Genomic DNA, 115,343 nt, shown 5'->3' on the forward strand with positions numbered 1-115,343 from the left:
CGGCGGGCTTCACCTACACCGAGGGACCCCGCTGGCACGAGGACCGACTGTGGTTCGTCGACTTCTATACCCACTCGGTCAACGTCGTGAACCCGGACGGATCCGTCGAACGGGTCTGCACCGTCGAGCACCAGCCGTCGGGCCTCGGCTGGCTCCCCGACGGACGCATGCTCGTCGTCTCCATGAAGGACCGCAAGGTCCTGCGCAGGGAATCCGACGGCGCGCTCGTCGAGCACGCCGACATCTCCGAACACTGCCGCGGCTACGCCAACGACATGGTGGTCGCAGCGAACGGGCAAGCGTATGTCGGTGAATTCGGATTCGACCTCATGGGCGGGGCCGACCACGAGCACGGTGTCGTCGTCCTCGTCGAGCCGGACGGCACCTCCCGCGTGGCCGCAGGCGGACTGTCCTTCCCGAACGGCATGTGCATCTCCCCGGACGGAAAAACACTGTACGTCAACGAACTGTTCGGTAACCGGGTCTCCCAGTTCGAGATCGGACCCGACGGAACACTCGGCCCCCGAGAGGATTTCGCCTCGTTCGGTGACCTCGGCGACGAACCGAACGTGGAGAAGCGGCTCGCGGCATGCACGATCGCCCCGGACGGTCAGGCCCTCGACGCCGACGGCGCGGTCTGGATCGCCGACTGCGTCAACCAACGCGCCGTCCGCTTGGGTGAGGGCGGGACCGTCCTCGACCAGGTGAGCACTGCACCGCTGGGCGTGTTCGCGGTCGCCCTCGGCGGACACGACGGACGGACGTTGTTCCTGTCGGTCGCCCCCGACTTCGACGAGACCAAGCGCAGTGCCGCACGCGAGGCCAAGGTCCTCTCGACGACCGTCGACGTTCCGCACGCGGGACGGCCGTGACCATGCTGCGCACACGCTTCACAGAAGCCTTCGGTGTCGAGCACCCGGTGGTGTGCGGGGGTATGACCGGTGTGGGCACCGCGGAGCTGATTTCCGCGGTGGCCGAAGCCGGAGGCCTCGGCTTCCTCACCGCACTGACCCAACCCACACCCGAAGCGCTCGCGGCCGAGATCATCCGGTGCCGGGAGATGACCGACAAACCGTTCGGCGTCAACCTCACCCTCCTGCCGACGGTCACTCCCGTACCGTACGACGAATACCGTGCCGCGATCATCGACAGCGGCATCACCATCGTGGAGACCGCCGGCAGCAATCCCCGCGAGCACGTCGAGGCGTTCAAGGCCGCCGGAATCAAGGTCATCCACAAGGCCGTGGCCGTCCGGCATGCGCTGAAGGCCCAGTCCATGGGCGTCGACGCGGTGAGCATCGACGGATTCGAGTGCGCCGGCCACCCCGGCAACGAGGACATCCCCGGACTCGTCCTCATCCCGGCCGCGGCCCGCGTACTCGACATCCCGATCATCGCCAGCGGTGGATTCGCCACCGGGGACGGGCTGGCAGCAGCGCTCGCCCTGGGCGCCTCCGCGATCAACATGGGCACCCGGTTCGTCGCGAGCGACGAGGCCCCGGTGCATCCGAACGTCAAGGCCCAGATCGTCGCCAACGACGAATGCCAGACGATCCTCGTCTTCCGCGAGTTCCACAACACCGCCCGTGTCGCCCGCAACGCGATCTCGGAAAAAATCGCGGCGATCTCGTCTCGTCCCGGCGCAGAATTCTCCGACATCGCGCACCTCGCGTCCGGGGCACGCGGTCGCACCGAGGTACTGCAGAAGGGCGACATGGACGGCGGCATGTGGTGGGCGGGCCAGTCCCAGGGACTCATCGAAGCCGTTCTGCCGTGCAAGACGATCATCTCGGACATCGTGAGCGATGCGGAAACCGCCATCCGCAGAATCGCCGCCGACCTCACCTGATGCGCAGGCAGGAGCAGCCATGAAGTACAGGACCATCCGCCACGAGATCGAGGACGGCATCCTCACCGTCGTCCTCGACCGCCCCGACAACCTCAACGCGTTCACCGTCGAAATGGCAGACGAACTCGAGCACACTTTCGTGTCGGTGAACGACGACGATGCGGTCCGGACCGTGATCGTCACCGGTGAGGGCCGCGCCTTCTGCGCCGGTATGGACCTGTCGAGCGAGGGCAACGTATTCGGGCTCGACGAATCGAAGACGCCGTCCCTCGCCGACATGGACGATCTCGGCGATCCGGAGCTGCGCCGGATCCGCGACACCGGTGGCCGCGTCACCCTCGCGATCCACGCCTGCCGTAAACCGGTGATCGCCGCCATCAACGGTGCGGCCGTCGGGATCGGTGCGACCATGACGTTGGCGATGGATGCGCGCCTGCTATCGAACCGAGCGCGGTTCGGGCTGGTGTTCGGCAAACTCGGGATCGTGCCGGAAGCGTGCTCGACGTGGTTTCTGCCCCGGCTCGTGGGCATGCCCGCGGCACTCGATCTGGTGTACCGGGCCGACATCCTCGACGCCGACGCCGCACACGCCGTCGGGCTGGCGCAGGCCGTTCACGAACCCGATGCGCTGCTCGGTGCGGCACGAGCGCTGGCGGACGCGTGGACACGCGACCGGTCGCCGGTGTCGGTGGCACTCATGCGCCAGATGTTGTTGCGGAATTCGGCGGCGCCGCATCCCGTCGATGCCCATCGCGTCGATTCCCTGGCCATGTTCTACACCAGCATCGGCGACGGCGACGAGGGGGTGCGTGCATTCCTCGACAAGCGCCCGCCCGCGTTCCGCGGGAAGGCATCCGAGATGCCGCCGTTCTACCAGGAGTGGATCGATGCCACCACCTGATCACCACCACACCCCGCGGTGTCCAGCGAGGATAGCGACGAGGTGGTCATAGGCTGAATCGGTCAGGTCGGCCCCGACACCTACCACGCCCGCCGCGTGAGCCTGGTCGCGGGATCGCCGGTGACACCCCGGCATACTCCGTCAACAGGCTGTGCGGTTCGGGCTTGCAGGCGATCTGGTCGTCGGCGATGCAGATGCGCTGGGGGGGCGCGGATATCACGGTCGCAGCTGGGGTGGTGCAGCGTCGCCAGACTCGACTGCAGGACCGTGCCACGGCCGTGCACAGACGGCATGGCCGCGAGTGGCCGAGATCAGCACATCGACGATCACGACGATCTACTCGCACCCCCTGCCTGGAGTTTGGGGGCAGACCGAGCGGGTACGCGAAGGCGGTGAAGGCGAACGAGCACCTGCAGGGAGGGCAATCCGGTGCAGCGGGTGAGCAGGTCTCGGTGCTGTTCATCGCGGATCCGGGCACGCCTGCGGCTCTCGCGGAACGCGTCGCGAAGTACCTGCCGGAACGCCTGCGGAGCCGTGATCGCCCCGAGCGCCGGTGGACGACGTGCGTGCGCCGGAAACCGTACCTCTCAGACGAGCAAGCGGATTTCGCCGAAGTGATCGACGCGGTCGATCCGTCTTCCGAGCGGGAGGACATCGTCGTGTACCTCACCGATCTGCCGCGCCGCGAGGACACCTTGCCGGTGGTGGGCGAAGTCAGCGCCGACCACAAATTCGCGCTCATCTCGGTCGCCGGGGTGGGCGGCGTCAATATCGAGCGCCGGGTCCGCACCGTCACCGAACTCGCGATCGCCCGCGTTCTCGGTGAGCCGGAACTCATGCCCCCCAGCGCGGCGCGACGGTTCCGGTTTGCGCAGGTTGAGGACGGCATCCGATACTTCGCGCCCTCGGGGCTGCGGCGGCTGCGACTGCTGTCGGGGATGGTGCGGGCCAACCGGCCGTGGCGACTGGTCACCGGACTGTCGAAGGTGCTTGTCGGCGCCTTCGCCACGGGTGCGATCGCGCTGGCCACCGACACGATCTGGTTGTTCGCCGACATGATGGGGCCATGGCGTATGAGTGTGGCGACGATTTTGTCGATCGTGGCGATGATTCTCTGGCTGATCCTCGACCACGAACTCTGGGAGCGGCCGAAGTCGCCGGTGGAACGCAATCGATCGGTGCTGTACAACACCGCGACCGTGGTCACCCTGGTCATCGGTGTCGTCGTCCTGTACGCGGCCCTGTTCTGCCTGCTGCTGTTCACTGCGCGTCTCGCTCTTCCGTCGGAACTGCTGTCCCGTGTTCTCGGGCGAGGGGTGAACTTCTCCGACTACCTCACGCTCACCTGGCTGCTGGCGTCCATCGCCACCATCGGTGGGGCGCTCGGGTCGGGTCTCGAGGACGACGCCGCCGTCAAGGAGGCGGCGTACGGGGTCCGGCAGCGGCAGCGCATCGAGGAGACGCGGACGCAGTCGAACGAGGCGGGATGATTTGTTGTCGGTCCACCGAAAAGTGGTGGTGGGGGCAGGTGGCGCCGTCTGGGTAGCTCGCTCCAACCTTCCCGCAAAATGTGCGCTCTGGGAGTCGACTGAGGCCGTTCCTTCCGCAGTAGTGCCAGTCGATGACGGGACCGTGCCGACCGTGACATAGCGTCAGTCAGCGGGTCGCGCCCAGGCCTCGAGCATGCGCCTCGCAATCGAGACTGCGCCGGGCAACAACACGTGCGCATCCGACCGGCTCGTCCAATCCCCGGCAGCCAGAGCCTCCCGTACCTCCGCGCGGGTGCACCAGACAGCTTCGCCGATCTCGCCATCCATGAAGACGAGCTCGTCTCGGGGGTCGGCCGTGGCATGGAATCCGAGCATGAGGGAGCGCGGGAAGGGCCAGGGCTGACTTCCGACGTAGACCACGTCGGAGACAGTGAGACCGACCTCCTCGGCGACTTCCCGTGCCACACAGCTTTCCAGAGACTCGCCCGCCTCGACGAAGCCCGCCAGCGTCGAGAAGTTCCGTGCCGGCCAGTTCGCCTGACGCGCCAGCAGTACTCGGTCTGCCCCGTCGTGCACCAGACAAATGATCGCGGGATCGGTACGCGGATATTCCTCCCGACCGCACGCCGTGCACACGCGCATCCAACCACCCGAGGTGATCGTTGTCGGCGCCCCATCCCCGGCGCAGTAGTGGGCGTCGTCGTGCCACGTCAGCAATGCCAACGCTGTGACATACCGGTCGGCGTCGGCAGCGTCGAGGAATGCTCCGTGTGAGCGCAGGTCACCGACCTCGACCATGGTTCCTGCTGAGGAATCGTCAGCGAGGAACTCGTCCCGTACCGCCCACTCGTGAACCGTGCCACAGACGCCGAGCAGCACGGCGCGCGCGGGAGGCTCAGAGTAGAGATCGGCGGCCGGTTCCAGCATCAGTTGTCTGTCGACAAGCCGGACCTGACCACGACCGTTCACGCGAAGTATTCGGGCATCCGGCCACGCCTCCACCCACGCGGCCGCGTCGTCACGCACAGAGGCGGGACGGCTCGGGGCACCACACGACAGGGCCTGCTGCCCGGTATGTTCGACACTCACCACTGGATCACAACTTTCGGAAACGAGCGACACTGTCGACCGGACCGTCGTTCGCCGAACGACGGTCCGGTCGCTGCTATCGCGAGGCGAATTCGATCTGAACGGACGAATACGATTCGGCCATCACCGAAATGAATTCCTGGACGAGGCGCACATGAGCGGGATGTGCCAGGTAGGTGCGAAAGTCGGGGACGTCTTCGAAGGTCGCGGAGATTGCGTAGTCGCCTCTGCCGGGCTTGAGGGCCAGATCCCTTCCGTAACGGTATTCCACGACCTCCGGAATAGTATCCGAGACTGTGCTCAGAGCTTCGTGAAAGGACTGAATTTGATCGTCACTGATGTCCTGCTTCCATATAAACGTCACAACGTGATTCAGCATGATGAATCCTTCCTGGATTCGTAATTTGAACGTGGCGGGGCCGGAACCCCGGGTTACGTTCCCGGTCAGATCATTACAGAGATTGCTCCGACAACGCCACCGTCTCCGGAGCGTTCTCCACCATGGGGTAGTGCCCGGCTTTGCCCTGCACGGTCTTCAGGTTCCCGTTCTTCAAGGCCGCCAACGTGTCCCCGAGGTACTCGGCGGTGACGAACGGGTCGCTCTCACCTACGATCAGGGTGGTCGGCCCTTCGTAGATGCCTATCCGGTCGAGAAAGTCGGGACTGGTCCAGTTCTTCAGGTAGGACTCCCAGGTTGTCTGGTCCATCGTCGCGCGGTTGCGGTCGACGAGGTTCTTCAGATCTGTCTCGTCGATGTATGGTGCCAATGCGCCACGGATGGCTGCACCCGGGTCTGCCCAGGCCTCGGCGAAGGAGCCGTAGGTCGCCTCGTCGAGAGGGGTACCTGCCGGGGAGACGGGCGTCAGTGCGACGACCGAGGTCACGCGTTCAGGTGCGAGTGTCGCCACCCGAAGCGCTGTGGTGCCGCCCATCGAATGTCCGAGAACGGAAAAGGTCGACCATCCGAGCTGATCGGCGGCGTCGAGGGCGACCGCGGCCATCCCGTCGATTCCGTCGGCCGGTGCTTCGGGACGGTTGACCCCGTATCCCGGAAAGTCGAGGTACGCGTAGGTGAAGCGGGACTGATCCGTCCGGGCGCGGGCGGTGAGCCATACGCTGCTGTCCAGCGCCCAGCCGTGCAACACCAAGGTCCGATGGGCACCGCTTCCTTCGATCGCTGCAATCGCGCTCACTGCGTTCCTCTCTGTCGGCGACGCTGAAATTCCAGCCGTCTGTTGATCACTCGAGTGAACCTAGAACCGCAGTAGGGCGTCGGCGTGTCCGATTGTGAAACACACGGCCGTGCCACCGGGGGTGCAGATGGGTGTGTGATTTTCGGACACTCCCCGCGCTGGATGCACCCATAGTGTGGCTCCACCTGCCTGCCGGCTGAGCAGACTTGTTCATGACATGAAGGAGAACACCATGGCACTCGATCCTGCGGTCAAGAATTTGATAGACACTCTGAACGAGCAGGGACTGAAGTCGTTCGAGCAGATGAGCATTGCCGAAGTGCGTGGGGTGGTCGAGTCCTTCAGCGGCCTCCAGGCACCGAAGGCGGACGTCGCTCGTGTCGTCGACACGGTCTACCCCGGACCCGGGGGCGACCAGGCAGTGCGTCTCTACATCCCGGAGTCCGAAGTACCTCTGCCGATCGTGGTGTACATCCACGGCGGTGGCTGGGTCGCCGGCAGCCTCGACGTCATCGAGCAGCCATGTCGCGCGCTGGCCACCGATGCGAAAGTCATCGTGGCTGCACCGAGTTACCGGATGGCTCCCGAGCACAAGTTTCCTGCCGCACCCGAAGATACGTTCGCCGCACTGAACTGGGTGGTCGAGCACGCAGCCGAGTTCGGTGGCGACGGCACGCGCGTTGCCGTCATGGGTGACAGCGCCGGAGGCAACCTGGCCGCGGTCACAGCCCTCCGGGCACGCGACACCGGCGCCCCGGCACTGCGCGCTCAGGTATTGATCTATCCGGTCATCGACGGCACGGCACGATTCCCGTCGCGCGAGGAGTACGCCGAGGGGTACCTGGTCACCACGGCAGCCATCGACTGGTTCTGGGAGCAGTACCTGGCCACCCCGGAAGACGCCGAGAATCCGTACGCCTCCCCGGTCAAGGCCGCGGATCTGTCGGGGCTTCCCGCCACCCTGCTGTTGCTCAACGAATACGAGGTCACTCGGGACGAGGGCGTGGACTACGGCCGGAAGCTGGCCGACCAGGGCATCCCGGTGCAGGTCGAACTGTATGAAGGCCTTGTCCACGCCGTGTACTGGATGACCGGTGCCATTCCACGCAGCGCTGAACTGCACGGCGCCGTCGTCGAATTCCTCGGCAAGCAGTTCGCCAACTGATCACGGTGTCCCGGGTCGGCTGCATTACAGTCGCAGGCTGCGATCGGACCATCTCCGGGCACCTTGCTGCAAGAGGCCGACCAACCGGTCACGCTCCTTCGTGATCACGGTGTGTGGTGCGATGACACCGACGGCGGCGACGGTCTTGCCGTTCTCACGAACCGCGACCGAGACACCGTCGCCGTCGGTCGACTCGTTGGGGGAGGCGCAGATTCCGGTCTGTTCGATCTCCGGTAGGGCAGCGAAGAACCGCTCGACGGTGTCGCGATCCTCGTCGGGCAGAGTTTGGATGTACGCCCAGAGGTCACGCTTCTCCATCCCGGCAAGCAGTATCCAGCCGCCGGAGGTACGGATGAGCGATCGCCTCACGTAGTTCTCGGCGAGGTACGCGAACCGTGGGTCGGAAGAGCAGTAATCGACGTAGAAGATGTTCGGACCGACAGCGATCGACAGCACGGTCGTCAAGCCGGAACTCGCGTGAACGTCTTCCAGGTCGGCGTGCGTGACCGTCGAGACGGGCTGCCGTCCAGCGAGGCGATTGAGTAGATACGGGGCACTGCCGAGCGAGTACCGTCGATCGTGCTCCTCGAGGTAACCCGTCGCAACGAGGCCGTTGACGAGACCTTGCGTCGAACTAATCGGCGCGTCAAGTTCTTTGGCCATCCCGCTCAAGGTCAGTCCGGTACGGGATCGGGCCACGAGCTCGAGAATCGCAGCAATGCGGTCCACGGTTCGATGGCGGCTGCGGCCTCGAACATTGAAGGCATCATCTAGTTGCGTCACGGCAAATTCTCCCTACGGGTACTGCTCCATCCGAGCGGTCACCACCCACTCTATCTTACTTATATATGTATTCCACTCCTTTATTGCGGAAGACTGCTCCAGCTGACATAGTCCTAGAAATGCTTCCTGTCGCAGCGAAAGAGGTTTCAGTGGAACTCACACCCGGCGCCCTTCATGGTCTGCGCGTCATCGATCTGACGACCGTCATCATGGGCCCCTTCGCCACCGCAACCCTCGCCGACATGGGCGCAGACGTCATCAAGGTCGAGAGTCTCGACGGTGACATGAGCCGAGATATAGGTGCCCGCCGCCATGACGGTATGAGCGCTCTGACACTCAACCTCCAGCGCAACAAGCGCAGCATCGCAATCGATCTCGCCTCCGAGGAGGGCCGCGAAATCCTCGACGATCTGGTGCGCAACGCGGATGTGTTGGTGACGAATCTACGGCCGAGCTCCCGGCAGAAGTTGGGCATCACCTATGAGCGGCTCTCGGAGAACAATCCGGGACTGATCCTCTGCACCGCACAGGCATACGGCTCCGAGACCGCCTTTCGGGACTACCCCGCCTACGACGACATCGTGCAAGCCGCATCCGGCGCCGCGAAACTCACGGAACTCATCGACGGTGAACCACGGTATGCCCCATACGTCATCGCCGACAAGGTCGTCGGTCTCTACATCGTCATCGCCGTCCTCGCCGCCGCGATGGAGAAGAACCGCACCGGCCTCGGCCAGGAGGTCGACGTGCCGATGGTCGACGCGATGATCGGCTTCAACCTCGTCGAGCACTTCGGTGGCCACACCTTTGCCCCCGTGGAAGGGAACTTCGGATGGGCGCGCGTGCTGACACCGGAACGAGTCCCACACCAGACGGCCGACGGCTGGATCTGCATCATGCCGTACTCGGCGAAGAACTGGAACGACTTCTTCATCATCGCCGGGCGCGCCGACCTGGTGAACAACCCCCGCTACGCCTCGGTGAACGACCGCCACACCCTCATGGGCGAACTACTCTCCGCGATCCGGGAAGCCGTCCCGAGCCGAACCACTCAGGAATGGTTGAACTTGTGTCAGACAAAGGGTATTCCCGCATCCGACCTACTCGATCTCGCCCACGCACATGAAAACGCCTACGTCCTGGACCAAGAATTGATCACCAAACGTGACCACCCCACCGAAGGCGAGTACTACGCCACCCGCACTCCGTTCGCGATGTCGCGCACACCGATTTCGTTCAGCCGACACGCTCCCCTGCTCGGCGAGGACACCCTCACGATCCTCGAAGATCTCGGTTACTCCGCCGACCGCGTCCGTGCGCTGGCCGATGCATCCGTGGTCACGGCGACGTCGCCCCAGGCCACCTCCTCCTGAATGGAAGAACCATCATGACCAACCTCAGATTGGTGCCCCCGGTCTCCAGTGACCCACACGCCATGGACGACTTGCGGACCGAAGTCCGTGAGTTTCTTGCCAAACAACTCAGTGAGGGCAAGATCGACCGACAGGTCGACTCCTGGTTGACCGGTTGGGACGAAGACTTCACACGTGCACTGGCCGCCCGCGGATGGCTCGGCATGACCGTGCCGGCCGAGTACGGCGGCCACGGTCGACGCCACCTCGAACGGTTCGTCGTCACCGAAGAGCTCCTCGCCGCGGGCGCCCCCGTCGCCGCCCACTGGATCGCCGACCGGCAGATCGTCCCGTCGCTGCTGAAGTACGGCACCGAGTTCCAGAAACACACGTTCTTACCCGCCATCGCGCGCGGGGAATGCTATTTCGGTATCGGTATGAGCGAGCCGGATTCCGGGTCCGACTTGGCCAGTGTGCGCACAAAGGCCGCCCGAGTGGACGGAGGGTGGTCCATTACCGGAGCCAAGGTCTGGACTTCCGGTGCTCATCGCGCCGACGCGTTCATCTGCCTCGCCCGCACCGCCCCACTCGATCCGGCGCACCGGCACGACGGCCTCAGCCAGTTCATCGTCGATCTGCGCGCCCCCGGAGTCGACATCAGACCGATCGTATCGATGAACGGGCAGCACCACTTCAACGAGGTCCTCCTCGACGAGGTCCTCGTCGAGGACGAGATGGTCTTCGGCACCATCGACAACGGGTGGCAGCAGGTCACCTCGGAACTCAGCTTCGAACGCAGCGGCCCAGAGCGATTCCTGTCGACATTCGTCCTGCTCGCCGAGACGGCCGAACAGATGAAGCAGGGAACCTTGCCGCGGCATTCGAATCTGGGCCGGTATCTCGGACGGATCGCCGGTCTGCACCACATGTCGACCGCAGTGGCGGGCGCACTCGAGCGCCACGAACCCGCCGACACCGCCGCCGCCGTGGTCAAGGTCCTCGGGACGTCCACCGAAGGCGACGTATCCGACTTTGCCGACCTCCTCACCGATGAATCTTCGCCTACTCGTTACGCCTCGATGCTCGAGGACGCCATCGTCCAACGCCCGGGATTTACTCTCCGGGGCGGCACCAACGAAGTTCTGCGCGGCGTGATCGCGCGGGGATTGGGGATGCGCTGATGCACGCACCAACCACGGTCGACGCGAACCTGACCGACATGATGTCCGCAGTCTTTTCCGATCACCGGGAACGGAACGGGCCCGAGAACGGTATCGCCACGTGCGATCCCGCACTGTGGGCACAACTCGACGAACTGGGTCTCGCCCGGCTGACCGGCCGCGAAGAGACCGGCGGCAGCGGCGCAGGTTGGTACGAGGCAGCGGAACTCTTGCGCGCCGCGGCGTCGCACGGAGTCCGGATTCCCCTCGCCGAACACGACCTGCTCGCCGGTTGGCTCCTCGAAGAGGCCGGTCTACCGATGGACAATGCGCGCCTCACCGTATGCGTACTCGACGAGAACGGCGTCGCCCGCGGCGTGCCGTGGGCGTCCCAGGTAGACAAGATCGTCACGGTCTGGCGGAAGAACGACACGTACGTCGTCGCCGACCTCGAGACAACAGTCTTCGACATCACCTCCGGGTCCAACCTCGCCGACGAACCCCGCGACGTCGTATCCGCTGACACGATCGCATTGTCGGGCACCGCAGTGTCGGACTCGGTGATCCGACAACTTTTTCTACGGGGCGCCCTCATCCGGGCGCTGCAGGCGTGTGCCGCCCTCGACCGCATCCTCGATCTCTCCGTCGCCCACACCACCGAACGAGTGCAATTCGGACGCCCCCTGGCCAGGTTTCAAGCCGTGCAGAACCTGGTGGCCGATATGGCCGCCGAAGCTTCCCTCGCCCGAACAGCGACCGAAGCAGCACTGACGGAAGCGGTCCGCACACAGTGGTCGAGTGAGAACCTCGAACTCCCGATTGCCGTCGCCCGGTCGTGCGTCGGACACGCGGCATCGGTCATCGTCCGTAACGCCCACCAGGTACACGGGGCGATCGGCACCACCCGCGAGCACAGGCTGCACGACTTCACCAAACCCGCACTGGCGTGGCGCTCGGAATTCGGATCCGTCCACTACTGGGACGAGATCTTGACCACCGCCGCACTCGAAGCAGGATGCGAAAATATCTGGGGCCTCATCACCCGCTGAAGTGCCCAGGCGCTACCAGAACTAACACCAGTTTCGCGAGCAGAACTGAAGGAAGAACTCCGTGGAAGCATCAATTCGCATCCACGGAGTTCTTCGGTTCTCGGGCACATCACTCGCCGGTGAAGGCAGCAGTTCGCTTCTCCATGAAGGCGTTGACCGCCTCGGTGTGATCGGTCGTCTGCTGAACCAGCGCCTGCATGGCAGCGGACAATTCAAGGAGACTGTCGAGGCTTTGGTGCTGCCCCTCGCGGAGGAGCCTCTTGGCCATCCGTACCGAGTGTGGCGGATTGGCGGCCACCCGGCCGGCGAGCGCGCGAGCTTCGTCGAGTAGCTTCTCCGGCGCAACGACACTGGAGACCAATCCCCACTCGAGCGCCTGGACCGCGTCGACACGGTCGCCCGTCAAGATCATCTCTGCGGCCCGCGCCATCCCGACGGCTTTGGGTAGCAGCCACGCGCCACCGTCACCCGGGATGATTCCCAGCTTGACGAAGCTCTCTGCAAAGAATGCCGTTTCGCTGGCAATGCGGAGGTCGCACATGAGGGCGAGGTCGCATCCGGCACCGATTGCGGGGCCGTTCACTGCTGCGATGAGAGGCACGTCGCAGTTGTACATGATCCGCGGAATCCGTTGTATCCCCGCTCTGTAGCCATCCCGTTGTTCGTGAGGCTTCCCCCCGAACAACCCGCGACGATTCGCCATGTCCTTGACATTGCCGCCGGCGGAAAACGTCGATCCGGCGCCGGTGACGATGACAGCTCGCACACCGTAGTCGGCGTTGACGGCATCGACGCAGGCGACCAATGCGTCCACAACGTCCATCCCGGAAATGGGATTGCTCTGCGCGGGTCGATTAATCGTCCACGTCTCGATGAACCCGTCGCGTTGGACGAGCACTGGACTATCCATGGGTGTGTCTCCCTCTCTTCACTGCGGATCGACCGTTCGAATGGTGTCCGACCGGCACGCGAACGAACTCGTCGGCGGCGGTAACGACCGCCGCCGACGAACACGTTCACCTCCTGCCGCCGAACACCTTCGCGTTCATACGCACGCTGCGCATGGCAGGGTTCAGGCGAGACCCAACTTGGGTCGCAGCCACTGGGCAATCCGGCTCAACGCTTGATCCGCCTCGGGTGCCCGACCCGCGTTGAAGTGGAATACATGCTGTTGCTCATCGACCACGTCGAGCACGACCTCGCCGCTCACTTTCTCGATCAATTCGGCCAACCGGCGTGAGTCGTCCAGCAGGGTCTCATAGCCTCCGACCGATACGTACACCGGAGGGAAGTCGGTGTAGTCGTTGAGCAGTGGGTTCGCCCGCGCGTCCGTTGCATCTGCGGGGTCGGCGAGGAACATCTCCCGCATCATTTCCAGCACCGCCCTCTTGGCCAATACGTCGACCGCGTCGTTCGAATCGACCGTCAACCCCTTGATCTCCATATCGAGCCACGGTGAAAGCGTGACGACGGCAGCAGGGGTGGGAAGCTCCAAGCTCGCGAGTTCGAACGCCGTCGAGATCGCGAGATTGGCGCCCGCCGAGTCGCCGACAGTCGCCGTGTACTCTGACTTGTAACCCTGTGCGCGGAGCCACTTTTGGACGGCCATGCAGTCTTCGAGTTGGGCCGGGTGCTTGTGCTCCGGCGCGAGCCGGAAGTCCACGATCAGGGCGTGAACACCCGTCAGTTTGGCGAGGTGTGCTGCGAGCTTGCGGTGGGAGAACCGTGAACCTGTCGCGAACCCGCCACCGTGGGTGAAGACGATCACGCGGTCCTCGGCGGCCCCCAGAGGCTTCGCCCACATTGCCGGCACACCGTTGGCTGTCACTTCCTCATAGGTGACGTCGGTGGGTTCGATGGTCGGAAGATGCCATTCTTCGAACATATCTCGCTGACTGGCGAGGTCCATTCCTTCCGACCGGGTAAGCCACGAAGCGTACAGGTCGTTGAGGAACAGGGATTCTTTGCTCACGGACATGCGTTGCTCACTTTCATCACTACTCGAGGGAGGAATATTGACTGCTCAGGAAAGCGTGAAGCCCTTGTATCCCGCACACACGGTCTCGTCCCACTTGGCCAGGTAGAGGGGAAGACCACCGGGGTAGTTCAGCAACTGCCGCGGTTTACCCGGGACGTTGGCACCCATGTACCAGGAGTCGGCTTTGTCGTAGAGCGCCTCGGCCGTCAGCTCGGCGACGTGATCGGACCAGGCAGCATCCGCGTCCGCCTCGGATTCGATACGGTTCAAGCCGTTGTTCCGCATGTAGTCGAGGGTGTTGACGATGAGGTCACCTTGGATCTCCGCGCAGCTGGGCCCGTTGCAGAAGCCCGACGGGCTCAGTGGTCCGTAGAGGAACAGCAGGTTGGGGAATCCTGCCGTTGCGACTCCGAGGTTTGCCCGCACACCGTTCGACCACTTGTCCCTGAGCAATGTACCGTCGGTGCCGCGAATGTCGATGGCGGTCAGGCCACCGGTGACGGCGTCGAAGCCCGTTGCATAGACGATGATGTCGAACTTGTGCTCTTCGGATGTGGTCCTCAGCCCGGTACGCGTGATGGTCTCGATTGGGTCCTCGTGCAGATCGACGAGACGGACGTTGTCCTGGTTGAAGATGTCATAGTACGTCCGCTCCAGCGAGGGGCGCTTCACGCCGAAGGGGTACGCCTTCTTCATCGGCGCCAGCTTCTCGGCGATGACCGGGTCCTTGATCCGGGCACGCGTCCGGTCACGCCAGAACTCGTAGGCCGTGTCGTTTGCGGCATCGTCGACGAAGACGTCTTGGTACGTTCCGAGCCAGAACTCGAAACCGAACTCCCACAGTCGCTCATATGTGGCGGTCCGCTCCTCGTCGCTCACCTCGAATGCTGACTTGGGAATGAAGTCGAAGTCGAAGCCGGAGAACGACGCCGAACGACGACTGAATCTGTCCGCCAGATCGGACTTGATCTTCGCGTTGTCCTCGTCGGTGAGCTGGCGCTGTCGCATCGGGAGCGCCTGAACGGGGGTGCGCTGGAAGATGGTCAGCTGTGCGGCTTCCCTCGACGCCTCCTGAGCGACCTGCACACCGCTGGCGCCGGTACCGATAATGGCGATTCGCTTTCCTGCGAAATCGATTCCGCCTTCGGGCCACAGACCGGTGTGGTGGCTGATCCCTGCGAAGCTGTCCATTCCCGCGAGCTTCGGGAAGATCGGCTTTGCCGCGAATCCGGTGCACAGAACGAAGTACTTGCAGACGAAAATGCTGCCGTTCTCCGCGGTCACGGTCCAGGTGTTCGTCTTATCGTTGAACTCGGCGGAATCGACCCGGGTGTTGTAGTAGATGTCCTTGCTCAGATCGAGCTTCGCGTCGACGTACTTGAAGTAGCGGCGCAGTTCGTCGCCTCCGGGGTAGAGCTCGGAGAACGCGAAGTCATCCCATAGGTCGGGGCGCGTGAACTGGTAGATGGGACCTTCGCTGTCCACTCGGGCGCCCGGGTAGCGGTTCCAGTGCCAGATTCCGCCCAGGTCCTCACCCGCCTCGACTACTTTCACCGAGTACCCTCGACTCCGCAGATTTTCGAGCTGGTACAGCCCGGCGAATCCTGCTCCTACGACGAGAACGTCGAGTACTTCGGTCACGGCTGGTGCGGCAGTGCTCACTGTTGTCTCCTTTGATACCGAGTGTTGCTTGGGGTTTGTTGATTGCGCTCTGTGTCGCAGACTGTGATGAGCTGATTACGGGAAGGCCGTCCGGCCTGGCTTCTAGGTCCAGCGGACATACGCGGTCTTGGTGGTTGTGAAGAAGGTACGTGCGGCCTTTCCCTGTTCTCTGCTCATGCTGCTCGAGCCTTTGAGCCCCCCGAACGGCACATGTGGCTCGACACTGCTGGTCTCGCGATTGATGTGCACCAACCCCGATTGTGTGCGCCGGATGAAGGTCATCGCGGTCGCGATGTCTCTGGTGAACACTCCGGAGGACAGGCCGTAGTCCGTGTCGTTCGCGACCTTCAGCGCATCATCGAATCCGTCGACTTCCTGCACGGTCACGACTGGTCCGAAGATCTCCTCCCGGACGAGCCTGCTCTTCTCCGACACTCCGGTCAGGATGGTGGGTGCGATATAGCAAGTGTCGGAATCGAACTCCCTGCCCGTCAGGAACTCGGCGTTCTCGTCGCGGGCGAGTTGCAGGTATCCGGCCACCGTGTCCCGTTGCTCCACCGAGGCCAGTGGGCCGATGTCGGTGGCTTCGTCGTACGGATCACCGACGACGAGCGCATCGGCGTGCTTCACCAGCAGTTCCCGCAGCCTGGGAGCGACGGTGCGGTCCGCGTAGACCCGGCTCGTCGCTGTGCAGCGCTGTCCCGCGTGGAGCATCGCGCTCTTCACGATCTGCAGCGCTGCATCCTCGACATCGGCGTCGGCAAGAACAATGGACGGGTTCTTGCCGCCCAGCTCGAGCTGGACCTTGACGTTGCGATCGCCGACAGCCTGACGGAGTCGCGACCCCACCGCACCCGAACCGGTGAAGGTCAAGGCTGCGAGTTGCGCGTTCCCGGTGAATGCCGCCGAAAGCTTTCTACCGCTGCCCGTCACCAGATTGAGGACCCCCGCTGGCAACCCGGCTTCTGCGAGAATCCGCGTCAGGAACACGGCGGATCCGCAGGCCGGCTCGGCGGGCTTCCACACAACTGCGTTCCCGAAACCTATTGCCGCCGCGATCTTCCACGTCGGAAGCGCGAAGGGGAAGTTCCACGGTGTGATTGCACAAACGACACCGAGCGGCTCCTCTACCGTCATCAGCATCGTGTGTGAATCAGCACTGGGGTATGTCTCTCCACTGGGCTGCAGGACCTCACCCGCGTAGTAGCGGAGAATGGCGACACTTCGCAGGACCTCGGCGCGTGCGTCGCGGATCGCCTTCCCCATGTCCGCGGTGATCGTCAGGGCAGCCTCGTGCACACGGCTTTCCAAAAGGTCAGCGGCAGAACGAAGAAAATCCGACCGCTGAATAGCTGTCGTCTCGGACCACGCTTTTTGGGCACCGGTGGCGGCCGCATACCCAGCCTCGACATCGTTGGGAGTCGCCGAAGCGTAGATTCCCGTCACGCGGCGCAGATCGGAGGGATCGACACGCTCGAAAGTGTCGGTGGCGGTGCTCCATCGACCTGCGATGTACAACGTTCTCCCGTCGGCGATCGACGACGACAACGCTGGGTGGTCCAAGTTCACGGACATTCTTGTTCCCCTATCTGTGTAGGCGCAGAAATGGGTGGAAGTTTCACCACTCGGCGCGGAGATGATGAATGGCATAACCCGTGCGCAATGCGGCAGACGTGCCGGTACGAAAATCCTCTCGGCGTATCCGTAGTCCGTACTTGTAGCCCGGGTGGGTCGATGTCGGACGTTCCGTGCTCAGGACAGCAGCGCGACGGCAGACGAACTAACTGGAACAACTTGCTTGCTCGTTCTCAAAAGACCTGCACTATACATACTTTGAAGTCTCTCGGGAATTGAACTCGCTGACGCCTGGCACCTTTGGTCGGCACCCAGACTGACGCCGTCCGCCCACCGACTCTTGACGAGATCCGCAACCCGTTCGCAAATCCAGTTGCGGTATAGAGGGGCATCGAATCGTCGCGAGGGCGCGATAGCCAGCTGGCCGTCGAACGTCCCGACCACCTTCCAGCCCGATTCACCCATGACTCCTCATGCCCAAAGTGACCTGAAACACCTTGCAGGGCAAGCATGGCACCCGCACCCTGAAAACACAATAGGAGATTTATTTACGTATATAAGCAATTTGGCTGGTGTCCAGTGGGAGATGCGCGACAAAACCTGGCGGGATCGAGGAGGTGGGCGGCGTAGATGTTGATTTCGCCATCCGATCCTGGAGTCGATGGCCCAGGCCGGCACCGACCTAGCCCTGTCCAGCATCTCGCCGGCACCCCCGCGCTCCACACACGACGTGCTCCTGGGCAGAGGCGGGCCAAACTATCTTGCCCGCAAAGACTTCGAAACCCAGCCTTCGCGAGCAGGCATGACCGTCGCCCCCGGTCCCGGCGTCATTTCTTGCGCGAGAAGGGTACGGGGTTGGCAGCTGCGGCTGTGGCTGGACTACAGCACAAGTCGAGAGCGCTGGTAGAGTCACATCCTTCGCGCCGCACCTGTGGCAGTGGGAATCCCTTCATAGGGGGAAGATGACTTTACTGCCGCGGCTTGAACTCACTGTTCACCTACTCCACGGATCTGGAGCCGGTCGCCAAAGTGATCGACATCGTCGGCCCGTGCTTGAACCCACCGACAGCGCGAATTGTGTTGTGCGTGAACGAAAAGTTGCAGATTCAGGCTCAAGACCGGATCGCACCGGTGCTGTCGATGCGGATCGGCTCGCTCGGGAGGCCACCCACGACTACGCCCGACACGGCACCTCCACCCTGTTCGGCGCCTGGATATCGCCACCGGCAAGGTCACCGGGCTGCGCATACCGCGTCATCGCCCTCAGGAGTTCCTCATCTTCCTCAAACACCTCACTCGCGCCTACCCGGAGCGAGAGCTGCATCTGGTGATGGACAACGCCACCCACAAAAGTGGCCGAAGTCCGGGTGTGGCGGGCGGACGGTCCTCGTGTTCATGTGCATCCCACGCCCACCTCGGATCATGGATGAACCTTGTGGCGGTGTGGTTCGGAATAATCGAACGGCGGGCCATCCACCACGGACCTTCGCCTCCATCAAGGAGCTGACCACAAAGATCCGCGGTCATCAGCGGATGGAACACCCGCTGCGCGCCGTTCGTCTGAACCAACACCGCCAAGCGTACTTACCAAGGCGCAGCGTGAAGATACTTCAATCACGAGCCAGGGGACCGGCGTTCCGCATTGTCGTTAGACGCCGACGAGAGGGCCTATGACCGGATTCCATTGGTAGATGTGCTGCTCTACGACGACGCCCTGCTTGACGTAAGGATCCTCCGCAAGCAGAGAACGCAAGGCGTCATCGCTGACCGCTTGGAATACCAGTAGGGCTCCGGCGCCGTCAGCCCAGGCGCCGGCCTCCTGCAGCACGCCTCGGGCAGCGGCATCCTTGACGAAAGTCAAGTGTTCGGCATGCGCTGCCTCTTTGACCGAGGCATCGGTGGTATACGACCAGATCACAGCGAACAAGGCCATGGTTACTCCTCAAAGGGGAATGAAACATGAAACGGCTCCGAATATGCACATGAAGTGCGCACTCGAGAAGGTTAGAAGTACGGATGAGGTGACTCGTGTCCTATTTCGCAACAGTGGTGGTGTGGGATCTGCGGGAACGGCGCGGGACGTTCCGGTTCACCGGCCGACTGCGGTCGGTCACCTACACCCCCCCGACCGGTGCGGGTGCCCGAACCGGTCATCCAGGAGGTCGAGGAGCTGGCGGAAGCGATGGCCGACTGACCGGGTAGGCCGGGCGCGCGCTGCTGCGCCCGGCCTACCGTCGGCTGCCGGTCAGTTGTCGGAGTCGGAACCGGTCGGGTCGTCGGCGTCCTTCTTGCCGTCGGAGTTCCGGCGCCAGTGGGTGAACCGATCCTTGATGTCGGCCGCGACGTCGCCGACACCGTTGCCGACGGCGTCGACGGTGGTGCCCAGTCCGCTGCCGATCTCACGAAGCATGCGGATCAGCGGGTCGTTGGAGGCGTCGAAATTCTGTTTGTACGTCTTCGCGGCCTTGCGGAACTCTTCGCTGATCTTGGCGTCGTCGTCCTCGTGGCGGCGCGGGAACTCCCCGCGCAGGATTGCCGCGTAGGCGCCGCTGTCCACCCACTTCTTCAACTCGGCGGCGCGCAGCACCGAGAACGGGTGGGCGAGCAGTTCGATGTTGAGGAGCTTGAGGACGCCGTCGCGGAGGTCGCCGCTGGCGTCGTACTCGGCGGCCTGGGCCAGGAACGCGTCGGTGTCGATCTCACTCACCCGCGAACCACCGGCCAGCTTCAGCTGCACGCGGAGGGCGGTGTGGACGTCCTGCCCGCACAGCAATCCCGCACGGTCGCCGGACAATTCGGACTTGCGCTGCCATTCCATGAGCGCGGCGATGATCGCGCGCAGCGCCCACCCGCCGATGGGCATCCAGCCGATCGTCCCCGCCAGCCGCATCAGATGCATGAGGATCGTGCGATACACCGCGTGCCCGGACAGCGCGTGACCGAGTTCGTGACCGATGACGAACCGCTGCTCTTCGTAGTTCATCACGTCGAGCAACCCGGTGGTGACGACGATGAACGGCCGGTCCATGCCGATGGTGAACGCATTCACCACCGGGGTCTGCAGCACGAACAGCTCGGGGGTTTCGTCGGCGCCGAGGATCCGCACGCAGTCGCTGCGGAGGTCGTGGAGATCGCTGAACTGCCGTTCGTCGACGCGCACCGACGTGGCCAGGTACATCAGCCGGTGCTGACGCTCCTGCAGCAGACCCGAGATGGTCCGGAAGACGGTGTCGAACCCCTTCAGCGTGCGAAGGGTGACGAGCGCCGCCCGGTCCGCCGGGTGCTCCCACGCCCGCGAACTGATCTCCGGGAACGCCGTGCGAACGCGGTCTGGTGTGGTGGTCAAATCGATCCCCCTGAGTTGGTGTGCGCGGTGCGGAGCCCTCCCGGTCAGGGTAGCGCCGGGCGGTAGCGACGGCGGTCGTGCTGGTCATTCTGCCAACCGCCGACCGCGGCGTCCGCGCGGTGAACGCGCAGGATGCTCAAACTTGATCACCGGTATTGCTCAAAGTGCGTTCCGATGGTCGACTGTTGTGAGAGATCTGCACACAGGACCTCGAAGATGCGGTGAGGCCGGTTCCCACAGGTCCGCCTGCCCGTCACCGCCGATCCGCCTCGCTCACGAACTGGGCCGAGGAGGATCGGATTCGGTGCCAGGAACTCACAGGCAAGGACGAAACCATGAACGACGCCCGCACGATCGATGCCCACACGAACCAACTCGCCCCGCGCTCGATCACTCCGGAAGCACTCGTCGAGATCGAGCGTCGGGTGTTGTGGTTGGCGACGTCGATGATCCACCACGCCAACCGGGTTCGCCCGAATCCGACGGGGTTGAAGGTCGGTGGGCATCAGGCGTCGTGTGCGTCGATCGCGACGATCATGACGTCGCTGTGGTTCGAGCAGTTGCGGCCCGGCGACCGGGTGTCGGTCAAACCCCATGCCTCGCCGGTGCTGCACTCCATCAACTACCTGCTGGGGGAGTTGGACGAAAAGTACCTGACGACGTTGCGGGAGTTCGGCGGCCTGCAGTCCTACCCCAGCCGGGCGAAAGATCCGGATCCGGTGGACTATTCGACCGGGTCCGTCGGGATCGGTGCGACCGCCCCGATCTGGGGTGCCATCGCCCGCCGCTACGTCGACACCACCATCGGCGGCGCCGGCACGGGCCGGCAGTACTCCCTCGTCGGCGACGCGGAACTGGACGAGGGCGCGGTATGGGAGGCGATCCTCGACACCTCCGTCGCCGAACTCGGCGAGATCGTGTGGATCGTCGACCTGAACCGGCAGTCCCTGGACCGGGTGGTCCCGAACATCGCCGCCGGCCGGCTCGAGGCGATGTTCTCCGCCGCCGGCTGGCAGGTGATCACCGTGAAGTTCGGGACCCTGCTCGAGTCGCTGTTCACCCGGGCCGGTGGTCCGGCGCTGCGGACCCGGATCCTGGACATGCCCAACCCCGAGTACCAGCGGCTGCTGCGCTGCGGCGCCGAGGAACTGCGTCGTCGTTTGCCCGGCGACGGCCCCGACGCTTCGGCGATCGAGGCTCTGATCGCCGAGTTGGACGACGACACCCTGCTGCGGGCGATCCGCAACCTCGGCGGCCACGACCTCGACGCCCTCCGGGCGGCGTACGCCCGGATCGACGACACCCGACCGACGGTGATCATCGCCTACACCATCAAGGGCCGCGGCCTGCCCACCCAGGGGCACCCGCAGAACCACTCGTCGCTGCTGACCGTGGAGCAATACCAGCAGTTGGCGGCCGAACTGGGAATGGACCCGAACGATCCGTGGGCGCGGTTCGCCGCCGATAGTGTGCCCGGCCGGGTGTGCGCGGCCACCGCGGAGACGTTGACGCGCAAGAAGGTCGAACTCGCCACCCCGCCGGTCGTCCCCACCGACATCGGCCGCACCCCGTCCGGGACGTCGACGACCCAGGCGGCGCTGGGGCGGGCGTTGCTGGATCTGTCGCGGGAGGCTCCGGACGCGGCGAAGCGGGTGGTCACGGTCAGCCCCGACGTGTCCTCGACCACGAACCTGGCAGGGTGGTTGAACAAGGTGGGGGTGTGGTCACCGAACGAGCGGCGCAACTGGTTCGACGACGACGCCGAGACGATCATGCACTGGCGGGAAAAGCCGACCGGGCAGCACATGGAACTCGGGATCGCGGAAACCAACCTGGTCGGGTTGATGGGGGAGCTCGGTGCCACGTGGAGTCGGTGGGGGCAGCCGTTGTTCCCGATCGGGGTGATGTACGACCCGTTCGTCGAACGGGCCCTTGAGCCGTGGTCGTACGGGATCTATGCGGGTGGGCAGTCGATTCTGGTCGGCACCCCCTCGGGGGTCACCCTGGCCGCCGAGGGTGGGGCGCATCAGTCGATCAAGACCCCCTCGATCGGGCTCGAGCAGCCCGGGTGTGTGAGTTTCGAGCCGGCGTTCGCGATCGACACCGAATGGGCCCTGTTCGACAGCATGTCCCGGCTGGGCCGCCCCGATGGGTCGTCGTCGTATCTGCGGCTCTCGACCCGGCCGGTGGATCAGACCCTCGCTGCGGTGCCCGCTGATCCGGCGGCGCGGGAGCGTCGCCGCCGGCAGGTGGTGGCCGGGGCGTACACGTTGCGGCACACCGAGAAGCCGGTGGTGACGTTGGTGGGGATGGGTGCGGTGATCACCGAAACCCTCGCCGCCGCAGAACGGTTGGCCGAGCAGGGCATTGCCGCGGATGTGGTGTGTGTGACCAGTGCGGGGTTGTTGTTCGAGGCGGTGCAGGCGCGGCGTGGTCTGACCGAGGGGTCGTCGTGGATTCTGGATCAAGTGTTCCCCGCGAACCGGGCGGCGCCGATGGTGACCGTCCTGGACGGGCACCCGCACACTTTGGCGTTCCTGACCGGCATCAACCAGGTGGCCGGGGCGGCGCTGGGGGTCAGCAGATTCGGGCAGGTCGGGTCCCTCGACGAGGTGTACCGGTATCACGGTATCGACACCGACAGCATCGTCCGCGCCGCCCTCGACCTTACCGACTGAAAGCTGCCGTGTCCGTCGTGGATTCACGGTGTGCGTGGGACGACGACCCGATCGTGGCGGCGTGGGCCGGGTTGCCGCGGTTGGAATCACGCGTGACCGCGGATGCGTGCGTCGTCGGGCTCGGCGGTTCCGGTCTCGCCGCTGTCGAGGAACTGGCGGCCCGCGGGCTCACGGTCGTCGGCCTCGATTCCGGTCGCGTTGCCTCGGGCGCGGCCGGACGGAACGGCGGATTCCTGCTGGGTGGACCGGCGGCATTCCTGCATTCGGCCGTCGCCGAGTGGGGTGCGGCGTCGGTGGATCTGTATCGGGCGACGCTCGCCGAACTCGACCACCTCACCGACGTGCTGGGTGCGGACGTGATCGCGCGGACCGGGTCGATTCGGCTGGCCGGACTTCCCGGCGATCCCGTAGGCGATGCCGAAGCCGCCGAGCGGGCAGCAGAATTGGAGGACTGCGACAAGCTCGCACAGGCACTGCGGGGCAATGCCATAGCCGTCGAAACCTACGAGGGGGAACTGGGGCAGGGGATATTTCTGCCCGACGACGCGGCGACGAATCCGTCGCGCCGAGCATTGGGTCTCGCGTCGATCCTGCGGAATTCGGCCAGTCTGTACGAGAATTCGCCGGTCACCTCACTCGAGCACGGAGTCGTGCACACGTCGCACGGCACGGTGAGCGCACCGGTGATTCTGGTAGCCGTGGACGGGAGGCTCGAGCAGGTACTTCCGGAACTGGCCGGCCGAGTCCGCACCGCGCGACTGCAGATGCTCGGCACCGCACCCGGACTGCCGCCGCGGCTGCCGTGCCCGGTGTATGGGCGGTGGGGATACGACTACGCCCAGCAATCCGCTGACGGCCGACTGCTTGTCGGCGGTGGCCGCGACCTGTTCGCCGACGCGGAGTGGACGTCCGACACGGAGCCGACCCGGCCGGTGCAGTCCCACATCGAGAGGGTGGCCGAACGGATGGCCGGGCGGCCGGTGTCGGTGACACGGCGATGGGCGGCGTCCGTTGGCTTCACTCCCGACGGTCGTCCCGTGTGCTGCGAGGTGCGGCCCGGCATCTTCGCGGTCGGAGGGTACAACGGAACCGGCAACCTGGTCGGGCCCGTCGCCGCCCGGGCGGCGGTCGCACTGGCGCTGGACGGAACCCTGCCGCCGAGCTATCTGGCTGCGTCGGTGGCCAACTGAACCCGACGCCTCTGCTACCCACCGGGCTCGCCGCGCTGGTCGACACCCTCACCGCGATCAACGCCGATGCGTCGCCTAGTGGCGCGAGACGGTGACCTTCGTTGTTTCGGGTGAGATTCCGGCGCGGATTCCGATCGCACCGGCCTCGCCGCGGTTGGTGACGTCGAGTTTCTGCAGCACGCTGGCGACGTGGAACTTGACCGTGCTCTCGCTGATGCCCAGTTCGGAGGCGATGGCCTTGTTGCGTTTGCCGACCGTCAGGTGCGCGAGGACCTCGAGCTCCCGGGGATTGAGCGTGGACAACAGGTGCTCGTCCGGGCGCGCGGCCGGGGGATCCAGCGGGATCACGAGCGATACCCGACTGCCCCACCCGGCGATGCTCTCGATGTCGACGCGCCCGCGCAGGGTGTGTAGTCGTCCGGCCAGTTGCCTGGTGAGGGCTCTGCCGTCGATCGCTCCGGAGCCCTGATCGCGGACTTCGAGCAGCACGTTGTCGCCGTCGCAGTCCCACGCGACCCGTAGCCGGGCCAGCACCGGTTGCGCCCCGAACGCCAGGACGATGGTGCGGACCATCGCCCTGGCCGCATGCGCAATCTCGCCCGGAAGCGGTCGCCCGTCTGCCGGGGGCTCGACGTAGTCGATCTCGACCTCGCAATGCCGCAGCAGAGGACGTAGTTCTCCCTGTAGCCGGGCGAACGCGGTGGTCACAGCCTCCTCGGAGAGGGCGCGGTCGGCATCGCCCGCCGACCGCAGCGCGATCAACGCGGCCGACGCCGTCTCACTCGCGGTGATGCGGGAGCGGCGATCGTCGAGGTCGTTCGAGCGCAGTGTCCCCAGGATCGAGGACAGGGTGGCGTCGTGAATTTCGGTGAGTTCGGCGATGGTGCGGGCCCGTTCACTGGACGCGGCGCGGGACTCGGCGAGGTAGTCGGGACTGGCCTGCGCGACCTGCTGACGGATCGAGGTGGCGACGATCCCGAACAGGGCCACGAGCAGGTCCGGGTCGGGCGGTTCCGGTTGCCCCCGCTTGGGCACGACGACCAGCAGGGTGTCGGTGGCATCGCGCACCACCCAGAGCGGACGGCGGGCCCCTCCGAGAATGTGGACCCCGTCGACAACCGTGCCGAGGTCGGTGGACTTCTTGAGGGCATCGAGTTCGTCGATGGTGACGCGGTCGACGATCTCTCGGTTCCCGGCGACCTTCCGTGGTCGCCCGGTGCACTCACATGTGAAGATCACCAGCGCCTCGTGCGACCACAGTGAGGTCAGATACCGGGAGAAGCGCGCCGCGATGTCCGGCAGCGGGCCCGCGATCACCGCGCGCATGTCCGCCCACGACTGCGCTTGCTTCCGATCGGTGTCCTCGACGCTTACCACGGGATCCACCGTAGGGCCGATCGGTGTGCGGCGGCACTGGCCATCCGGCCAGCGCGCACTCGTCGAGCGACCGGGTGCCGTCGGGGTGCGGGCTCGGCAATCTTGTCTCCACGACCGGACCCGTTATACCGAGGAGGATCATGACCGTCACCATCGAAGGCACTCGAACACGGTTCGACGATGGGCGTCGCATCGTGCTGGACGAGAACGAACGGCTGCTCAATTCCGTTGCCGCCGAACAGTGGGACCGTGCCGGTGCGCTGATCACCTCCGCCCGCGCGGTGTTCGTGATCGGCAACGGACGCAGCGGACTGGCCGTGCAGATGGCCGCGATGCGCCTGATGCACCTCGGCCTGCGCGTCCACGTGGCCGGTGAGGTCACCGCCCCCGCCGTCGGACCGGGCGACGTCCTGATCGCCGTGTCGGGGTCCGGGACCACCGCCTCGGTCATCGGGGCCGCCGACACCGCCCGGAAGGTCGGCGCCTCCGTCGTCGCGGTCACCACCGCCGCCGAGTCGCCGCTCGCGCAGCGGGCCGACGAGATCCTCGTGCTCCCGGCAGCCGACAAGCAGGACCACAGCGCCGCCATCACCGCGCAGTACGCGGGCAGCCTGTTCGAGCAGTCCGTCCTCCTCGCCTTCGACGCGCTGTTCCAGGCGCTGTGGTCGCACGCGGACCAGACCGCCGAACGGCTGTGGGAACGCCACGCCAACATCGGCTGAGCCGGCACCACCCCTGAACCCCCAAAGTAAGAAACAGGAGAAATACATGACGAAGCTGCAGGTTGCAGTCGACCTTCTCACCACCGCCGATGCGCTGGCCCTGACCAACAAGGTCGCCCCGTACGTCGACATCATCGAACTGGGCACCCCGCTGATCAAGAGCGCAGGCCTCAGTGCCATCAGCGCGATCAAGGCAGCGCACCCCGACAAGGAGGTCTTCGCCGACCTCAAGACCGCCGACGCCGGCTTCCTCGAGGCCGACCTCGCGTTCTCCGCCGGTGCCGACCTGGTCACCGTCCTCGGTGCCGCCGGTGACGCCACCATCAAGGGTGCCGTCGAGGCCGGTCAGAAGCACGGCAAGAAGGTTGTCGCCGACCTGATCGGTGTCGAGAACCGTGTCGAGCGGGCCCGCGAGATCGCCAAGCTCGGTGTCGCGTTCGTCGAGATCCACGCCGGTCTCGACGAGCAGGCCCAGCCCGGCTACTCCATCCAGACCCTGCTCGACGACGGCAAGATCGCCGGCGTCCCGTTCTCGGTCGCCGGTGGCGTCAAGATCGACACCATCAAGGCCGTGCGCGATGCAGGTGCGGACGTCGCCGTCGCCGGTGGCGCCATCTACAGCGCCGCCGACCCGGCCGCTGCAGCGAAGGCCCTCAAGGACGCACTCACCAAGTAGCCTACCGGCACCCGGAACACCCTGAGCAGGATCGCTGCTCAGGGTATTTCGTGTGTCCGGGAACGACAAAGACAGGTGAGTGGCAAAGCGTGCCGGGGCACACTTTGCCACTCACGTGGGGCGCACGGTGCGCTGAAAACTAGAGCGTGCGCCACACCCGGCCGGAGCGGCTCAGGATGTCGTCGGCGGAAGCGGGGCCCGAGGAGCCCGCCGGGTAGGTGTCCGGCCGGCCGTGCGTGGCCCAGTGCTGCAGGAGGGGGTCGATGATTCGCCAGGAGTGCTCGACTTCCGCGCGGCGGGGGAACAGTGTTCCGTCCCCGCGGAGGACGTCACCGATCAGCCGCTCGTACGCCTCCGGCGCCGGGTCGAACACCGATCGGAAGTCCATGCCCAAGCTCACCGGCTGGATCTGCATGCCACCGCCCGGGCGCTTGGCGCCGATGTGCAATTCGATCCCGTCGTCGGGTTGGACGCGGAAGACCAGAACGTTCGAGACCCCGGCGGCGCGGGCCGCGGGCGACCCGTGAGCGGGCGGTGTGAACGTGACCGCGATCTCGGTGGTCCTGCGCGCCAGCCGTTTTCCGGTGCGGATGTAGAACGGCACCCCCGCCCAGCGGCGGGTGGTGATCCCGACGGTCAGGGCGGCGAAGGTCTCGGTCGCCGAGTCGGCAGGGAACCCGTCCTCCTCCGTCAGACCCGGAACCAGAACGTCGTCGTCGATGCCGGGCCCGTACTGGCCGCGAGCCGACGTCTGATCCAACGGGCCGAGTAGTTCGGTGGCGGACAGAATCTTGACCTTCTCGGCGGCAATGCTGTCGGCGTCGAAGCCGACCGGTTCCTCCATCGCGATCAACGCCAGCAGCTGGAGCAGGTGGTTCTGGATGACGTCGCGGGCGGCGCCGACGCCGTCGTAATAGCCGGCCCGCCCGGTCACCCCGACACTCTCGGCCATCGTGATCTGCACGTGGTCGATGTGCCGGTTGTTCCACAGCGGTTCGAACATCCCGTTCGCGAACCGCAGCGCGAGGATGTTCTGTACCGTTTCCTTGCCCAGATAATGGTCGATGCGGTAGATCGACGACGGCGGAAAATATTGGGCCAGTACGACCTCGAGCGCCCGGGAGCTCGGCAGGTCGTGACCGAACGGCTTCTCGACCACCACCCGTCGCCACCCACGTGCGGGACGGTTCAGTCCGACCACCGCGAGCTGGCCGCACACGGTGGCGAACGCGGACGGCGGGACCGACAGGTAAAAGACGTAATTGTCCGGCTTGCCGCGGCGCTGATCGAGGACGGCCAACAGCGAAGCCAGCCGCGTGAATGCGCCCGGATCGTCGAACGACCCCTCGACCAGATGGATCCGCTGCGTCAGGGCCTGCCAGACCACGGGGTCGAACGGGCGCCGCGCGTGCGCGATCACCGACTCCCGCAACACCGGCTCGCTCCGCGAGGTGTCGCGGGCGAATCCGACGAGATCGAACCCGGTGGGTAGCTGACCACAATGAGCGAGATCGTAGATGGCGGGAACCAGTTTCTTGCGGGCCAGATCACCGGTGATGCCGAAGATCACCAACGAAGACAAGTCGGCCACCGGGCCGATGTCACCGATCACCAGTTCCCCGCCGACGAGGCCACCGACCTCGCTCGAGAGCGGGACGCTCTGCTGCACTTCAGACACGGTCACATCTGCTGCACTCCGTACATTCGCTCCTCGACAGGCGCATTCAGACAATGCGTCGGCTATCAGTGTGGGAGCGGTGAGCGGCGAAAGCACTTGGCCGGGTGACCAGTAGCGGCTCCCCATCCGGTCAGGTGAACCGGGCATCGCGCGGCACTACACATAGAGCAGGAACTCGACGGATCGACGGCGAAAGTGAAACGGTGACGATGAAACTCGGTTTGGTAGGGCTCGGTCGGATGGGATCGAACATGCGCGAGCGTCTGCGTGAGAAGGGGCACGACGTCCTCGGCTACGATGCGAATCCCGACGTCAGCGACGTCCGCAGCCTCGAGGCGCTCGTCGAGGCCCTTCCCGCACCCCGGGCCGTGTGGGTGATGGTGCCCGCCGGCGCGCCCACCCGCCAGGTGATCGAGCACCTCTCCCGGCTCCTCGCCCCCGGCGACGTGGTCGTCGACGGCGGCAACTCCCGGTTCACCGACGACAAGGTGAACGCAGCCCTGCTCGCCGAATACGACGTCCGCTACGTCGACTGCGGCGTCTCCGGCGGCGTCTGGGGACGTCGGAACGGGTACGCCCTCATGGCTGGTGGTCAAGAAGACGACATCACAAGGCTGCTACCGATTTTCGACGCCCTCCGTCCCGAAGGGGACCGTGCGGACTCGTTCGTCCATGCCGGCGGCATCGGCGCCGGGCACTACGCGAAGATGGTGCACAACGGGATCGAATACGGGCTCATGCAGGCGTACGCCGAAGGCTACGAACTCCTCGCGGCCGAAGAATCCATCGCCGACGTCCCGGCGGTGCTGCGGGCCTGGTCGCAGGGCACCGTGGTGCGCTCCTGGCTGCTGGACCTCCTCGTCCAGGCCCTGTCCGAAGACCCGGGGCTGGGCTCGATCTCCGGGTACACCGAGGACTCGGGTGAAGGCCGGTGGACAATCGAGGAAGCGATCGCCCACGCCGTCCCCGCCCCCGTGATCACCGCGGCACTGTTCGCCCGGTTCGCGTCCCGGCAGGACGACTCCCCGGCGATGAAGGCAGTCTCCGCGCTGCGCCGGCAGTTCGGTGGGCACGCCGTCCGCAGCGCCGAGCCTGTCGAGGTCGCGTAACCCGTGACAGCGACGTCCGTATCACCGAGCATCACAGCGTTTCTCGAATGGCAGCGCCTGCAGGACTACTACGGTGACATCGCCTCGGTGCATCTGAGGGAATTGTTCGGCGCCGACCCCCGGCGCGGCAGGGATCTGACGGTCACCGCCGGTGATCTCTTCATCGACTACAGCATGAACCGCATCGACCGCGACACGCTGCCGTTGCTCGTCGCCCTGGCCCGTGCCGCCGGCCTCGAGGACCACCGCGACTGCATGCTTCGCGGGAGCCTGGTCAACACCACGGAGAATCGGCCCGCCCTGCACACCGCGTTGCGGCTGCCCGCATCCGCGGAACTGATTGTGGATGGGCGGGACGTCGTCGCCGATGTGCATCGGGTGCTCGACCGGATGGCCGGCTTCACCGACCGGGTGCGCAGCGGCCGGTGGCGGGGGGCCACCGGCCGGCGCATCACCACCGTCGTCAACATCGGGATCGGCGGCTCCGACCTCGGGCCGCGGATGGTGTGCCAGGCGCTGCGCCCCTACTCCCACCCCGATCTGTCGGTGCGGTTCGTCTCCAACGTCGATCCGGCCGACCTGCTGGCCGCCCTCGACGGCCTCGACCCGGCGACCACCCTGTTCGTCGTCGCGTCGAAGACCTTCACCACCATCGAGACCCTCACCAACGCCACCGCGGCCCGGTCCTGGATCACCGGCGCACTCGGGGAGGACGCGGTCGACCGGCATTTCGTCGCCGTGTCCACCAACGCGGCGAAGGTGGCGGAGTTCGGCATCGACCCGGCCAACATGTTCGAGTTCTGGGACTGGGTCGGTGGCCGCTACTCGATCGGCTCGGCGATCGGCCTGCCGGTGATGCTCGCGATCGGACGAGGTGCGTTCGGCGACTTCCTCGCCGGCATGCACACCGTGGACCGGCATTTCGCGACGGCGCCGCTCGAGTCGAACGCGCCGGTTCTGCTCGCCCTGCTGGGTTTCTGGTATGCGAACTTCTTCGACGCCGAGACCCGGGCGGTCCTGCCCTACGCCAACGACCTCGCAGCCCTGCCCGCGTATCTGCAGCAACTCGCGATGGAATCCAACGGCAAGTCCGTGCAGCTGAACGGGACACCGACCGACGTCTCCACCGGGGCGATCTGGTGGGGTGAGCCCGGCACCAATGGGCAGCACGCCTTCTACCAGCTCCTGCACCAGGGCACCCGCCTGGTCCCGGTCGACTTCCTCGGATTCGCCGAACCGGCCGGCGATCTGCCGCTGAGCGACGGCAGCGGCAGCATGCACGACGTTCTGGTCAGCAACCTGCTCGCCCAGCGCAGAGTACTCGCATTCGGCCGTACCCCCGCGGATCTCACCGCCGACGGGGTCCGCGAAGACCTGATTCCCCACAAGGTGATGGCGGGGAACCGGCCGTCGACCACGATTCTCGCCCCCGAGCTGAGACCCGGCGTGCTCGGCCAGCTGATCGCGCTCTACGAGCACCAGGTCTTCACCGAAGGTGTGCTGGCGAACATCAATTCGTTCGACCAGTGGGGCGTCGAACTCGGCAAAGATCAAGCCCTGCAACTACACCGGTCGGTCGGTGGGGACGGGGTCGCCGAGGGAGTGGACAGTTCCACCGAATCGATCGTGCAGTGGTACCGGGCAATCCGCGACGGCTCAGGGCGAACGTGAGCACCGGCGCTCGATAAATATCAGCGCATCATTTCGCTACGGATGGCGTCCTGGACCTTCCCGTGAGTCGCAGCGATGCTGCCTGCCATGTCGGCGAGATCTGTGCCCCGGTTGAACGATTCGGTGTGTTGCGACAGCTCCTCGAGTTGTCGCAACACGTCCGGGCCGGCGACGACCTTCGCCTGGCTGAGTAGGCCGTCCAATTCTTCGGTGCCGATTTCCTCCTCCCCGGCAGCGGGATTCGGCGCCCCTGCGTGTGCTTGTGCTGCGAGGCGAGCAGTCGCTCTCAGCAGTTCGGCATAGATGGCGAGCTGCAGCTTCATGAGCTGGTCTTTCCGCGCATTCTTGCTGCGCAGGCGTTCCGCGATCCACGGTGAGACGGCCGTGCCGATTATCCCGGCGATGCCCATCCACATGATCGGATTCACGATCCGTCCCTCCAGTGCCGTTGTGCCGAATTCGGAACGCTCCGCTCAGTTCTCGTTGTCGCCGAAGATGGCCTTGGCTTCGAGGTATTCGACGAGACCGAATTTGCCGAACTCGCGGCCGTTCCCTGATTGTTTGTAGCCGCCGAAAGGCGCATCGAACGCCAGCGGTGCCCCGTTGAGGTGGACCATTCCGGTCCGCAGTTTCCGGGCGACGTTCCGTGCGCGCTGTGGGTCGCGCGAGGAGACCATGCCGGAGAGCCCGTACGTGGTGTCGTTCGCGATGCGGACTGCGTCGGCCTCGTCCTCGTAGCCGATCAACATCATGACGGGGCCGAAGATCTCCTCCCGTGCGATCGTCATGTCGTTCGTGACGTTCGCAAAGACGGTGGGCCGGACGAAGTATCCGGCGGAGAGTCCGTCCGGGCGGCCGACACCGCCGGCGACGAGTGTGCCGCCCTCGTCGATGCCCGTCTGGATCAGACGCTGAACCTTGTCGAATTGTGCTTGTGACACAAGGGGACCCACGGTCGTTCCCTCGTCGTCCGGAGGCCCGACGACGATCTTCTCGGCAGCCGCCTTCGCGATCGCGCAGGCTTCGTCCATGCGGTCCGACGGGACCAGGATGCGAGAGCCCGCGTTACAGGACTGGCCCGCGTTGACGACCACGCCCATCACGTCGCGGGTGATGACCTCGTCGAAGTCCGCGTCGACCAGCACGATGTTCGCCGACTTGCCGCCGAGTTCCTGCGCAACGCGTTTCACGGTCGGTGCGGCATTCCGCGCGACGTCGACACCGGCGCGGGTCGATCCGGTGAACGACACCATGTCGACGTCGGGGTGCCTCGACAGGGCGGCTCCGACGGTAGGTCCGTCACCGTGAACAAGGTTGAACACCCCGGCCGGGACACCCGCTTCGTGAAGTATCTCGGCGAAGATGATCGCATTGAGCGGCGCGATCTCGGACGGCTTCAGCACCATCGTGCAGCCGGCCGCCAGCGCGGGTGCGACTTTCGCGGCGATCTGGTTGACGGGCCAATTCCACGGTGTGATGAACGCGCACACGCCGACCGGCTCGTGCACGACCGTCGTGGTGCCGATCTTCTCCTCGAATTCGAACCCGCGGAGCGCATCGAGGGCGGCGGCGAGGTGTGCCATGCCGCACGGTGCCTGGGCGGTCGCGGCGAGCCCTGCCGGTGCGCCCATTTCCTGGGTGATGGTCGTGGCGAGGTCGTTCATTCGCCGCACGTAGACCTCGATGATCCTGCTCAGCAACTCGATTCGGTCGGCGCGTGTCGTCGACGCGTAACTGTCGAAGGCTGTGCGTGCGGCCGTGACGGCCCGGTCGACGTCCTTCTCGTCGCCCAGCGCGATGGTGGCGATGGCCTTCTCCGTCGCAGGGTTGACGACGTCGAGTGTGTCGGTGCCGATCGGCTCGACCCACTCGCCGTCGATGTAGAACTTGCGGGTGTTCTGCATGGTGCTCCCTCGTTGTCTGCCGTCCGGGTGTGTGCGGCATAAGACAACAATGGCTTCTCGCCGTCCGGGCGTCTGTCCGCCGACGGGGCCTTCTCCGGGGTGAATGCGTTGTCCCCCGATCGGGGGACAACCCGGTGCGGGGTGGGTCTAGTCCGCTTGAGGGGAGGGGCCGGGGATCTCGTCCCTGCGGTAGTTCGGGAGCCGGCTCGCGGGCACCATGGCGATGGCGCTGAGCCCGGCCAGGGTGAGCAGCCCGATCTCGAGGGCGTCGAGGCGGGCGTCGATGTTGATCTGCACGGCGGCGTCGACCTGCACGTCGGAGGCGGTGGTTGTGTCGAGGATTTCCTCGAGGCGGTCGTTGCTGATGAAGTTGATGTTGTCCAGGTCGACCTGTGCGACGAGGTCTTCGGGGAGGTCGACGTGACTGGCGACTGCCTGTCCGACACCGATCGACAGCAGCGTCACCAGGAGCGCGCCTGCGAAGGCCGTGCCGACGGCGGACGCGAGGTTCTGGGTGGTGCCGCGTACCGACCCGACGTCGCCCGCGAGTTCCTTCGGGGCGGCTGTGACCAGCACGTTGAAGACGAGGGTGACGAGGGCGCCCTGTCCGATGCCGAAGACGATGAGACCGAGGATGGTCGGGACGGTCTCCCAGTTGTTGGTCACCACGAACGAGAGCCAGATCAACGGTGATGTTGAACGGCATCATCGCCAGCGAGGTGTCGAACGGGGTTCGGCCCTGGACGATTTGAATGTAGAGGGGCACGGTGAAGTTCAGGGCCGCTTCGAGTGCGACGACGACGAACATTGCATACACGGCCGCGCGCTCGGTGGACGCCGACACCACCTCGAGGCTGATCAGGGGGACGCGGCCGCTGTTAGCGCGCCGTCTGGTCCAGACGAAGAACGCCTGTCCCAGGATGATTCCCAGCACGATCAGGACCGGGGCGCCGGAGACGCCGAGCACGCTGAAGGGCGCGGTGGGCGATGCCGTCAGCAGACCCCACGAGTTCAGATTGTTGAAACCCAGCGTCAGCGACATGACGGCGATACCGATGATGAACGCGCCGACGATGTCGATGCTGATGGCGTCGTTGCCGCGATCGGAGCGAAGCGTGAAGCTCAGCAGGAACACCACGACGGCGACGACGATAAGGATGGCGAACACGGGCCGCCAGCCGACGAGAGTTCCCAGTGCACCACCGATCAGGAACGCGGACAGCCCGGAGAAGGCCCTCGCCGATCCGAGCGATCCGATCGCGGTCGCCTGCTGGGCGTCGCGATAGTTCTCGGCGATGAGGGCGACGAGGGTGGGCACGATGATCGCCGCCGCCGCCCCTGCGAGCGCTTGCGCGGCGATCACCCAGCCGATACTCGGTGAGAGAACCATCATCAGTTCCGCGACCGCGAACACGGCGACCATGATGCGGAAGATCAGCACCCAGCCGACTCGTTGTCCCAGCTTCGCGCCGACCATCACCAGCGCCGCGACCACCAGGCCGTAGGTGACGATCGCGGTGCTCACCGTCGTCGGAGGAACACCGAAATCCTCGACCATGCCGCCCAGCGAGACCGGTAGTGCCGCGACGTTGAAGGACATGAGCACCTGCGCCAGGGCGAGTCCGATCATCGGACGCCACGACGCCTTCACCTGCTCGCTGGGATCATGCTGACCTGCTTTCACGCGGAGGGTGGGGCCCGGACGCGAAGACGTTCAATCCGAGAGTCCGGGACAGGTAGGCGGTGGCCCGCTGCCCCCGAACGCTGTTGCCCGCGGAATCGAGCCGCGGAGAGAAGGTGGCCAGTCCGGCCTTGCCCGGGGCGATCGTGACGATGCCGCCGGACACACCACTCTTGCCGGGCACACCGATCTCGAACAACCATTCCCCGGATCGTTCGTAGAATCCGGTGGCGGCCAGCACCGACAGCGTGTCGCGGCAGATCGACTCGTCGACGACGCGTTCTCCCGTCACCGGGTTGACGCCGCCGTCGGCGAGAGTGGCGCCCATGATTGCGAGATCCCGGGTGGTCACCCGGAGTGAGCATTGTTTGGTGTACACGTCGACCGCAGCCAGCGGGTCGACGTCCAGGCGGCCGTAGCTTTCCAGAAGCTGGGCGATCCCGCGGTTGCGGAGGTTCGTCGCCGCCTCCGATTCGTAGACGGTGACGTCGAGCGCCAACCGGCGCCCGGCGAAGCGGGAGAGACCGTCCTGGAGGAAGTCCCACTTCGCGGTGGGGGTGACACCGGGAACGAGTGCGGTCGTGGCGATGGCGCCTGCGTTGACCATGGGATTCATCGGATGGCCGTCGTTGAGTTCGAGGGCCACGACGGAATTGAACGCCAGGCCGGTGTTGTTCACCCCGATTCTTTCGCCCACCACCTCGTGGCCGATCTCCTGGCAGACGAGAGCGTACGTGAAGGCCTTGGAAATCGACTGGATCGAGAACTCGTGCGACGAGTCGCCGACGGCGTGCACACCCCCGTCGACCTCGGCGACGCAGATCCCGAACAGGCCGGGGTCGACTGCCGCGAGAATCGGGATGTAATCCGCCACGACTCCGCCCGTCGCGGCGGCAGCGCGCTCGTACGCGCCGTGCAGAAGCGACTCGACATCGTCCCACCCGGGCAGAGCCCCCGTAGAGACCCGTTCCGGCACCCCGGTCACGTCCAACTCCATGGGCCCACCTCCGTGCTGACATTCTGACGCCGAAACACGTTCCTGTCCGGATAAGACCGGACACTGGTCGAGAAGGTGAGTGGAGCACGCGACCCTTGCCCGCCGCCCGGTGTCACAGGATGATCGGGTGATGGCCGAACAGATCGACGACTACTTCACCTCCGTCGTGTCGGCACTGGTGCCCGATTCCGGTCGCCCGGGTGTTCGTCCGGAGGATCCGATCCGGCCGCCGTCCCCGTTGTCGGTGCAGGGCGCTCTGGACCTCTTCGACGCGCAACTCGGCAGCAGGCATCTCGATCTGGCGGCCCGGTGGTTGCGGTCGCAGGGTAAGGGTTTCTATACGATCGGCTCGTCCGGGCACGAGGGCAATGCCGCGGTCGCAGCGGCGCTGCGTCCGACCGATCCCGCTCTGCTGCACTATCGTTCCGGCGGATTCTTCCTCGCGCGGGCGCAGCAGGTGGACGGCACCGATCCGCTCCGCGACGTCCTCCTCGGTGTCGTGGCCGCGACGGAGGAGCCGATCTCGGGTGGTCGGCACAAGGTATTCGGCCGCCACGATCTCGGGATCATTCCCCAGACGTCCACCGTCGCTTCGCATCTGCCGCGCGCGGTCGGTGTCGCCTTCTCGATCGCCCGCGCACACAAGCTCCACCTGCCCTCGCCGTGGCCGGCCGACGCGGTGGCCGTGTGCAGTTTCGGGGATGCGTCGGCAAATCACTCGACCGCGGTCGGCGCGATCAACACTGCCGTCCACTCGGCCTACCAGGGGTTGCCGCTCCCGTTGCTGTTCGTCTGCGAGGACAACGGGATCGGGATCAGCACGAAGACACCGACGGGGTGGATCGCCGCGAATTTCGGTGCGCGGGCCGGTCTGGAGTACTTCGAGGCCGACGGTTCCGACCTGCCGGCGGCGTACGCGACCGCGAAGAGCGCCGCCGACTGGGTGCGCAGTCACCGCAAGCCCGCGTTCCTGCACCTGCGGACCGTCCGGTTGATGGGTCACGCAGGATCCGATCTGGAGTCCGCGTACCGGACGTCCGCTGAGATCACCGCCGACTTCGACCGGGACCCGGTGCTGTGCACCGCAAGACTTCTGATCGAAGGCGGACACCTGAGCCCCACCGAGGTCCTCGCGCGCTACGAGAACACGCGCGCCGAGGTACTCGGACTTGCCCGGGAAGTCGCCGAGCTACCTCAACTGGACAGTCCCGCGGCGGTGATGAGGCCCCTCGCCGACACCGCCGAGCAGGCCGCCGCGGCGGTGCCGGAGCGCGTCGACCCGGCCAAGCGTGCGGAGTTTGTCGGATCCCCGCTGCCGGAGGAGGAAGGCCGGCTGACCCTCGCCCTGTCGATCAACCGTGCCCTGCTCGATGTGCTCGCCCGCTGCCCCGAGGCACTGGTGTTCGGTGAGGACGTGGCCCGCAAGGGCGGGGTGTACGGGGTGACCCGGGGTCTGATGAAGAAGGCCGGGTCGGCGCGCGTATTCGACACCCTGCTCGACGAGCAGGCGATCCTGGGTCTCGCGCTGGGTGCGGGGGTGACCGGGTTGCTGCCGATCCCGGAGATCCAGTACCTGGCGTATCTGCACAATGCGGCCGACCAGATCCGCGGCGAGGGCGCGACGTTGCAGTTCTTCTCCGACCGGCAGTACCGCAATCCGATGGTGGTGCGAATCGCCGGGTACGGGTATCAGAAGGGCTTCGGAGGGCACTTCCACAACGACAACGCCGTCGCCGCACTGCGCGACATCCCCGGCGTGGTGGTGGCGTCGCCGTCCCGCCCCGATGACGCCGCGGCGATGATGCACACCTGTGTGGCGGCGGCCCGCACCGCGGGCGCGGTGTGCGTGTACCTGGAACCGATTGCGCTGTACCACATCCGGGATCTGTACGACGACGGCGACGGGTTGTGGCTGGCACCGTATCCCGACCCCGCGACACAGGTCGAGAGCCACGTGCAGATCGGCTCGGCCCGCACCTACGGCGACGGTACGGACCTGACGATCGTCACCTACGGCAACGGTCTGCGGATGAGTCTGCGGGTCGCGCGGAAGCTCGAGCGTGCGCACATCGCCGCCCGGGTGGTGGACCTGCGCTGGCTCGCACCGCTGCCGGTGCAGGACGTGGTCCGGGAGGCGCACGCCACCGGCCGGGTGCTCGTGGTCGACGAGACCCGCAAGTCCGGTGGTGTGTCCGAGGGTGTGGTCGCCGCGCTGGTCGACGAGGGCTTCACCGGGCCGCTCGCGCGGGTGACGAGCGACGACAGTTTCATCCCACTCGGCGACGCCGCGCTCGAGGTGCTGCTGTCCGAGGACACCATCGAGGCGGCGGCGATAAAACTCGTGAGCCGCTAGTCCAGCATCCCTCGCGCTTCGCCAACCTGACGTAAGTGTTGCTGGGACGTCACAGCGCGGACACCTGCTCCCGAGGGGACTTCGTGGAGACGATGGTCGTCCTCGCCGGGTGTGTCCGACCCTCCGGTCAATTCGTCGAGGAGGATGTAACCGCCGTAACCGAGGCCGGCGACGGCGAGGACAGCGGCGTACAGCCGGTCGAGCATCAGTTTCTCCGTATCGTTTTCGGAAACCCCCGAGCCGGGCAAGTATGCCGCGTCGCGGACAGTCTGTGCCCTACCCGATCGGGTAGGTTTACGGGCAGGATTCAACTGACCGTACGATAGGAAACCCGGCGGGCGTCCTACTTGACGGCGATCACGTCGACCGGACGGATGTCGGGGTCCCTCGCGAGCAGATCGGGGCCGACGTTGCCAAGAGCGGCGGGGATCGCTCCGCTCAGGTGCGCCTGCCGACCTTCCTCGTTCTCGAACGTGTCGAAGATGCCGTACGTGGTGTCACTGACCTTGAACGCGTACCAGGTGACGGTGCCTTCCTCCGCCGCCGCCAGGGCGCGTCCCTGCTCCAGGAACGCAGCCAGTTCCTCGCCCTTGCCCGGCTTGGCCTCCAGCAGGGCAAGAATTCCTCTGTCGATCGTCACGATGTCTCCTCCTCGTTCGTTCCGACTCACGTACACCCACCTACGACGCTACGAGCGTCGAGCGGCTGACCACCACCCCTCTGACGCAAGTTGCGAGATCGTTCCTGCAGGTGCCCCGCACTGGCGCGGGACGGACTCGGGCGGGACGATCGATGGTGACGAGCGGAGAGGAGCACCGTGAATCGAAACCAGCCGTTCGTGTGTGAGATGGCGTTCCACATCGTCCACCTGCATCGAGCAGGGGAGACGGACAAGGCGCTGAACCTGCGCAAGCAGCCACAGGGCATGACCGTCGACGACGAACAACTCCACCGCGCGGTCGCGCAGCTCTACGGACTGCCCGACCAGTCGAACGAGGCGATGGAAGAGTGGGTTCGCTCCCAATACCTGGCGGACGGTCGTGGCAAGGGCTACCTGTCCGACGACGACGACGCTGCGCCTCTGTGGCTTCTCGCCGGCAAGGCGCACACCTACTACGGCGATCTGAAACCTCAGGCGAGCTGAGGCCCCGCGCTCGGCTATCCGGCGCGGGTCGCGACGAGTGCGGCCAGGCCGTCGACGATCCGGGCCAGGCCGAATTCGAGCGCATTGTCCCGCCCGGACGAGGAGCCGGCGGAGGCGAAGGCCGCTGCAGCCTCGGGGTAACGCTCGGCGTTGTCGGTGAGGATTCCCTCTTCTCCGCGCCAGAGGCTACTTCTTGAACGCCGGCCGATTAACTGAGACCGGCAGCATCTCCCCAGCCGGTCACGTGATCCGTCACGGGTATGTCGGACGTTGATGGAAGCTCCCCCGCACGTGGACGCAATGGCCCGACCTCGTCGGCGCCGGTCACTCCGATCACCGGCAGCGCGACTTCGATGCTGTCGCCAGCGGCACTGGTCAACTCTGCCCAATGTGAGTTCTGGTTTGGGCAAACTTTGCCAATGTCCGAACGTGCTCGCCCTCATAGCGTGGGCTGCGTTGGAGTTCCGATCGCCAAAAGCTGATCTCGACTACCCCGCAAGCCACGTATAGAGGAGATGTCAATGCCCGAAGCAATCGAGGTCCGCAAGGTTCCCCTGCACAGCGTGTCCGACGCCGGCGAGCTGGCCAAGCTCATCGACGACGGTGTGCTCGAAGCGGACCGCGTCATCGCAGTCATCGGCAAGACCGAGGGCAACGGCGGCGTCAACGACTACACGCGCATCATCGCGGACCGGGCTTTCCGTGAGGTCCTCTCGGCCAAGGGCAGCCGAAGCGCGGACGAGGTGGCCGGGGTACCCATCGTCTGGTCCGGCGGTACCGACGGTGTGATCAGCCCGCACGCAACGATCTTCGCAACGGTGCCTGCAGAGAAGGCAGTGAAGACCGACGAGCCGCGACTGACCGTCGGTGTCGCGATGAGTGAGCAGCTTCTCCCCGAAGACATCGGTCGCACGGCGATGATCACCAAGGTGGCAGCCGCGGTGAAGATGGCGATGGACAACGCCGGCATCACCGACCCCGCCGACGTGCACTACGTGCAGACGAAGACTCCGTTGCTGACGATCCACACCATCCGGGACGCCAAGAGCCGCGGCGAGACGGTGTGGACCGAGCAGACGCACGAGTCGATGGACTTGTCGAACGGTGGCACGGCACTGGGGATTGCTGTCGCCCTCGGCGAGATCGAGATGCCCGGCGATGCCGATGTCATGCACAGCCGGGACCTCTACTCGTCGGTCGCATCCTGCTCCTCGGGTGTCGAGTTGGACCGGGCTCAGATCGTGGTGGTGGGCAACGCACGCGGTGTCGGCGGCCGCTACCGGATCGGGCACAGCGTGATGAAGGATCCGCTCGATCAGGACGGCATCTGGTCGGCGATCCGGGATGCGGGACTCGAACTGCCCGAGCGGCCCCACACGAGCGACCTGGACGGCCGGCTCGTCAATGTCTTCCTCAAGTGTGAGGCGAGTCAGGACGGGACGGTGCGCGGCCGCCGCAACGCGATGCTCGACGACTCGGACGTGCACTGGCACCGCCAGATCAAGTCGTGCGTCGGCGGTGTCGCGTCTTCGGTCACCGGTGACCCGGCGGTGTTCGTGTCCGTGTCGGCCGCGCACCAGGGCCCGGAGGGTGGCGGCCCCGTCGCCGCCATCGTCGACCTCGGCCAATAGTTCGTCGTCGCACCGTGAACGAGGGTGCGTGGCGGCCGCCACCGGGCGCTGCGCACCCTCGATCGCCGGCAATCGCATCCGAAACCGTGGAGAGGTTCACAAGTGTCACACGTCATCGATCCCGTCGACGCAGGTGATTCGCCCCTGACTGACGTCGAACCTTTGGGCAGGCCAGGAGGATACGAAGATCTCGTCATGTGTGACGCGCTCACGCTCAGCGGTTTGATCAAGAGCCGCGAGGTGTCGTGCGTCGACGTCATGACCGCCTATCTCGACCACATCGAACGGCACAATCACAGTGTCAACGCCATCGTTGCCCTGCGGGACCGGGACGAGTTGCTGGCCGAAGCGCGCGAGCGGGACCATCAGCTTGCCAACGGGAATTACCTCGGCTGGATGCACGGGTTCCCGCACGCCGTCAAGGATCTCTCCGCGGCCAAGGGACTTCCGTTCACATCCGGATCATCCATCTTCGCCGACCGGATCGCCGATGCGGACGACCTGTTCGTCGCGCGGATCAAGGCGGCGGGTGCCATTGTCATCGGGAAGACGAACACCCCCGAGTTCGGGCTCGGGTCCCAGACGTACAACCCGGTGTACGGCACGACGGCGACACCGTACGACACGTCACGCACCGCAGGTGGAAGCAGTGGCGGTGCCGCCGCGGCCCTGGCACTACGGATGGTCCCGGTTGCCGACGGCAGCGATTACATGGGTTCACTGCGAAACCCGCCTGCCTTCAACAATGTTGTGGGATTCCGTCCTTCATGGGGGCGCATCCCGGAGGCAGGCTTCATCGCTCAGGGCGCGGTGGTCGGCCCGATGGGACGGTCGGTGGCAGACGTGGCGCAGCTCTTGTCGACGATGGCCGGGCCCGACGCGGGCGCCCCGCTCGGCATCGACGAGGACCCCGAGGTTTTCACACGGAACCTCGAGCGGGACTTCCACGGAACGCGGATCGCGTGGGTGGGTAACTGGGACGGGTACCTGGCGACGGAACCCGGAGTTCTCGAGCTGTGCGAGTCCGCGTTCGACGCATTCCGGAACATCGGCTGCCGCGTCGAGGCGGCGCTCCCCGACTACAAGCCCGAAGACATCTGGCAGCTTTTCCTGAGATGGCGCTGGTGGGCGCAGCTCGGCTTGGTCGACCTCTATGACGACCCGCAGACACGCGAGCAGATGAAGCCCGAATTCGTGTGGGAGATGGAGCACGGGATCGCACTGTCCGCACTCGACGTCACGAAGGCTGCGGCGGCCCGCAACGACTGGCTGGCTGCCCTCACGAAGATGTTCGAAACGTATGACTACATCCTCGCACCCAGCGCCCAGGTGTTCCCGTTCGACAAGTCCACACACTGGCCCACCGAGATCGACGGCCGGCCCATGGATACCTATCACCGGTGGATGGAGACCGTCGCACCGTGGACGATGACGAGCCTCCCGGTGGCCGCGATGCCGGTCGGTTTCGATGACCGGGGGCTCCCGATGGGAATTCAGATAATCGGACGACACGGCGCCGACCGAGCCGTCCTCCAACTCGCCCACGCGTACGAGCAGAAGACGAAGTGGACGCAGCGTGTGCTTCCGCCGGCACTCCTCCCGAACTGAGCTGCACCCGTGGACGCGGTCGATCTGCCGTCACCTGCCGGCTACGCGCTGACGATTCGGGAGGCGCTGACCCTCCCCAGCCTGGCCGGCTCCACGCTCCTCGCGGGGGCGGGCGGACTGGAGCAGAGCGTTCTGCGAGTCAACGTCATCGAGGTACCGGACATCCTGCCGTGGGTGAAACCCAACGAACTGCTGATCACCACGGGGTTCCCTCTGCGACATGCAGATTCGGGTGAACCGTTCGATCCCCGGGCGCTGGTCGAACTCGTCGAGGGCCTCGCCCGGTGTGGCGCGGCCGCACTCGGTGTCAAGGAGGGCCGGTACCTCGGCGATCTCCCTGCCGCGATGCTCGAGGCATCGGACCGTCTCGACATTCCGCTGTTTCTCATCCCGCACGACATCGGTTTCGACGAGGTGATGTCCGAGGTGTTCACACACCTCGTCGATCGGCAGGCGTTCGCCCTCGACGTCGCCGATCGCATGCACCGTGCCTTGACGAAGATCGTCCTCGAAGGTGGCGACCTGCCGCAGATCGCGGACGAGGTCGCCGCGCTGTTCGACGCTGCGGTGCTGATCTGCACGCCGGACGGGCGGGTCAATGCGACAGCGGGTACGACGGCCAATCTGCAGGCGTTGGAGGACCTGCCGCTGTTCGACCCGTCCGGCAGGCTTCGCACCGAGCGCCTGCACCACGGCCTGCAGCGGGCGCCGGGCACGGAGGCCGGCCAGATCGCCGTTGCGCGGGTTCATGCCGGCGGGACCGATCACGGCGTCATCCTCGCCTTCGTGGGAGACGGCGGATTGGGTCCCGTTACCGTGCAAGCGCTGGAGCGAGCCGCAACCGTGGTCGCGCTGGCGGTGACCAAGCAGCTCGCCGTGTCGGCGGTCGAATCAAAGTTTCACGGCGACTTCCTGCGCGACGTACTCAGCGGGAATGCCGGTACGGTTGACCAGATCACGGAGCACTGCGCACAGCTCGAATGGGACGTGAACCGCTCCATGGTGGTCGTCGTCGCGGAGCTCGACCCGGACCCCGCTCGCTCGACAACCGGACCTGCGGTACGGCCGCCGGGTGCCGGACGAATGCCGCAACAGAGACTCACTGCTGCCTGGAAACAAGTGGTCCGGCGCAGGGACCGGTACGCACCGGTGGTCGGGTTCAGTCATGAAGTGGTGGTGTTGATGCCGGTCGGTGACAACGACTCGAGAATGGTCATCGACGATCTGATTGCGGCCGTCACCGGTGACCGAGGAGGCGGCAGGCATTCGTTCTGCACCGGCGTGAGTCGGGTCATCCGCTCGGCTGCCGACATTCCGCAGGCGTACGACCAGGCACGTAGGGCAGTGACGGTGGGGCGTCGCATGCGCGGGAACGGTACTGTCGCACACTTCGACAGCCTGGGCGTCCACAGACTACTCTCCCTGGTCGACGACAGCGGCGAACTCCGATCGTTCGCCACCGAGATCCTCGGTTCGCTGGCCGGCGACTCGGACGAGGCGATCGACCTCCGCCAGACGATGCAGGCACTCCTGGACACCAACTGCAACGTCGCCGAGACTGCACGCGTCCTGCATTTCCACTACAACACGCTGCGGTACCGGATCGGCAAGTTGGAGAGCATCGTCGGCCCGTTCACGACGGATCCCATTCTGCGCCTGGATGTCGCGCTCGCATTGAAGGTAGAGGAGATGGAGGGTCTGTGACCGATCCGCACGATATGAACTCGTCCTCACCGTCCACCGCTCTGTGATAGGACAGCAATGAACGCTCTGCTCTACCCCGGCATCGTGCTTCTCATTGTCTCCAACGTACTGATTCCCCCGTCCCTTCTGCGAGTCCACACCGGAACCAGTCAGCTTCTGAACTGGAATGTCACCCTGTCATTGACAGGTGCGGCGACGATGCTGGTGTGCGCGCTGACTTCCACGGATGCATCGATGGGACAGCGTTGGGCCACAGCGCTTGCCGGGCTTCTGTGCGGCGGCGTCCTGGCTGTGACAATTGCCGTGTTGCTCAGGCCTCGATCCGCTTGATCAGACCGCGGCTCCGCTATTCGGCGCGTTCCGCGACGAGTGCGGCGAGGCCGTCGAAGATCCGGGCCAGGCCGAATTCGAGCGCATCGTCCTGCCCGGAAGACGAACTCGCCGACGCGAAGGCCGCCGCCGCCTCGGGATAGCGTTCGGCGTTGTCGGTGAGGATTCCCGTCATGATCGCGTTCAGGGCCTTCTCGGGTGTGTCGGTTTCGGCGCCGGGGGCCGTCGTCTGCTGAGCGAGGCTGCGGACGTGGCCGGTGATCAGGACGACTGAATCCAGTCGTTCCCCGCCGGTGAGTCCGGTGCCGCTCAGCGCCGCGAGGCCGGTTTCGAGCCAGGCCATTTCGTTCGGTCCCATCACGCGGGGGCCGACGGCGACGTCCACGACCCACGGATGCCGTCGCAATCCCGCCCACATGCGCAGTGCCCACTCGTGGAGCGCTGCGCGCCAGCCGCCGTCGATCTCGGACAGGTCGGGTGCGGGTCCGAGAGCGGCATCGAGCATGAGGGCGGTCAGCTCGGCCTTCCCGGGGGTGTAGCGGTAGAGGGACATCTTGGTGAACCCGAGGTCCTCCGCGAGGCGCTGCATCGACAGCGCGGCGAGGCCCTCCGCATCGGCCATGGAAATGGCGGTGGCGACGATCTGCTCGAGGCTCAGCGCCGGCTTCGGACCGCGCTTCGGTCTGTCCGGCGATCCCCAGAGCAGCTCGGCGGTACGGGGCTGGGTATCCATTTTGCGCTCCTCCGGACGACTCTTGATCCGGAATTGTGTCTACCATACACTTAACTGTGTCCGTCAGACACAATTCATTCTCGGAGGAGTCCCATGCCGAACGAAACCGTCCTGATCTCGGGTGCCGGCATCGCCGGGCCCGCCCTGGCGTTCTGGCTCGCGCGCAGCGGATACGCCGTCACCGTCGTCGAGAACGCACCGGTCCTTCGGCTCGGCGGCCAGGCCGTGGACTTCAAGGGGGAGGTGCACCGCCGGGTGCTGGCAAAGATGGGGATTCTCGACGAGGTGCACCGCAGGCAGACCGGAAGGACCGACCTCCGGATCGTCGACGAACACGACAAACATCTGGCGACCATGCCCGGTGAATTCATCGGCGGCGACGTCGAGATCCTGCGGGGCGACCTGACCGAGATCCTGTACGAGCGGACCGCGGATTCGTGCGAGTACCTGTTCGGTGATTCCGTCACCGCGCTCACCGACACGGAGTCCGGTGTCGAGGTCACGTTCGAGAAGTCGCACGCACGCCGCTTCGACCTGGTGTTCGGGGCCGACGGCATTCACTCGGCCGTGCGCAGACTCCGGTTCGGTCCGGAGGAGAACTTCGTCCGATTCCTCGGGTACTACTACGCCGTCGTCGGCGCCACGGACGCGGTGACTGCGGCGTCGCCCGAGCGGGAACGCGCGACGGGATGGATGTACAACGAACCGGGAAGGATGGCCGTCGTCGGTGGGCCGAAGGCTCCCGAGTTGTTCGTCTTCGCCTCCGACCCGATCGACTACGACCGTGGCGACATCACCGAGCAGAAGCAACTGCTGGCCGCCGCGTACGCAGGTGCAGGCTGGCGCGTCCCCGGGTTGCTCGCGCAACTGGACGACGCACCTGACTTCTACCTCGACTCGATCGCACGGGTCGAGACCGATACCTACACCGCAGGACGCGTGGCCCTACTCGGCGATGCCGCGTACGGAAACACGCTGGGCGGCTTCGGAACCGGTCTCGCCCTCGTCGGTGCATATGTGCTGGCGGGCGAACTCGCCGCCGCCGGCGGCGACCACCGCGTGGCGTTCGAACGTTACAACGAGCAGATGCACCGGTACGCGAAGATTGCCCGCAAGGGCAGCGCCGGACCGTTTCTCGCGCCAAAATCGGCGACTCGAATCAGGATGCGGAATTGGACGTTCAAGTCCAGGGCCCTGTTCGGCGTGATGATGAAGGTGACCGACTTCTTCGCCACCGGCATCGACCTGCGGGACTACCCGGCGCTGCGATCAGCTGGGCGTCCCGGCAATGTTGACCATCCATGAGATACCGAATTGGTCGGTACAGGCACCGAATTCGTCTCCCCACATCTGCTTTTCGAGGGGCACCGACACGGAGCCGGCATCCGAGAGCTTGGCCCAGTAACCGCGGAGGAGGTCACCGTCGTCGCCGCTGAGGCTCACCGCGATGTTGGTGCCCGGGTTGTGTTCCATGCCGGGCGGCGTGTCTGCACCCATGAGCGTGAACCCGTTGTCGGATTCGAGCATGGCGTGCATGATCTTGTCGGCTCCCTCGGCGTCCGGGGCGCCGAACTCACCGAATGTGCTCACCGCCAGGGTGCCACCGAAGACGTCCTTGTAGAACTCCATTGCCTGCCGCGCGTTGCCGTCGAAGCTGATGTAGGGGTTGAGACGAGAGGTCATGGGGCATGCTCCTTCTAGGTGCCGGAACGGACAGCAACGACGGTACAACGACCGACCGACACGATGTGGCGAACGGAAACCTCGGCAGTGCACCAGAGGTTTCAGGGCACCGAGACGGTCGCGAACGCCGCCCACAGCACCGGTGACTGCTCGATCGTCCGTTGGTCCCGCCAGGCCGCGACCCGGTCGCGTTGCCACGCGCAGAGCGCGCCGACCGCGTCGGGCAGTTCGTGTGCCGCGTCGATCGAGCAGATGGCGTCCTGCAGTGGGCGGGCGTGTGGTGCGGCGCCCGCGATGCGCTGGAAGGCGAGGTCCGTCGGAAGGGCCCAGCGGCTCGCGGTGACGAGTTCCGCGCCGCCGGCGATCATCGCGGAGACCAGTCCGAGGGCCTCGCTGAACCGCAGGTCGCCGCCGCTCTCGCAGGCGATGAGCGCAACCCGGCTGGGGATCGGCCACAGGTCGGCGCCGCGGATCGGTTCGTCTGTGAGCGTGTGCGTCCCCAGCAGGAGGTCTTTCGCGGACAACGGCCGGTGCGCGCGCGTCGGCTCCGCGAACCCGACGGCGTCGGCGGCGCAGGCGAGGTGCAGTTCCGCGTGCTCGCTCTGACCGGATTCGGGCGCCGCCGCGGTGACGTGCCCGACGTACACCAGCCGGCCCGCGCCCTCGCGCAACGCCGCGCCGAGCCACGCTCGGTCGACATCTTCGCGGCGGAACACATCCAGCGGTCCGTCCACGGCGGGAAGCAGGCGGCCGTCGTTGGCGTACGTCGCGACCCGCTGCGACAGCGGGCTGTCCGCGGCCATCCGGCCCAGAACGGAACCGAGAACCGAATCGGCGCGGAAGCCCGGCACCCGGGGGTCGAGGACCGCGACGACGGGGAGCCGGTGGTCATCCGTCCAGGTTCGGACAGGGCGGCCGGGGGAGTGCACGATGCTGAGCGGGGCCAGCAGACTGACGTCCGCGATGTCGACGAGACGCAGCCCGGCGTCGGGGGCGATCAGTTCCCACGGCACCTGCGCGACCCGGGGTGACGGCTGGATGCGGAGATGCGGGCGCACGCCGCGGGTGAACAGTTCGTGCAACTGCCGGGCGAGGCCGAACGGAAGAAACGTGCGCGAGAGGAGTTGAGCCAGATCGTGTTCGGACTCGTAGCAGGAGAACGCGCCCGTCGTCAGTGAACGGTGCAGCCCCTGCGGGTCCGTGAGATCGGGCAGGGCCCGGGCCAGCGCGGCGACGGCCTCATCCACTTGCGCGGCGGGGGCGACGCTGACCCCGCCGGGGTGGGAGTCGTGGGTCCACCGCCACGACGTGTACAGGTCGCCGGCGTCGGCCATCCGCACGATCGCGGTGGGCTGCTCGTGCGAGGTCGGCGGGTGAGACAGGTGGGTCGGCACCGCCCCAGCATTCCCTACCCATCCGGGCGGTGGCGTGTGTGCCACGCACCCGGGTGGGCAGGGGTTCAGCGGAGGGCGATCGAACTAGCCGACGGTTGCGGCGGCGGAATCCTCGGCAGGCACGCCCGTGCGGATGAGCCGGTCGAACGCGCTCAGCGCGGCCGTGGCGCCGGCACCGGCGGCGATCACGATCTGCTTGTACGGCACGGTGGTGCAGTCACCGGCGGCGAACACGCCGGGGACCGACGTCTGGCCGCGGTCGTCGATCGCGATCTCGCCGCGATCGGACAACTCGATGCTCCCGGCCAGCCACTCGGTGTTGGGCAGGAGACCGATCTGGACGAAGACACCCTCGACGTCGAGCGTGTGCGCGGTATCGGTCGTGCGGTCCTGGTAGGCCAGAGCGGTGACCTTGTTGCCGTCGCCGACGACCTCCGTCGTGAGCGTGCTCAGGAGGATGTCCGCGTTGGGCAGGCTGCGCAGTTTGCGTTGCAGCACCTCGTCGGCGCGGAGCACCGAGTCGAACTCGATGAGCGTGACGTGCTCGACGAGTCCGGCGAGGTCGATCGCGGCCTCCACGCCGGAGTTGCCGCCACCGATCACGGCGACGCGCTTGCCCTTGAACAGCGGTCCGTCGCAGTGCGGGCAGTACGTGACGCCCTTGTTCCGGTACTGGTCCTCACCGGGCACGTTCATCGAGCGCCACCGCGCACCCGTCGACAGGATCACGGTCCGCGCGAGAAGGGAAGCACCGCTTTCCAGTTCGATCTCCACGAGACCGTTCTCGGTGGCGGCGGGCACGAGCTTCGCGGCCTTCTGCGTGTTCATGATGTCGACGCCGTACTGGCGGACGTGATTCTCGAGCGCAGACCCGAACTGGGGGCCCTCCGTGTAGGGAACGGAGATGAAGTTCTCGATCGCCATGGTGTCGAGCACCTGGCCGCCGAAGCGTTCGGCGGCGATGCCGGTGCGAATTCCCTTGCGCGCGGCGTACACCGCGGCCGCGGCGCCGGACGGGCCACCGCCGACGACGAGCACGTCGAACGGGTCCTTCTGCGCGATCGCGTCGGCGGCGCGGTCGGCGGCACCGACGTCGAGCTTGCCGATGATCTCCTCGAGGCTCATCCGGCCGGAGCCGAAGAGTTCACCGTTGACGAAGACCGTCGGCACGGCCATGATCTGGCGACCGTCGACCTCGTCCTGGAACAGGGCGCCGTCGATCGCGACGTGGCTGATGCGCGGATTCAGCACGGACATCAGGTTCAGGGCCTGCACCACGTCGGGGCAGTTCTGGCACGACAGCGAGAAGTAGGTCTCGAAGTGGAAGTCGCCGTCGAGATTGCGGACCTGCTCGAGCAGTTCGGGGGACTCCTTCGACGGGTAACCGCCGACCTGGAGCAAAGCGAGTGCGAGCGAGGTGAATTCGTGGCCGAGCGGGATCCCGGCGAAGCGGACCTCGGTATCGGTGCCACTGCGGCGGACGGCGAAGGACGGGCGGCGCGCGTCGTCGTCGCGGCGTTCGTAGGTGACCTTGTCCGACATCGCCGCGATCTCGGTGAGCAGTTCGGCGAGTTCGGTGGACTTGGGGCCGTCATCGAGTGAGGAGACGAGCTCGATCGGCAGGGTCAGCCGTTCGAGCAGGGACTTCAGTTGGCCGGCGAGCGAGGCTTCGAGCATGCGGATCTACTCCATCGATCGGGGAGAAAAGGGATCGGAAACCGGAAACCAGCTCTGGGCGGTCCGGAAAGTGTTGGTGCGACACCGATTGCCCCCCACGGGAGCGGAGCACCGGGAACCGCGCGCACGGGCTCAGAAGATCTGAGCCCGTGCCTACGGTCGACTGGGCTACGTCAGATCTTGCCCACGAGATCGAGCGACGGAGCGAGGGTCTCTTCGCCCTCTTCCCACTTGGCCGGGCAGACCTCGCCCGGGTGCGACCGGACGTACTGAGCGGCCTTGACCTTGCGGACCAGCTCGGCGGCGTTGCGGCCGATGCCTTCCGCGGTGACCTCGGTGAACTGGATGACGCCGTCGGGGTCGACGAGGAAGGTGCCGCGGTCGGCCAGTCCCTCGTTCTCGCGCAGAACCTGGAAGTTCTTGCTGATCTCCTGCGTCGGGTCACCGATCATGGCGTACTTGATCTTGCCGATGGTGTCGGAGGATCCGTGCCACGCCTTGTGCGTGAAGTGGGTGTCGGTGGACACCGAGAAGACCTCGACGCCGAGACGCTGCAGTTCCTCGTGGTGATCGGCGAGGTCGCCGAGCTCGGTCGGGCAGACGAAAGTGAAGTCGGCCGGGTAGAAGTAGAAGACAGCCCACTTGTCCTTGATGTCGTCCGCGGAGACGGTGATGAACGCGCCGTCCTTGAAAGCGGACGCCGCGAAGGGCTTGATCTGCGTGTTGATCAGGGCCATTGGAACCTCTATTCGTAAGACTGGAAGCCGACAGCGACGAGGCTATCCAGCAGATTGGAATAGGTCCAATCTATGAGACCTATTCCATAGATTGGATGGGGCTATCAATGACCGTCGAATCGGACGCGTTGCAGGTCAGGGCGGACATTCACCCACGGGGCCAGGGGTGATCGCCGGACGTGCGGTGTGACCACCGTGACACCCTGCGGCCCTGAATCTCCTCGCAGGGAACGGAAAGTGGGATCACCAGGCGGGCACGACGCGGCTGTCGCGGACCTCGCGCCCGTAGCGTTCCTCGGCGGCCGCGATCGAGGAGCCCAGCACGATCCGCCCGTCCGACGTCACGGCGAGCCGCGGGGGGAGGGGCACCGGCAGGCCCGCACCGGCCGCGACTCCGGCCAGTGCGGCGCCGAGCAGGAAGGAGCCGTCGGTGCCGGCGGCGCCCACCGGGGGAGGGTCGGGCAACTGCAAGGGCAGCCGTAACGGGGTGCCGTGCCCGGCGCGGCCGATGTCCACCGTCGTCCCCGCGCACTGCGCCTCGACGAGATCGGCCACCAGCCGGGCGTCGCCGGACGCGTAGGCGAGGCGGAACGCCAATTGCATCGCCGGATCGGCGATCTCGCGGTTCCACTGCTCGCGCTGCCGGCCGTTGGGGAGCGTGTATCGCACGGCGTCGATGGCGATCGCCGCGGGCACGGCGAGCGCGGTGGCTCGCGCCGCACCGTCCGGTGTGCCGGAGGCGGCCAGCGCGGATTCGAGGAGGGTCGCGTGCCAGAAGTCGACCTGCGCGCAGTGCAGCCCGAGTCCCAGCCCGCGATACGTGGCGAACGCGGCGGCGAGCAGTCTCTCGCCCTCATCCGGTCGGCCCTCGGCGAAGGCGACGGTGGCGAGGCGCGTCTCGACGTCCGCGACGTCGAGCACCGCTCCGGACCCCCGGAAGTAGTCGAGGCTGCGGCGATAGAGCGCCGACGCGCGTTCGGCCTCGTCGCGGCCCTCGGCGAGAAACGCCAGCACCTTCGATCCGATTCCCGCCCGGTGGCCGATCCCGGCCCGTTCGAAATACGTCTGGCTCGACAGCAGCAGCGGTTCCGCATCGTCGAGGCGCCCCGTGCGGACACGCATGATGCCCAGGTTCTGCTGTGTCTCGGCGACCGCGTTGACATCGCCCGCCGTCTCGAATGCGGCGAGCGCCTGCCCGGCGAAGTCGTCGGAGAGGTCGAAACGCCCGGTCTCGAAGTGGATGGCGGCGAGGTTCATCAACGGATGGCCGGCCAGACCCGGGGCGAAACGCACTGCCGCGTCCAGGGACTCGGTGGCTACGTCGGCAGCGTGCGCCCACTGCTGCCGGTGCATCGCGACCGCCGTGAGCGACAGCAGGCACGCGACCCGCAGGTCGCCCTGGTCTTCGCCGTCGACCCCGAGCAGTTCCCGCGCCTGCTCGAGCGCGTCCTGGGCGCCGTCGAGGTCGCCGATGTGCTGCAGTGCCTGCGACAGGTTGACCAGCGCCGCCGGACGCATCCGGATCGCGCCGGCAGGCATCACCGCGAGGGCTTCCCGGTACAGGTCGACGGCCTTCGCGTGTTTGCCCAGTTCGTCGGACATGCTGGCCGCGTTGATGATCGCGCTCGTCCGGAGGTCGCCGGTGGCCGCGGAGGCGACCTCATCGAACGTCCGGAGCGCCTCGGCGACGTCTCCGCGTGCATAGGCCGCGGCTCCCGCGGCAAGAAGGTCGCGGCAGGTCTGGTCGTCCACGTCAGAAGTCCGAATCCGAGGCGGCGGCGTCTATCTCGGCGAGCAGCGGCGTGTCCGGTCCGTCGTCCGGAGCCCGTTCCGCGGCACGGCGCAGCCGCAGGCGCGCCAGGGCCCGAACCCGCTCCCGGATGTCCGGGCCTCCGACGTCCGCGGAACCGTTCACGCCGAACCCGGGCAGGTACACGTCCACGGACACTCCCGCTTCCGCGCCGGGTGGTGCGTCCGACGCGCCGAACCAGACGTCTCCCGACAGGTGCAGCGCGACGTCGACGGTGTCCGATGCGGTGCCGACCAGGGCGCGGGGGCGGACGTGCTCGGGCACGGGTCCGGAGACGTCCGGTGCCGCAACGACACTCACGCGCACAGCGGTGCTCCCGGAGGTGCGCACCACCTCCCACGACACCGCGCGCTCGGAACAGTCGACGAGACCGGGAGGGTACCGGCGCCAGTCGGATCCCGTGATGCCCCGCGCCAGCACGAGGGTGTCCGGCAGTGTCGCGCCCGCGGCGCCCGCGGCGAGCGCGTAGTCGTCCGCCCGCCCGGGACGGTCGGCGAGCGTGGGTCCGGACGGTGCGAGCGCGTCGTCCCCGTCAACGAGCAGATCGCAGTCCTCGACGAGCGCCGCGATCTCACGATTCAACAGTCGTGCGTCGAGCGCCGCGATACCGTCGACCGTCGACGTCGGCCACCACCGCGCCGCCCAGTGCGCGAACGCGAGGCGTCGAGCGCCCGCGGCCACCCGCGGCCGTGCCGGTTCGACCGCGACGTCGCTCCCGGTCTCGCCGGCGGCCACGGCGAGCGCCACCTCCTCGCCGAACACCGCCCACATCCAGTTCTGCGCCGAGTCGACGTCGTCGATCACCGCGACCGGGACGGTGTGTTCGGCGAGCACACTCCACGACAGGTGCCCGCCGAGAACTTCGAGCACGGTCACGTCGATGCCCGCTGTGTCGTCGAGGACGCTCGGTGCGTTCTCGGGGGCGATGATCCAGAGCCCGTCGGGGGCGCGGTCGATCCGCACGGTGCCGGTGGTCAACTCGCCCTCGATTCGGGAGCATCCGTCGCGTCCGCGAGCGGAATTGCGCTGAGCGCCTGCTTGACCCGCAACCGGTGGTCGAGGATGACCGACCGCGCCACCCCGTCCAGGAGATCCCACAGTTCGCCTGGTTCGTGGACGGAGAACTCTCGGACGTCGCGGCCGTGGAGGCGGACCCACAGTCGGCGGAGGTAGGGCCGCCACGGCTCGCGGAGTTCGGCGGCGATGGCCGCCAGCGGATTCGTGTCGGGCAGCGTCGCCGCGTCGGCGTTCACGGTGAGGCGCCGCGCCTGCAGGACGTACGCCTCGCGTTGCCAGCGACCGTTGATCACCCGGACGGCGGTCGTGTCCGTGTCCGAGGGAGAGGGTGCGGTCCCGATCGGGTGGAGCCCGGTCGCGAGTGCGGCACCCGTCGTCGCCACGACCCGTAGCGTCTCGTCGAGAAGTGCCCAGGGCGAGCAACTTCGGGCGATCTCGGTGGTGACCAGTTCGTGGATCGGCGGTAGCTCCGCACGGTCGGTCGACGCGCGGAGCACCGTGAAGACGCGTTCGTGGACGGAACGGTCGAAGGGGAGCCCGAGCGCCGAGGTGGACGCCGACGACCCCAGACGCGGAGGCACGGGCACCGGATGGCTCGTCAGGCCCAGCCGGTGGGCGGTGACCTCCGGCGTCGACGTCCAGAGCGCGATGCCGTGGTGGGTGCCCGCATGGCCGGCGACCAGGTCGTCGAGGGCGTGCCGTCCGTCGTCACCGTCCTGCTCGAGCCGCGCGCCGGGACAGGCGTCGAGGACCACGGCCACTGCGGCGGCGTGGTCGCCCGTCACGGTGCCCGACAGCGGTCGCCGCCCCCACGCGAGGTCGATGAGGGCGCTCAGTTCCCGCGCCCGGGCCGGGTCGGTGACGTGGGCCTTCAACGCCTGCGTGGTGCGGCCGGCGGCGACATCGTGCACGTCGCGCAGCGTGTTCTCGGCGACGGCCTCGTCGCGGAGCGGATCGGGCGCCCCCGACCCGGTCGCGAGTTCGAAACACCGCTGGAAATACAGGTCCTGCGGGTTGCCGTCCGTGATGCGCAGTGCTCGGCGGACCCGCTTGAGCAGCGTGAACCAGGCCGCGGTGGCCCGCAGTACGTCGGCGGAGGCGTGCACCCGGGTGGCGAGCAGCTGCGCCCCGTCGGCGGTGACGATCGGACCGGCGCACAGCGGGTTCTGCACCGGGCGGATGACCAGCGGATCGAGGATCAGTTTCACGGTGCGGCTCAGGGGCCCGCCGTCCGGGCCGCTGAGCGGTTCGACGCCGTCCAGCTCGCGCCACACCTCGTCGAGGACCATCGCGCGCGGTCGCCGAGCAGCCGCTGAGCCCCTCGGTCCCGTCCGCATTCGAGCAGGTTACCGCAGGCGCGGCCCGTCGACGCCGCGAGAAATCTGGGATCGGTAGGGCGCGAGACGTTCCTACCTTTCTCACATCGGCTCCAGACCGCGAGCCGAAGGAATCGACGACGGGCGCCGAGCGCCCCTCACGAAACGTGAAGGACGGATCATGAACAAGATCGTTCGGACTCAGAAGCGCGTCTACACCGCAGGCATCGTCGCGGCGGCCGCCGTCGCCCTGCTCGTCTCGGGCTGCAGCGACACGAGCGACAGCTCCGGCGGGGGAAGCTCCGAGCAGACCGCCGCGGGTGCGTCGGCGGCCGCGGTCGACGGCAAGGCGCTGGACGCGAACTTCGACGCGACCTGCGCCAAGCAGGGCGACACCCTGGCCCTGGCGCTCGCGGACACCGGCAACGCGACGTACGGCGACCTGGCGGTCTCCGCGACGATCACCGGCACCGACACCGTGCAGGCGGTCGGGATCGCCGGCAGCAAGGGCGGGTCGAACGGCCTCCCGTACGCCCTCGGCTTCGGGCAGGGCATGCCCGGCGGCTCCGCGAAGGTCGTCAAGGACGGCGACACCTACACGGTCACCGGCGAAGGCGTCGGAGCGCCCGACATGAGCAACCCGACCGCGCAGAGTTCGGCGAAGTTCGACATCACGTTCGCATGCTCGACCGTCGTGGGTGGCTGAGCCCGGCCGACCCCGGGACGCGCGCGGAGTCACCGCACCCCGAGTTCGCGCGCGTCCCACCTCACCCCCAGTTCAGGCACGGAAAGGACACCTCGTGAAGAAGATCGTGCGTACCGCCGCCCTGGTGTTTCTCGTCGGCTCGGTCGGCTACTACCTCTGGTACGGACTCGGCGATCGTGGCCGGACTAACTACGGAATCGACGCGCTGTCGTGGGTCGGCCCCCAGATGATCTGGCCGATCGTCGCGGTCAGCGTGGTCGTGGTGTGTTTCGCCCTCACCGGCGACAGCGTGCTGGCGGCGTTCACGGGGCGCAACAGTGCCGCGTTCCGCAACGGGGCCGTCGGGATCGGGACGGTGCGGTCGGTGCGTCAGACGGGGATGACGCGGGGCGACCAGCCGGAAGTGCGGATCGACCTCGCCGTGGAGGGCGCCGACGGCAAGATGTTCGAGTCGCACGCCAGGATGATCGTGCCGCTGACCGAGTTGGCGCTTCTCCGTCCGGGTGTCGTGCTCCCCGTCCGCTACCTTCCCGGCCGCACCGACAAGGTCGAGATCGACCGCTCCGGCGACGTGGCGTCGGCGCAGGAGGCGTTGAACCGATCCATGATTCGGCAGGGAGTCACCACCCCGGGCAAGCTCGACATCGCGGCCCGCGGCATCCCCGCGCAGGCGGTGGTGCAGTCGCTCAGTGTGCCCGGGGAGATCCGCAACGGGAATTCGAAGGTGGAACTCGGGCTGGCGGTCACCCGGCCCGACGGCACGACGTTCACCACCCGCGTCGAGAAGTTCATGCCGCCGCGCACCGTCGGGCACGTCCAGGTCGGCAGGGTCGTGACGGTCCACTATCTGCCGGGGAACGAGCAGGAGGTCGTCATCGCCCTGCCCGCGAATGTGTGACGCCGGATCAGTCCTCGTCCCGGGGCGGAAGTCCCAGCGACCGGACGAGGTGGAGGAGTTGTTCGCGAAGCGGCCCCACGTCGCCGACCGCGGCGGTGAGGGCCGCATCCTCCTTCTCCAGGGTCAGCAGGTGCCGGTAGATCGCGCGTCCCGACTCGGTGATCGCGACCCGTTTGCGGCGCTCGTCGTTCGGATCGGTCTCCCGGGTGACGTACCCGCCGCGCTCGAGGCGGTCGATGGTGCGGCTGATCGTCTGGTCCGTCACCCGCGAGGCCTTTGCGATGTCGCGTTGCGAGGCGGGCCGGTCGGCGATCGTGTGCAGTGAGATGAGTCCCGCATGGGTCATGTTCTCCGACCGGAGGATGTCCTCCCACGAGTGCTCCACCAGTCGCGCCGCCGTGGACAGCAGGCGTCCGGTGGGCCACTGATCCATGCCGTCGCTCGTCATTTCTTCGCCTCCATTTGCAATTTGCTCAGCATGCTGAACAAAATAGGAACGTCGCAATCCGGACATCCGGTCGTCGAATCGTCCCGCATTGGAGAGCACGTGACTACAACCGCCCGCCCACGCCCGGTTCGTCGACTGCGATGGATTCTGCCAGCTCTGCTGGTGATCGTCTGGCTCGCCGTCGGCGGTTTCGGCGGTCCGTTCACCGGCAAGCTCTCCGCCGTCCAGCAGAACGACAGCACGTCCTTCCTGCCCGCGTCGGCCGAGGCCACCGAGGTGTCGGCGCTGCAGAAGGGCTTCACCGACACCCGGTTCGTGCCCGCGATCGTCGTCGCCGAACGGACGTCGGGGATCACCGTCGCCGACACCGAATTCCTCGCAGGCACCGCGGCCTCCTTCGCCGGATCGGAGGGATTCGGCGACCAGGTGTCACCACCGATCCCGTCCGAGGACGGGCAGGCGCTGCAGATGTTCGTGCCCGTCGACAGCGCCGGGGAGGTCGGCGACAGCGTCACCGAACTGCGCGACGCGCTCGCTGCTGCACCGGACGGACTCACCGTCCTCGTCACCGGACCCGCCGGTCAGGTGGCGGATCTGTCCTCGGCGTTCGCCGGCATCGACGGACTGCTGCTCCTGGTGGCGGGTGTCGTGGTGATTCTCATCCTCGTCGTCGTCTACCGCAGCCCGATCCTCCCGTTCGCCGTGATCACGTCCGCGGTCTTCGCACTCGGACTGTCGAGTCTGCTCGTGTACGTGCTCGCCGACGCCGGCGTGATCGCGCTGAACGGTCAGAGTCAGGGGATCCTGTTCATCCTGGTGTTCGGCGCCGCCACCGACTACGCCCTGCTGCTCGTGTCCCGCTACCGCGAGGAACTGCGGATCGAACAGGACAAGTACCGCGCCATGCGGACCGCCTGGCGGGCGACACTCGAACCGGTCGCCGCCTCCGCGGGCACCGTCATCGCCGGCGTGCTCTGCCTGCTGCTGTCCGATCTCAACTCCAACCGCGGTCTCGGGCCGGTCGCGGCCATCGGCATCGCGGCGTCCTTCGTCGCCTCCATGACGTACCTGCCCGCGGTGCTCGTGCTCCTCGGCCGGGCAGCGTACTGGCCGAGCAGGCCCGCCTTCGACGCGCGGCACGCCGAGAAGGACGAGGCCGCCGACCACAAGTTCTGGGCCGCGCTCGCCGCGCGGATCGGTGCACATCCACGCCGGTTCTGGGTTGCGTCCAGCCTGGTGCTGGTGCTCTTCGCGCTCCTGGTTCCTCAGTTCAAGGCCAGCGGCGTCGCGGAGTCCGATACGTTCCTGCTCGACGTCGACTCCGTTGCGGGCCAGCAGGTCCTCGGCGACCACTTCGACGCCGGCTCCGGGTCGCCTGCCGTGATCATCGCGAACGAGGGCACCCTCGACGCGGTACTCGACGCCGGCCGGGTCGACGGCGTCGGCGACCTCACCGTGCTGACCGCCCCCGGCACCCGGGACCCGCTGGTGGTGGACGGCCGAGTGGCGATCGAAGCCACCCTGGCAGATCCCGCCGACTCCCTCGAGGCCGAGGACACAATCGTCGCGCTCCGCGACGCCGTCCACCCCATCGACGGTGCCGACGCCCTCGTCGGTGGCAACACCGCCACCGACCTCGACACGAAGACGACGTCGACGCGGGACCGCACCCTGATCATCCCCGTCGTCATCCTCGTGGTGTTCGCGATCCTGTGCCTGCTGCTGCGGTCGCTGCTCGCACCGATGCTGCTGATGGGGACGGTGGTGCTGTCCTTCGCTGCGACCCTGGGCATCTCGTCCCTGGTCTTCGAGCACATCTTCGGATTCCCGGGCGCCGACCCCGTCGTCCCGCTGTTCGCGTTCGTGTTCCTCGTCGCCCTCGGAATCGACTACAACATCTTCCTCATGACCCGCGTCCGGGAAGAAGCCCAGCGCATCGGCACCCGCCGCGGCGTGCTCCGCGGTCTGACCGTCACCGGTGGAGTGATCACGTCGGCGGGAGTGGTTCTGGCGGCGACATTCTCGGCGCTCGCCGTCATCCCGCTGATCTTCCTCGCGCAGATCGCCTTCATCGTCGCCTTCGGTGTTCTCCTCGACGCACTCCTCGTCCGGTCACTCCTCGTGCCCGCCCTCGCCGTCGACATCGGGCAGAAGATCTGGTGGCCGAGCCGACTTGCATCGGCACCGGAGCCGGACGAGACCGTCTCTGCGGAGCCGGAATTGGATTCGAGTCGTACGTGAGCGCGCTCGGCGGATGCCGCAAGCGTGATGCCTGCCTGATCGCTCATGGTCGCGCAGCGTTGAACCCTGCCGCCCTTCTTCGGGGACTGTCCTAATCGGAAGTGGCGCGATCGCGAGGATCGCCGACCAACTGGGTATCCATCCGGAGACCGATGATGCGAAGTGGATCGCTGCACTCAAATGTGAGGTGCGGGAACAAGCGGGCCAACCAGATCTTGAAGACGGCGTGCGCATTTTTCGCGGCAGCGGGCCTCGCCCCCCCGAGCGGGAGGTGCCCCCGCGCAAACTGAAGTGCTCGTCGACTACATCGACGCACACAAGGCCGACTACGGGGTCGAGCCGATCTGCCGAGCTCTCGTCCAGGCCGGCGCGGAAGATCGCCTCGTCGACGTACTGTGCCGCGAAAGTCCCGGCCACCGTCGGCCAGGGCGGTCCGAGACGCCGAACTGATACCGAGATCCACTGTGCGGGACGGCCTCGACAGCGCGATGCGGGCGGGCGTTGACCTTCTCGCCCCACCGCTCACATGCGTCGACGAGCTCGGCGAAACTCGGGTATTCCTCGGTTCGCCTCGGTCGGCACCAGATCGGCCTTCGCGATTTTGACCGTGTGCTCGGCGCCGCCCTTCGATTCCTGGTCGAACGGTTCACACGTGTGCGCGACGCAACCGTAATGCTTTCCTGCGGAGACGATGTCGGGGTGGCGGACGGGGCCGCCGGCGATCCGGTCCATCGTGACGGTTCGGGGATTGTCGGTCAGCAGATACGTCGGTGCCCGATCGATCCGGCGCAGTGTGGTGTCCAGGTCGGTGTCGGTTCGGCGACGAGCGGGATGCTGGGGTGGTGGGCGTGTATCCAGTGGATGAGGGCGGTGCCGATCCCGTGTTATCGGCAGTGGGGTCGGTGGCGAGGTGCAGCAGCGTCAGCTGATCCGGTGCGGTTCGGTATCCGATCACACCGACCGGCAGCCGGAGGTTCGGGCGACGGCGAGGACGGTGGATCCTTCCAGTAGTGCACGAGGGCCACGTCTCGTCGCCGAGCCTGGCTCGATTAACGGCACAGCGGCACTGCGCAGTACAACTTGAATGTCGGTGCAGTCAGTAGGGAGGCGACCACGCGTAAACCGCCACCTCGGCCGTTTGACGAGCACAAACGATGGAGGATCGATGCCGACCAGTAGGAACAACGCGAACAAGAACGCTGGCTCCGAACCGAAGCTCCTCTCCGGCGGGAACCCGCAGATGCCGAAGGGGGAGGATGACGGACAGGTGCAGGCCGATCGCCGCGATGCCCGAGTGGAAGTGCTCGCTGGGCGAGCGGGTCGATAGCCTGATCGCGCGGACCGTCCCCGATGTGCACAAGCCGTGAATTGGAACCAACCGTTTTACGGGCACGACGGCGAGGGCTGGTTCCTCAGATTCCGCTGCTACACCAAGCACGTCCAGGTTCAGGTCTTCCGTGGGACCTCGCTGGACCCTGTTCCGCCCAAGGCGTCCAAGCACGCCGAGGTGCGCTACGTCGACATCTGTGAAGACGACGATCTCGACAAGGGCCGACTCCGTTCCTGGATCGAGCAGGCAAGCAACCTGCCCGGCGAGGAGACGTAGAGCTCCCGTCGGAGAGCATCCCGACTCGTCGCCCGGTCGCGGTGCGCACCACGACCTCCACCTGCTCCGCCGACCCCGCATGGGAGGCAAGGTCCATCTGCCAGCTGCCACCGGAGAGTCGTCGGAGCTTGCGGCACTCCCCGGTGATGACGATCTGCATGTCCATGCTCAGATCGAGGTGTGCGACGGTCAGGCGGCGTCCGCGCCGTCCCGCGCATTGCGCTACTGCTGTGTCCACCCTTGTGAACCCTTTCCTCCCCGTACGTACCTTAGTTGCCGGCGCCGACGTGTGTCGTCGGGGCAGCGCACGACGCCTGGCACACGGGCCCGACACCGCAAGAAACCCGTCGAGTGAGCGAACCAGCGCTTGTGACCACAGCAAGGTGCCGTGGATGTGAACTGCGTGGACGCGAGTGAAGTCGGCCAGCGCGATGTCGGCGGTGGCTTCGTTCATGACGGTACCGGCGCAGTTCACCAGACCGACCACCGGCGGGGCCGCCTATTCGATCTGCGCCCGTGCGTCCTTCTGATGCCGGATCGGTGACGTCGCAGGCGATGAGATGTACTCGATCAGTGAAGGCCGGGGGCCTCGCCGGCGTCGAGGTCCACCAGGACGACCTGGCGCTTCGGGCAATCTTCTGAAGGGTACGCGCTGTCGCAAGCCCGATCCCGCCGCGGCCTTCTGTGACGATCGTGGTGTTCACGCCTGTCTCCTCACGTTCAGATGGACGCCGGAACTCCGGTGCGCCCGACCTGCGCGACGGCAACATGAGCGGTCGAGCGTCCTTCGTGAAACTCTTCGAGCGTTGTTGTGTTGCAGCAGAGGTAGAGGGTGTCGAGGTTCTCTCCGCCGAATGCGCACGCCACTGCCCAGGTGTCGGTGACCTCGACCTTATCGGTGATCTGGCCGCCTTCGACGACCCGATAGAAGCCACTGTCGGCGCCGAGGGTCAACGCGTTCCCGAACCAGAGGCCGCCGTCACTATCCAGGGCGATGCCATCGGGATGAAACGATTCGTCGAGCTGCGCCCATACTCGGTGGTTGGTCAGACCGCCATCTTCCGCCATGTCGAACGCGCTGATGCGGTGCGGGAAGGTTTCCGCGACCAGCAGGGTGCCATGGGGGGTACGTGCGCAGCCGTTGGGGAAGATCAGATCTCCAGGCACCTGCGAGACGCTGCCGTCGGCCCGGATGTGGACGAGGTGAGTCGGCTTCGGATCCTCTTCACCGAGCGCGAATCCGAAATTGCCGGCATAAGCGTCGCCCGCCGGTGACACATACAGGTCGTTGCCGATCCCTCCAGCCAGTGCGCTGAAGTCGGCATACTGCTCGAGCTTGCCGCCGGCGGTGATGCGATACACCGACCGCTCGCTCTGCGAGACGACAAGGGGGGTCCCGTCGGGTAGGAAACCGAGTCCGGACGGTCGGCCGGGCACTTTGGTTATCGGCGTTGCGGTGCCGTCCTCGGCGAATGTGAGCACCTGTTCGCTGAAGAAGTCGCTGGCCCAGAATTTTCCGTCATGCCAGCGAGGTGCCTCGAGAAACTGATGCCCGGTCGAGAATACTGTGGGTTGGTAGGTAGCCATCGCGTGAACTCCTTAGTCCGTGCGGGTTGAGGTACTGGGTGATTGTCACTCGGCTGTCAGGAATTGGGTCCCGAGCCAGGATTCACACTTGGGCACGATTGTGGACTGGATCAGCTCCTTGTGGAGAGGGTGGTCGAGATACTGCTGGAAGTCGGCTTCGTCCTGGAAATGGGCAACCAGTGCGTAGCTGGCGTTGTTCGGTCGCGTTCCGAGGTCGATACCGTGTCGGACATTGCGCGCGTACGGTATTTGGTCGACGAAAAGAATTTGAGACCCTTTGGGATTTCGTCGATTTCACTGGTCGAGATGGACGGCTTGAAGGTGAATGTCACGACATGTATGAGCATGTCTACCCTCGGGTTCCGATCGGGGTGGCTGGTCAGGTGAGATCAGACGAGTTCGAACTGCTCCTGATATCCACCGGCAGCAGCCTTCTCGAGGATCTCGAGGTATACCGAAAGACCGCCGGGATACATGAGCATTTCGACGGTTTTGCCGGGCACGTTGGCGCCCATGTACCAAGACTTGGCCAGCGGGAACAGGGTGGCCGAGGTCAGCTCTGCGATATGCGCACCCCAATATTGCTGGGCTTCCGGCTTGGCCTCGATACGGGTGTAGCCGTTGTTCCGCATGTGCTCGACAATCTGGATCAGATGTTCGCCTTCAAGTTCGGCGCATGTCGGACCATTGCAGAATGCGTTCGGGCTCTGGGGTCCGTAGACATACAGGAGATTCGGGAAGCCTACTGTCGCCTTGCCTAGTGCTGTCCGGCTGCCGCCGCGGAACACCTCCTCGAAGGTCTCATTTCTGGTGCCGCGAATATCGATGGCAGTCAAGCCCCCGGTGACCGAGTCGAAGCCGGTGGCCAGCACGATGACATCGACTTCGTGTCGGGTACCGTCCGCGGTGACGATGGTGTCACCGGCGACCTCCCGGATCGGATTGGCAGAGGTATCGACGAGCTCGACATTGTCACGGCACAGGCTCTCGTAGTAGTTCTGCTCCAGGGAGACACGCTTGACGCCCCACGGATGTATCGGCTCGGTCGGTGCAAGCAGTTCCACCAGCTCCGGCCTGGTGATGCGTTGACGTGTCTTGTCCCGCCAGAACGCGTACAGGATGTCGTTGTCGTCCTTGTCGAACAGGACATTCAGGAAGCCGCCCAGCCAGGGCTGCAGTCCACCGTTGGTCCAGAGTTCCTCGAGTATTTCGTTGCGACGTTCTTCGGTCAGATCCTGGATGTTCTCTTTGAGGAAGTCATAATCGAAACCGGCCCAGGTGTTCTTGCGATTGGCGAATCGCTCCGGGTAGGTCTTCTTCATCTCGGCATTGTCCGCCTCGCCAAGCACCCGCTGATTCATCGGAAGCGCGGTGTTGGGGGTGCGCTGGAACACCGTCAGATGATCTGCGACCTTCGAGGCCTCCTGGATTACCTGGATGCCGCTGGCTCCGGTGCCGATGACGGCGACCCGCTTGCCCGCAAGGTCGTAGCCCTCCAGTGGCCAGCGGGCTGTGTGGAAGCAGTCGCCCCCGAACTTCTCGAGGCCAGGAATGTTGGGGAGGAGGGGCTTGGAGCCGGCACCGAGACACATGATCACGAACCGCGCCTGGGTGGTGAATTCCTCACCGGTGCGCTCGTTGCGGGAGACCAATGTCCACGTATGGGTTTCTTCATCGAATCGGCCTGCCAGGACGCGGGTCTCGTAGCGGACGTCTTTGCTCAGGTCGAGCTTCTCGTCGACGTATTCGAAGTAGCGAACCAGCTCGTCACGACCGGGGTACATCTCGCTCCAGTTCCAGTCGCGCCAGAGCTCTTCACGCGAGAACTGGTAGACCGGCGCCCAGGTATCGACGCGTGCACCTGGATAGGAATTCCAATGCCAGACGCCGCCGAGTCCGGTGCCGGCTTCGTAGATCTTGACGTTGTAGCCGAGGGTGCGCAGCCGGTCGAGCTGGTAGACGCCGGAGAAGCCGCCGCCGATGACGAGGACGTCGAGCTCCTCGAGAAGTGTGGTGTTCACGGGATTTCCTTCCGGAAGGGGTACGAGGGAGATGAGGGAGTGCGATCAGACAGCGTTGTCGGAGGTCAGAGCGTCCCGGATTCGGTCACGCAGGACGAACTTTTGGATCTTGCCTGTCGCCGTCCGCGGTAGTTGTTCGACGACTTCGAGCCGCTCGGGCAGCTTCTGGGTAGCCATCCGATGTTCGCGCAGGAACGACGTGAGCTCGTCCAGCGCAGGTGGATGCGCCTGGTCGCTCGGCACCACATAGGCGCAGATGCGTTCGACCATGATCGGGTCGGGCATGCCGATCACCGCGATATCGGCAATACCGGGATATTCGAAGAGCAGGTCTTCGATCTCCTTGGCGGAAATGTTCTCCCCGCCTCGGACGATGATGTCCTTACGCCGACCGGTGATCTGGATGTACCCGTCCTCGTCGATCACCGCCAGATCACCGGTCCGAAACCAGCCACCCGAGGCGAAGGCATCCGCATTGAGTCTCGAATCGAGGTATCCGGTGAACAGGTCAGGGCCGCGAACCTGCAGATCGCCGACCGCGCCCGGCGGGACCGGAGTGTCGTGCTCGTCGACAGTCCTCGCTTCTGCGGACCCGATTGGACGCCCGTCTGTGGTGGCGCGCTTGTCCAGCGGATCGCTCGCGTTTCCGCCGGACAGAGTCGGGAATTCGGTTGATCCGTAGATGCGGGTCGCGGTGCAGCCCAGCTGCTCCTCGGCCTGCCGGATCAGTTCGGGGGGTACGTCGGCGCCACCGCAACCAAAAACCCGCAGGGCGATGTCGTACTCGGCGAGATCCGGGTGGTGTACCAGTCCGTGCAAGAAGGGTGTGGCACCGATGACGAACGTGCAGCGTCGGCGTTGCAGCAACTCCAGGCCGGCGCCGGGGTCCCAAATATCTTGGAACACGACATGGCTGCCGAGCATGAACGGCAATTGCAGTCCGTACAGAATTCCGGTGATGTGACCGACCGGTGAGGGCATGTACACGATGTCCTCGCCGGTCAGGTCGAAGAGTTCGATCATGCTCCGGTTCTCGTAATCCAGGCTTTCGTGGGTGTGTAGAGCACCCTTCGGATCGGAGGTGGTTCCGGATGTGTACAGAAGCAACGCGATATCGGTGCTGGCGTGCTCGACGGGATTGTCGAGTGGAGTTGCGCCCGAGAGGAGGTGGTCGAACTCGTTGTCGGAACCGCGAACGGTGATCACATGCTCGAGGTCGGGAAGCGTGGGCGCCAGCTCGTCGAACATCCCGCGGTGGTCGAAGGTGCGGAACATGCCGGGCACAAATGCGATACGCGCCCGCGACTGCTTCAGAATGAACTGCACTTCGCGATGTCGATAGATCGGGATGATCGGGGTGGAGACGGCGCCGATCCGCAGCGCGCCGTGATGTACGACGATCGCTTCAAGCCAGTTCGGCAACTGCCAGACCACCGAGTCGCCTGGTCGGATCCCACGCTCGAGTAGCACGCTGGCCAACCGGCGGATTCTGGCGTCGAGTTCGGCGTAACTGACCTGACGATCGCCATCGACCACAGCCAGCCGATCGGGGTGATGGTGTGCATACTCGGCCAAAGCAGAATCGATCGTGCTGTTGCTCCACTCGCCGCTGGTGAGGTAGCGGTCGCGGCGCGCGGAATCGGTGTGAGTTGCGGTGATCATCGGTCGACTCCGTCGGTCAGGCGCCGCGAACCGATGAGTGCGTGGAGTTCGTGCTCGTCCCCATACCAGGTCCGCAGGGCGAGGACGCGGCGGTAGTACCAGTGTAGGTCGTGTTCGGTGGTGAAGCCGATCCCGCCGTGCAACTGCAAGGCGTCCTCGACCACCTGTCGTCCGGCGCCGGCGGCATAGGCCTTGGCCGTCCACGTTGCCATCTCGATGTCGAAATCAACCTCAGCAGAGGAAATATCGGAAACCGTTGCCTCGCAGAGCGCCTCCATCGAGATGGTCGCCTGTGCCATCGACGCCGCAATGTGTTTCACGGCTTGGAAGGATCCGACGGGCTTGCCGAATTGCTGGCGCTGCGCGACGTACTCGACAGTTTTCTCGAGCGTACGGCGGGCGATACCACTGATTTCGCACGCGGTGAGAAGCCGGAACCATGCCCGGATCTGTCGTAGGAGTGTGGCCGCTTCGATTCCGGTGGCGAGGATCTCGGCGTCGGTGACAGTTCGCGATGCGATCTCCAGGCGCACGTAGTGCGATGTGGGATCGGAACTGGTGATCGGCGTGAGTGCCAGCGCCGGGTCACTGCCCGGTAGGAGCAGCAGCGCCGGTCCGTCCGGGCCGTCGACTGCCAGTACCAGCGAGTCGGCCTCGGCGCCGAAGCGTACGAGTTCGATCGTTCCCTGGATCTGCCCCGATTCCATGTGCACGGAACCGATCGAGGATGCCCAGTCGAGGGTGACGGCAGGGTCGGCGAAGGCGACGAGCGAACCGTCGGGAATGTCGAGGTACGCCGGCAGGATCAGTTGCTCGACCAGGGGGCCGGGTATGAGCCGATCACCGACCAAGGCGATCAGACCGGCGACCGCGGTCAGGTCGATTCCTAGACCACCGCGGATTTCGGGGCGGGTCAGCTCGGACCAGCCGAGGTCGTCGAGTTCGGCCATCAGCTCCGGGTCCCAGCCGCCGCTGAGCAGGGCATGGTGGTAGTCGGATGTGACACGGCGGTCAAAGAATTCGCGGATCGGGGTGACGAGGTCCACGTCAGCTGCGGTGAGACTCATCATCAGCTCCTGGGTAGGCCGAGCAGTCGCTCGGCAACAATGTTGCGTTGGATCTGTGATGTACCGCCGTAGATCGATGCGGCACGCGAGAAGTAATGATCGTGAATCAACTGCGCGGCGTTCAGCCCGAGAGGTTGTGATTCGGCGTCGAGGCGGAACGGTCCGAGGAGATCGGCGAGGGCGCGGCCGACCACCTGCTCTGCGTCGTTGAGGACGAGCTTGTCGATCGAGTCGAGCGGATGTGGTCCCTCTTCGTCGATCAGGCGTTGCACAGTTCGGCGGATCTGAGCATCCAACACCCGCAGCGCCACGTGTGACTCTCCGATGGCGGTGCTGATCCGACGATTGGTCGTCGATTCCAGGGAGGTGCCTCGTAGTCCGTCGATCGCCTTCTCGACACCCCAGCCGATCTCCACCTGTCGGCGCATTGCATAGTTGCCACGTTCCTGAGACAGGGTGTCGAGGGCAATTCGCCAGCCGTCGTTTTCCTTGCCGACCAGGTTGCCGACCGGGACTTCGACGTTGTCGAAGAAGACCTCACAGAATTCGGCATCGCCTGTCATCTGGACGAGTGGACGGACGGTGATTCCGGGGGAACTCATGTCGACGATGAGGTAGGAGATGCCGGCGTGCTTGGGTTCGGCGTCGCGGTCGGTGCGGCACAGCAATGCGCACCAACTGGCCTGATTGCCCCAACTGGTCCAGACCTTCTGTCCGTTGACGACGTACTTGTCCCCGTCGCGAAGAGCGCGGGTCCGCAGTGATGCGAGGTCGGAGCCGGCAGAGGGTTCGGAGAACCCCTGACACCAGATGTCTTTGCCCGCGAGCAGCGGTGGCAAAAAGCGGGTGCGCTGCTCGGGCGAACCGTACCGGTGGATCGAGGGGCCGACCACATCGAGGCCGATCAATCCGATCGGGGCGGGTGCATGAGCGCGCGCCAGCTCGTCGGAAAAGACTTGCTGGTGCCGCGCGGTGAGGCCACGTCCGCCGGCTTCACGTGACCATCCCAGCCCCATCCATCCGGCATCGAATAGTGTGCGCTGCCATCGACGAAGGACGTTGAACCGTTCCTCCAGCTCCAACGGCACGGTCGGGATCTCTGTTTCGGCAAGCCACCTCCGAGCCTCGCGCCGCAGATCGGCGATCTCGGTGATCTGCTCGACCGGCACAGGTGAAACAGCATTCATCTCATGCTCCCGTGTAGGCCGGTGCGCGATGCTCGAAGAACGCTGCTACGGCCTCTTTGGCGTCTGAGTAAGCGGACAACTCGCCGGAAAGACCCTGCTCGAACTCGTAGCCGCCCTTGAGGTCCTGGTATTCGATCGCATTGAGGCTGCGCTTGGCGAACCGCAACGTGACCGGCGAGTGCCGGACCATCTTGGCCGCCACGTCGTAGGCCACGTCGAGTAGCTGATCGGGATCGACGACTTTCAAGACGCCGCCCTGCTGCGCGAGTTCCTCGGCAGACAGCGGTTCGCCGGTGAGGTGCAGATATCGGACCAACTGCTGTGGTACCAGGCGTGACGCATGTTTGGCGCCGCCCATCACACCGACGTTGACCTCGGGAAGCATGAAGGTGGCGCCCTTGGCTGCCACGACCAGATCACACGACGCTGCCAGGGCCAATCCGGTGCCCACGGCCACTCCGTGGACAGCTGCGATCACCGGCAACGGGCAATCGTAGATCGACCAGAACGCTTCACGGACCGCAAGCATGCGCTCACCGGCGTTTTCCGGCGTCATCGTCTGGAATTCGGTGAGATCGTTGCCGCCGCAGAAGTGCTTGCCGGCGCCGGTCAAGACGATCGCCCGAGCCTCGGGGAGGTACTCCTCCGTGTGGGTGAAGAACCACTTGATCTCTGCGTACATCTCGCGGGTGACCGCGTTGACCGGCGGGCGGGTAAGCCAGACCGTGCCTACCTTCTGGTCGGTCTTCCATTGCAGAAATTGCAGATCCTTCATCGAAGTTCCTTTGTTCGAACGGGCGTAAGTAGAAGCTGTGACCGGCCGGGTGCGGATGGTCGCCTCCATGGGGCGGCATGTCCTTGATCCCTAGTGGCTACTTCGCGAACCGGGTGTGCGTCTACTCACATTAGTAGGCCCAACCCCACAGCTATGTCAATAGCTCGTATCTGAGAATGTGAAACTGCTCGGAGTCGGAGAGGCTGGAGGAGGCATGGTTGATTTTTCGTTCATTCGGAAGCATATGACCTGTTGGGGACACAAATACTAGAAAGGAAGAGCTGCCGATCCGCGAGTGCACCGCGGCAGTGCGAGGGGCGCATCGCCCAGTGTTGATCCGAAAATGTCATGCGAACGTATCTTTCATCGAATCAGGCAGGTAGAATCATGTAACCGAAGTTGTCCATGACTCTTATCGAAAATTGTGCAATGCTGTACATACTGCGGCCGTACGTGGAGACTTCACCTACGCTCGGGCGCAGTGCACCTGCGCCGCCCCGCGTGGGAGGAGGCATTGTGTCCGATCGGCCCTCGAACGGCGGTAGTGCGGGGTACTGCGGGGGACCGTCCGCCGCCGGTATATCGTCAGAAGGCTGTATTAACGGCTGCGCCGCCAGTCCGGACATCGTGTGCATCCCATATGGGCCTCGAGGAGAAAAGGGGCGTCGTGACTGCATCGCAAACTGTGAAAGCGTCCACTGCCACGCGCCGGCGACCCCGTGACCGGCGTGCGCAGATACTCCACAACGCGAGTGAATTGTTCACGAAATACGGGTTTCACGCCGTGCGGATGGAAGACATCGCCGAGGCAACCGACGTCACCGCACGGGCGATCTACCGGCACTTCGCCAACAAGCAGGATCTGCTGTCGCAGGTGGTCCTCGAAGACCAGGACCGACTGCTCATGGCAGCCCAATCCGCCGAGCGCTCCGAAACCGGCGTCTGCAGCTTAGAGGAGCTATTGACGCGGATGGTCGAGGCATCACTGGAGAGCCTTAGACTCGGCCCCCTATGGCAGCGAGAAGCACGGCACCTCACCGCCGATGACTTCGAGCGAGTGCGCGAGGGTACTCGTCGCATCGGAGGCGCGGTGCGAAGGGCCATCGAAAAAGCCGACCCCTCCAAGAGCAGATCCGGTGCCGACGTACGCGCGTGGATGGCGGTGAGCATCATCACCAGCCCAGGGCACTACGACCGGTCACCGTCACAGCGTCGCCTGTCCCCACTGCTGGTGTCTGCTGCGTTGGCAGCCATCAATACCCCCGAATGCGCGTCAGCGTCACCCGAGTCCCGCGATGCGCCAGCGGCTCCAGTCGCAAATGAACGACCAGGTACATCACGTCGCGAACAGATCATCGCAGCAGCGGCGCGCGCGTTCCGGGAGCGCGGTTTCGGTGGAGTCAGCCTCGACGAGTTCGGCATCGCAGGCCCTGCCGTCTACAGGTACTTCGACAGCAAGGCCGACATCCTTTCCGCCATGATCATCCGAGTACACGAATGGATGGCCCTGGAGAGCTCCAGGGCCATGCATCACAGCGCCTCCGATGAACTGGTCATCGAGGGCCTTGTGAGAGGTTATGTTCGTATTGCAACCGAAGCAACGGATCTGTTCGCGGTGTCAGTTACCGAAGCGCTCAACCTCCCCGCTAGTGCTGCCGAGCGTGATCGCCGAATCCGCCAGGACGACCTCGCCGAATGGGTCAAATGGCTACGAACCTCGCGTTCCGAAGTCACCGAGGCAGACGCACTCGCGCTGGTCAATGCGGTTCGCACAGCACTCAACGATCTTGTCCGTATTCCGCACCTTTCACGACACGCCGAGTTCCCCGACGAGCTTGTTGCGTGCTCGATGAATGCTCTTTTGAATACCCCGATGCCATCGGCACGATCGGGTCGGCGGCGTGATGAATAACCGAAGATTGATGTCGACCGTTTGGTCAAAACTCGTTCCATTCAGCACTTTCGCGACATTCAGCATGATTCTGCTGCTCTGATTTTCCCAATGCGGGAAACGGTGATGGGCAGGCCGCCAACGTTCTGGATGACCGAATCCAGCTCAGCAAGCTCCGCCCGCCGATCCAGGTGTGACGCGCTCATGAGGTCCAGGTCGTCGAACGCCAGGACGTCAAAGGGTGAGAATGTCACAGGGATTCGTCGTTGTAACGGCTTCGTCGCGTGTGCAATCCCCATGCGCCGCTGGAGCTGGCCGAACGAGTGCTTGCTGTGATCGAGTACGACGACCTCGCCGTCGAGAACGATGCGTCCGCGGCCGCAGAATGCCGCTGTCAACGCTTCGGCGATCTCGGGATTGAGGGTGTCACTACGAGCGCCTCGCGGACGTACGGCGCCGCTTCCTGTACCCGGGACCGCGCGCTGGATGACGGCGCCGCAGGTACGGTGTTCATCTCGGCCCGCGAATGCGCCACCATGGTCGGTATCCCTGACGAGGTGGCGGTTGTGGTCGTATCAAGGAATGACGTTCTTCCCGAAACCATCACGGCGAATGTGGACTGGCATCGTTGTTGCGGTTGTCGTGATCGGAGCGCTGGTTCTCTGGTTCGGTGGCCCTCGGCTCTACCACTGGTATGGCGCACGATCGGACGAGAAGGTCGCCGCGGAGCTGGCTACAGACCTGGGCCTGCACCTGACGGAGGACGACACCATCGTGTACGCCAAGTACTACGGTTCATTTCCCGACTCGTCCGCATACCTGGTTGTTGACTCGAACTCCGGTGCCCGCGCGAACGCCCTGCGTAATGATGCTGAGCTGACGTCATGTGGCCCCGCCACGGCCGGCGATGTGGGCCGGCCGCCTTCGGAATACAGTCCTAAACCTTCAGAGACCTGGGTCCATTGCGAGTCGCTGCGGCCCGGGCGGGGAGTGCTATCCGCGGTATGGGTTCCTGCGGTGGAACAAGGTCGGCGTAGCTACATCTGGGCAGGCCAGATGTGATAGCTGGGGATTGGTATGTCGTGCTGGAGGGGGATGTCCCTGGGGATTCCGACTCTGCTGCCGCAGGTCGAGCCGTACCCGACGTATCTCCCCCGGCGTGCGCGCGGTGTATCGGCTGGCCGATCGGATCATCCAAGAGCGCGACGGGAAGCGATGAGGTAAATCCGGCGAGGGGTACTGACGCTAGGCGGCCGGCACGAGAAACTTCACCTGGACGTTGTACGGGTAGGTGCCCGGGTTGTCCAACAAGGATTCGATGAGCGCATGACCATCCTCATCGATGTAGAGGATTTGAACTTCGAGACCCCTTGCGGGTCCAGCATCACCGTGTCACCGGTCGTCAAATGCGTGCGAGTTCCCGGATTCTGGTCATACATGACGATGAACTCGTGCGGGTTCGGTGTGCAAGCCCCCGATACCCACCGGGTTCACTCAAGGCCCACCGCCGCCCACGCCCCCGGATCGCCGGTCAGTAGGTGTCGATTCGATCGAGGGGGTGGCCCGAGCGATTCCGGCTGGGGTTTCGTGTCGGTTCGAGTTGGAGACTCGTCGGGGTTGTCGGCGCGGTGGTGTGCGGCGACGACGGCCATGCCCGCGAGGGGGGCGAGGATCGCGAGCACCACGAACAGGGGGAACTCGCCCTCATCCGATGCCCCGGCGGGGACGGCGAGCAGCACGGTGGACGAGAAAGCAATCAACACAAATACCTTTCGGACGCAGGGTCAGGCGATGGGGAGCCCGACCAGGCCGGCCGTGAGGCCGAGGAGGGCGCAGCCCTCGAGGGTGCGCAGCACGGACCAGTTCAATCGGTAAACCATCACCGCGGCGAGAACGCCGATGACCAGGGCGACCGGGCGGATCGTGCTCAGGTCGGGCACCAGCAGGTGGATCGGGCCCCAGTGCAGCAGGGAGGCGTCGGCGAAGAGGGTGTGGATGACGAAGTACAGGGCCAGGTTCGCTATCACTCCGACCACCGATGCGGTGATGCCGTTCAGCGCGGAGGTCACGTGGGTGTTGGTGCGGAGCCGCTCGACATAGGGAGCGCCGAGGAAGATGAACACGAAGCACGGCACGAACGTCACCCACGTGGTCAGAAGCGCGCCGAGCGTCGCGGCGACCCAGGGGTCGAGATCGCCCGGGTTGCGGTAGGCGCCGAGGAACGCGACGAACTGCACCACCATGATCAGCGGACCGGGTGTGGTCTCGGCCAGACCGAGACCACGGACCATCTCGCCGGGGGTGAGCCAGCCGTAGGTTTCCACTGCCTTCTGCGCGACGTAGGCGAGGACGGCGTAGGCGCCGCCGAAGGTGACCAACGCGGTGCCGGAGAAGAACAGACCCTGTTCGGTGAACACACTGTGCCGGCCGGTGAACACCACGACGGCGACCATCGGAACTGCCCACGCGATCAGGCCGACACCGAGGACGAGGACCGTGCGTCGCAGGCTGGGGGCGTCGGCGTGCAGGGCGTCGTCGGCGATCAGCGGCGGCGTCTCGTCGGTGTCCTTCTCGGGTTTGCTGCTGGTGTCGGCGCCATGCGTGCGTCGGCCGATGAGCCAGCCTGCGAACCCGGCCACGGTGATGACGATCGGGAACGGGACCGCGAACAAGGCCAGCGCGAGGAAGGCGCAGACCGCGATCGCCCAGTGGGCGGGCCGGGTCAGCGCCCGTTTCGAGACGCGGGTGACGGCCTGGACGACCACGGCGAGGACGGCGGGGGCGATGCCGGCGGAGATGGCCAGCACGACGGTGGTGGTGCCGAACGCGACGTAGATCGCGGCCAGTCCGAGCATCGCGATCATCCCGGGCAGCACGAACAGCACCCCGGCGATCAGGCCGCCGATGGTGCCGTTGAGCAGCCAGCCGGTGTAGATGGCGAGCTGCTGGGCTTCCGGGCCGGGCAGCAGCATGCAGTAGTTCAGGGCGTGCAGGAACCGTTTCTGCCCGATCCAACGTTTCTCGTCGACGAGGGTGCGTTGCATGACGGCGATCTGCCCGGCCGGTCCGCCGAAGGTCTGCAGGGAGATCAGGAACCACGCCCAGCTCGCCTTCCGCAACGGGATCAGATCCCGGCGGCGCGACGGGCTGGTCGCGGGCGTGTCGGTGGTGGGTTCGCTACTGCTCACGTCGGTCTCCGAAACATGAAAGTCAGGGCGGGGCAGGGTGGTCGGGCCGCACTCGGGGTCAGGACGGTTCGCGGCCGGACAGGACACGTTGGCGATGGAATTCGTAGAGCCCGTCGAAGATGCGGGTCGCCACCGCCAGTGTCTGATCGTCGGTGCCGGTCAACGACAGCCCGCGCAGCACCGAGTCCAGGCCGGGGGTTTCGGGGGCGTCGTAGCGGCCGTCGTCGATGTCGGCCTCGTGGACGATTTCGGCGAGCACCCACAGCACCGGGTCGGTGAGTTCGTAGCGGCGCAGGATCGTCTCGAAGCTGCAATCCCCGTGGTGATGCGACAATTCCACCCCGCGCATGTCGAACGCGGCCGCATCGTCCGGGACGTCCGCCGGATCGGCCACCCACAGGAACTCGGCATGCGGGTCGATGTTGCGGCGGATCAACCACGCACACGCGGCGCGGTCGATGTGGATCCCGGCGCGGGTCGCCCACCTCATTGCGGCACCTGCGTTTCCGCGGGCCGGCCGGCTAATTCCTTGAGCGCGGCCTCCGCCCCGTCGCGCTGCGCGGTGGGGAAGAAGGTGCGTTTTTCGATCTCCCGCATCCGGCGGTGCAGCTGGGTGAGCTTCCTGGTCCGTCCGTCGGTGTCGGGCAGTGAGCGTGCCGCTTCGGCGGCGTCGGTGATCTCGTCGTATTCGGCGGCGCGGTCCGCCGAGAGCTTCGCCCGCATCCGGTCCTGCTGGTTCTGGGTGGTGGGGGCGGCGGTCCACACCTCCGCCTGCCCGTCCGCCTCGACGATCTCCTCGGCCAACCACTCGAACTGCTCGCGGGTGCGGGCCGAGGCGGGCAGCACCACCACCCCGTCGGCGAGCTGGAACACCCCGTACTTGCGGAGTTTGCGCCACAACGCTATTCGCGGTGTCGACGGCTCACGGGGGATCCGGTAGGCGAGCATCACCCACTCGTCGAGACGCTGCTCGGGTGCCGGTATCCGTTCCACCCCCGTGATGTAACCACGGTTTCACTGCACTGTCTATCCGCGGGTTCGCGGGCCGTTGGGGCGACTTGGGCGGCGCGCACGTGAACGACTGCCTCCACGGCCAGCGCATGTCAGTGGCTCAGGCGATGATAGATCTGCTCGTTCGTGGTTCTCGTACTGAGCTCGCGGGCGGCTGAGCGGTCATTCTCCGGTAATACCGACCCAGCCTCGAGCGATTCAGGTGCTACTCACCTGTGAAGGAACCCGGACGCTTCTCCATGAACGCGCTGACGGCCTCCCGGTGGTCGGCGGTGTGATGGGACAGTGCTTGCATGGCAGCAGACAACTCGAGCAAACTATCGAGACTCAGATGCTGTGATTCACGCAAAAGCTTCTTGGCCATCCGCACCGAGTTCGGCGGATTGACCGCTACGCGTTCCGCCAGCCCGCGCGCCTCGTCGAGCAGCTGCTCCGGGGCGACGACCCGGGAGACCAGCCCCCATTCCAGTGCAGTCGCCGCGTCGACGCGGTCCCCGGTCAACGTCATCTCGGTGGCGCGGGCCGCGCCGATCGCGCGTGGCAGCAACCACGCTCCACCATCCCCGGGAATAATACCCAGCTTGACGAAGCTTTCTGCGAAAAAGGCCGTGGCGGAGGCGATCCGCATGTCACACATGAGCGCGAGATCGCAGCCGGCGCCGACTGCGGGGCCGTTCACTGCCGCAATCAGGGGGACGTCGCAGTTGTACATGGCCCGAGGTATACGTTGAATTCCCTTCCGATACCCCTCGCGCTGCTGGTGAGGCTTGCCTCCGAAGAGCCCGCGGCCTTCCGCCATGTCCTTCACGTTACCGCCGGCCGAGAACGCGGAACCGGCGCCCGTCACGATGACTGCTCTGGTCTCATGGCTGGCATTGACAGCGGCCACGCACGCTACGAGCGCGTCGATCACGTCCTCGCCGGAGATCGGGTTGCGTTCTTCGGGCAGATTAATTGTCCAGGTCTCGATAACACCGTCGCGCTGGACGAGAACGGGATCATCCATGAAAGTTGCTCCTTGTGTGAGGGTCAATCAGTCACGATGACTGACTTATAGTTGACGGTCCCGACTTCGGCTGCAGTCCGCAGGTTGTTCAGTATCGCCACGGCCGAGATCTCGGAATCAAGGACGGCAACGCCGACTACGCCGTTTCCGCAACATTTGATGGCATCGACGAGTTTCTCGACGTGGTGCCCTCCGCTCAGCAGGTGAGCGGAGGGCACCACGTCCAGTTGATCGAGGGCGCCGACCTTCAGTGAGAACCGAGGGTGGGTTCCGGCCTCTCGCGCGACCGAGGTGGCCGAACGAGAAGTCGGAGTCGCTCGCCGAAAGTCGGTCAGGCCGGCTTCAAGGCTCGTTCGGTCAGAGTCTCACCGCCGATGGCCCAATCGTCCTTCGACACTTCTTCGATCGTCACCCAGACACTTGCCGGTTTCGCTCCTGTCGCGTCCACGTATGCAGCAGTCAGCTTTTTCAATAGCTCACGCTTCGCTTCGGCGGATTGGCCGGGGGTCTGGGTCACATGCAACAGCGGCATAGCGTGCTCCTCGAGGGTTTTTGATGGGGAAAGGCACTCGACAAACCACTTCGCTAATCGAGATCAGTTGATCGGCGGGAACCGTGCCACGGCCAAGGGTAACAGCCTTGGGTATCGATTAAAAAGGTTGGGGTGCAACGAATATGATGATACAAAATTGGTTTGCCGTGTCACTTAGCTTGCAGTCGAGTAAGTTTCAGACAGTCATTTTTCATTGTAGATAAGATCATCTGTGGAATAACCGCGTTGATGACGCGTCGGTAGTGCGGTGCCAGGGACTAAAGCGCGCAGGTACGAACATGAGTCGTCTGAGCAATTGTGAAGCACCATTACGAGATTGGGCGTGACTCTATGATCGAACTCGATCACGACTGGCCGCGGCTTCTCGTGGTGGCCTCGACCGCCCCGCCGCACTGCGAGACGACGCCGAGAAGCTGCGGGAGGGGTGGCCGACGGCGCGACTTCTGCGAGTCGACGGGCTCGGGCAGGTCCGTCTCACGGAGAAGCATGTGCTGCTGGAACCGTACTCCGGCCGCTACTTCGAGCCTCCCGAGTATGCGGTGCTGCTCGGTGTCTTGGACGGGGACCACGAATGGGCAGTGTGGAACGACGAAGGTTTCAATGATCGCTTACTTTCAGACCGGTTCGATGGCTCGCTTGGATCGAGTTGGACAAGGCGTTCGCGCTGTGGGGTGGACCGCCGCTGGTGCTGCGGATGGACAACGGACCGGAGTTCGTATCCACTGTGCTGCAATCGGTATGCCGTTCTCGGAACGCTCCCGAATGACGGAATTCACGGGTGTCGCGGCCCCGCTACGCCGGCAATACCCCGGAGCCGCGTAGACACGCAACCTCGTTCTCGGAAAATCCGAGCTCGGCGAGAACATCATCGGTGTCGGCGCCGCGGTGGCGAGGGCCGAATCGCACCGAACCGGGGGACTCGGACAGCTTTACCGGTACGCCGACGCCTCGGTACCCGTCGCATTCGATCACCATTTTTCGGTGCCGCACCTGGGGAAGGTTGAGTGCCTCCCCGACGTTGTTCACGGCCCCCGAGGGAACACCGGCCAGTCGAAGTGCGGTGGCCAGGGCCTCGCGCTGCCAACCGCCGATGAGTCCGCCGAGGACCTTCCGCAGCTGTACTGCGTTCGCCATACGATCGGTATTCGTCCTGAACCGCGGGTCCTCGGCGAGCCCGGGCGCGTCCAACGCCTTGGCGAGCGAGCGGAACTGCCGGTCGTTGCCGGCACCAATGAAGAACGGTCCGTCACTGCAGACGAACGTCTCGTAAGGACAGATGGTGGGATGGGCGACGCCGGTGCGTTCCGGTGCGACGCCGGTAGCGAACCATTTGCCGGCGTGTGGGTGCAGGATCGACACCGCGCTGTCGAGCAGCGCGAGGTCGACAAGCTGCCCGCGCCCGGTCTCTCGCCGCACGTGCAGCGCCATGAGGATGCCGTTCATTGCATTGAGGCCGGTGATGATATCCACCAGCGGGATCCCGATCCGCATCGCCTCGCCGTCAGCTTCGCCGTTGATACTCATCAGCCCGGACAGTGCCTGAAGCACTGCGTCGTAGCCGGGCGCGCCACCAAGCGGCCCGTCGGTGCCGTACCCGGTGATCCGGCAGTGTATGAGGCGCGGGAACTCCGCGGCGAGTACGTCGTCGCCCAGGCCCCACCTCTCGAGCGTCCCGGCCTTGAAATTCTCGATCACGACGTCGGCCTCGGCGAGCATTCGGCGCAGGAGTTGCTGTCCTTCCTCGATTCGTAGGTCGACGCTGATGTTGCGCTTGTTGCGGTTGAGCCCGTCGAAGTACGTGCTGTGGTCTTCTCTGACGAACGGCGGGCCCCAACCGCGGGTTTCGTCGCCAGCTGGTGGCTCTACTTTCGTTACGTCCGCACCGTGGTCGGCGAGCATCTGCCCGCACAGTGGTCCGGCGAGCACCCGCGACAGGTCGACGACGCGAATGTCTGTGAGCGCGCCAGTCCGCGGAGGCAGCGCGGCTGAATTGGAAGAGGCGTCCCAGGCGTCGGCCGAAAGGGCGTTGATTGTCGAGTTGGTCATGGCTGCTCATTCTGGTGGGTATTGACGGGTCGGGCCGGCCGAGGGGGAAGGTAAATCATGAAGCCTCTAGGCATCCAATTGAACAGGGAGTAGGGTCGGAAGGCTCCGAGGCGACTAGACATAGATGGACCTGTATTCAAGATAGTAATCCAGCGCCTCGGGGCCGAATTCCCGCCCAATTCCGCTGTGCTTCACGCCACCGAAGGGGGAGCCCATGTCTATCGAAAAATAATTGATCCCCATTGTGCCAGATCTGATACGTGACGCGATATCTAGGCCATGCTCGTGATCCTCAGTAAAGACGACCCCGCCCAAACCGAAGACGGTGTCATTTGCGATACGAACGGCCTCATCCTCGGACCCGTACGGGATAACGGAGATGACAGGACCGAATATCTCCTCCTGTGCCAGTCGACTGTTATTGTCCACGCCTCCAAAAATAGTAGGCGAAACAAACCACCCTCGCGTCAGCCCATCAGGCGGCTCGGCGCCGCCACGGACAAGCTGGAATCCCTCAGACTCCCCGAGCCGGATATAGTTTCTAACTCGCTCTCGGTGTTGATCGCTCACCATCGGGCCCAAAGTGACCGCGTCGTCAAGCGGGTCCCCCATCGCCAGATCATCCACGTAGGCAGCCAGGACATCTAGAACTTCCCGGGAACGACCGTGGGGAACCAAGATACGGGAGTTTGTGGTGCACGTCTGCCCCCCGTTCTTGAACACAGCGTCGTCCAGGCTCCTAGCGAAGACATCCAGATCCGCATCAGGGAGCACAACGGCCGCCGACTTGCCACCGAGCTCAAGCGATACCCTTTTAAGGGACCGACCTGCCGCCTCGCCAATCGCCTGCCCTGCCGCCGTTGAACCGGTAAATGCAATCTTGTCCACACCCGGATGGGCCACAAGAGCCTCGCCCGCGCGAACGCCACCAGCAACAATGTTGAGGACTCCAGGCGGCAGGCCGGCATCTTCCGCTGCTTCCCCGAGCACGTAGGCGTCAAGCGCAGTTTCGGGGGCTGGTTTCAAAACGATAGTGCACCCAGCGGCGAGAGCCGGAGCGATCTTTGCCATAGCCAGCAACTGAGGATAGTTCCACGCAACGATTGCACCGACAACACCGACTGGCTCTTGCCGCACAATGGTGTGCCCCTTCTTGCTGGGACGGCGAGTCTCAAAAGTCTGTGCCTCGGCGAGCTCAGCCATTGAACGCAGTATCGCTACCGGGGCCGCAGCGTTACTGATAATCGATAAAGGCCTAATCATGCCATTCTGCTGACTGACCAAGCGCGCGGTGGATTCTCCTCGGCGCTCGAGGCTATCGGCAAACCGCCGCATAGTCTCGGCCCGTTCGTGCGGGGTGGAACGCCCCCAGGGGCCGTTGTCGAGTGCCGTCCGCGCGGCCAAAACAGCATCGTCAATCTCCGACGGACCACCCATTGCGGCAACGCCCAGCGGCCGCTCGGTTGCAGCTTCTGCAATAGTAAATAATTCTGGGTCGACAGCCTCTCGCCACTGACCGTTAATATAGAAGTGTCTGCGGTCGGCGCCACCGGCTGGGGGCATAATGTAACCTCTCTAAAGTGGTCATATACCTTGTCTTCCAAGGTTGCTTACGAAAGACGATTACGGTCAATACGCTGCCGCAGCCAAACGAAGGGCAAAGCGCTCGAGCGTCTACAGTTGACGCGAATGACTAGATGACTCGGCACCGGACCGATCGGTCCGTCTCGGGCCCGATCGAACTCCGTACGGACGGCCCACATCTAGGGAGATCAAGCCGGCCTACTGTGCGACGCCACGTCGATTCACCTGCGCGGTGCGGACGGTGCCTTGTGACTTACCTTCGCCGAACTGCTCGAGAGTGGTCGCATTGCAAAACATGTACAGCACATCCAGGTCTGATCCGCCGAACGTGCACGCAACAGCCCAGGCGTCAGGCACGAGAACGGAATCGGTGATCTCGCCGCTCTCCTCAACGCGATAGAAACCGCTCTCCGGACCGTTGGTCAGGCCATTGCCGAACCAGACGCCACCTTCGGTGTCCAGTGCAATCCCGTCAGGGTGCATGCTCTCGTCGAGTTGTGCCCACACTCGGAAATTAGTCAGAGAACCATCGGCGTTTACGTCAAAAGCATCAATCCGGTGACCGAAAGTCTCCGCGAGGAGCAAAGTTCGACCGTCTGCACTGAGAGCAGCTCCGTTCGGGAATACCGCATCGCCTTCAACTCTGCTTACGTTGCCCTCGGGTGTTACGTGGGCCAACGTTGTTGCCTTCGGATCCTCAGCTCCAAGGTCAAAGCCGAAGTTACCGATGTAGGCATGTCCGGTCGGCGATACCAGCATGTCGTTTGCCATTCCGCGGGCGATATGCGCGATATCGGCGTACTCGCTGACGGATCCGTCTGACGCGATTCGCACAACCTTCTTCTTCGTCGGATCCAAAAGGACCACTAAGACCGATCCATCCTGTAGGAAACCGAGCCCAGACGGTGACTCGTCGAGCGTCGCGAATGCAGTGTGACTGCCGTCCTCTTCGAAATGAAGGACGTGCTTGCCAAAAAAGTCGCTGGCCCATAGTCGACCATCGTGCCAGCGTGGTGCTTCGAGGTAGCCATGCCCACTGGATATTGTCTGCAGCGAATGGTTCTTCATTGCCTGCCCTTTCGGTGGTAGATATGGCGATTGCAGCTTCGAGTTAACGCGTCCTAGGCGCTAGTCACGCCTCAAATTGCACTACGGTGTATTTCGCCGCGAACTTGGAGAGGAGCTCCTTTGCGCGAATATGAGCAGGATGCACGTCGTACTCGGCGTATCCTGTTGGATCATGAAACGCAGCGGAAATCCCGTAGTCGCTGCTCACGTCGCGCGAACTGTTGTCTCTTCCATGAGCGTAGGCATGTAGTAGTTCTGTACATTCGGCGGACAGCTGATCAAGCGCAATTGCGAAAGCCGATATATTCGAGTCATCGATCGGCCGGGTCCAAGATATAGCGACCAAGTGATGAAAAGTCATGACACGGTCAGCCCATCGGTATATCCGGACTCCTTTTCCTTCTGCCAGAACTGCAAGTATGTCGGAACGCCGTTTAGATACTGCAGCATCTGCATTTTCTTGCCCGGAATGTTGCCCCCGTTATACCAAGACTTCGCCCGATTGAATAGCGCCGCGTCGTCGGTCTCGTTGATGTGCGCGGTCCAAGCTTTGTCCGCTTCAACTGTCGATTCGAAACGGGTGAGTCCGTGTGACCGAAGAAATTCGAAAAAGTCGACCATGACCTCGCCCTGAAGCTCGGCGTTCGTGGACCCGTTCGCAAATGCAGCAGGACTCTGGGGGCCATAGACGAAAATGGCGTTCGGGAACCCGGCTGTGACTGCTCCGAGGTACGCGTCTACGCCCTGGCTCCATTTGTCACGTAAAGTGACGCCATTCGCGTTCTGAACGTGGATCGAGGTTAGTGCGCCGGTGTTGTTGTCGAAGCCTGTAGCGAGAACGATAATGTCAAACTCGCCGTGCTCGACTCCGTCGGCTGTGCGAATCCCATTTTCGGTGAATCCGACGATCGGGGTCTCTTTGGTGGAGACAAGAGAGACGTTCGTCTGATTCATCACCTCATAATAGTTTTGATGGAGGGCCGGCCGCTTGGCTCCGAAGGGATGAGGCGCGATTTCTGGGACCAGCAGCTCTGCTTTGACTGGGTCTTTGATCTGGGGCTTGATCTTGTTCTTCCAGAACTCATATGTCAGCGCATTTGTTTCGTCATTGAATAGATAGTCCGAGAAATTTCCCAGCCAGAATGCGAATCCGCCCTGATTCCAAAGGCGCTCAAAGACAGCATTGCGCTCGTCCTCTGGGGTTTCGACACCGCTCCGGGGGTCGAAGTCGTAGTCGATCGCTGCGTGGGTTTCGCGACATTTCGCGGCAACTTCGGGCATTTTGTTCTTGAGGGCAGCTTGTTCCTCATCATCCAAGTACTTCTGTTGCATAGGCAATGAAATATTCGGAGTGCGCTGGAAAACCGTGAGGGTTTCGACTACTGGGCCTGCTTCCTGCACTACCTGAACAGCGCTTGCGCCAGTTCCGATAATCGCGACGCGCTTTCCCGTCATGTCCAGATCGGAACGCCATCGGGCGGTATGAACCAGTTCTCCTTGGTACGCATCCATATCTGGGATGGATGGTGTGTAGGGTTCCGTGGTCGACCCTGTCGCGAACACCACAAACCTTGCCCGGAAAGTGGCTCCGTCCTGTGTTTCGAGGTTCCACATCCGCTGCTCTTCGTCGAACGTCGCGCTCACGACCTTAGTGTTGAATCGACTGTCCTTGCTCAGGTCCAGTTTGGAATCAACATAATTGAAATAGCTACGCATTTCCTCATGGTCGGGGAACATCTGCGTGAAGTCCCAATCCTTCCAGAGGTATTCGTCGGTGAACTGATATACCGGTGCGTGGCTGTCCACCCTTGCTCCCGGATAGCGATTGAGGCTCCATGCCCCGCCGAAACCGCCACTGGCTTCAAGCAGGATCACAGAGAATCCCCGGTCCCGAAGATGGCGTAGCTGATAAATGCCACCGAAACCACCACCGACAACGATGACGTCATAGGTAGGTGTTTCTGCAGACTGTGCCGGGTCGTTCTTTGGAGCGTGGATTGCGGTCATCGTTTTGGACCTTTCGAACGCTGAGAGGGGGCAGGGTTGCCGCTCGCTCTAGCCCTCTGATCAGAGGTGATGAGAGGGCCGAGAAGCTGGAGGGAGCGAGACCTGGAACCTGTGTGGCTGCGACCAGGTCTCGTTTTGGGATGTGGTGTACACCATAGGCTTCAGGCTTCAAGTCCGCAACTAAAGAGAAAAATTCATAACTACGTAAAATATGGCCGCTTCGCTAGTGTTTTGGTGCTGCGGCCGCGCGGCGCAAACGGGTTATGGCTGGAGCGGCGCACGATGGGCGGGTATGCCTCGATCGACTCGCGGGTGCGGTGGAAGACCGGTCTGGCCTTCAGTTCCGACATGGCGAGGCGGAAGAATTTGCTCGACTTTCCGCAGGTTGTGATAGGCGGCCACGACCGCCTTTCCGACCATCACGGTCGGCTCGATGTCGGTGACGTAGCCCTTGTGGCCGGCGGGCTGGCGGGCCCGCTCGATTGATGCCTCATCCAGGATGACGCGGTCGATCTGCGCGTTGGCGGTGCGCCGGTCGCGTTGGGCGCTTTGCCACTTTTAGTGCCACACCACCCTGCGGTCGCGCCGGTCAGGGCCCTGGCCCATCGAGCGGGTCAGCTCCGCGGCGTCACCTTCGGCGATAGTGTTACCGCGGCGGCCGAAACGATCCTCGAGTTCCCTGGGGGCCTTGGAGGTTCGGGAGGCGACGATGAACGACGGCCCCGCAGGTTGGCGTTGATCGTGTTTCAAGGGGTGCCTGGACGCCGATGTCTTCGAGCGCCCGATCGTGTCGAGTTTGCTATTCGGCTCGATCAGTCGGGCGCATACTAGCGACTTTAGTTGTCTCATCGCCGATCTCATCGAACCCCAGCGCCGAGTACGTCCCGGTCAGGCCCCACAGGACCTCGCTGGAGTGCGAGCGCACCACCGCATCCCAGCCCGCGCGGATCTGCGACTCCGGCTCCAGCTCCAGCTCGAGACGCGTCTGATCAGCGTCGATCCTGTCCCTGGTCACCGCCGTCAACGTCGTGAGATCGCCCTCGGTATAAGCGAACCCGATGTGCTCGACTAACCTGCGGGTCGCTCGCCCCGGGCGTTCCTCGCCGTACCGGGAATGCCGCCAGTGGCACGAAGCTCTCCTGTTGCGGGAGTCCCAGCACCAGCCGTTGGAGTCACTGCTCTCGAGCTGTCGGCCGCTCTGTGGGCGCTCGCGCATCACACCGAGGTTCACCGTGAGGCGCTGGCGGCGTTCGCGGGCAAACGCGCCAACAAGTATCAGGGGCGTTGACACGGGAGATCGCGTTCGTCCTACATCTGTGAGAACGTTCGTGCACTCGGCATTTGCACGGAGTCGCGCGCCTAGAGGTCAGCGAAAGCCCCACTCCTCGGCGTGCCGGAGACATATCTCAGCGAGCTCGTCGCGTCGCTCGATGATCGTCTCACGAACGCCGACCACACCGAGTGTGGCGATGGTTCGGCCGCGTTCCCGGAGAGCCACCGACACGCCGTCACCGCGTTCGACAGCCACGCCCGGGGCTGCACACACGCCGGTGGCCCGTAGTGCCTCTAGGGCGTAGAGGAACTGCTCGATGTAATCGGCGTCGGCCACTGGGCGGGAGTTGAGGTAGGCCCAGATGTCGCGCTGCTCGCGGTCGGCCAGTAGCAGCCACCCCGCGGACGTGCGCAGCAGGGAGCGCCGCAGGCGGTTCTCTGCCAGGTACGCGTACTCCGGTTCAGAGGAGACATGGTCAACGTAGAACAGGTCGTCGCCCACCGAGGTGGACAGCGCGATGGTCAGTCCGGCCTCGGCGTGCACTTGCTGGAGCTGTTCGTGACTTATCGACGTGACAGGGGGGCGTCCGGCGATGACGTTGAGCAGGTAGGGAGCTGTACCGAGGGTGTAGATACGGTCGCGCTCGTCGAGGTAGCCGACGGCGACGAGACCGTTGAGCAGCCCATGCACCGAACTCACCGGGGCGTTGAGAGCCTTTGCCACGGCTGTGAGGGTGAGACCGGCACCGGACCGGGCGACGAGTTCGAGGATTGCCGCGACCCGGTCGATCATGCGATGGCGGGGACGCTCGGGGACCTGCTCGAAAGGTACGGCTCCGGCGGCCGGAGAAGTTTCCGTCATTGCGAAAGCGTAGCAATGGCCTCCGCGCTCAACGGATAGCGTATATACGTAATCTGCTTCACTATTGTGTATCTAGGGCGTTTCTGTGACACTTGCCAAGTGATGCGGGGCGTCCTCCTCGGCAGGGCGACCCCGCGGTCTGGACTGACCCTTGATTTGACTGTGCGCACTCTCCGAACAGCGGCACAGTCGACCCCCCGATCGCCCGGGCGCCGCCCGGGCAGGACTCATCAGGAGGCCCCATGAGTTCGACTCTCGCGCCACCGACCACGGTGGCGACCGATGAAATGAACGCCCTGCGTGCCGAAGTGCGCGCGTTTCTCGCCGAGGAGGTCGACGCCGGGCGGCTCATACCCTGGATCGACACCTGGCTCACCCGCTGGGACGAGGACTTCACCCGACGCCTCGCCGAACGCGGCTGGGTCGGGATGACGATCCCCACTGAGTTCGGTGGCCGCGGCCGAACCCACCTCGAGCGCTTCGTCGTCACCGAGGAACTGCTCTCCGTGGGCGCCCCTGTCGCCGCGCAGTGGGTCGCCGACCGACAGATCGCCCCGTCCCTGCTTCGCTACGGTACCGAGGAGCAGAAGCACGAGTACCTGCCCCGCATCGCCGCCGGCGAGTGCTGCTTCGGCATCGGCATGTCCGAACCGGACTCCGGCTCCGACCTGGCCAGTGTCCGCACCAAGGGCGTTCAGGTCGACGGCGGCTGGCGGATCACCGGGACCAAGGTGTGGACCTCCGGGGCCCAGCACGCGGAGGCCTTCATCGCGCTGTGCCGCACCGAACCGCTCGACACCTCGTACCGTCACGCGGGTCTGAGTCAGGTCATCGTCGACCTGCGCAGCGAGGGCGTCACCATCCGGCCGATCGTCTCCCTCTCGGGGGATCACCACTTCAACGAGGTCGTGCTCGAGGACGTTTTCGTGGCGGACTCAATGGTCTTCGGCACCCCCGGAAACGGTTGGGAACAGGTCAACTCCGAGCTCGCCTTCGAGCGCAGCGGCCCTGAACGGTTCCTCTCCTCGTTCCGCCTGCTCGCCGCGGAGATCGGTGCGATCTCCACCGGAGCCCTGCCCGAGCGCAGCGACCTCGGCCGGACCGTGGCCCGGATGGCCGGACTGCACAACCTCAGCCAGAACATCGCCGGCGCGCTGCAGCGCGGTGAACCCGCCGACACCCCGGCAGCCCTCGTCAAGCTGCTCGGCACCGCCACCGAGGGTGACATCGTCGACACCGTCTCCACCCGGCTCGGCGACGAGCTTGCACCCAATTTCGCCGGCACGAACGGCACCGCCGCGGTCGCCGAGATCCACGGCCTGCTGCGCGCGGGCCTCCACCAGCGCCCGGGCTTCACGCTCCGCGGCGGCACCAACGAGATTCTGCGCGGCGTCATCGCGCGGGGACTGGGGATGCGCTGATGACCACCGCCACGACCGTCGACCTCTCCGTCGACGAGGACCTGCAGACGATGCTCTCCGACGTCGTCTCCGGTTTCTCGGGCCCCGACGTCCGGCACGACGCCGACGCCGTGTGGTCGACTCTGCGGGAGGTCGGCGTCGCCCGGCTCACCGCACCCGAGGACGCCGGGGGCAGCGGAGCCGGGTGGGCCGAAGCCGCCGCGCTCCTGCGCACCGCGGCTGCCGCCGGTGTGGCCGTCCCGTACGCCGAGACTGACCTGCTGGCCGGGCCGCTCCGGCGCGCCGCCGGGATCGACGACTCGTCCGACTCCACCGCCACCGTCGCGCTGCTCGATTCCTCGGGGACCGCGCACGGTGTCCCGTGGGCCGGTGCCACCGCCACCGTCGTGTGCGTGCGCCCCGCCGGCGATACCCACGAGCTCGCGGACGTGCCAACCGACCGGTTGACGATCACGACCATTGAGGGCATCTCGGCAGTGCCGACCGGCTCTGTCACCGTCGGTGAGGGCGTCTCCTGGTCACCCGTACCCACCGCGGCCGTCGAGGCGTACGTCCTGCGCGGCGCGCTCGCCCGTGCATTGCAGTGCGTCGGCGCGATGGACGGCATGCTCGCCTCGGCGATTGAGCACACCACCGCCCGCAGCCAGTTCGGTCGCGCCCTGGCGAAGTTCCAGTCCGTGCAGAACCTCGTCGTCGACATCGCCGCCGAGTCCGTGCTGGCCCGCGCTGCCGTGGACACCGCGCTCGCCGACGCCCTCACCGACGACCTCGACGGCGAGCTGTCCCAGTTCCGCGTCGCGGTCGCGCGCAGCGTCGTTTCGCAGGCCCTGGCCGTGGCGGTGCGCAACGTCCACCAGGTGCACGGCGCGATCGGGACGACCCACGAGCACACCCTGCACCGGGTCACCCTTCCCGCCCTGCAGTGGCGCGGCGAGTTCGGGGCACCGGCGTTCTGGGAGGGGTTCCTCTCCCGCGCGGCCATTGTCGGCGGCATGGACGGTGCGTGGCCGATAGTCGCCGAGGGCGCCCGCGTCGAGGGCGCCGCGAGCCGGTACCTCGACGCCGTAATCGCAAGGTCCGTGTCATGAAAACGGAACCGCCACGATCTCTTCCGCAGCCGAGCCTTCAGCTCCCTACTCGAGGCTGCACACAGAAGCCGACCACAGCCGACACCCTCACACCTCCGCCCAGTCCGCCCACACCGAACCGATCCACCACCGCGGCAGCCGCGACATCGATCGCCACCACGTCACCACACCCGGTGCCGGGGTTGCCTTCTGGATCTGCACATCGACCCCCGCGGACACGGCGACAGCGGGCTTACACGTCGAAGATCAACGACACGCCGATCAGTGGGAAAACCTCAGGCAGCAGCACGAAACTCCGGAAAGGAACCTGTGCTCGTTCCATATCCCTCGCCGCCGTCGCCGGCCCACAATCTTGGGGGTACCTCCCGCTCGCGGGGGCGATCTCGCGTTCTCCGGAAGCCGTGACGCTCGGCGGTTCGGATCGTCACCGGCGTAGCCCGGCCGTGGTCGTCAGCGGCCGCCCGGGGTACTGGGGACATGTCGTGCCGGTTCTGTGAGCCCGAGGGGGTCATAGTGGAACGTGATGTGCACACGACGAAAGGAAGATCGTGGACCATAGCGCGCTGTTGACCGACGCCTTCGATCGCATTCAGGAGACCGTGCATTCGACGCTGGCCGATCTGCCCCCGGACGCCCTGACGTTCCGGGTGGACGCGGACGCGAACACCATCGCCTGGCTGATCTGGCACCTCACGCGGGTGCAGGACGATCACGTCGCCGGGGTCGCGGGCACCGAGCAGGTGTGGACGTCCGGCGGGTGGGTGGAGCGATTCGGCCTGCCGTTCCGGGTCGCCGACATCGGCTACGGGCAGTCGTCGGACGAGGTGGCGAAGGTGCGGTCCGGGGCCGACCTGTTGCGGGAGTACCACGACGCCGTGCACGATCGCACGGTCGATTACGTCCAGACGATCGGCACGGACGACCTCGACCGGATCGTCGACGAGAATTGGGATCCGCCGGTCACTCTCGGGGTTCGCTTGGTCAGCGTCGTCTCCGACGATCTTCAGCACGCCGGGCAGGCGGCGTACGTGCGCGGCATCTACGAGCGTCGCTGAGTCCGCGTCGGCGTCTCGTTCGCGGCCAGCCACGCCTCCACTCGCTGACGGGACCGCCGGCCGACGCGGTCCCGCATGGCCGGACTCACCCGCGCCGCACCGTGCATCGTCCCGTTCCCGGCGAGTGCCAGCGGAACGAACCAGGCAGGCACGACCGGCAGTCCGAGTTCCTGCATGCCCCTCTTGCCGGAGAACATCCGCTGAATGCTGAGCAGGCGCTGGCGGTTGAGCCGGCGTCGCAGGGCCTCCGCGCGCGGGTAGTGGAACGTGCCCCACGACTTCTGCAGTGAGTCGGCCAGCACCCGGGAGTTGTCGTCGGGGCCGGGCGCGAACATCCCGATCTGGCACATGTTGCGGCGCCCGGTGTTCTCGTCGTCGACGAGCCAGTGGTCGTCGATGCCCATCAGCCAGCCGATGTACCGCCACAGGTGCATGACGTCGGCGCCCTCGTCGGCGGACACCCACACGCCCAGCGACCGGAGGCCGACGAGGAACGTCGTCGAGAAGAGGGCGAGCGTGCCCGCCTGATCCGACTGGTTGATCGGCATGCCCCAGTCGGACACGTCCCAGTCCTCGTCCTGCAGCAGCGTCAGATTGACGAATGCGTGCATCAGCCGGACGTGGACGGACAATTGCCAGCCGCGGCGGTCGCGGTCCAGGCCGCCCGGCAGGACGCACTCGTACCACCACCGCACGGTCTCGGCGACCCGCTGACCGGCGCCGTCCCCGACGAGCCTGCCGGTGGCCACGAGTTGGCGGGACGTGGCGGCGCTGCGGTAGCCGTTCATCAGCGAACCGGTCGCGAGGAGGTCGAGTCCGGTCATCCCGCTGCGCAGGCAGACGGCGGCCCCGCGTTCGAGGCGACGGTCGTCGACCCACGGCGGCCGGTGGTCCACTGCTTCGAAGAACGCGGCCAGTGGCGGCGCGGGGTCGGGCACACTGCCGATGCCGTCGGACAGTGCCCGGGAGAACTGGGCCATCGTCACGGTCTTGTCGACGAGCACCGCCCGCGCGAGTGCGGCACCGATCTCGTCCTGACTCACGACCGCCCGGGCGTGGAGTTCCCGCTCCGCCGCGGTGGGCGTCGGATCGCCGTGCACGAACCGCGACAGCGTCCGCATCGAGCGGCGACCCCACTCCGAGTCCATGTCGAAGCGTCGCGGCGGCGTGAAATCGGAGAAGCCGGGGGCGGATTCCCGAGACTGGGTTTCTGTCATTTTCGAGGTACTCGATTCGGTCGTCGAGAGGGACGTCCTGGTGGCTCAGCCCCCGCTCGAGTTGCTGTGAGTTACAGTTCACTCCACCGGATCGGACGGGTACAAGTCGCATTGCGTGACAGATCGGGAAGGCTACGCGAATGGGCACTGGCCAGCGGAAAGACCCCTCCCAGCAGCGCTCTCAGGCGACGGTCGCACGCATCCTGTCGGCAACTGGTCAGGTTTTGCGGGCGAAGGGGTACACCGGTTGCAGCACGAATGCCATCGCGGACGCGGCAGGCATCTCGAAAGGATCGGTGTATCAGTACTTCGCGAACAAGGACGAGATCATCGAGGTCCTGATGGACAAGATCATGGAGGAAACCACGGCCGCGTTCGGGGCGCAGCTCGAGCAGTCGGTCGCGGAGGGCACGTTCCTGAAGGACGCGGCCCTGCAGGCTCAATTCCTCGCCGTCCTGGACGAGTACCGCGACGTCCTCGGTTCGCTGCTCAACGATGCCCCGCACCTGTCGCTGACGGCGCACCGTTCGGTCCGGATCGAGGAACGCTGCCGCGACCTGTTGCGTACGTATGTGACGTTGAATCCGTCCGCCATCGGTCCGGGTGTGGACCTCGAAGCGCTGCTCGTGGTGCTCACCGTCAGCTACCGGGAGGTGGGTCTCGAGTACCTCCGCCGGGACCTGCGCGGCCGGCGAAACCAGCTGGCCACGGCCCTGTACGACATGACGATGGGCGGTCTCGCGGGGACCGCGACACGCGGGGTGTAACGCGGAGGGGGCTTCGGGAGAAATACCTGTTGAGCCCATGGTGCTGTCGGACCCCGACCCGGCAGCACCAGGGGCCTTCTCTTTTCCGCCCGGCCGCTCCTACCGACGCCGCCGGGTCGGAGATCCCGGCACCTCCAGCGACACGACCCGCGCGAGTGCGCGCAAGTCGCTCTCGATCCTTCGGAACAACTGGTACACGGCGATGAAGGCGAAGATGCCGCCCAGGCACAGCGCGCGAACGGTCGCGTTGACGGCGTCGCCGGTGCTTCCGCCGACGAAGCTGAGCCCGGCGACCCCGATCAGCGGGACGGCCGCGGCGACGGCGAGGTACCGCGGCATGCTTCGGCCGAGGGCCCGGATGTTGCGGCCGTCGCTTCCGCGCAACTCGCCGTGCGACAGCAGGATCGGGCAGAGGCACCGCACCGCGTAGAAGGTGAGGATGAAGAACGGGTAGGCCAAGGCGACCGCCCCGCACACCGCAAGGGACGCGAGGAGTTGCGTGTACGCGCGCAACGGGATGCCGCCGGCCGTGAGTTCCAGGGCGATCGGGTAGGCGACCCCGGCGACGACCCACAGCCCGAAGCTGACCACCACCGCCCGATGTCCGAGCGCCAGCGTCGTGGCCCGTGCCTTCTCCAGCACCTCGGAACTGTAGGTTCGGCCGTTGCGGAGACCGCGCGGCACCGTCAGGGACAGCCGACACCAGTAGACGATGAGAACCGCGCCCAGCGGGAACGCGATCCCGCCGATCACCAGGTGCACGAATTCGAGATCCTGCTGCGCTTCGACGGGCAGCGTCGCGATGATGAGCACCTTGTTGTAGTAATAGTTGTATCCCGCAGCCAGCAGATTCGGGATGCCGACCGCGGCGAGCACGATGGGCAGCGCCCAGCGCCACATCGTCGACCGGATGCTTCCCGGCGCCGGGTCGACGAGATCGCGGGCGTGCGGGTCGAGGCAGAGCGCGAACTGACGCGTCAGCTTCCTGCCACTCGACCACCGGTCGTCCCGGTCGGGTGCGAGCGACTTCACCAGGATCCGCCGCATCGCGGCCGGGCAGTCCTCGGGGAGCGCGGACCGCTCGGGGTCGACTCCCCGGCGCCGCGATTCGAGAAGTACCTGCGGCGACGGCGGCGACGCGGTCCCGTCGTCGTCCGGGAACGGCCGCGCCCCGGTCAGCAGTTCCCACAGCATGACCCCCAGCGCGAAGATGTCGCTGCGGGTGTCGAGGTCGGAGGCGGTCCGGCGGGTGTCCGGGTCGATCACCTCCAACTGTTCGGGCGACATGTAGGCAACGGAGCCGCCGATGAATCCTCCGGCACCGCGGTTCTCGACGCTGTCGCTCGAGCTGACGTTGAAATCGGCCAGCTTCGGGATGCCCTCCAGACCCAGCAGCACGTTCGCCGGTTTGATGTCGCGGTGCAGGACGCCGTGCGCCCGCGCGTAGTCGAGTGCGTCGGCGAGCCGGAGGCCGATCCAGGCGACGGTCTCCGGCCACGACAGCGCGGCGATCTCGTCCCGCACGCTCGAGTACTCGGGCCGGATCTCGCCCCGCGCCTCGAGGACGCGATCCACCGAATCGAGCAGCAACTGTCCGGAGCGCTGCTCGGGTGCTGTCTTGCGGACCTGCCGCACCACGTCGAGGAGCGTGCCGCCGGGGACGTACTCCATGAACAGCACCCGCAGACGGCGATCCTCCAGCACCCGCTGGTCGTAGACGCGGACGATGTACGGGTGGTCGAGCTGCGCGAGGGTCTGCGGTTCGTTGCCGATGTTGCGGGAGATCTTCAGCGCCACCCACCGTTGCATCGACCGCTGCCGGGCCAGGAACACCCGCGCGAACGCGCCGTGGCCCAGTTCCATCATCAGATCGAAATCGTCGAGGCGCCCGCCGACGTCGAAGTCGTCGTCCGGGCCGAGTGCCGCGCTCGCCGAGCGCCGGTCCATGCGCCGGTCGTCTTCGAGCAGGGTCTCGAACCGGTCCGCCTGCTGCGGGTACTCGGCGACGTACTCCTCGGGATCGACGTCGGCGCCGCTCCGACTGCGGACCCGGTACTCCAGATACACGAGTTCCGGTGGTAGCGGTTCGGCCAGCAACTCCGGGAATTCGAGGCAGTACTCCGAGATGCGTTTCGGGCAGCCCGACCGCAGCCACCGGTACTCGAGATCCACCTTGATCAACTCGATCAGAGCCGCACGCCGGATCGCGGCGGTGTCGGGCAGGTACTCCGTGAGCTCGGCCGGCGAACCCGACGATTCCCAATCCGCGACGAGGCGTTCGACGCCACTGTCGACGACGAACACCGGTTCGGCGCCCGACGTCGTCGACGGCGGCAGCTGGGTTTCCTCGCCCAGTTCGGTGGGCGGCCCAGTCGCGACCGTCGAATCACTCGGCGGGCGCTCGGTCATGACGGTTCGATTCCGGGGGTGCAGAGTCCAGGCGGTGCAGGGCGTGCACTTGCCAGGGTATTCCGGACGGCGCGTCGAGGGGTGCGGAAAGGCGGCGCCGTCGAGGGCCTGTCCGGTTTGTGAACAGTGCTGCTCACGCAGACTTGCGGCAGCTGGGCAGAACGGCCTCGTCCGGCGCCGGCGGATAGGTCGCGACCGAGGTGAGGATCGGGCGATTCCGGGTGCGCCGGGTGACCATCCGGGTCGCCGAGACGAGCACCGGGACGTACACGAGCACGAAGATGTTCTGCAGCACGAACGCGACCGGCCACGACGGCGGAAACAGGAACAGTCCGACGACGGCGAAGTCCGGACTCCACCAGTACGGCCACGCGGCCGTCGACGCGAACAGCGCGGCGCACACGAACCACCACCGCCTGCTGTCCGAGACTGCGCGGTGCATCAGGTAGACCATCAGCGGCACCAGCCACACCCAGTGATGGCTCCACGAAAACGGCGACACCACCGCCGCGGTGAGCCCGCCGAGCACCACCGACAGCAACCGTTCGCCGCGTTCGTAGAGGCGCACCGACACGACGAGGCCGACGACGGTGACGGCTCCCGCGAGGATCAGCCACAGCCACGGCGGCACCTGCCCGTCCGTGAGCCGGGCCAGCGTTCCCCGCAACGATTGATTGGACGGGTGCGCGTCGTCGGCGATGCGGGTCGAGTCGAAGAACGTGCTGGTCCAGTACCGGCGGGAGTCGTTAGGAACGATCACCCAGGCGAGCGCCACCGTGCCCGCGAAGACGGACGTCGCGACTGCGGCGGCCCGCCACTGCCGCAGGGCGAGGAGTTGGATGACGAAGAAGCCGGGGGTCAGTTTGACGGCCGCACCCAGCCCGATCCCCACCCCGCGCAGCACGCTCCGCTCCGTGCGGGAGAAGTCCCAGAGCACCCACAGCATCAGCACCAGGTTGATCTGGCCGTAGAACAGCGTCGTCCGCACCGGTTCGACGAAAGTGCAGGTCACCGCCGTCAGCGCGGCGACCGCCAGCAGGTGCGGGGTGATCCGGTACCCGAGGATGCGCCAGCACAGGAGGACGCAGCACGCCAGTACGCCCAGGTTGAACGCCATCCACAGGTTGTCGACGTACGCGCCGGGTATCCGTTCGAGCGGCACGAACGCGATCGCGGAGAACGGCGTGTAGGTGTAGAGCAACCCCAGAGCGACGGGTCCGCTGTACAGGGGCAGGCCGTGCAGCACCCGCCAGCCGCCGTCGCGGTAGACGTGCAGATCGGCGCCGCCGGCGAACAGCCCGACCTTCGGCGTCCACGGGTCGACGGTGCCGAGCAATGCCACGACGGCCACCGTCGCGCACACTGCGAGCACCACCACGATCGCGGGGCGGCGAGGAAAAACGCGTGATTCCATCCCGCCCCCTCGGTGTGCGGACGTGTGCCGACGGGTTCGACGCTAACGGCGCCCGCGAGATGCCCAGGGCGGCGGCAGGCGTGTCGTCCGCATTCGTTACCGATCCGTACCGGCGCCGAGACACCGCGAAAAGCGTTGACGGAGCATCACGCACGTGCGACACTGAACTTGATGGTTCAGCATTCGGCTCTCGACGCCACGTTCGCCGCACTGGCAGACCCCACACGGCGGGGGATCCTCCGCCGGCTCGGCGAGGGCGCCTGCTCGATCAGCGACCTCGCCGAACTCTTCGAGATGACGCTCACCGGCATCAAGAAGCACGTGGGACTGCTCGAAGACGCGGGGATGGTCGTGACCGAGAAACGTGGCCGGGTGCGGTACTGCATGTTGGGGACCAATTCCCTCGAACGTGAGGTGGCCTGGATCCGCGACTACCAACTGTCGCTCGAAGGGCGCCTGAACCGTCTGGACGAATTCCTCAACCGAACGGAAGGCACGTCATGAGCACCTCGCAGACTCCCGCGACCTCCACCGTCTCGACGCCGACGGACCGGGAAATCCATGTCGAACGCGTCTTCAACGCCCCACGCGACCGTGTGTGGGCGGCCTTCACGAAACCGGAACTGCTCGCCCAGTGGTGGGGCCGCGGAAACGAACTCGACGTCGAACGCTGGGAATTCGAGCGCGGCGGGCACTGGCGCTTCGTCGAACACGCGGACGGCGACTCGCACGGATTCGAGGGCCGGTTCCGGGAGATCGCTCCGGAAGAGCGCCTGGTGTACACGTTCGAATGGGACGGCATGCCCGGTCACGTCATCGTCGAGAACAACACCTACACCGACCTCGGCGACGGACGCACCAAACTGTCCGTCGTCAGCCAGTTCCACACCCCCGAGGAGCGCGACGGCATGCTGCAGTCCGGCATGGAAAGCGGCATGAACGAAAGCTACGCGGCGCTGGATGCAGTTCTGGCGCAGACGAGCTGGTGATCGGGAAGATCTCGGGCTGTACTGGTGTGTGGTTCAACGGCGAACAGGCGATGCGCCTTCGTCGGCGACGCGCCCGCCGGTTGCGTCAGTCGATCGTAAAATTCAATCGATTGCATCAGTGTGATCGCCACCGCAATTGATGTCAAGTGCCGAAAGGTGCGCTGACCACGGCGCTTACTCGCGCAGTTCGAGCGACAGATCGGATGAGGTGGGGCCGCTCTTGACACTGCACAGCACCCACGTGCATGCTGCTATTGCAAAGGATTGCAATTGCGAGTCGATGAGCGAGCACAGGCTCGACGGTCATGCACCCGAGTGTGAAGAGGAGTACTGCAGATGAGCACGGTTGCCTTCTTGGGACTTGGCAATATGGGGGCGCCGATGGCAGCGAACCTGGTCAAGGCCGGGCACGAACTCGCGGTCTGGAACCGGACGGCGACCAAGGCGGAGGCGTTCGCCGCCGAGCACGGCGCCACTGCCGCCGCCAGTCCGGCCATCGCGGCCAAGGGCGCCGACTTCGTGGTGTCGATGCTCGCCGACGACTCCGCGGTACTCGATGCCTATACCTCCGAATCCGGAGTGCTCACCACAATTGGCGACGGCGTGATCGCGATCGACATGAGCACGATCGCGCCCGACACGGTCGCCTCGCTTCGTCGTAGCTCCGAGGAGGCGGGTGGGCGGTTCGTCGATGCGCCGGTGTCCGGTAGCGTCGCGGCCGCCAGCGCAGGCACCCTCACGATCATGGCCGGAGGGGACGCTCGCGATGTCGAGGACTGCACGAGCATCCTCTCCGCGATGGGTGATCCGGTCATCGCCATGGGGGCCAGTGGTCGTGGTGCTGCGATGAAGCTTGCGGTCAATGCGATCGTGCATGGCCTCAACGGGGCGGTGTCCGAGTCGCTGGTACTGGCTGAACGAGCCGGCATCGGCCGCGAGGCCGCCTACGCGGTGTTCCTCAACAGTGCGGTCGCCGCGCCCTTCGTCCAGTACCGGCAGGCCGCCTTCGAGCGGCCCGACGAGGTTCCCACGGCGTTCCGACTGGCCTTGGCGGCGAAGGACCTGCGCAACGCGTTGGCGCTCGCATCCGAGACGGGCGCCCACCTGCCCCACGCGGCCCGAACACTCGAAATCCTCGAGCAGGCGGCGGCCGCCGGATTTGCCGATCACGACGAGTCCGCCGTCGCCGAATACCTTCGCCTCGGCCGCGACTGACCGCACCGAACTCTCCTCGGGAATGACGTTTCCCGCCGTCGGCCGGCGAAGACCACACGAGATGCGAACAGCCGCAGCCGATCTCCTCGATGTACTAGGAAGGATCCCCCCGCCATGACGAAACACCTGCGCCCTGCGCCCGCACCGGGACACATGGGAGTCGACTACGAAGAGCGCGTCGATTTCGCACGCCTGCGCGACTACCGACTCGGTCGAGCGAAGGCATCGCTCGACGCCAGCGAGTGCGGCGCCTTCCTGCTGTTCGACTTCTACAACATCCGGTACACCACGCAGACTTGGATCGGCGGCGCTCTCGGCGACAAGATGTCGCGCTACGCGTTGCTCACTCGCAGCGAGGACGCACCCTACCTGTGGGACTTCGGGTCGGCTGTTCGGCACCACCAGCTGTACTCGAACTGGCTGCCGGACGACAACTGCCGGCCCGGCATGCTCGGCCTTCGCGGCGGCGTGGCCCCGAGCGTCGGCCTGATGGAAACCGCGGTTCGCGAGATCAAGGGCCTGCTCGAGGACGCAGGTGTGGCGGACCTGCCCGTGGGTATGGACATCGTGGAGCCGCCGTTCCTGTTCGAGATGCAGCGCCAGGGTCTGAAGGTGGTCGACTGCCAGCAACTGATGCTCGACGCCCGCCAGATCAAGTCGTCGGACGAGATCATGCTGCTGTCCCAGGCTGCGGCGATGGTGGACGGGGTATACCAGGACATCGCGGAGATCCTCAAGCCCGGCATCCGGGAGAACCAGATCGTCGCGCACGCCAGCAAGCGCCTCTACGAGATGGGATCCGATCAGGTCGAGGCGATCAATGCGATCTCCGGTGAACGCTGCAACCCTCACCCGCACAACTTCACCGACCGGTTGATTCGCCCTGGCGATCAGGCGTTCTTCGACATCATCCACAGCTACAACGGCTACCGCACCTGCTACTACCGCACCTTCGGTGTGGGCAGCTCCACCCCCAGCCAGCGCGACGCCTACACCAAGGCCCGCGAATGGATGGACGCCTCCATCGAGATGATCAAACCGGGTGTCACCACCGACCAGGTCGCCGCGGTGTGGCCCAAGGCCGAGGAATTCGGGTTCGACAACGAACTCGCCGCCTTCGGTCTGCAGTTCGGCCACGGCCTGGGTCTCGGACTGCACGAACGCCCCATCATCTCCCGGTTGAACAGCATGAAGGAACCGGTCGAACTTCAGGAGGGCATGGTGTTCGCCCTCGAAACGTACTGCCCGGCAACCGATGGTTCCTCCGCCGCCAGGATCGAGGAAGAGGTCGTCGTCACGGCGAACGGACCCCAGGTTCTCACACTGTTCCCGGCACAGGAACTGTTCGTCGCCAACAAGTACTGACGGTGAGACCCCCGACTACCGATCGCACCCCGACTCTGATGGAGAAGAACACATGACGGGCCCGAACATCGACCTCATCGCGACGTGTTGGACCAGTGCAGGCGACGTCACTCCGATGATGCCGAGCGAGAAGAGCCCGCTCGACATTCTCGACCGTGTTCGCGAGGTCGCCGCGACCGGGTGGTCCGGTATCGGCATCGCACACGACGACCTCGCCCACGTCGACGACACGATCGGGTTCGCGGCACTGCGTGAGGCCATCTCGACGGCCGGTCTCCGTTTCACCGAGATCGAGTTCCTCGTCGATTGGTGGGAGACCGATGAGAAGCGCATCGCTTCGGATCGGACACGTGATCTGCTGATGCGGGCGGCAGCCGAACTCGACCCCATCCACATCAAGGTCGGCACCGCTGTGGCCGCGCCGCTGGAGTCCACCGATTCGCTGGTGGGTCCGCTGCGCGACCTGGCCGATCATGCCGCGGGACACGGGGTGCGGGTAGCGATCGAGCCGATGCCGTACACGATGCTCTCCTCGGTTCCGTTGGCGGCGGATGTGGTCCGTGCCGTCGACCGCACCAACTGCGGTGTCATGGTCGACGCCTGGCACGTCTTCCGCGCCGGCACCACACTCGACGACCTGAGGAAATCACTCACCCCGGACATCATTTTCGGTGTCGAACTCGACGACGCCGCCGCCGACGTGGTCGGAACGCTGCTCGACGACTCCATCAACGAGCGACTGCTGTGCGGCGAGGGCACCTTCGATCTCGTCGGATTGGTGCAGACTCTCACCGACATCGGGTTCCGCGGACCGTGGGGCACCGAGATCATCTCGCACACCCACCGTGCCCTGTCCCTGCACGAGGCTCTCGACAAGGCACGCCGCGCCTTGGACACGGTCGTCCGGGCAGCCATGACAAAGGAGTTCACATGACCACGTCCCGGTTCAACCAGAAGACCTGCATCGTCACAGGCGCGGCTCAGGGCATCGGTCTGGCCACCGCCCAGCGGCTACGCGACGAGGGTGCCACCGTCCACGGATTCGATCTTCGAGTCCCGGCCGACGAGCAGGGAATCTCCTGGCACGAACTCGATGTCACCGACCTCGACCGCTGGGGTCGACTCGTCCGCGAGGTGGCGGGAGCCGACGAGCGGATCGACGTGCTCGTCAACAACGCGGGCCTGGTCGGTTCGTACGAGAACCTCGTCGACATCACGATCGACGACTGGAAACGCGTCGTGGACATCAACCAGAACGGTGTCTTCTACGGGCTTCGCACCGTCCTGCCGTACATGGTTGCCGCCGGTCGAGGCTCCATCGTCAACGTCTCCTCGATGTGGGGATTGATCGGCGCGTCAGGCGTGTCCGCGTACCAGGCCTCGAAAGGGGCGGTGACGATGATGACGAGAAACGCTGCAGCGACCTACGCTTCGACGGGGGTGCGAGTGAACTCGGTGCACCCCGGATTCATCGTGACGCCGATGACCGAAGCGCAGGACAATGGCATCTCGCAGGGGCTGATCGACCAGACCCCCATGGCGCGCGCGGGCTCCGCCGAAGAGGTCGCCTCGTGCATCGCGTTCCTCGCTTCGGACGACGCCTCCTTCGTCACCGGTCAGCAATTGGTTGTCGACGGTGGATTCACGACGGTCTGAAACCGGGCGTCCGGCCGATCCGACGACCACCTCGCCGCACACCCCGGGTGTAGCGGGCCCTGCCGCATTTTCCTCCCGGATCGGGGAATGGTTGTGATGACCAGTGCGCTGGGTGTGCAGTTCGTCATCGCGGTCGTCTGCGCGGGATTGTCCGCGGTGATCGCGGGGAAGAAGCATCGCGACACACTGGGCTTTCTGATCATCGGATTCCTCGTCGGACCGATCGGTGTCATCGTCGCCGCCGTCGCCGCCCCAGGGCCCGCCGAGCCCGAGCATTCGTAGGCGGTGCGGCGGCGACGCGCGGTCAGAGATGTTTGCACCCGGGTTTGCCGCGCTGCCTCCCGCCTCCGTGGCCGCTTCCCATCGCGGGTGAAATGGCCGGTGATCTGCAGTTTCGTCGCCTCCGACGGCGCTGCGTTCGGGGTGGTGGCGATGTCCGTTGTCGACTACTCGCAATGGTTTGCATACACTTCTGCAGTGTGATCACCAGACGCGAGAACGAGACCACTCTCAAGGATGTCGCCGAGCGTGCGGGCGTCCATGCCGCCACGGTGTCTCGTGCTCTGGATCCGGCACGCCAACACCTGGTCAACGCGAAGACCCGGGAAAAGGTTCGGGTGGTCGCCGAGGAACTCGGATATCGCGTCAACACGGTTGCGCAGAGCCTGCGCAAGGGACTGACCGGCTTGGTCGGTGTCCTGGTCGCCGACGTGGCGAACCCGTTCGTTGCACCCCTGTTGCGGGGCATCGAGCAGGAATTCCGGACGCACGGGGCGATGCTGATCATCGCCGAGACTCACGACGACTCGCAGACCCTCGCCACCGCGCTCGACAACTTCGCGAAGCGGCGGGTCGACGCGGTCATCCTCACCGCCGCCCTGCAGGGCGACGAGCCCCAGGTGCGTGACGCCGCCGGTGGGATGCCCGTGGTGTTGGCCGTGCGCACTCTCCCCTCCGGTGACTGGCCGAGCGTCACCCATGATGATGTGCTCGGCGGCAGGCTGGCCGCCCAACATCTGGTGGATCTCGGTCATCGCCGGTTGGCGCAACTGAAGGGATCGTCTCGGAACTCGTCGTTCCTCGGGCGCTCGACCGGGTACGAGTCGGTCATGGCGACGACGACGGCGCGGGACGTGACGGGTGATGTCATTGCCTCGGCGCCGACCGTCGAGGAAGGGTTCCGGCTCACGACAATGTTGCTCGAGCGGGACGAGAAGAACGTGCCGACCGCGATTTTCGCCCACAACGATCAGCTTGCCGTGGGTGCGATCGCGGCAATCAAGGAACGCGGTTTGCGATGCCCTGATGACCTCTCGGTGGTCGGCTACAACGACTCACCGCTGGCCGGGCACCTTGATCCGCCCCTGACGACGGTGCGTCTTCCCACGTGGGAGCTGGGCAGGCAGGCCGCTCACGTCGTGATCGAAATCCTGGGGGGCGCCGAATCGGTGGAGCCCACACCTCCACTGCCGCCCGAGCTCATCGTGCGCGGCTCGACGGCTCCCGCGGCGGTCGACGCCGAACTCGCCTCCAGCTGACGACACGAGTGCGATTGCTCGTGCCGGTCGCCGGACAGGCAGGGGTTCAATGGGTTTCGAGAGCGCCGTGCCAGTCGCGCATGCCGTGCACGCCGAGCAGATTGAGGTCACCGCTTGTGCGCCGGTGACCGTCCGGTGTTCCGTTGGAGTACGGGCCGGTCTCCGTGCTGATCGACCCCTCGAGCGTCTGCCGCGCCCCGTCTTCCAGCGCTCGGCGTACTTGTGCGAACCGCGCGGACATTGTGCTGTACCAAGTCATCTCAGCGTTCTCCTCGCCGTTCGATGAGCGAACCAGCAACCTAGGCGGCGGGTCCACTGTCGCCGAGCGAGGCCAAGGCGGAGGGCAATTCGCGGCCGTGGTGGGCCATCGCCTGTGCGTAGAGGCGGCCGGCGCGGTACGACGAGCGCACGAGCGGTCCGGCCATGACGCCGGCGAATCCCATCTCNTCGGCGGCCTGGGAGTGTTCGACGAACTCTTCGGGCTTGACCCACCGCTCGACGGGGTGGTGCCGGGGGGAGGGNCGCAGGTACTGGGTGATGGTGAGGATGTCGCAGCCGGCGGCGTGCAGGTCGAGCATCGCCTGGTGNACCTCNTCGGGGGTCTCGCCCATGCCGAGGATCAGGTTGGACTTGGTGACCAGCCCGAAGTCGCGGGCGGCGGTGATCACGCCGAGGGAGCGTTCGTANCGGAACGCGGGGCGGATCCGCTTGAAGATCCGGGGCACGGTCTCGAGGTTGTGGGCGAGGACCTCGGGGCGGGAGTCGAAGACCTCGGCGAGCAGGTCCGGCTTGCCGCCAAAGTCGGGGATGAGGTTCTCGACGCCGGTGCCGGGGTTGAGCTGGTGGATCTGGCGGACCGTCTCGGCGTAGAGCCAGGCGCCGCCGTCGGGGAGGTCGTCGCGGGCGACGCCGGTGATGGTGGAGTACCGCAGTCCCATNGCCTGGACGGATTCGGCGACGCGGCGGGGTTCGTCNCGGTCGAGGTCCGTGGGTTTGCCGGTGTCGATCTGGCAGAAGTCGCAGCGGCGNGTGCATTGCTGCCCGCCGATGAGGAANGTCGCCTCGCGGTCTTCCCAGCATTCGTAGATGTTGGGGCAGCCGGCTTCTTCGCAGACGGTGTGCAAACCCTCGCGCTTGACGAGGCCCTTGAGCTCGGAGTATTCCGGGCCCATCTTTGCTCTCGTCTTGATCCAGTTCGGTTTGCGTTCGATCGGAGTCTCCGCGTTTCGGATCTCGAGGCGGAGCAATTTGCGTCCTTCTGGGGCCACAGTCACGCGAACGATGCTACGCCCGGCCCGACGCGCACGACGGGCCGGGGAGCGGTCGTCAACCGTACTGAACAGTAGTGAAGGTGGGGGCGGCGGACGCCTTCTCGGCCGTCGCGGAGTCGAACGTGACCCGTTCGATGTCGTGGTCGGTCACCGGGAGGGTGCCGTCCAGCGCGGCCACGACAGCGGCGGTGACGGCCGGAGTGACCTCCTCGACCGTGACGTCGCGGCCCAGTTCGCGCGACAGCGACGTCACCCCGGCGTCTCGGATGCCGCACGGGATGATCGCGTCGAAGCCCGTCAGGACGGAATTGCAGTTGAGCGAGAAGCCGTGCAGAGCGACACCGCGCTGCACCCGCACCCCGATCGCCGCGACCTTCCGCTCGGGCAGCCACTGCCCGTTGTCGAGGGAGGCGGGCAACCACACGCCGGAGCGGCCGTCCACCCGGCCGCAGACGATGCCGAGGTCGGTGCACACGGAGATCAGCGCCTGCTCGAGCCTGCGGACGTACCGCACGACGTCGACCGGTTCCGCCAGCTTGACGATCGGATACCCCACCAGCTGTCCCGGGCCGTGCCAGGTGATCTTCCCGCCGCGGTCGACGTCGATGACGGGAGTGCCGTCGGTGGGACGGTCCTCCGGTTCGGTGCGGCGTCCCGCGGTGTAGACGGCGGGGTGTTCGAGCAGGAGCAGCGTGTCGGTGCCCGCGTTCTCGGCGCGTTCGGCCGCCAGCTCGCGCTGTCGGTCCCAGGCGTCGACGTACCCGATCGTGCCGAGGTGTTCGACGGCGATCGGGGAGGGGCTGAAACGGGCGGATTGTGTCGCGCTGCTCATGCGCTAGAGGTTACGCCGGGGCGGTGGCCGTGCCGCCACGAGCCGGGTTCACCGGACGAGGGCGGCGTCGAGCGCTTCCCCGATGGTGTTGTGCCGGAACCGGAATCCCGCGTTCTCGAGCACCGTCGGGATCGCGCGCTGCCCGGCCAGGATGCCCTCCTGCGCGAACTCGCCCACCAGCGCGCTGAGCGCGAACCCGGGCACGATCCACGGGGCGGGGCGGTGCATCGTCCGCGCGACCGCGCCGTTGAACTGCGCATTGGTGACGGGCGCCGGACCGGTGATGTTTACAGGGCCGGCCACGTCGTCGCGGGAGAGCACGAACTTGATCGCATCGACCTCGTCCTCCAACGAGATCCACGACAGGTACTGGCGGCCGTTGCCGAGCCGGCCGCCGAGCCCGAACGAGTACAGCGTCTTCAGCCGGCCGAGCAGGCCGCCGTGGGGGGACAGGACGATGCCGCTGCGCAGTCGCACCGTCCGGACCTTCGAGTCGTCGGCGGGGGCCGTCGCCGCCTCCCAGTCACGGCAGGTGTCCGCGAGGAAACCCGTCCCGGACGGCGAGGTCTCGTCGACCACGTGGTCGCCGGTGTCGCCGTAGTAGCCGACCGCGCTCGCATTCACGAACACGGGCACCCCGGCCTCGGCGACGGCCTCGGCCAGGACGTCGGTGGCGGCGATCCGGCTGTCCCGGATCAGTTGCTTGTACGCGCCGGTCCAGCGTTTGTCGCCGATCCCGACGCCGCACAGATTCACGACCGCGTCGGCGTCCACGAGGATCCCGGTGTCGAGCCGGTCCTTCTGCGGATCCCAGCGCGACTCGTCGGGACCCGCCGCCGACCGGCGGACCAGGCGGACGACGTCGTGACCGTCGCCGCGGAGGGACGAGACGAGAGCGGTGCCAATCAGCCCGGAGGATCCGGCGACGACCACGCGCATGTGCAACAGCCTCCTTCACAGCGCAGGGGCACCATTCCTGCTGGAAATGGTGCCCCTGCGAAACTACGTTCGGCTCGAAGTCCGGTGACGGATCAGAGGCCGAGATCGGCCTCGAACGCGCCCTGCTCCAGACGCTGCTTGATCGTCGTCAGGAAGCGGCCGGCGTCGGCACCGTCGACGAGGCGGTGATCGTACGTGAGCGGCAGGTAGCACATCGAGCGGACGCCGATGCTCTCACTGCCGGACTCGTCGGTCACGACCACGGGACGCTTGACGATCGCACCGGTTCCGAGCATCGCGGCCTGCGGGGGCACGAGGATCGGGGTGTCGAACAGGGCGCCTTGGCTGCCGATGTTCGTGATCGTGAACGTGCCACCGGACAGCTCGTCCGGCTTGAGTCCACCGGAGCGGGCGCGCTTGGCGATGTCCGCGATGGCGCGGGCCAGTCCGGCCAGCGACAGGTCGCCGGCGTTGTGGATCACGGGGGACAGCAGGCCCTGGTCGGTGTCGACCGCGATGCCCAGGTGCTCGGCGTCGTAGTAGGTGATCTGCTTGTTCGCCTCGTCGTAGCTGGCGTTGATGTTCGGGTGCGACTTCAGCGCCTCGACGACGGCCTTCGCGAAGAACGGGAGGAACGTGAGCTTGACGCCCTCGCGCTCGAGGAAGGTGTTCTTGGCCTGCGCGCGCAGGGCCGCGATCCTGGTGACGTCGATCTCGAAGGTCTGGGTGAGCTGCGCCGTGCTCTGCAGCGACTCCCGGGTCTTCGTGGCCGTGATCTGGCGAATTCGGTTGGCCTTCTGCGTGGTTCCGCGCAGGTGCGCCAGTTCGGGGCGGACCCCGGCGGAGGCGGCTGCGGGAGCAGCAGCGGCAGCGGGCCGTGCGGCCGCAGGCGCGGCAGCGGCGGCCGGTGCCTTCTTGGCCTCGGCGGCAGCGAGAACATCCTGCTTACGGATGCGGCCACCGACTCCGGTGCCCGTCACCGAGGACAGGTCGACGCCGTTGTCCGCGGCGAGCTTGCGCACCAGCGGGGTGACGTACGGGGTGCTGTCCCCGGACGTGGCCGCGGGAGCGGGTGCAGCGGCGGCGGGAGCCGGCGCGGATGCCGCCGGTGCGGCGGCCGGAGCCGGAGCGCTCTGGGCGGGTGCGGGCTTCGCCGGTTCCGGGGCCGGAGCGGGCTTCGCGGGCTCGGGGGTGGGCTCGGGCTTCGGTTCCGGCTTGGCGGCGGGCGCGCCGGAACCGATGACGGCGAGCTGACCGCCGACGGCGACGGTGTCGTCTTCCTCCGCGCTGATCTCGAGGAGCGTGCCGGCGACGGGCGACGGGATCTCCGTGTCGACCTTGTCGGTGGACACCTCGACGAGCGGCTCGTCCACGGCGACCTCGTCACCGACGGCTTTGAGCCAGCGGGTGACGGTGCCCTCGGTGACGGACTCGCCCAGTTCGGGCATGTTCACCGCGGTGCCCTCGGCGGAACCGCCGCCGGACGCTGCGGGCGCGGGCTCTGCGGCCGGTGCCTCCGCGGCGGGAGCCGGCTCTGCGGCGGGCTCTTCGGCGGCGGGTGCGGGAGCGGAGTCGGAGGCGGGAGCCTCACCGGCGTCGCCGATCACGGCAAGCTCGCCACCGATTTCGACGGTGTCGTCTTCCTGAGCAACGATCTTGCTGAGAACGCCGGCCACGGGAGACGGGATTTCCGTGTCCACCTTGTCCGTGGAGACTTCGAGCAAGGGTTCGTCAACTTCGACCGTGTCTCCTTCCTGCTTGAGCCACCGCGTGACAGTTCCCTCGGTGACACTCTCACCAAGCGCTGGCATCTGGACGGAGAAGGCCATGTCTTTTGACTCCTCGACAGTTGTGTTCGGGTTGTTGAATTTTGTCGACTTGTGGTCGTGAACCATTGTGCTCGAGATGCACGTGTCTTGCGTCTACTTGCAGGTAATTCCGATTCGTCGTCACCCACTCGCTGTGTCGGCGCTCCACATCTTTCCATTGATCCGACGGGCGCGTCCGTCGAGGGGGACCCCCCGGTCACTCCGGTGTGTCGCATCGAAATCCCTACTGGCCGGTAGTTTGCGGTCGCGGCGGAAACCGGATGTTCGCTGGCAAACTTGGAGGACATCGCGGGCACCGCCCCGCGCACGCACTCGAGGAGGCTCGACGTGGGGTTGTTCGACCGTTTCTCGCGGCCTCGGTCCGGCCGATCCCAGGCGTCCCCGGAGGATGCCGCCCATCTCGCGAACTGGACTCGCACCCATCTCGGTGTGGAGGCGTACGTAGAACCTCGGACGACAGTGACCGAAGTCACCGTCGTGCTCGTCGCGGCGGACGGCGAGTGGACCCGGCGCCGGGTGGGCGGCGAACGCGGCGCACGCAAACTCGGGGAGGATCTGCGCATCCCGGTGTACGACGTCCGCAAGACCGGCTACCCGCAGCGGATGCGCGACCACGACGCGCGGCGCCGCATCGAGCGGAAGCGGGAGCGCGAACGCGACCTGTAGGCGGCTCCGCCGCCCGTGCGCCTTTGTGGTTGCGGGGGCAACCGGAAAGGCGCACGAGCGCGAAGCGCCTACCCGTTGGCGGCGATGTCCTCGATCACCGAGATCATCGTGCGCACCGGCACGCCGGTGCCGCCGCGGCCGGTGTATCCCCACGGTCCCGACGAGTTGTAGGCCGGTCCCGCGACGTCGATGTGCGCCCACTGGACGCCGTCGGCGACGAACTCCTTCAGGTACAGGGCCGCCGCGAGCATGCCGCCCCAGCGGTGATTCGTGACGTTGGCGAGGTCGGCGATCTTCGAGTCGAGGTCCGAGCGCAGTTCGGCGGGCATCGGCATGGCCCACGCGTTCTCGCCGACCCTCTGGGAGACGGCGGCGACGCGGTCGCGGAACTCGTCGGTCCCCATGACGCCGGGGGTCCGGTTGCCCAGTGCCACCATCTGCGCGCCGGTGAGCGTCGCCGTGTCGATGAGGTAGTCGGGCTCGTCCTCGCAGGCGCGGACGATGGCGTCGGCGAGGACGAGGCGTCCCTCCGCGTCGGTGTTGATGACCTCTACAGTGGTTCCGCCGTACTGGGTGAGGACGTCGCCGGGGCGCTGCGCGGTGGACGACGGCATGTTCTCGGCCATCGGGACGGTGGCGGTGACATCGACGGGCAGTCCGAGTTTGGCGGCGAGGACCACGGTCGCGACAACGGCTGCGGCACCGCCCATGTCGGACGTCATGTTCTCCATGCCTGCGGCGGGCTTGATGGAGATGCCGCCGGTGTCGAACGTGATGCCCTTGCCGACGAGCGCGACCTTGGGGGCGTTCCGCTTCTTGGCGGAGTAGCTGAGGCGGACCAGTCGCGGCAGCCGGGACGAGCCCTTGCCCACCCCGAGGATGCCGCCGTACCCGTTCTTTTCGAGTGCCTTCTCGTCCAGGACCTCGACCTTCAGTCCCGCATCGGTGCCGAGTGCCTTTGCGCGGTCGGCGAATTCGGCGGGAAAGAGGTGGCTCGGGGGAGTGTTGACGAATTCGCGTGCGGTGGCGACGGCTTCGGCGATCGCCGACGAGCGCGCGAGGGTGTCCTTCGGCTCCTTCGCCCGCGGGGACGACACCAGCAGCTCCACACGGGAGACGGGCTGTGCGTCCGGGCCGGGGGCGGACTTCGCGGACTTGAATTCGGTGAACCGGTACGCGCCGAGGGCGAAACCTTCCGCTGCCGCACCGAGATCGAGTGCGGACAGCGTGGTCGCGACGGTGTCGACGCCGCTGAGCGCCCGTGCCGCGGCGCCCGCGGACCTGCGGATCTGCTCGGCGTCGAGCTTCCCGGCCGAACCGAGTCCAACGGCCAGCACGCTGTCGACCGGCAGCGTGCCGGGCGCTGGGATGCGGGTGGTCTCCTCGGCCTTGCCGGAGGCGCCCACCGCGACGAGCGTGTCGAGCAGATCGGTCAGCACCGATTCGTCGACGATGCCGTCTCCGAGGGCGATTTCGGGGCCGTCCGGGCTCGACGTCAGTCCGATCACCAACACGTCCACGCGCTTGCCGACGGTGCCGGCCAGTGCGAGTTGTGGTCCGAGGGGTCGGGCTGTGCGAGTGCTCACGGTGTATCTCCTGCAGCGGTGGGGGGCGGGTGGTGTCGGGTGGCCGACGTCGGTCCCGATGGTAGTGCTCCGTCGCCGCCGGCTACCCGGTGCGCGGCTACCCGGAGGTCCGATAGGTTGAGGCGCATGACCGAGGAGCAGTTGTCGCAGGGGCCCGTCCACGCCGTCCACGTCGAACTCGGGGCCACGTTCGCTCCGTTCGGCGGCTGGGAGATGCCCGTGTCGTATGCCGGCACCGTCGCCGAGCACACCGCGGTCCGCGAATCGGTCGGAGTGTTCGACGTCAGCCACCTCGGCAAGGCCCTCGTGCGGGGCAGCGGCGCCGCCGCCTTCGTGAACTCGGCGCTGACCAACGACCTCGACAAGATCGGCCCCGGCAAGGCGCAGTACACGCTGTGCTGCACGCCGTCGGGTGGGGTGATCGACGATCTGATCGCCTATTACGTGGGCCCGGACGAGGTGTTCCTCGTCCCGAATGCCGCCAACACCGCGGACGTGGTCGCGGCGCTGGCCGCCGCGGCGCCCGACGGGATCACGGTGGAGGACCAGCACCGGGACTTCGGCGTGATCGCCGTGCAGGGCCCGAAGTCGGTGGAGGTGCTCACCGCGCTCGGCCTGCCCACCGACATCGACTACATGGCCTTCGCGGACACCACCTGGGACGGCGTTCCCGTCCGTGTCTGCCGCAGCGGGTACACCGGCGAGATCGGGTTCGAACTGCTGCCACGCTGGGAGGACAGCGAGAAGCTGTTCCGGGCGGCGGTCGAGCAGGTTCGCGCGCACGGCGGCCAGGTCGCCGGTCTCGGCGCCCGGGACACGTTGCGTACCGAGATGGGGTACCCGCTGCACGGGCACGAGTTGTCGCTGGAGATCTCCCCGCTCGAGGCGCGATGCGGCTGGGCGATCGGCTGGAAGAAGCCGAAGTTCTGGGGCAAGGAGACTCTCGCCGACGAGAAGGCGTCCGGCCCTGCCCGCAAGCTGTGGGGCATCAAGGCGCTGGACCGCGGGGTCCTGCGCGCCGGTCAGACCGTGCTCCGCGACGGCGAGTCGATCGGCGAGACGACGTCGGGCACGTTCTCGCCCACGCTCAAGGTCGGGATCGCGCTGGCGCTGCTCGATTCCGGGTCCGGGGTGTCGGCCGGAGACGAGATCTCCGTGGACGTCCGGGGACGTTCGCTGCGCGCCGAGGTGGTGTCTCCGCCGTTCGTGGAGATCAACACCAAGTAAGCACCTGTCGCGGACGACCTGTCGGCGGCGGGGCGGCGGAAGGCGTTCGATAAGATCACGGGCATGACAGGTGTCACCGAGTTCGTTCGCGTCCCGCATCCCGCCCCCACCTCCGACGAGGTACGGCGAGAGATACTGGCGGCGCCCGGATTCGGCCGGTACTTCACGGACCACATGGCGTCGATCACCTACTCCACCGAGCTCGGCTGGCACGACGCGAAGGTGGAGCCGTACGGGCCGCTGCAGCTCGACCCGGCCGCGATGGTCCTGCACTACGGGCAGGCCATCTTCGAGGGACTGAAAGTCTACCGGCAGCCCGACGGCGGCATCTCGACGTTCCGTATCGAGGCGAACGCCGAGCGGCTCGCGACGTCGGCTCGCCGTCTCGCGATGCCCGAGCTGCCGGAGGAGTTGTTCGTCAAGTCGATCACCGAACTGCTCGAGCTCGATCACGAATGGGTGCCCGCGGCCGGTGGTGAGGACGCGCTGTACCTGCGCCCGTTCATGTTCTCCACCGAGGCCGGTCTCGGTGTGCGTCCGGCCGACGAGTACCGCTACCTGCTGATCGCCTCGCCCGCGGGCGCGTACTTCCCGCGGGGAGTGAAGCCGGTCAGCGTGTGGCTGTCGACGGAGTACGTCCGGGCCGCACCCGGCGGCACCGGTGCCGCCAAGTTCGCCGGCAACTACGCGGCGTCGCTCCTCGCGCAGGCGCAGGCCGCCGACGAGGGCTGCGACCAGGTGGTGTGGCTCGACGCCATCGAGCGGTCGTACGTCGAGGAAATGGGCGGCATGAACCTGTTCTTCGTGTTCGGCTCCGGATCCGACGCCCGCCTCGTGACGCCGTCCCTGTCCGGTTCGCTGCTGCCGGGGATCACCCGCAATTCGCTGCTGACCCTCGCGATCGACGCCGGTTTCGCGGTCGAGGAGCGGCGGATCAGCACGGACGAATGGCGCACCAAGACGAAGTCCGGCGAGATCACCGAGGTGTTCGCATGCGGAACGGCGGCGGTCATCACGCCCGTCGGCAGGGTCAAGTCCGCCGAAGGTGAATTCACGATCGCCGACGGCGAGCCCGGCGAGGTCACCATGGCCCTACGCGACACGCTGACCGGAATTCAGCGGGGAACGTTCGCCGACACTCACGGCTGGATGACCAAACTGCGCTGAGCCGTGTCGGCGGTCGACTGCGCTGAGCCGTTTCGGCGGTCGGTCAGAAAGCGAGACCGATCGCCGACAGGGTGACGGTGATCTCGAGCGCGGCTCCGAGCACGTCACCGTTCAGGCCGGCGAATCGCCGGACGCAGTGGGCCACCAGCAGTGCGATGAGTGCCAGTGCAGTCGCCACGACGACCGGTCCCTGCCACCACGGCGACGTGCACCATGCGGCCGCCGCGAGCAGCGGGACGGTCCAGGCGAGACCGGTCCACGGTGACTGGGTTTCGGCGACCAGCGCGCCGAAACCTTCCGTGGAGGACGCGGGGATTCCGCGGCGGCAGGCGAACACGACCGCCACCCGCCCCGCCGCCACGGCGACGGCCACACACGCGAACTGTCCTGTGGCGGCGAGAGATCCGAATGCCAGTCCCTGCGCGCCCAGGCAGATCACCAGGGCGCACACTCCGAACGGGCCCGCGCCGCCGCTGTGCATCACGGCCCGCGCCCGCTCCGGCGGCCCGTAGCAGCCGAGTCCGTCGACGGTGTCGGACAGTCCGTCGATGTGCATGCCGCGGGTGGCGAGGGCGTGCGCCCCGACCGTCACCAGGCCGGCGAGGGCGGGATCGAGACCGGCGGACACGAGCACCCACAGCAACCCGGCGGCCAGGGCGCCCAGCGCGATGCCCGTCACCGGTGCCGCCCGGATCGCGCGGCGGCCGGCCGCGCGGTCGACGGAATCCGGTCCGCGCACGGGGAGGACCGTCAGCCAGGAGAACGCGAGCAGCACGCCCGTCACGGTCAGCCCGCGGTATCGGTGGCGGAATCGGTCCCGGTGCCGGAGTCGGTCCCGGTGTCGGAGCCGGAGTCGTCTTCGGCGTCGCGGGTGCTGACCCCGGCCTCCGCAAACGTGGCCATCTCCGCGAGCGTCGCGACGGCCCCCTGCAGGATCGGCAGCGCGGTGACGGCGCCGGACCCCTCGCCGAGTCGCATGTCGAGTTCGAGGAGCGGGTCGAGTTGCAGATGCTTCAGCGCGATCGTGTGGGCCGGTTCCGTGGAACGGTGGCCGGCCAGCCACCACGCGCGGGCGCCGGGCGCCAATTCCTCCGCGACCATCGCGGCCGCCGTCACGACGACGCCGTCGAGGATCACCGGGGTCTTGCGCGCGGAGGCCTGCGCGAGGAACCCGGCCATCGCGGCGAGGTCGGCGCCCGACACCGTGCGCAGCAGTGCCACCGTGTCCCGGAGCACCGGCCGGGCGCGGCGCATCGCGTCGCGGATCGCCGCCGTCTTCCGGATCCAGCCGGCGTCGTCGACACCGGTACCCCGTCCGACGGCCGCGACCGGTTCGGTGTCCGTCAGCGCGGCGATGAGGACGGTGGCCGGCGTGGTGTTGCCGATTCCCATGTCGCCGGCGATCAACAGGTCTGCGCCGGAATCGATTTCGGAGTCGGCGATCGACCGCCCGGCCTCGATGGCCTTCAGGGTCTCTTCGTGCGTGAGCGCGTCCTCGCGATCGATCGCACCCGACGAGCGCCGAATCTTGAACGTGGACACCGACGGATCCGTGTCGCCGTCCACCGACAGGTCGACGACGCGGACGCTCGCGCCCGCCCGGTTCGCGAGAGCGTTGACGGCCGCCCCGCCGCCGACGAAGTTGGCGACCATCTGGGCCGTCACCTCGGGCGGATACGCGGAGACGCCGGTCCGTGCCACGCCGTGGTCGCCGGCGAACACCACCACCCGTGCCCGTGCGAACGGGGCGGGCGGGCAGACGCCCTGGCAGGCCGACGCCCAGCATGCGAGCGTCTCGAGACGTCCGAGCGATCCGGCTGGTTTGGTGAGCTGAAGCTGGCGGGCCTCGGCCTGCGCGCGAATCCCTTCGTCGGGTGGGGTGACGGGGTCGAACCGACCGGGGTCGGTGCTCACGGACTCGCTGGTCACGCTTGGCCTCTCGCTCGAGTGGAGTCTGCCCCGCACGATGCGCGTGCGGGATCGTCTTTCAGAGTCATGGTCAGGCCGGCCACGACGAGGACCACGCGATCGCAGACCTGCGCGAGTCGCGCGTTGAGGGCGCCGATCTCGTCGCGGAACAGGCGACCGGACCGGGTCTCGGGGATGACGCCGAGTCCCACCTCGGGGGTCACCAGCACGAGCGCCCCGCGGTAGTCGCGGACGCTCGCGACGAGGTCGTCCGCGCGGGGGCCGATGGTGCCCCGCGGCGAATCCCAGGCTGCGGCGCCGTCGAGTTCGACGGTGAGCCAGGTGCCGAGGTCGTCGACGAGGGTGGCCGCCGCGTCGGTGGGGGAACGCAGGTGATCGGCGAGGTCGCGGCGGTGCGCGGTTTCCACGGTGAGCCAGCTGTCGGGGCGCCGGTCACGGTGCTCGGCGACCCGGTGCTCCCAGTCCTGGTCGTCGGGGTCGCGGTGGCTGGTCGCGACGTAGCGCACCCGGCCTGCCCCGGCCAGCGCCTGGGTCAGTTCCTCGGCGTGCGCGGATTTACCGGAGCGTGCCCCGCCGAGTACCAGCGTTCGCGTGGGCTGGTTCGGGTGACCCGGGTGGTCCCGGGGATCGGCGATGGGCACGGACGGAAACGCTACCAACCCGCCGACGTGGCAGTATTTTGACGAAGAACGTCAATTCCGCCACTGTTGGCGGGAAGTGGGCGGGAAGAGAATTTCAGCCATGACCGAATTCCTCGTCCTCGTTGCACTTCTCCTCGTGCTGCAAGCGGCCGTGACATACGCCGGTCGGCACCTGGGTCCACTCCACCCGCGACTGCGGAACAGCTACCGCGACAACTTCTTCCGGCCTGCCGATCCCTTGACGGACCTGTCGCGCGACCGCGACGCCGAACTGGGGCGGCTGCTCGCCGAGACGCACCGCGCGCCCCACAACTGATCGTCAGATGGCGTCGCCGGGCCGCACGCGCGGCTTGGGGGCCCGCAGCTTGCGGATCTGCGACGCCCGCACGAACGCGTACCAGCCGAGCTTGAAACCGCCGTCGGGGGTGTCCGGGAAGCGTTCCCGCACCTGGTTGTTGATCTTGCGGCCCAGCCAGACGCCCTCGATGGCCATGAACATCATCATGATGAGCATGGCGAGGGTCACGATCGCTTGCAGCGCGGGGCTGACGAACATCGCCATGATGAGCACGAGCGCCAGTGGCATGAACAGGCCGACCAGGTTGCGTCGGGCGTCGACGATGTCCCGGACGTACGCGCGGACGGGACCCTTGTCGCGGGGGAGGAGGTACTTGTCCTCGCCGGCGAGCATTCGGGTGCGCCGCTCCGCGGCGGTGGCGCGTCGCTCCGCCGCGGCAACCTTGCGCTCTTCCTTACTGCCGCGGGTCGCCTTCTTGCGGGCCCGGGCCTCTTTCGCGGTCAGGGGTGCGGGCGCGACCGGTCCGCGGCGCTTCGACTCTGCGTCACGTCGCTTGGGGGTCGGGCGGCCCTTGCCTGCCTGCTCGACGGACTCCGCCTCCTGGGCCGTGGACGACTCGGCGACCTCGACGTCCCGCTTGTCTGAATTGTCCGAATCACCGCGGCGTAGCAATTTCACCCTTCCAGACTATGGGAAGACGCCGGTGAGTGGAAAACCGCCCTCACA

Annotated in this window: 109 protein-coding genes and 2 pseudogenes (1 of these 111 cut by a window edge); 46 read left to right on the forward strand and 65 right to left on the reverse strand. The window is 66.0% G+C overall.

Translation table 11 applies throughout. The features are described 5' to 3' along the window. From CA951_RS06710 to CA951_RS06725, 5 genes and pseudogenes are all read left to right on the forward strand, one after another. On the forward strand, positions 1–872 hold the 3' portion of the coding sequence (locus CA951_RS06710; RefSeq protein ID WP_087556109.1) for an SMP-30/gluconolactonase/LRE family protein. 28 nt of this gene lie to the left of the window's left edge; the window shows 872 of its 900 coding nt (coding positions 29–900); its start codon lies off the left edge, out of view; the stop codon is at positions 870–872. Between the two features lie 2 nt (positions 873–874). Continuing rightward, the gene (locus tag CA951_RS06715) at positions 875–1,849 is read left to right on the forward strand and encodes a nitronate monooxygenase family protein (RefSeq protein WP_179220131.1); all 975 of its coding nucleotides are present in this window, start codon (positions 875–877) and stop codon (positions 1,847–1,849) included. 19 nt (positions 1,850–1,868) lie between these two features. Beyond that, the gene (locus tag CA951_RS06720) at positions 1,869–2,750 is read left to right on the forward strand and encodes a crotonase/enoyl-CoA hydratase family protein (RefSeq protein WP_087556111.1); all 882 of its coding nucleotides are present in this window, start codon (positions 1,869–1,871) and stop codon (positions 2,748–2,750) included. Between the two features lie 18 nt (positions 2,751–2,768). After that, positions 2,769–2,983, forward strand: a pseudogene (locus CA951_RS44895) (acetyl-CoA C-acyltransferase); the annotation flags it as partial. 159 nt (positions 2,984–3,142) lie between these two features. Then, entirely contained in the window at positions 3,143–4,240 is a 1,098-nt protein-coding gene (locus CA951_RS06725) for a hypothetical protein (RefSeq protein WP_087556112.1), read from the forward strand. Positions 4,241–4,402: 162 nt separating this feature from the next. Here the strand turns inward: CA951_RS06725 and nudC are convergent, their stop codons facing one another. From nudC to CA951_RS06740, 3 genes are all read right to left on the reverse strand, one after another. Continuing rightward, positions 4,403–5,332 carry an NAD(+) diphosphatase gene (gene nudC, locus CA951_RS06730; protein WP_087556113.1) on the reverse strand — a complete coding sequence of 310 codons (930 nt, stop codon included), beginning with the start codon at positions 5,330–5,332 and terminating at the stop codon, positions 4,403–4,405. Positions 5,333–5,405: 73 nt separating this feature from the next. Then, positions 5,406–5,708 carry a Dabb family protein gene (locus tag CA951_RS06735; protein ID WP_087556114.1) on the reverse strand — a complete coding sequence of 101 codons (303 nt, stop codon included), beginning with the start codon at positions 5,706–5,708 and terminating at the stop codon, positions 5,406–5,408. A 73-nt stretch (positions 5,709–5,781) separates the two neighbouring features. After that, the gene (locus CA951_RS06740) at positions 5,782–6,522 is read right to left on the reverse strand and encodes an alpha/beta fold hydrolase (RefSeq protein ID WP_087556115.1); all 741 of its coding nucleotides are present in this window, start codon (positions 6,520–6,522) and stop codon (positions 5,782–5,784) included. A 232-nt stretch (positions 6,523–6,754) separates the two neighbouring features. On the opposite strand from CA951_RS06740, the gene CA951_RS06745 reads away from it, so the two are divergent. Continuing rightward, entirely contained in the window at positions 6,755–7,687 is a 933-nt protein-coding gene (locus CA951_RS06745) for an alpha/beta hydrolase (RefSeq protein WP_087556116.1), read from the forward strand. Between the two features lie 24 nt (positions 7,688–7,711). On the opposite strand, the gene CA951_RS06750 is transcribed toward CA951_RS06745, so the two are convergent. Further along, positions 7,712–8,470 carry an IclR family transcriptional regulator gene (locus CA951_RS06750; protein WP_087556117.1) on the reverse strand — a complete coding sequence of 253 codons (759 nt, stop codon included), beginning with the start codon at positions 8,468–8,470 and terminating at the stop codon, positions 7,712–7,714. A 149-nt stretch (positions 8,471–8,619) separates the two neighbouring features. On the opposite strand from CA951_RS06750, the gene CA951_RS06755 reads away from it, so the two are divergent. From CA951_RS06755 to CA951_RS06765, 3 genes are read left to right on the forward strand one after another with little or no spacing between them, the layout of a single operon-like run. Beyond that, positions 8,620–9,843, forward strand: a complete 1,224-nt coding sequence (locus CA951_RS06755; RefSeq protein ID WP_236581592.1) for a CaiB/BaiF CoA-transferase family protein — start codon at positions 8,620–8,622, stop codon at positions 9,841–9,843. 14 nt (positions 9,844–9,857) lie between these two features. Continuing rightward, positions 9,858–11,003 carry an acyl-CoA dehydrogenase family protein gene (locus CA951_RS06760; RefSeq protein WP_087556119.1) on the forward strand — a complete coding sequence of 382 codons (1,146 nt, stop codon included), beginning with the start codon at positions 9,858–9,860 and terminating at the stop codon, positions 11,001–11,003. Then, a complete protein-coding gene (locus CA951_RS06765) occupies positions 11,003–12,031 on the forward strand; it encodes an acyl-CoA dehydrogenase family protein (RefSeq protein ID WP_087556120.1) in 1,029 nt (342 codons plus the stop codon). The genes CA951_RS06760 and CA951_RS06765 overlap by 1 nt, the downstream gene beginning before the upstream one ends. 109 nt (positions 12,032–12,140) lie before the next feature. Here the strand turns inward: CA951_RS06765 and CA951_RS06770 are convergent, their stop codons facing one another. The 6 genes from CA951_RS06770 to CA951_RS06800 form a co-directional block, all read right to left on the reverse strand. Next, positions 12,141–12,941 carry a crotonase/enoyl-CoA hydratase family protein gene (locus CA951_RS06770; RefSeq protein WP_087556121.1) on the reverse strand — a complete coding sequence of 267 codons (801 nt, stop codon included), beginning with the start codon at positions 12,939–12,941 and terminating at the stop codon, positions 12,141–12,143. Between the two features lie 162 nt (positions 12,942–13,103). Continuing rightward, positions 13,104–14,009, reverse strand: coding sequence for an alpha/beta hydrolase (locus CA951_RS06775; RefSeq protein ID WP_087556122.1), 906 nt, complete (start codon positions 14,007–14,009; stop codon positions 13,104–13,106). 45 nt (positions 14,010–14,054) lie between these two features. Next, entirely contained in the window at positions 14,055–15,671 is a 1,617-nt protein-coding gene (locus CA951_RS06780) for an NAD(P)/FAD-dependent oxidoreductase (protein WP_087556123.1), read from the reverse strand. A 102-nt stretch (positions 15,672–15,773) separates the two neighbouring features. Next, a complete protein-coding gene (locus CA951_RS06785; RefSeq protein ID WP_087556124.1) occupies positions 15,774–17,246 on the reverse strand; it encodes an aldehyde dehydrogenase family protein in 1,473 nt (490 codons plus the stop codon). A 1,648-nt stretch (positions 17,247–18,894) separates the two neighbouring features. Continuing rightward, a complete protein-coding gene (locus tag CA951_RS06795; protein WP_087556125.1) occupies positions 18,895–19,179 on the reverse strand; it encodes a YciI family protein in 285 nt (94 codons plus the stop codon). A 312-nt stretch (positions 19,180–19,491) separates the two neighbouring features. Next, positions 19,492–20,592 (reverse strand): M48 family metallopeptidase, encoded by a 1,101-nt coding sequence (locus tag CA951_RS06800; RefSeq protein ID WP_087556126.1) that lies wholly within the window; start codon positions 20,590–20,592, stop codon positions 19,492–19,494. Positions 20,593–20,927: 335 nt separating this feature from the next. Here CA951_RS06800 and CA951_RS06810 point away from each other — a divergent pair, with 335 nt between their 5' ends. Further along, positions 20,928–23,270 carry a pyruvate dehydrogenase gene (locus tag CA951_RS06810; RefSeq protein WP_256973383.1) on the forward strand — a complete coding sequence of 781 codons (2,343 nt, stop codon included), beginning with the start codon at positions 20,928–20,930 and terminating at the stop codon, positions 23,268–23,270. A 17-nt stretch (positions 23,271–23,287) separates the two neighbouring features. After that, positions 23,288–24,460 carry an FAD-binding oxidoreductase gene (locus CA951_RS06815; protein ID WP_179220132.1) on the forward strand — a complete coding sequence of 391 codons (1,173 nt, stop codon included), beginning with the start codon at positions 23,288–23,290 and terminating at the stop codon, positions 24,458–24,460. Positions 24,461–24,535: 75 nt separating this feature from the next. On the opposite strand, the gene CA951_RS06820 is transcribed toward CA951_RS06815, so the two are convergent. Then, positions 24,536–25,786: a LuxR C-terminal-related transcriptional regulator gene (locus CA951_RS06820; RefSeq protein ID WP_087556378.1), complete on the reverse strand. Its 1,251-nt coding sequence runs from the start codon at positions 25,784–25,786 to the stop codon at positions 24,536–24,538. Between the two features lie 191 nt (positions 25,787–25,977). On the opposite strand from CA951_RS06820, the gene hxlB reads away from it, so the two are divergent. Beyond that, positions 25,978–26,559 (forward strand): 6-phospho-3-hexuloisomerase, encoded by a 582-nt coding sequence (gene hxlB / locus CA951_RS06825; protein WP_087556129.1) that lies wholly within the window; start codon positions 25,978–25,980, stop codon positions 26,557–26,559. A gap of 46 nt (positions 26,560–26,605) precedes the next feature. Beyond that, complete coding sequence (hxlA, locus tag CA951_RS06830) at positions 26,606–27,235, forward strand: 3-hexulose-6-phosphate synthase (RefSeq protein ID WP_087556130.1); 630 nt, start codon at positions 26,606–26,608, stop codon at positions 27,233–27,235. A gap of 139 nt (positions 27,236–27,374) precedes the next feature. Here hxlA and zwf read toward each other — a convergent pair whose 3' ends face one another. Beyond that, entirely contained in the window at positions 27,375–28,919 is a 1,545-nt protein-coding gene (zwf, locus tag CA951_RS06835; protein WP_256973384.1) for a glucose-6-phosphate dehydrogenase, read from the reverse strand. A 197-nt stretch (positions 28,920–29,116) separates the two neighbouring features. Here zwf and gnd point away from each other — a divergent pair, with 197 nt between their 5' ends. Beyond that, a complete protein-coding gene (gene gnd, locus CA951_RS06840; protein ID WP_256973385.1) occupies positions 29,117–30,022 on the forward strand; it encodes a phosphogluconate dehydrogenase (NAD(+)-dependent, decarboxylating) in 906 nt (301 codons plus the stop codon). Between the two features lie 3 nt (positions 30,023–30,025). Then, a complete protein-coding gene (gene pgi, locus CA951_RS06845; RefSeq protein WP_256973386.1) occupies positions 30,026–31,693 on the forward strand; it encodes a glucose-6-phosphate isomerase in 1,668 nt (555 codons plus the stop codon). Positions 31,694–31,713: 20 nt separating this feature from the next. Here pgi and CA951_RS06850 read toward each other — a convergent pair whose 3' ends face one another. The 4 genes and pseudogenes from CA951_RS06850 to CA951_RS44065 form a co-directional block, all read right to left on the reverse strand. Continuing rightward, the gene (locus CA951_RS06850; protein WP_087556132.1) at positions 31,714–32,121 is read right to left on the reverse strand and encodes a hypothetical protein; all 408 of its coding nucleotides are present in this window, start codon (positions 32,119–32,121) and stop codon (positions 31,714–31,716) included. A 45-nt stretch (positions 32,122–32,166) separates the two neighbouring features. After that, positions 32,167–33,597 (reverse strand): aldehyde dehydrogenase family protein, encoded by a 1,431-nt coding sequence (locus CA951_RS06855; RefSeq protein ID WP_087556133.1) that lies wholly within the window; start codon positions 33,595–33,597, stop codon positions 32,167–32,169. Between the two features lie 147 nt (positions 33,598–33,744). After that, positions 33,745–34,284, reverse strand: a complete 540-nt coding sequence (locus CA951_RS44060; protein WP_256973387.1) for a hypothetical protein — start codon at positions 34,282–34,284, stop codon at positions 33,745–33,747. A 64-nt stretch (positions 34,285–34,348) separates the two neighbouring features. After that, positions 34,349–35,164: pseudogene (locus CA951_RS44065) on the reverse strand (MFS transporter); the annotation flags it as partial. Here CA951_RS44065 and CA951_RS44070 point away from each other — a divergent pair. Next, positions 35,103–35,270, forward strand: coding sequence for a hypothetical protein (locus CA951_RS44070; protein WP_256973388.1), 168 nt, complete (start codon positions 35,103–35,105; stop codon positions 35,268–35,270). The pseudogene CA951_RS44065 and the gene CA951_RS44070 sit on opposite strands and share 62 nt — an antisense overlap. On the opposite strand, the gene glsA is transcribed toward CA951_RS44070, so the two are convergent. After that, positions 35,262–36,275 carry a glutaminase A gene (gene glsA, locus CA951_RS06865; RefSeq protein WP_087556134.1) on the reverse strand — a complete coding sequence of 338 codons (1,014 nt, stop codon included), beginning with the start codon at positions 36,273–36,275 and terminating at the stop codon, positions 35,262–35,264. The genes CA951_RS44070 and glsA overlap by 9 nt on opposite strands. Positions 36,276–36,405: 130 nt before the next feature. Here glsA and CA951_RS06870 point away from each other — a divergent pair, with 130 nt between their 5' ends. Further along, positions 36,406–38,628: a thiamine pyrophosphate-dependent enzyme gene (locus CA951_RS06870; RefSeq protein ID WP_087556135.1), complete on the forward strand. Its 2,223-nt coding sequence runs from the start codon at positions 36,406–36,408 to the stop codon at positions 38,626–38,628. Here CA951_RS06870 and CA951_RS06875 read toward each other — a convergent pair. After that, positions 38,625–38,834 carry a hypothetical protein gene (locus CA951_RS06875; protein ID WP_087556136.1) on the reverse strand — a complete coding sequence of 70 codons (210 nt, stop codon included), beginning with the start codon at positions 38,832–38,834 and terminating at the stop codon, positions 38,625–38,627. The genes CA951_RS06870 and CA951_RS06875 overlap by 4 nt on opposite strands. Positions 38,835–38,971: 137 nt before the next feature. Next, positions 38,972–39,268: a putative quinol monooxygenase gene (locus CA951_RS06880; protein ID WP_087556137.1), complete on the reverse strand. Its 297-nt coding sequence runs from the start codon at positions 39,266–39,268 to the stop codon at positions 38,972–38,974. A 177-nt stretch (positions 39,269–39,445) separates the two neighbouring features. On the opposite strand from CA951_RS06880, the gene CA951_RS06885 reads away from it, so the two are divergent. The 5 genes from CA951_RS06885 (at position 39,446) to CA951_RS06905 (ending at position 45,045) form a co-directional block, all read left to right on the forward strand. Continuing rightward, positions 39,446–39,772 (forward strand): hypothetical protein, encoded by a 327-nt coding sequence (locus tag CA951_RS06885; RefSeq protein WP_087556138.1) that lies wholly within the window; start codon positions 39,446–39,448, stop codon positions 39,770–39,772. Positions 39,773–40,293: 521 nt separating this feature from the next. Then, positions 40,294–41,403 (forward strand): ring-opening amidohydrolase, encoded by a 1,110-nt coding sequence (locus CA951_RS06890; protein ID WP_087556139.1) that lies wholly within the window; start codon positions 40,294–40,296, stop codon positions 41,401–41,403. 102 nt (positions 41,404–41,505) lie between these two features. After that, complete coding sequence (locus CA951_RS06895; protein WP_373413535.1) at positions 41,506–43,011, forward strand: amidase; 1,506 nt, start codon at positions 41,506–41,508, stop codon at positions 43,009–43,011. Between the two features lie 9 nt (positions 43,012–43,020). Continuing rightward, positions 43,021–44,715 (forward strand): PucR family transcriptional regulator, encoded by a 1,695-nt coding sequence (locus CA951_RS06900; protein WP_087556140.1) that lies wholly within the window; start codon positions 43,021–43,023, stop codon positions 44,713–44,715. A 57-nt stretch (positions 44,716–44,772) separates the two neighbouring features. Then, complete coding sequence (locus CA951_RS06905) at positions 44,773–45,045, forward strand: hypothetical protein (protein WP_087556141.1); 273 nt, start codon at positions 44,773–44,775, stop codon at positions 45,043–45,045. 16 nt (positions 45,046–45,061) lie between these two features. On the opposite strand, the gene CA951_RS06910 is transcribed toward CA951_RS06905, so the two are convergent. Next, on the reverse strand, positions 45,062–45,778 hold the full coding sequence (locus CA951_RS06910) for a TetR/AcrR family transcriptional regulator (RefSeq protein WP_087556142.1): 717 nt from the start codon (positions 45,776–45,778) through the stop codon (positions 45,062–45,064). Positions 45,779–45,871: 93 nt separating this feature from the next. Here CA951_RS06910 and CA951_RS06915 point away from each other — a divergent pair, with 93 nt between their 5' ends. Next, on the forward strand, positions 45,872–47,083 hold the full coding sequence (locus tag CA951_RS06915; RefSeq protein WP_087556143.1) for an FAD-dependent monooxygenase: 1,212 nt from the start codon (positions 45,872–45,874) through the stop codon (positions 47,081–47,083). Here CA951_RS06915 and CA951_RS06920 read toward each other — a convergent pair. The 7 genes from CA951_RS06920 to CA951_RS06950 form a co-directional block, all read right to left on the reverse strand. Continuing rightward, positions 47,048–47,461: a VOC family protein gene (locus CA951_RS06920; RefSeq protein WP_087556144.1), complete on the reverse strand. Its 414-nt coding sequence runs from the start codon at positions 47,459–47,461 to the stop codon at positions 47,048–47,050. The two genes, CA951_RS06915 and CA951_RS06920, sit on opposite strands and share 36 nt — an antisense overlap. Before the next feature lie 101 nt (positions 47,462–47,562). Beyond that, on the reverse strand, positions 47,563–48,855 hold the full coding sequence (locus CA951_RS06925) for a CHAT domain-containing protein (RefSeq protein ID WP_373413536.1): 1,293 nt from the start codon (positions 48,853–48,855) through the stop codon (positions 47,563–47,565). Between the two features lie 84 nt (positions 48,856–48,939). Beyond that, positions 48,940–50,532 (reverse strand): alkyl hydroperoxide reductase subunit F, encoded by a 1,593-nt coding sequence (gene ahpF, locus CA951_RS06930; RefSeq protein WP_087556145.1) that lies wholly within the window; start codon positions 50,530–50,532, stop codon positions 48,940–48,942. Positions 50,533–50,705: 173 nt separating this feature from the next. Continuing rightward, positions 50,706–51,269, reverse strand: coding sequence for an alkyl hydroperoxide reductase subunit C (ahpC, locus tag CA951_RS06935; protein WP_087556146.1), 564 nt, complete (start codon positions 51,267–51,269; stop codon positions 50,706–50,708). A 243-nt stretch (positions 51,270–51,512) separates the two neighbouring features. Continuing rightward, the gene (locus CA951_RS06940; RefSeq protein ID WP_087556147.1) at positions 51,513–53,021 is read right to left on the reverse strand and encodes a lipopolysaccharide assembly protein LapB; all 1,509 of its coding nucleotides are present in this window, start codon (positions 53,019–53,021) and stop codon (positions 51,513–51,515) included. A gap of 1 nt (position 53,022) precedes the next feature. Then, a complete protein-coding gene (locus CA951_RS06945) occupies positions 53,023–54,057 on the reverse strand; it encodes a hypothetical protein (protein ID WP_087556148.1) in 1,035 nt (344 codons plus the stop codon). Next, positions 54,054–55,385, reverse strand: a complete 1,332-nt coding sequence (locus CA951_RS06950) for a hypothetical protein (protein WP_087556149.1) — start codon at positions 55,383–55,385, stop codon at positions 54,054–54,056. The genes CA951_RS06945 and CA951_RS06950 overlap by 4 nt, the downstream gene beginning before the upstream one ends. Before the next feature lie 208 nt (positions 55,386–55,593). On the opposite strand from CA951_RS06950, the gene CA951_RS06955 reads away from it, so the two are divergent. Continuing rightward, positions 55,594–56,118, forward strand: a complete 525-nt coding sequence (locus CA951_RS06955) for a lipoprotein LpqH (protein ID WP_087556150.1) — start codon at positions 55,594–55,596, stop codon at positions 56,116–56,118. A 94-nt stretch (positions 56,119–56,212) separates the two neighbouring features. Next, complete coding sequence (locus CA951_RS06960) at positions 56,213–57,016, forward strand: hypothetical protein (RefSeq protein ID WP_087556151.1); 804 nt, start codon at positions 56,213–56,215, stop codon at positions 57,014–57,016. A gap of 7 nt (positions 57,017–57,023) precedes the next feature. On the opposite strand, the gene CA951_RS06965 is transcribed toward CA951_RS06960, so the two are convergent. Next, positions 57,024–57,464 carry a MarR family winged helix-turn-helix transcriptional regulator gene (locus tag CA951_RS06965; protein ID WP_087556152.1) on the reverse strand — a complete coding sequence of 147 codons (441 nt, stop codon included), beginning with the start codon at positions 57,462–57,464 and terminating at the stop codon, positions 57,024–57,026. Positions 57,465–57,563: 99 nt separating this feature from the next. Here CA951_RS06965 and CA951_RS06970 point away from each other — a divergent pair, with 99 nt between their 5' ends. Next, the gene (locus tag CA951_RS06970) at positions 57,564–59,705 is read left to right on the forward strand and encodes an MMPL family transporter (protein ID WP_087556153.1); all 2,142 of its coding nucleotides are present in this window, start codon (positions 57,564–57,566) and stop codon (positions 59,703–59,705) included. Positions 59,706–60,227: 522 nt separating this feature from the next. On the opposite strand, the gene CA951_RS43780 is transcribed toward CA951_RS06970, so the two are convergent. Beyond that, complete coding sequence (locus CA951_RS43780; protein ID WP_218780482.1) at positions 60,228–60,437, reverse strand: hypothetical protein; 210 nt, start codon at positions 60,435–60,437, stop codon at positions 60,228–60,230. Positions 60,438–61,068: 631 nt separating this feature from the next. Between CA951_RS43780 and CA951_RS44080 the strand changes: the two genes are divergently transcribed. Beyond that, the gene (locus tag CA951_RS44080; RefSeq protein WP_256973391.1) at positions 61,069–61,311 is read left to right on the forward strand and encodes a DUF1801 domain-containing protein; all 243 of its coding nucleotides are present in this window, start codon (positions 61,069–61,071) and stop codon (positions 61,309–61,311) included. 720 nt (positions 61,312–62,031) lie between these two features. Here CA951_RS44080 and CA951_RS06990 read toward each other — a convergent pair. The 7 genes from CA951_RS06990 to CA951_RS07020 form a co-directional block, all read right to left on the reverse strand. Further along, positions 62,032–62,898 carry an SMP-30/gluconolactonase/LRE family protein gene (locus CA951_RS06990; RefSeq protein WP_087556154.1) on the reverse strand — a complete coding sequence of 289 codons (867 nt, stop codon included), beginning with the start codon at positions 62,896–62,898 and terminating at the stop codon, positions 62,032–62,034. Between the two features lie 45 nt (positions 62,899–62,943). Further along, positions 62,944–63,165 carry a Dabb family protein gene (locus CA951_RS45060; protein WP_087556383.1) on the reverse strand — a complete coding sequence of 74 codons (222 nt, stop codon included), beginning with the start codon at positions 63,163–63,165 and terminating at the stop codon, positions 62,944–62,946. Between the two features lie 122 nt (positions 63,166–63,287). Beyond that, positions 63,288–64,919 (reverse strand): NAD(P)/FAD-dependent oxidoreductase, encoded by a 1,632-nt coding sequence (locus tag CA951_RS07000; RefSeq protein WP_087556155.1) that lies wholly within the window; start codon positions 64,917–64,919, stop codon positions 63,288–63,290. A 45-nt stretch (positions 64,920–64,964) separates the two neighbouring features. Further along, positions 64,965–66,581 carry an AMP-binding protein gene (locus CA951_RS07005; protein ID WP_087556156.1) on the reverse strand — a complete coding sequence of 539 codons (1,617 nt, stop codon included), beginning with the start codon at positions 66,579–66,581 and terminating at the stop codon, positions 64,965–64,967. Beyond that, positions 66,578–67,648, reverse strand: coding sequence for an acyl-CoA dehydrogenase family protein (locus CA951_RS07010; protein WP_256973392.1), 1,071 nt, complete (start codon positions 67,646–67,648; stop codon positions 66,578–66,580). Before CA951_RS07010 ends, CA951_RS07005 begins: the two co-directional genes overlap by 4 nt. 2 nt (positions 67,649–67,650) lie before the next feature. Further along, positions 67,651–68,817 (reverse strand): acyl-CoA dehydrogenase family protein, encoded by a 1,167-nt coding sequence (locus CA951_RS07015; protein WP_087556158.1) that lies wholly within the window; start codon positions 68,815–68,817, stop codon positions 67,651–67,653. 19 nt (positions 68,818–68,836) lie between these two features. Then, positions 68,837–69,679: an enoyl-CoA hydratase-related protein gene (locus tag CA951_RS07020; RefSeq protein ID WP_256973394.1), complete on the reverse strand. Its 843-nt coding sequence runs from the start codon at positions 69,677–69,679 to the stop codon at positions 68,837–68,839. A 598-nt stretch (positions 69,680–70,277) separates the two neighbouring features. On the opposite strand from CA951_RS07020, the gene CA951_RS07025 reads away from it, so the two are divergent. After that, positions 70,278–71,522 carry a TetR/AcrR family transcriptional regulator gene (locus CA951_RS07025; RefSeq protein WP_179220133.1) on the forward strand — a complete coding sequence of 415 codons (1,245 nt, stop codon included), beginning with the start codon at positions 70,278–70,280 and terminating at the stop codon, positions 71,520–71,522. A gap of 59 nt (positions 71,523–71,581) precedes the next feature. Here the strand turns inward: CA951_RS07025 and CA951_RS44085 are convergent, their stop codons facing one another. Further along, complete coding sequence (locus CA951_RS44085; RefSeq protein ID WP_256973395.1) at positions 71,582–71,899, reverse strand: hypothetical protein; 318 nt, start codon at positions 71,897–71,899, stop codon at positions 71,582–71,584. Between the two features lie 184 nt (positions 71,900–72,083). On the opposite strand from CA951_RS44085, the gene CA951_RS07035 reads away from it, so the two are divergent. Further along, a complete protein-coding gene (locus CA951_RS07035) occupies positions 72,084–72,563 on the forward strand; it encodes a hypothetical protein (RefSeq protein ID WP_087556161.1) in 480 nt (159 codons plus the stop codon). A 428-nt stretch (positions 72,564–72,991) separates the two neighbouring features. On the opposite strand, the gene CA951_RS07040 is transcribed toward CA951_RS07035, so the two are convergent. The 12 genes from CA951_RS07040 to CA951_RS07100 all read right to left on the reverse strand — a co-directional run bounded on the left by CA951_RS07040 (position 72,992) and on the right by CA951_RS07100 (position 83,964). After that, positions 72,992–73,261, reverse strand: coding sequence for a hypothetical protein (locus CA951_RS07040; protein WP_143543027.1), 270 nt, complete (start codon positions 73,259–73,261; stop codon positions 72,992–72,994). Between the two features lie 24 nt (positions 73,262–73,285). Beyond that, entirely contained in the window at positions 73,286–74,689 is a 1,404-nt protein-coding gene (gene chrA, locus CA951_RS07045; RefSeq protein WP_087556163.1) for a chromate efflux transporter, read from the reverse strand. Between the two features lie 58 nt (positions 74,690–74,747). Continuing rightward, positions 74,748–75,179 (reverse strand): chromate resistance protein ChrB domain-containing protein, encoded by a 432-nt coding sequence (locus tag CA951_RS07050; RefSeq protein ID WP_087556164.1) that lies wholly within the window; start codon positions 75,177–75,179, stop codon positions 74,748–74,750. Further along, positions 75,176–75,682: a Chromate resistance protein ChrB gene (locus tag CA951_RS07055; protein ID WP_087556165.1), complete on the reverse strand. Its 507-nt coding sequence runs from the start codon at positions 75,680–75,682 to the stop codon at positions 75,176–75,178. Before CA951_RS07055 ends, CA951_RS07050 begins: the two co-directional genes overlap by 4 nt. Before the next feature lie 223 nt (positions 75,683–75,905). Then, positions 75,906–76,706 carry a crotonase/enoyl-CoA hydratase family protein gene (locus tag CA951_RS07060; RefSeq protein WP_087556166.1) on the reverse strand — a complete coding sequence of 267 codons (801 nt, stop codon included), beginning with the start codon at positions 76,704–76,706 and terminating at the stop codon, positions 75,906–75,908. A 331-nt stretch (positions 76,707–77,037) separates the two neighbouring features. Beyond that, complete coding sequence (locus tag CA951_RS07070) at positions 77,038–77,238, reverse strand: 4-oxalocrotonate tautomerase family protein (protein WP_087556168.1); 201 nt, start codon at positions 77,236–77,238, stop codon at positions 77,038–77,040. Between the two features lie 365 nt (positions 77,239–77,603). Further along, positions 77,604–77,828, reverse strand: coding sequence for a hypothetical protein (locus CA951_RS43320; protein ID WP_087556169.1), 225 nt, complete (start codon positions 77,826–77,828; stop codon positions 77,604–77,606). A 223-nt stretch (positions 77,829–78,051) separates the two neighbouring features. Continuing rightward, complete coding sequence (locus CA951_RS07080; protein ID WP_087556170.1) at positions 78,052–79,305, reverse strand: CaiB/BaiF CoA-transferase family protein; 1,254 nt, start codon at positions 79,303–79,305, stop codon at positions 78,052–78,054. A 114-nt stretch (positions 79,306–79,419) separates the two neighbouring features. Next, positions 79,420–80,868: an aldehyde dehydrogenase gene (locus CA951_RS07085; RefSeq protein ID WP_087556171.1), complete on the reverse strand. Its 1,449-nt coding sequence runs from the start codon at positions 80,866–80,868 to the stop codon at positions 79,420–79,422. A 219-nt stretch (positions 80,869–81,087) separates the two neighbouring features. After that, the gene (locus tag CA951_RS07090; RefSeq protein WP_087556172.1) at positions 81,088–81,957 is read right to left on the reverse strand and encodes an SMP-30/gluconolactonase/LRE family protein; all 870 of its coding nucleotides are present in this window, start codon (positions 81,955–81,957) and stop codon (positions 81,088–81,090) included. Between the two features lie 64 nt (positions 81,958–82,021). Further along, positions 82,022–82,318, reverse strand: coding sequence for a Dabb family protein (locus CA951_RS07095; protein WP_087556173.1), 297 nt, complete (start codon positions 82,316–82,318; stop codon positions 82,022–82,024). Further along, positions 82,315–83,964 carry an NAD(P)/FAD-dependent oxidoreductase gene (locus CA951_RS07100; RefSeq protein WP_087556174.1) on the reverse strand — a complete coding sequence of 550 codons (1,650 nt, stop codon included), beginning with the start codon at positions 83,962–83,964 and terminating at the stop codon, positions 82,315–82,317. Before CA951_RS07100 ends, CA951_RS07095 begins: the two co-directional genes overlap by 4 nt. A gap of 231 nt (positions 83,965–84,195) precedes the next feature. Here CA951_RS07100 and CA951_RS07105 point away from each other — a divergent pair, with 231 nt between their 5' ends. Further along, positions 84,196–84,450 (forward strand): hypothetical protein, encoded by a 255-nt coding sequence (locus tag CA951_RS07105; RefSeq protein ID WP_143543028.1) that lies wholly within the window; start codon positions 84,196–84,198, stop codon positions 84,448–84,450. A gap of 313 nt (positions 84,451–84,763) precedes the next feature. Here the strand turns inward: CA951_RS07105 and CA951_RS45065 are convergent, their stop codons facing one another. After that, positions 84,764–85,255, reverse strand: a complete 492-nt coding sequence (locus tag CA951_RS45065) for a hypothetical protein (protein WP_373413542.1) — start codon at positions 85,253–85,255, stop codon at positions 84,764–84,766. 75 nt (positions 85,256–85,330) lie between these two features. Then, positions 85,331–86,098, reverse strand: coding sequence for an IclR family transcriptional regulator (locus CA951_RS07125; protein WP_087556177.1), 768 nt, complete (start codon positions 86,096–86,098; stop codon positions 85,331–85,333). Between the two features lie 242 nt (positions 86,099–86,340). Between CA951_RS07125 and CA951_RS07130 the strand changes: the two genes are divergently transcribed. Together CA951_RS07130 and CA951_RS07135 are read left to right on the forward strand one after the other, a co-directional pair. Next, on the forward strand, positions 86,341–87,519 hold the full coding sequence (locus CA951_RS07130; RefSeq protein ID WP_087556178.1) for an acyl-CoA dehydrogenase family protein: 1,179 nt from the start codon (positions 86,341–86,343) through the stop codon (positions 87,517–87,519). Continuing rightward, positions 87,519–88,607 carry an acyl-CoA dehydrogenase family protein gene (locus CA951_RS07135; RefSeq protein WP_087556179.1) on the forward strand — a complete coding sequence of 363 codons (1,089 nt, stop codon included), beginning with the start codon at positions 87,519–87,521 and terminating at the stop codon, positions 88,605–88,607. The genes CA951_RS07130 and CA951_RS07135 overlap by 1 nt, the downstream gene beginning before the upstream one ends. Positions 88,608–88,694: 87 nt before the next feature. On the opposite strand, the gene CA951_RS44100 is transcribed toward CA951_RS07135, so the two are convergent. Further along, entirely contained in the window at positions 88,695–88,826 is a 132-nt protein-coding gene (locus tag CA951_RS44100) for a hypothetical protein (RefSeq protein WP_256973401.1), read from the reverse strand. Between the two features lie 329 nt (positions 88,827–89,155). On the opposite strand from CA951_RS44100, the gene CA951_RS07140 reads away from it, so the two are divergent. Further along, positions 89,156–89,662, forward strand: a complete 507-nt coding sequence (locus CA951_RS07140; RefSeq protein ID WP_087556180.1) for a DUF664 domain-containing protein — start codon at positions 89,156–89,158, stop codon at positions 89,660–89,662. Here CA951_RS07140 and CA951_RS07145 read toward each other — a convergent pair. Continuing rightward, positions 89,647–90,879 carry an oxygenase MpaB family protein gene (locus CA951_RS07145; RefSeq protein WP_087556181.1) on the reverse strand — a complete coding sequence of 411 codons (1,233 nt, stop codon included), beginning with the start codon at positions 90,877–90,879 and terminating at the stop codon, positions 89,647–89,649. The genes CA951_RS07140 and CA951_RS07145 overlap by 16 nt on opposite strands. A gap of 140 nt (positions 90,880–91,019) precedes the next feature. Here CA951_RS07145 and CA951_RS07150 point away from each other — a divergent pair, with 140 nt between their 5' ends. After that, positions 91,020–91,646 (forward strand): TetR/AcrR family transcriptional regulator, encoded by a 627-nt coding sequence (locus CA951_RS07150; protein ID WP_087556182.1) that lies wholly within the window; start codon positions 91,020–91,022, stop codon positions 91,644–91,646. A 99-nt stretch (positions 91,647–91,745) separates the two neighbouring features. Here CA951_RS07150 and CA951_RS07155 read toward each other — a convergent pair whose 3' ends face one another. Together CA951_RS07155 and CA951_RS07160 are read right to left on the reverse strand one after the other, a co-directional pair. After that, positions 91,746–94,055 carry a serine/threonine-protein kinase gene (locus CA951_RS07155; RefSeq protein WP_087556183.1) on the reverse strand — a complete coding sequence of 770 codons (2,310 nt, stop codon included), beginning with the start codon at positions 94,053–94,055 and terminating at the stop codon, positions 91,746–91,748. A 133-nt stretch (positions 94,056–94,188) separates the two neighbouring features. Continuing rightward, complete coding sequence (locus tag CA951_RS07160; RefSeq protein WP_087556184.1) at positions 94,189–95,469, reverse strand: glycosyltransferase 87 family protein; 1,281 nt, start codon at positions 95,467–95,469, stop codon at positions 94,189–94,191. A gap of 171 nt (positions 95,470–95,640) precedes the next feature. Here CA951_RS07160 and CA951_RS07165 point away from each other — a divergent pair, with 171 nt between their 5' ends. The 8 genes from CA951_RS07165 to CA951_RS07200 all read left to right on the forward strand — a co-directional run bounded on the left by CA951_RS07165 (position 95,641) and on the right by CA951_RS07200 (position 102,232). Next, entirely contained in the window at positions 95,641–95,973 is a 333-nt protein-coding gene (locus CA951_RS07165; RefSeq protein ID WP_087556384.1) for a helix-turn-helix transcriptional regulator, read from the forward strand. Beyond that, positions 95,970–96,458, forward strand: coding sequence for an SRPBCC family protein (locus tag CA951_RS07170; RefSeq protein ID WP_087556185.1), 489 nt, complete (start codon positions 95,970–95,972; stop codon positions 96,456–96,458). Before CA951_RS07165 ends, CA951_RS07170 begins: the two co-directional genes overlap by 4 nt. Positions 96,459–96,794: 336 nt before the next feature. Then, a complete protein-coding gene (locus CA951_RS07175; RefSeq protein ID WP_087556186.1) occupies positions 96,795–97,673 on the forward strand; it encodes an NAD(P)-dependent oxidoreductase in 879 nt (292 codons plus the stop codon). 114 nt (positions 97,674–97,787) lie between these two features. Next, complete coding sequence (locus tag CA951_RS07180; RefSeq protein WP_087556187.1) at positions 97,788–99,038, forward strand: Xaa-Pro peptidase family protein; 1,251 nt, start codon at positions 97,788–97,790, stop codon at positions 99,036–99,038. Positions 99,039–99,090: 52 nt separating this feature from the next. Further along, positions 99,091–99,972 carry a sugar phosphate isomerase/epimerase gene (locus CA951_RS07185; RefSeq protein ID WP_087556188.1) on the forward strand — a complete coding sequence of 294 codons (882 nt, stop codon included), beginning with the start codon at positions 99,091–99,093 and terminating at the stop codon, positions 99,970–99,972. After that, positions 99,969–100,694: an SDR family NAD(P)-dependent oxidoreductase gene (locus CA951_RS07190; RefSeq protein ID WP_087556189.1), complete on the forward strand. Its 726-nt coding sequence runs from the start codon at positions 99,969–99,971 to the stop codon at positions 100,692–100,694. Before CA951_RS07185 ends, CA951_RS07190 begins: the two co-directional genes overlap by 4 nt. 96 nt (positions 100,695–100,790) lie before the next feature. Then, a complete protein-coding gene (locus CA951_RS07195; protein ID WP_143543029.1) occupies positions 100,791–100,976 on the forward strand; it encodes a hypothetical protein in 186 nt (61 codons plus the stop codon). A gap of 197 nt (positions 100,977–101,173) precedes the next feature. Next, positions 101,174–102,232, forward strand: coding sequence for a LacI family DNA-binding transcriptional regulator (locus CA951_RS07200; protein ID WP_179220134.1), 1,059 nt, complete (start codon positions 101,174–101,176; stop codon positions 102,230–102,232). Positions 102,233–102,278: 46 nt separating this feature from the next. Here CA951_RS07200 and CA951_RS07205 read toward each other — a convergent pair whose 3' ends face one another. The 5 genes from CA951_RS07205 to sucB form a co-directional block, all read right to left on the reverse strand. Continuing rightward, positions 102,279–102,491: a hypothetical protein gene (locus tag CA951_RS07205; RefSeq protein ID WP_143543030.1), complete on the reverse strand. Its 213-nt coding sequence runs from the start codon at positions 102,489–102,491 to the stop codon at positions 102,279–102,281. Positions 102,492–102,531: 40 nt separating this feature from the next. Further along, entirely contained in the window at positions 102,532–103,506 is a 975-nt protein-coding gene (gene lipA / locus CA951_RS07210; protein ID WP_087556193.1) for a lipoyl synthase, read from the reverse strand. Positions 103,507–103,558: 52 nt separating this feature from the next. Next, positions 103,559–104,335 carry a lipoyl(octanoyl) transferase LipB gene (gene lipB / locus CA951_RS07215; protein WP_087556194.1) on the reverse strand — a complete coding sequence of 259 codons (777 nt, stop codon included), beginning with the start codon at positions 104,333–104,335 and terminating at the stop codon, positions 103,559–103,561. Between the two features lie 48 nt (positions 104,336–104,383). Then, entirely contained in the window at positions 104,384–105,274 is an 891-nt protein-coding gene (locus CA951_RS07220; RefSeq protein WP_087556195.1) for a TIGR01777 family oxidoreductase, read from the reverse strand. 92 nt (positions 105,275–105,366) lie between these two features. Beyond that, positions 105,367–107,103, reverse strand: a complete 1,737-nt coding sequence (sucB, locus tag CA951_RS07225; RefSeq protein ID WP_087556196.1) for a 2-oxoglutarate dehydrogenase, E2 component, dihydrolipoamide succinyltransferase — start codon at positions 107,101–107,103, stop codon at positions 105,367–105,369. 327 nt (positions 107,104–107,430) lie between these two features. Here sucB and CA951_RS07230 point away from each other — a divergent pair, with 327 nt between their 5' ends. Next, positions 107,431–107,769 carry an oxidoreductase gene (locus CA951_RS07230; RefSeq protein WP_072945480.1) on the forward strand — a complete coding sequence of 113 codons (339 nt, stop codon included), beginning with the start codon at positions 107,431–107,433 and terminating at the stop codon, positions 107,767–107,769. Positions 107,770–107,837: 68 nt separating this feature from the next. On the opposite strand, the gene CA951_RS07235 is transcribed toward CA951_RS07230, so the two are convergent. Continuing rightward, on the reverse strand, positions 107,838–109,355 hold the full coding sequence (locus CA951_RS07235) for a leucyl aminopeptidase (RefSeq protein ID WP_087556197.1): 1,518 nt from the start codon (positions 109,353–109,355) through the stop codon (positions 107,838–107,840). 126 nt (positions 109,356–109,481) lie between these two features. Between CA951_RS07235 and gcvT the strand changes: the two genes are divergently transcribed. Further along, positions 109,482–110,582 (forward strand): glycine cleavage system aminomethyltransferase GcvT, encoded by a 1,101-nt coding sequence (gene gcvT, locus CA951_RS07240; RefSeq protein ID WP_087556198.1) that lies wholly within the window; start codon positions 109,482–109,484, stop codon positions 110,580–110,582. 63 nt (positions 110,583–110,645) lie between these two features. After that, entirely contained in the window at positions 110,646–111,749 is a 1,104-nt protein-coding gene (locus tag CA951_RS07245) for a branched-chain amino acid aminotransferase (RefSeq protein ID WP_087556199.1), read from the forward strand. 43 nt (positions 111,750–111,792) lie between these two features. Here the strand turns inward: CA951_RS07245 and CA951_RS07250 are convergent, their stop codons facing one another. From CA951_RS07250 to cobU, 3 genes are read right to left on the reverse strand one after another with little or no spacing between them, the layout of a single operon-like run. Next, positions 111,793–112,533: an adenosylcobinamide-GDP ribazoletransferase gene (locus CA951_RS07250; protein WP_087556200.1), complete on the reverse strand. Its 741-nt coding sequence runs from the start codon at positions 112,531–112,533 to the stop codon at positions 111,793–111,795. A 2-nt stretch (positions 112,534–112,535) separates the two neighbouring features. Then, positions 112,536–113,678 (reverse strand): nicotinate-nucleotide--dimethylbenzimidazole phosphoribosyltransferase, encoded by a 1,143-nt coding sequence (gene cobT / locus CA951_RS07255; protein WP_087556201.1) that lies wholly within the window; start codon positions 113,676–113,678, stop codon positions 112,536–112,538. After that, on the reverse strand, positions 113,675–114,319 hold the full coding sequence (gene cobU, locus CA951_RS07260) for a bifunctional adenosylcobinamide kinase/adenosylcobinamide-phosphate guanylyltransferase (protein WP_087556202.1): 645 nt from the start codon (positions 114,317–114,319) through the stop codon (positions 113,675–113,677). Before cobU ends, cobT begins: the two co-directional genes overlap by 4 nt. 100 nt (positions 114,320–114,419) lie before the next feature. Here cobU and CA951_RS07265 point away from each other — a divergent pair, with 100 nt between their 5' ends. Next, a complete protein-coding gene (locus CA951_RS07265; protein WP_087556203.1) occupies positions 114,420–114,635 on the forward strand; it encodes a hypothetical protein in 216 nt (71 codons plus the stop codon). A gap of 3 nt (positions 114,636–114,638) precedes the next feature. Here the strand turns inward: CA951_RS07265 and CA951_RS07270 are convergent, their stop codons facing one another. Beyond that, a complete protein-coding gene (locus CA951_RS07270) occupies positions 114,639–115,295 on the reverse strand; it encodes a DUF3043 domain-containing protein (protein WP_087556204.1) in 657 nt (218 codons plus the stop codon). Positions 115,296–115,343 lie beyond the last annotated feature (48 nt).

The organism is Rhodococcus sp. NCIMB 12038 (assembly GCF_002165735.1).
Classification (GTDB): domain Bacteria; phylum Actinomycetota; class Actinomycetes; order Mycobacteriales; family Mycobacteriaceae; genus Rhodococcus_F.

What these genes read in the sequence shown, in the direction of transcription:
- CA951_RS06715 (WP_179220131.1), top strand. Translation starts at nt 875, where the DNA reads ATGCTGCGCACACGCTTCACAGAAGCCTTCGGTGTCGAGCACCCGGTG.
- CA951_RS06720 (WP_087556111.1), top strand. Translation starts at nt 1,869, where the DNA reads ATGAAGTACAGGACCATCCGCCACGAGATCGAGGACGGCATCCTCACC.
- CA951_RS06735 (WP_087556114.1), bottom strand. Translation starts at nt 5,708, where the DNA reads ATGCTGAATCACGTTGTGACGTTTATATGGAAGCAGGACATCAGTGAC.
- CA951_RS06745 (WP_087556116.1), top strand. Translation starts at nt 6,755, where the DNA reads ATGGCACTCGATCCTGCGGTCAAGAATTTGATAGACACTCTGAACGAG.
- CA951_RS06760 (WP_087556119.1), top strand. Translation starts at nt 9,858, where the DNA reads ATGACCAACCTCAGATTGGTGCCCCCGGTCTCCAGTGACCCACACGCC.
- CA951_RS06765 (WP_087556120.1), top strand. Translation starts at nt 11,003, where the DNA reads ATGCACGCACCAACCACGGTCGACGCGAACCTGACCGACATGATGTCC.
- CA951_RS06770 (WP_087556121.1), bottom strand. Translation starts at nt 12,941, where the DNA reads ATGGATAGTCCAGTGCTCGTCCAACGCGACGGGTTCATCGAGACGTGG.
- CA951_RS06775 (WP_087556122.1), bottom strand. Translation starts at nt 14,009, where the DNA reads ATGTCCGTGAGCAAAGAATCCCTGTTCCTCAACGACCTGTACGCTTCG.
- CA951_RS06785 (WP_087556124.1), bottom strand. Translation starts at nt 17,246, where the DNA reads ATGTCCGTGAACTTGGACCACCCAGCGTTGTCGTCGTCGATCGCCGAC.
- CA951_RS06795 (WP_087556125.1), bottom strand. Translation starts at nt 19,179, where the DNA reads ATGGCCTTGTTCGCTGTGATCTGGTCGTATACCACCGATGCCTCGGTC.
- CA951_RS06810 (WP_256973383.1), top strand. Translation starts at nt 20,928, where the DNA reads ATGAACGACGCCCGCACGATCGATGCCCACACGAACCAACTCGCCCCG.
- CA951_RS06820 (WP_087556378.1), bottom strand. Translation starts at nt 25,786, where the DNA reads ATGCGCGCGGTGATCGCGGGCCCGCTGCCGGACATCGCGGCGCGCTTC.
- hxlB (WP_087556129.1), top strand. Translation starts at nt 25,978, where the DNA reads ATGACCGTCACCATCGAAGGCACTCGAACACGGTTCGACGATGGGCGT.
- hxlA (WP_087556130.1), top strand. Translation starts at nt 26,606, where the DNA reads ATGACGAAGCTGCAGGTTGCAGTCGACCTTCTCACCACCGCCGATGCG.
- CA951_RS06855 (WP_087556133.1), bottom strand. Translation starts at nt 33,597, where the DNA reads ATGCAGAACACCCGCAAGTTCTACATCGACGGCGAGTGGGTCGAGCCG.
- glsA (WP_087556134.1), bottom strand. Translation starts at nt 36,275, where the DNA reads ATGGAGTTGGACGTGACCGGGGTGCCGGAACGGGTCTCTACGGGGGCT.
- CA951_RS06870 (WP_087556135.1), top strand. Translation starts at nt 36,406, where the DNA reads ATGGCCGAACAGATCGACGACTACTTCACCTCCGTCGTGTCGGCACTG.
- CA951_RS06875 (WP_087556136.1), bottom strand. Translation starts at nt 38,834, where the DNA reads ATGCTCGACCGGCTGTACGCCGCTGTCCTCGCCGTCGCCGGCCTCGGT.
- CA951_RS06890 (WP_087556139.1), top strand. Translation starts at nt 40,294, where the DNA reads ATGCCCGAAGCAATCGAGGTCCGCAAGGTTCCCCTGCACAGCGTGTCC.
- CA951_RS06905 (WP_087556141.1), top strand. Translation starts at nt 44,773, where the DNA reads ATGAACGCTCTGCTCTACCCCGGCATCGTGCTTCTCATTGTCTCCAAC.
- CA951_RS06910 (WP_087556142.1), bottom strand. Translation starts at nt 45,778, where the DNA reads ATGGATACCCAGCCCCGTACCGCCGAGCTGCTCTGGGGATCGCCGGAC.
- CA951_RS06915 (WP_087556143.1), top strand. Translation starts at nt 45,872, where the DNA reads ATGCCGAACGAAACCGTCCTGATCTCGGGTGCCGGCATCGCCGGGCCC.
- CA951_RS06920 (WP_087556144.1), bottom strand. Translation starts at nt 47,461, where the DNA reads ATGACCTCTCGTCTCAACCCCTACATCAGCTTCGACGGCAACGCGCGG.
- ahpF (WP_087556145.1), bottom strand. Translation starts at nt 50,532, where the DNA reads ATGCTCGAAGCCTCGCTCGCCGGCCAACTGAAGTCCCTGCTCGAACGG.
- ahpC (WP_087556146.1), bottom strand. Translation starts at nt 51,269, where the DNA reads ATGGCCCTGATCAACACGCAGATCAAGCCCTTCGCGGCGTCCGCTTTC.
- CA951_RS06950 (WP_087556149.1), bottom strand. Translation starts at nt 55,385, where the DNA reads ATGGTCCTCGACGAGGTGTGGCGCGAGCTGGACGGCGTCGAACCGCTC.
- CA951_RS06955 (WP_087556150.1), top strand. Translation starts at nt 55,594, where the DNA reads ATGAACAAGATCGTTCGGACTCAGAAGCGCGTCTACACCGCAGGCATC.
- CA951_RS06965 (WP_087556152.1), bottom strand. Translation starts at nt 57,464, where the DNA reads ATGACGAGCGACGGCATGGATCAGTGGCCCACCGGACGCCTGCTGTCC.
- CA951_RS43780 (WP_218780482.1), bottom strand. Translation starts at nt 60,437, where the DNA reads ATGGACCGGATCGCCGGCGGCCCCGTCCGCCACCCCGACATCGTCTCC.
- CA951_RS06990 (WP_087556154.1), bottom strand. Translation starts at nt 62,898, where the DNA reads ATGGCTACCTACCAACCCACAGTATTCTCGACCGGGCATCAGTTTCTC.
- CA951_RS07005 (WP_087556156.1), bottom strand. Translation starts at nt 66,581, where the DNA reads ATGATCACCGCAACTCACACCGATTCCGCGCGCCGCGACCGCTACCTC.
- CA951_RS07010 (WP_256973392.1), bottom strand. Translation starts at nt 67,648, where the DNA reads ATGAGTCTCACCGCAGCTGACGTGGACCTCGTCACCCCGATCCGCGAA.
- CA951_RS07020 (WP_256973394.1), bottom strand. Translation starts at nt 69,679, where the DNA reads ATGGAGGCGACCATCCGCACCCGGCCGGTCACAGCTTCTACTTACGCC.
- CA951_RS07035 (WP_087556161.1), top strand. Translation starts at nt 72,084, where the DNA reads ATGACGTTCTTCCCGAAACCATCACGGCGAATGTGGACTGGCATCGTT.
- CA951_RS07050 (WP_087556164.1), bottom strand. Translation starts at nt 75,179, where the DNA reads ATGAGGTGGGCGACCCGCGCCGGGATCCACATCGACCGCGCCGCGTGT.
- CA951_RS07060 (WP_087556166.1), bottom strand. Translation starts at nt 76,706, where the DNA reads ATGGATGATCCCGTTCTCGTCCAGCGCGACGGTGTTATCGAGACCTGG.
- CA951_RS07070 (WP_087556168.1), bottom strand. Translation starts at nt 77,238, where the DNA reads ATGCCGCTGTTGCATGTGACCCAGACCCCCGGCCAATCCGCCGAAGCG.
- CA951_RS07080 (WP_087556170.1), bottom strand. Translation starts at nt 79,305, where the DNA reads ATGACCAACTCGACAATCAACGCCCTTTCGGCCGACGCCTGGGACGCC.
- CA951_RS07085 (WP_087556171.1), bottom strand. Translation starts at nt 80,868, where the DNA reads ATGCCCCCAGCCGGTGGCGCCGACCGCAGACACTTCTATATTAACGGT.
- CA951_RS07090 (WP_087556172.1), bottom strand. Translation starts at nt 81,957, where the DNA reads ATGAAGAACCATTCGCTGCAGACAATATCCAGTGGGCATGGCTACCTC.
- CA951_RS07095 (WP_087556173.1), bottom strand. Translation starts at nt 82,318, where the DNA reads ATGACTTTTCATCACTTGGTCGCTATATCTTGGACCCGGCCGATCGAT.
- CA951_RS07100 (WP_087556174.1), bottom strand. Translation starts at nt 83,964, where the DNA reads ATGACCGCAATCCACGCTCCAAAGAACGACCCGGCACAGTCTGCAGAA.
- CA951_RS07125 (WP_087556177.1), bottom strand. Translation starts at nt 86,098, where the DNA reads ATGACGGAAACTTCTCCGGCCGCCGGAGCCGTACCTTTCGAGCAGGTC.
- CA951_RS07130 (WP_087556178.1), top strand. Translation starts at nt 86,341, where the DNA reads ATGAGTTCGACTCTCGCGCCACCGACCACGGTGGCGACCGATGAAATG.
- CA951_RS07135 (WP_087556179.1), top strand. Translation starts at nt 87,519, where the DNA reads ATGACCACCGCCACGACCGTCGACCTCTCCGTCGACGAGGACCTGCAG.
- CA951_RS07145 (WP_087556181.1), bottom strand. Translation starts at nt 90,879, where the DNA reads ATGACAGAAACCCAGTCTCGGGAATCCGCCCCCGGCTTCTCCGATTTC.
- CA951_RS07150 (WP_087556182.1), top strand. Translation starts at nt 91,020, where the DNA reads ATGGGCACTGGCCAGCGGAAAGACCCCTCCCAGCAGCGCTCTCAGGCG.
- CA951_RS07155 (WP_087556183.1), bottom strand. Translation starts at nt 94,055, where the DNA reads ATGACCGAGCGCCCGCCGAGTGATTCGACGGTCGCGACTGGGCCGCCC.
- CA951_RS07160 (WP_087556184.1), bottom strand. Translation starts at nt 95,469, where the DNA reads ATGGAATCACGCGTTTTTCCTCGCCGCCCCGCGATCGTGGTGGTGCTC.
- CA951_RS07165 (WP_087556384.1), top strand. Translation starts at nt 95,641, where the DNA reads ATGGTTCAGCATTCGGCTCTCGACGCCACGTTCGCCGCACTGGCAGAC.
- CA951_RS07170 (WP_087556185.1), top strand. Translation starts at nt 95,970, where the DNA reads ATGAGCACCTCGCAGACTCCCGCGACCTCCACCGTCTCGACGCCGACG.
- CA951_RS07175 (WP_087556186.1), top strand. Translation starts at nt 96,795, where the DNA reads ATGAGCACGGTTGCCTTCTTGGGACTTGGCAATATGGGGGCGCCGATG.
- CA951_RS07180 (WP_087556187.1), top strand. Translation starts at nt 97,788, where the DNA reads ATGACGAAACACCTGCGCCCTGCGCCCGCACCGGGACACATGGGAGTC.
- CA951_RS07185 (WP_087556188.1), top strand. Translation starts at nt 99,091, where the DNA reads ATGACGGGCCCGAACATCGACCTCATCGCGACGTGTTGGACCAGTGCA.
- CA951_RS07190 (WP_087556189.1), top strand. Translation starts at nt 99,969, where the DNA reads ATGACCACGTCCCGGTTCAACCAGAAGACCTGCATCGTCACAGGCGCG.
- CA951_RS07195 (WP_143543029.1), top strand. Translation starts at nt 100,791, where the DNA reads ATGACCAGTGCGCTGGGTGTGCAGTTCGTCATCGCGGTCGTCTGCGCG.
- CA951_RS07205 (WP_143543030.1), bottom strand. Translation starts at nt 102,491, where the DNA reads ATGACTTGGTACAGCACAATGTCCGCGCGGTTCGCACAAGTACGCCGA.
- lipB (WP_087556194.1), bottom strand. Translation starts at nt 104,335, where the DNA reads ATGAGCAGCGCGACACAATCCGCCCGTTTCAGCCCCTCCCCGATCGCC.
- CA951_RS07220 (WP_087556195.1), bottom strand. Translation starts at nt 105,274, where the DNA reads ATGCGCGTGGTCGTCGCCGGATCCTCCGGGCTGATTGGCACCGCTCTC.
- sucB (WP_087556196.1), bottom strand. Translation starts at nt 107,103, where the DNA reads ATGGCCTTCTCCGTCCAGATGCCAGCGCTTGGTGAGAGTGTCACCGAG.
- gcvT (WP_087556198.1), top strand. Translation starts at nt 109,482, where the DNA reads ATGACCGAGGAGCAGTTGTCGCAGGGGCCCGTCCACGCCGTCCACGTC.
- CA951_RS07245 (WP_087556199.1), top strand. Translation starts at nt 110,646, where the DNA reads ATGACAGGTGTCACCGAGTTCGTTCGCGTCCCGCATCCCGCCCCCACC.
- CA951_RS07265 (WP_087556203.1), top strand. Translation starts at nt 114,420, where the DNA reads ATGACCGAATTCCTCGTCCTCGTTGCACTTCTCCTCGTGCTGCAAGCG.